Genomic DNA, 113,624 nt, shown 5'->3' with positions numbered 1-113,624 from the left:
TAGACCCATTCTGAATAGTGCGGCAGGCGGTAGCGTTGGCCCGTCGAGCCCGACAGCCATGCCGCATAGGCCGAGGCGTCCGACCAGCTGATGCCGGTGGCCGGCAGGTCCGGCGAATTGTCCTTGCGATGCGCCGCGTCCAGCGGCTTGCAGGCGCCGGCGGCGACGCAGGCTGCGTACTCCGCCTGACTTACCTGCCGGGTCATGATCGCCACGCCACGGGGCAGGCGCACGAGCCGTGGCGCCGGCGTGACGGGATAGCCGTTGCGCACGGCTTCGCCCGGGGGTTGATGGCTGATTTCGCCTGGCGGCAGGCGGGTGAGGTCCGGGGATGCAAAACGGGCCCGGTCTGCGGGCCCGCAAGAGGTCAACAACAATGAGATGGCGGCGATGAAAGGCAGGAAGCGCATGCGGAGTTTCTCCGTAGCGCCCGCGCCGGATGGGCGCGGGCTCTGCTTCCATTGGACCGCCCGGGGCAATCCGCAACGTTGCGCTGGCGCAAAGTTGCGGACGCCGGGGACTTAGCCGCGCGCAGCCTTCGGTTGCAGGCGCGGTTCGACCAGCGCCGGCTTGGCGCTGAGCAAGCCCAGGATCACCTGCATGACCATGGCCAGCGCACCCAGGAGGAACACCACGTCGCCAAACGTGCGGCCCCAACGCAGGGTCTTGAGCAGGTCTTGCTGCATGAAGGCTTCGCTGCGGGCGTACCACATGCCTTCGCTGACGCTGGCGTGGAACTGGATCAGGCCCACGGGCAGCAGGCTGGTGAAGATCATCAGGACCAGGCCCATGTTCATGCCCCAGAACGCCAGCTTCATCAGGCCGGGGCTGAGCGCGTACTGCGGACGGATGTAGCGCAGGACCAGCAGCGTGAAGCCCAGCGCCAGGAATCCGTACACCCCGAACAGCGCAGCGTGCGCATGCACCGGCGTGGTGTTCAGGCCCTGGATGTAGTACAGCGAGATGGGCGGGTTGATCATGAAGCCGAAGACGCCCGCGCCCAGCATGTTCCAGAACGCCACCGCCACGAAGCACATCAGCGGCCACTTCAGGTTGTCCATCCAGGCGGCGCGGGTCTTCAGGCGCCAGTTTTCCCAGGCTTCGTAGCCCAGCACGATCAGCGGCACGACTTCCAGCGCCGAGAAGCTTGCGCCAACGGCCATCACGGGCGTGGTGGTGCCGGCAAAGTACAGGTGGTGGAACGTGCCGGGAATGCCGCCCAGCATGAACAGCGAGGCCGAGGCCAGGCTGGCGGTGGTGGCCATGCGGCGCGACACGAGGCCCAAAGTCGAGAAGATGAAGGCCAGCGCGGTGGTGGCGAACACTTCGAAGAAGCCTTCGACCCACAGGTGGACGATCCACCAGCGCCAGTACTCCATCACGGTCAGGTGCGTGCGTTCGCCGTAGAAGAAGCCGGCGCCGTAGAACAGGCCGATTGCGCCGACGGAGGCCGTCAGGAGCGCCAGCAGGTTCTTGTCGCCGCCCGGCGTGCGCAGCGCGGGCACGATGCCACGCAGCATCAGCACGAGCCAGAAGCAGATGCCGGCGAACTTGCCGATCTGCCACAGGCGGCCGAGGTCCACGTATTCATAGCCTTGGTGGCCAAGCCAGAAGTTCAGTTCGGGCGGCATGATCTGCGCAATGGCCAGGTAGTTGCCCGCAAACGAGCCGACCACCACCAGCACCAGCGCCCAGAACAGGATGTCGACGCCGATCTTCTGGAACTTGGGATCGCGTCCGCCGTTGATCAGCGGGGCCAGGAACAGGCCCGCGGCCAGGAAGCCGGTTGCGATCCAGAACAGGGCGCTCTGGATGTGCCAGGTGCGCACCAGCGAATAAGGGAACCACTGCGAGACGTCGATGCCATAGAACTTCTGACCTTCAACGGTGTAGTGCGCGGTAAAACCGCCCAGCAGCACCTGGAAGCCGAACAGCGCCACGACCAGGAACAGGTACTTGCCCAGGGCGCGCTGAGAAGGCGTCAGGGCGAAGGTCGTGAGCGGATCGCGCGCGGGGGCTTGCGGCTCTTCCTCTTCCTGGCCGCGCATGAATGCCCAGGCCCAGACCAGGAAGCCGATGCCCGCCAGCAGCACCACCACGCTGATGATGGACCACATGACGTTTTCCGCGCTGGGATGGTTGCCGATCAGCGGTTCGTGCGGCCAGTTGTTGGTGTACGTGACCACCACGCCTTCGCGTTCGGTCGCCGCGGCCCAGGCCGTCCAGAAGAAGAAGCGCGTCAGCTGCGTGCGGCGCGCGGCGTCGGGCAGCGTGTTTTCCTTCATGGCGAAGTTCTCGCGGCTGCCGTGCAGCGCCGGCGCATCGGAGAACAACTGGTCGTAGTAGGCGGCCGTCTGCTCAATGGCCTTCGCGCGGCGCGGCGTGATCGTCAACGTGTCGGTCGCGGCGTCGCTGCGGTTGGCGCGGTACTCGGCCTTGAGCGCTTCGCGCAGGGCCGCCTGAGCGGGCGCCGGCAATTGCGCATAGGCCTGGCCGTGCTCGTCGCGCGCGGCCAGGTCCAGCCAGGCGACCAGTTCGCGGTGCAGCCAATCGGCCGTCCAGTCAGGCGCCTGGTATGCGCCGTGCCCCCAGATCGAGCCGAGCTGCATGCCGCCGACGGACTGCCAGGCGGTCTGCCCATCCAGGATATCGTCGCGGCCGAACAGCGCGCGGCCTTCCGTCGTTACGACGTGCCCGGGAATGGGCGGCGCCTGTCGGTAGACCTCGGCACCGTAAAAGCCCAGCAGTGCAAAGGTGATCGCCACCACGGCGATCAACGTGAACCATAATTTCCGATACGGACCCATGATGGGAACGCCCTCCTGTGTTGCGGTTGGTTGGGTGCGTTTCCTCATGCGAAAAACATGCCAGAAAAAAACCTCGCCAAATCAGCGTGTTGCAATCTGGATGGTTTTTTTCACTGTCCCGGTGGCGGGTATAAACAACCCCTAGTGGGTTAATTTCACCCGAACACAGCGACGGGGCTTCCGCTGCCCGCCGCTTACAATCGCTGCGCGTCTGCCCTTTCCTCCCATCGCCCGTCGCCGGCGGTTTTGAACAAGGATTTCCGGATGAACGCCGAGCCGCTGCACATAGGAATCGTCGCCTGCTCCGCCGAAGGCGCCGCCCTCTGCTACCGCACCTTGTGCGCCGAAGGCGCGCAGCGCATGGGGCCGCATGCGCACCCCCAGATATCCCTACATACGCACTCGCTAGCCGATTACGTGGCCTGCCTGGACCGGCGCGACCTGGACGGCGTGGCTGCGCTGATGCTGTCGTCCGCGGGCAAGCTGGCCCGCGCCGGCGCGGACTTCCTGATCTGCCCCGACAACACCATCCATCAGGCGCTGGACCGCGTCCTGCCGGATTCCCCCCTGCCGTGGCTGCACATCGCCCGGGAAGTCGCCGCCATCGCGGCCGCGCGCGGCCACCGCCGCATCGGCATCCTGGGCACCCACTGGCTGGTGGACAGCGATGTCTATCCGGCGGGGTTGGCCGAACGCGGGCTGGAATTTGCGCGGCCCTCGGCCGACGACCGGATTTTGCTCGGCCGCATCATCATGGACGAACTGGTGTACGGGGTATTCGACCCCGCCTCGGTGGCGCGGCTGCAAGGCATCGTCGAGCGCCTGCGCGATGCCGGCTGCGACGCCGCGGTGCTGGGTTGCACCGAACTGCCGCTGGTGCTGAACGACGCCAACTGCGCGCTGCCCACGCTGGACTCCACCCGCATCCTGGCGCGTGCGGCGCTGGACCGCGCCCTGGCCGGGCGGGCCTGACGGCCGTCAGATCTGATCCAGCCCGTATTGCCGCAGGCGATAGAGGTCCAGCACCTTGATCTGGTTGTACGCCAACGCCAGGATTTCCTTGTCGGCCAGCGTCTGCAAGGCCTGGTTGACGCGCTGGCGCGACAGGCCCGTCAGATAGCCGAGTTCTTCCTGGGAGATCGCCAAGGTCAGGTCGGTGGAGGGATAGAGCTGCGGGTTGAACAGTTGCGCCAGCGATTGCGCCACCCGCGCGTCGGCATCCAGCAAACGGTGGTTCTGGATCGACGCGATGAACTCGCCCATGCGGTCATTCAACTGGCCGATGACGAAATGCGAAAAAGGCAAACTGGCCGCCAGCAGCGCATGGAATGTCGCGGCCGGCACGAACATCACCAGCGACGGCTGGATCGCCACCACATCGTATTTGCGCAGTTCGCGCTTGATGACGCTGCCCTCGCCGAACCAGCCGCCCGGCGGCACCCCGGAAAACGTGCAGCTGCGCCCGGACTCGTTGTAGATCGCCAGCTTCAGCAGGCCCCGGCTTACGCCCAGCCAGTAATCCGACGGCGCATTGCGGCGCGCGATCCATGCCCCGTTGGCCACGTGTTCGGCGCGCGAAGTGGCCAGCACCAGATCCTGGTGGCTGGCGTCCAGCGCGCCGAACCACGGACAGGCGCGAAACAGCGCTGACAGTTCGTCGGAGGAAACTGTGTTTGAAACGTCGGACATGGGAAGAACCGTGTAAAACTCGGGGATGCGCAGCCAGCCGGAGGTCTGTCATGCAAGCGACAGACACCATTTTCCGGCCGGCCATAAGCTAGGGCAAGCGACGGGGATCAAGGATCCTCGCACATGAATAAGGGGCGCGCCCGCCCCAATGGAGACTAAGCATGACCGGCATGTTCGACCACGGCCTTGCGCGCCGCGAGGCCAATTACGAAGCCTTGACCCCCGTGGATTTCATCGCCCGGGCCGCTCAGGTGTATGGACACCGGCTGGCCATCGTCCACGGCAAGACGCGCCGCACCTGGGCACAGACCTACGAACGGGCCCAGCGGCTGGCCGGCGCGCTGGAGCAGGCCGGCATCCGCCGCGGCGACACCGTCGCGGTGATGCTGCCCAACATTCCGGCCATGGTCGAGGCCCATTTCGGCGTGCCGATGCTGGGCGCCGTGCTCAACACGCTGAACACCCGCCTGGACACGCCCAGCGTGCTGTTCATGCTGGGGCACGGCGAAGCCCGCGCGCTGATCATCGACACCGAATACGCCGACCTGGCCCAGCGCGCCCGCGCGGAATTTCCGCACCTGAAAGTCATCTCGGTCCATGACCTGGAGAGTGCTCCGGCAACCTTGCCCGGCGCCACCGACTACGAAGCTTTCCTGGCCGCCGCGCCGGCCACCTACGACTGGAAGCCGCCCGCCGACGAATGGGATGCCATCGCGCTGAACTACACGTCGGGCACCACCGGAGACCCGAAGGGCGTCGTCTATCACTATCGCGGCGCCTACCTGAACGCGGTCAGCAACATCCTGGAATGGGACATGCCCAAGCATCCCGTTTACCTGTGGACGCTGCCGCTCTTCCACTGCAACGGCTGGTGCTTTGCCTGGACTGTGGCCGCGCGCGCCGGCGTGAACGTTTGCCTGCGCAAGTTCGATCCCAAGACGGTGTTCGACCTGATCCGCGACGAGGGCGTCACCCACTATTGCGGTGCGCCCATCGTGCAGAGCGCACTGGCGAACGCGCCCGCCGACATGCGCGCCGGGATCACGCATACGGTGCGCACCATGGTGGCGGGCGCCGCGCCCGCGCCGGCGGTCATCGACAAAATGCGTGAGATCGGCTTTGAACTGACCCACGTGTATGGCCTGACCGAGGTCTACGGTCCGGCAGCCGTGTGCGCCCACCAGGATGCCTGGGACGCGCTGGACGACGAACGCCGCGCGCTGCTCACCGCGCGCCAGGGCGTGCGTTACCACCTGCAGGCGGGCGTCTCCGTGCGCGACCCGGAAACCCTGCAGGAGGTACCGCCCGACGAAGAGACCATCGGCGAGGTCATGTTCCGCGGCAACATCTGCATGAAGGGCTACCTGAAGAACGAACGCGCCACCGAAGCCGCTTTTGCCGGCGGCTGGTTCCATACCGGCGACCTGGGCGTCATGACGCCGGACGGCTACGTCCGCATCAAGGACCGCAGCAAGGACATCATCATCTCGGGCGGCGAAAACATCTCCAGCATCGAGGTCGAGGACGCGCTCTACCGGCATCCCGCCGTGGCGGCCGTGGCCGTGGTGGCGATGCCCGATCCGAAATGGGGCGAAACGCCCTGCGCCTTCGTCGAACTCAAGCCCGGCTGCACCGCCACCGAGGAAGAAATCATCGCCCACTGCAAACTGCTGCTGCCGGGCTTCAAGGTGCCGCGCGCGGTACGCTTTGGCGAACTGCCTAAAACTTCCACCGGCAAGATCCAGAAATTCGAGCTGCGCGCCGCCGTCGGCGCCACGTCCGCCATCGACGTGGCCAACCCCGGCAAGCCGGCCTGACCCGTTTATCCGACACATCCAGGAGCCCATACGCCATGACGTACCAAGCCCCCGTTAAAGACATGCTGTTCGTGCTGAACCACCTGGCCGGCCTGCCCCAGGTAGCCGCCCTGCCCGGCTTCGAAGAGGCCACGCCGGACACGGCCCAGGCCGTGCTGGAAGAGTCCGCCCATTTCGCCGCCGAAGTGCTGGCCCCGCTGAACCACCCGGCCGACCGCGAGCCCAGCACCTGGCGCGACGGCGCCGTCACCACCGCGCCCGGCTTCAAGCAGGCCTTTCGCCAATATGCCGAAGCCGGCTGGCAAGGCATGACGCATCCGGTGGAATACGGCGGCCAGGGGCTGCCGGGCCTGATCGGCTCGCCGTGCTCTGAAATGCTGAACGCCGCCAACCTGTCGTTCGCCCTTTGCCCGCTGCTGACCAACGGCGCCATCGAAGCCCTCATGACCGCCGGTTCGCCCGAACTGCGCGAACGTTTCATCGGCCCCATGATCTCCGGCAAGTGGACCGGCACCATGAACCTGACCGAGCCGCAGGCAGGCTCGGACCTGGCCATGATCCGCACCCGCGCCCAACCCGTGGGCGACGGCACCTACCGCCTGTCCGGCACCAAGATCTTCATCACTTACGGCGAGCACGACCTGGCGGAAAACATCCTGCATCTTGTCCTCGCGCGGCTGCCTGACGCGCCCGAAGGCGTGAAAGGCATTTCGCTCTTCCTGGTGCCCAAATTCCTGGTCAATGAAGACGGCTCGCTGGGCGAACGCAACGACGTCGCCTGCGTGTCCATCGAGCACAAGCTGGGCATCAAGGCCAGCCCGACGGCAACGCTGCAGTTCGGCGACGCGGGCGGCGCGCTGGGCTATCTGGTCGGCCAGGAAAACCGCGGGCTGGACGCGATGTTCATCATGATGAACGCGGCCCGGTACGCCGTGGGCGTGCAGGGCATCGCCATCGCCGACCGCGCCTACCAGCACGCGCTGGCCTACGCTGCCGAGCGCGTGCAGAGCCGCCCGGTGGACGGATCCTCGCGCGACGCCGTGCCCATCATCCAGCACCCCGACGTGCGCCGCATGCTGGGCACCATGCGCGCCCTGACCGAAGCCGGTCGCGCGCTGGCCTACGTCACCGCCGGCCACGCCGACCTGGCGCACGCCAGCTCCGATGCCAACGAGCGCAAGCGCCAACTGGCCATCCAGGAATTCCTGGTGCCCATCGTCAAGGGCTGGTGCACCGAAATGTCCATCGACGTCGCCAGCCTGGGCGTGCAGGTCCATGGCGGCATGGGCTTCATCGAAGAGACCGGCGCCGCGCAGTACTACCGCGACGCCCGCATCCTGGCCATCTATGAAGGCACCACGGCCATCCAGGCCAATGATCTGGTCGGGCGCAAGACCCTGCGCGACGGCGGCGCCGTGGCGCGGGCCCTGCTGGACGCGGTGCGCCAGACGGAAGGCGAACTGGAAGCCCGCGCAGAGCCCGCTGCCAAGCGGATGCTCAAGCCGTTGCGCGAGGCCCGCGAGGCACTGGCCAGCGCGGTGGAATTCATCCTGGCCAACGCCGCCGGCAATCCCAATGCCGTGTTCGGCGCCGCCGTGCCCTACCTGATGCTGGCCGGCACCACCTTCGCAGGTTGGCAGATGGCCCGCGCGCTGCTGGCCAGCCTGGATCTTCGCAACCAGGACCCGGCCTTCCACGATGCCAAGATCGCCACGGCGCAGTGCTACGCACTGCACAAGCTGACGCAGGCCCCGGGGCTGGCTGCGGTCGTGCTGGGTACGGGCGAGTACGAGGTGCAGCCGTAAGGCTCAAGCCCGGCCCGCGCCTGCGGGCCGGCGCTCAGCGATACACCACCGTCGTGGACGCCTCGGCGTGGATCCACGCTTGAACGGAAGGCACGGGCGCATTTCTAGATTCGCGCCCGGCCTGCCACAGGGCTGGCGGCGCCAGCCCCACGCGGCAACGTCACCGCCCAGAACAACAACGCCGCCACACTGATCCCCGCGCCCAGCGCGCACACGCCCAGCCACCCGGTCCGGGCATACACGGCCGTGGCCGCGATCGATCCCAGGCCGCTGCCCACCGCGTAGAACATCATGTACCCCGCGACCAGCCGGCTGTGCGCCTGCGCGCTGATGCTGAAGATCATCGCCTGGTTGGTGACGTGCAACGCCTGCAGCGCCAGGTCCAGCGCCAGCACGCCGAAGGCGAGCAGCCACAGGCTCTGGTCCAGAAAGGCGATGGGCACCCATGCCAGGCACAGCAACGCCAGCCCTGCCGCAGTCGTGCGCTGCCCGTGCCCCGCGTCCGCCAGCCGCCCGGCGCGCGCCGCCATCAGCACGCCCACCACGCCCACCAGGCCGAATGCACCCACCGCCGTGTGCGACAGCGAATGCGGCGGCGCGCTCAAGGGCAGCACCAGCGCGGTCCAGAATGCGCTGAACGCGGCGAACATCAGCAGTGCGATCACGCCGCGCACGCGCAGGACGCGCTCTTCTGCAAGCAGCGTGAAGACCGAACGCAGCAACGCCCCATATCGCAGGCCGGCCTGCGGCAGGCGCCGGCGCGGCAGCCAGCGGGCCAGCACCAGCGCCAGCAGCGCGGACAGGCCGGCCGACACCACGTACACCGCGCGCCAGCCCCACAGGTCGGCCAGGCCGCCTGCCAGCGTGCGCGCCAGCAGCAGCCCGATGACCACCCCGCCCTGCGCTGCGCCGACGACGCGCCCGCGCTCCGACGGCGCGGCCAGCGCGGCGGACAACGCAAGCAGGCCCTGCGTCATGGCGGTGCCCAGCAGGCCTAGCGCCAACATGCCCGCCAGCAGCCAGGGCGTGTTCGCCGACCAAGCCACGGCGGCCAGGGCCAGTACCAACAGGCCAAGCTGGGCCAGCATCAAACGGCGGCGGTCCAGCAGGTCGCCCAGCGGCACAACGAACAGCAGCGCAATCGCACAGCCCAATTGCGTGACGGTGACGACGATGCCGACCGCCGCATCGTCCAAGCCGAATTCCCGCCCGATGGCGTCCAGCAGGGGCTGCGCGTAATACACATTGGCGACGCTGAGCGCGCAGGCGGCAGCCAGCAACAGAACCAGCGCGGCGGGCATCGGGACTTCTGGAGCCGGCTCGGAGGATTCAGGGTGTATGGCAGTTTTCATAATCGATGTGGTTTTATGATGAAACTGGAATGCTAGGTTAGCAGGTTTTATAATGCAACCGAATTTCGCCCAGCTCGACAACCGGAAGAGATCCGACATGGTCAAACGCACCAGTTTTGAAGGCGCCGCCTGCCCCGTGGCGCGCTCGCTCGATGCCATCGGCGATTGGTGGTCGCTCCTGATCGTGCGCGACGCCTTCGATGGTCTGCGCCGGTTCGGGGAATTCCAGAAAAACCTGGGCATGGCGAAGAACATCCTCAGCGACCGCCTGCGGACGCTTGTCTCGCACGGCATCCTGGCCGTGGCGCCCGCATCGGACGGCAGCGCCTACCAGGAGTACGTGCTGACGAAAAAAGGCGAAGCGCTGTTCCCGGTGATCGTGGGCCTGCGCCAATGGGGCGAGGACCATTACTACGGCCCGGACGAAGCGCATTCGGCGTTGATCGACCGCAAGCGCGGCCAACCGGTACGCCGGATGCAAATACTGGCGCAGGACGGGCGCGCGCTAGGGCCCGACGATACGGTCGTGCGCAAGGTGGAGCAGCCTGCGCCCGGCCTTCCTGGCGATTCCTACGGAACGGCGCGACCCTGACGGCTAGGCGGCCGCCGGCCACTGGCCCGTGGCAAGCGCGGTCGGCGAGTACGAATCGAAGCGCCACCGCAGGGCCAGCGCGCCGGGCCGCCTGACCGCGCGGCGCACGTGCACGCGCCACAGGCGTTCAGCCCCATCGAATGACGCGATGGCGGGGTCGTCCAGGATCACTTCGGCCCGACCGCTCAGTTGCAGGACATCGCCGCGTTCGAAGTCAATGAAGAGCAGCCCCGCCACCGGATTGGCCGCCAGGTTGCCCAGGGTGTTGAAGAAACGGTTGCCTGAGAAGTCCGGGATGGTCAGCACATCGCCGTCGACCCGCACGAAGCCTGGCTTGCCGCCGCGATGCGAGACATCCACCCCGCGGCCGCCAGCGCCCTCTTCCAGGTCGGCGTAGCTGGCGACAAAGAACGTGTCGGACGCCGAGATCATGGCGCGCGCCGCCGCGTCCAGGCCGGCCTGCTCGGGCAACGCGCCTGCAAATCGCAATGACGGCGAGCGCGAGAAGTAAAAATCCCGCGACTGGATGTATTGCGGGCAGTTGCCATAGGACTGCGCCACCGTTACCTCGAACCGCTTGCCGTCCCAGCCCGAAATACGGCCGTTCATGCGATTGCGCCGACGCGTGTGCAGTTCGATCCCGAGCAGCCCCACATCCCTGCCCAGTCCGAGCCCGGCGCGCAGCGGATCGTCCGCGTCCGGCATGGCGGCGATGCGCAAGGTGTGCGGATCGGGCGACACGGCAAAGCCCGGGTTCCCTTCCAGAATGCCGGCCCACGGATCGCCTTGCGCATCCACCGCCCCCGCCACCAGGAAGGGAAGCTGCGCAAAGAATTCGCGATGCTGCTCGGGCATGTAGTCGCGGATGACCTTGCGGCCAACCAGGTCCATGCGCGCCGCGACGCCGGCGTGTTCCTGCAACTGAAGCTCCCCGGCGTGCCAGGGTGATGGCGCAGTGTTTTCGGAAGAGTTCATGATGGTCTCCTTGCGGGGCGGCGCTAGTCGTCAGGCAGCCAGAAGTCCGACGGCCGACGACGCCATGGGAACGAAGCGCGGAAGGTTTTCGATGCGGGCCAGCCATGCGCGGACCTGCGGATAGTCCGCCAGCGACACGTTGCCCTCTGGCGCGTGGGCCACATAGGCATAGCAGGCCACGTCCGCGATGGTGGGCGCGCTGCCGGCCAGATAGTCCCGCCGGCCGAGTTCGCCTTCCATCACGGCAAGCAAGGCGTGCGCGCGCGCCAGCGTGGATTCGACGTCGTACGGCGCGCCGAACAGGGTCACCAGCCGGGCGGCCGCGGGACCGGACGCCAGCGGCCCGGACGCGGCCGACAGCCAGCGCTGGACAGAAGCCGCGCCGGCGGGATCCTCGGGCAGCCAGGCCTCGCCGCCATAACGCTTTGCCAGATAGACCAGGATGGCAGTCGAATCGGCGATCACGACGCCGTTGTCGTCGATGACCGGCACCTGGCCGAACGCATTGAGCGCCAGGAATTCCGGGTGCTTCTGTTCACGGGCGCGCAGGTCCACGTCGATGACCTGATGCGGCACGTCCAGCAGCGACAGCATCAACGCGACGCGGTGCGCATGGCCGGAAAGCGCGTAACGGTAGAACTTCAGGGGGGTGGCTTGCATGGGATGCTCCCGAGTGGAATCAGGGTTCCATCTTGGAGCGCGGCGCGCGAAACGGGAACGGCCAGCGTCGGCAAGACACTCTTGCCGGGGATGAAATAAAGCCGTTCAGGCTGGCAGCGTGGCCAGATCGCGGCGCAGGGCCTCCACGCAGAACTCCACGAAGCTGCGCACCTTGGCCGAGCTCTTCCGGCCTTCGGGATACACCACGTGCACGGGCAGCGGCGGCAGTTCGAAATCGCGCAGCACCACTTGCAGCGCGCCGCTGGCCAGGTGCTGCGCTACCTGATAGGACACCACCTGCGTCAGGCCCCAGCCTTCGCGGGCGGCCATCACGGCCGCCTGGAAAGACGTGACCGTCAGTTGCGACTGCACGTTCAACCGCCGAGGCTGGCCGTCCTGCAGGAAGCGCCATTGCGGCCCCCTGCCCTCCATGGCGGCGGTGATCGTGCAGAAGCGATGAAGCGCGTCCGGGTCTTGCGGCACGCCATGCTGGCGCAAAAAGTCGGGAGACGCGCAGACCACGCGGCGCACGTGCCCGGCCAGCACCGCGGTCAGCGACGAATCGGGCAACGCGCCGATCCGCACCGCGACGTCGATGTCCTCGTCCAGCAGGTTCACCACGCGATCCGCCAACAGCGCGCGGACGGACACCTGGCGGTGTTCGCGCAAGTACCCCAGCACCACCGGCATCACGTGCAGCTCGCCGAAGAGCGCGGGCGCCGTGATGGACAGCGCGCCGCGCGGCGCGCCCATGGCGCCGGCCGCCGCGTCATCGGCCTGCTCGACCTGTTCCAGGATCCGCCGGCAATCGTCGGCATAGCGCCGACCCGCCTCGGTCAGGCGCAGGCTGCGAGTCGTGCGCACCAGCAGCAAGGCCCCCAGGCGGCGTTCCAGCGCGGCGACGCTGCGCGTCACCGTGGGCGCGGACATCTCCAGCCGCCTGGCCGCCGCGGCGAAGCTGCCCGCATCCGCCACGGCCAGAAAGACCGTCATCTCATGGAATTGATTCACGACTCAACGGCCTCCGAGGCAGCAAAACGCGTCGCCGTCCATGCGGCGACGCTGTCATTGACGCACTGCACGAGAATTTCGTCCAGGGCGGCGCAGACCGGGTCGGGCTGCGCGTGCGCGCGGTACAGCGACAGGGCAATGGCCGGCAGTTCCGGCAGGCCATATTCGCCCGGCTTCAGGGCGCGAACGACGGATGGCAGGCCCAACGGGGTGCGCACCGCCAATCCCAGGCCGGCCGACACCGCCGCCCACAGTCCCGCCAGGCTGGGGCTGGTGAAGGTGGCCAACCAGGGAATGCCGGCGCGATCCAGGGCGTCGGTGGCGCAGCCGCGAAACAGGCATGGCGACTCGAATGCCGCCAGCGGCAGCGCGCCCCCGGCATCGGGCGCCGGCCCGGCTTGCGCGGGCCCGATCCAGCACATGGGCAATTCCGCCAGCCGTTGCGCCTGCGGCAGGCGGGCGTCATGGTCCCAGGCAAGCGCCAGATCCAGCTGTCCCAGGGAAATGCGTTCCAAGAGGTCATTGTTGCGGGCCACGCGCGCCTCGATCCTGACCTTGGGGTGCGCCCGCGCGAAGCGGCCGAGCACGCGAGGCAGCAGCATTTCTCCGAAGTCTTCCTGAAGGCCCAGCCGCACCGTGCCCTGCAACTCCGCGCCGCGCACGGCCCGCCATGCCTGATCGTTCAGGTCCAGAAGCCGCCGGGCATAGGCCAGCATGGTCTCGCCGGCATCGGTCAGCGCAAGGCCACGCCCGTCCTTGCGCAGCAACGCCACCCCGGCCTGCTCTTCCAGTTTCTTCAACTGCGCGCTGACGGCGGACGTGGACCGGCCCAGGCGATCGGCGGCGCGGCCGAAGCTGCCCAGGTCCACACCGGCGACGAAGCTGCGCAACACCTCAAGATCGAACGTGATGGGCCGCATGGAAATAGTCCTGTTTTTCAAAACCTTTTGTACATAACTTCCTGATTTTCAGAACGATGGTAGAGGCGCAGACTGGCGCCGTCAATCCGATTTACAGGTGCCATCGTGTCGTTCTCATCGCCCTTCCCGTCTCCCGCTCACGCCAGGCCGTCGCATCGTTGGAAGGTGCTGTCCGTGGGCGTGGCCGCCAATGCGGCGTTTTCCGCCGCCGCCGCGGGGCTGCCCACCACCGCCATCTTCATGCGTGCCGGCTACCGCCTGGTCAACGCCGAGCTTGGCTTGGCGCTGGGCCTGCTTGGCCTGGGCGTGGCGTTGTTCGAACTGCCGTGGGGCCTGTTGACCGACCGGTTCGGCGACCGCCCAGTGCTGCTGACGGGCCTGGCCGCGACGACGGCCGCGCTGGCCTGGATGAGCGGCTGGGCGGTTCCGACAGACGGCGCCGTGCCCAGCCTGTGGCTCCTGGCCGCGGGCCTGATGCTGGTCGGCGTGCTGGGCGGCAGCGTCAACGGGGCGAGCGGCCGCGCCGTCATGGCGTGGTTCGACGAGGGAGAACGAGGTCTGGCCATGAGCATCCGCCAGACGGCCGTGCCGCTGGGCGGCGGCCTGGGCGCGCTGGCGCTGCCCTGGCTGGCGGCGCATGCCGGCTTCGGCGCCGTCTACGGCGTGCTTGCGCTGATGTGCGGCACGGCCGCCTTGCTGGGCGCGTGCTGGCTGCGTGATCCCGGCCAACCGCGCGGCGTCGCCCCGCAATGCCCATCCGCTTCCAGTCCGCTGCGAGACCCGGGCGTCTGGCGCGCGGCGCTTGCCATCGGCATCATGTGCAGCCCGCAGTTCGCGATACTTACCTTTGCCACCGTCTTTCTAAACGACTACATCCACGCGAGCCTTGGCGTCCTGACGGCCGTGATGGTGGTCGTGCAATTGGGCGCCATGGTTGCTCGCATCGCCAGCGGAAGGTGGACGGACCGCCGCGGCAACCGCCGCGCGTACCTGCGGGCCTGCGCGGCCTTGAGCTTCGTGCTGTATGCGGCGCTGGCCCTGGCCGCCTGGACGGTACGCGCGGCGCCGGACACGGCGGGCGCCGTGTTTGCCACGGCGGCGCTGCTGACCGCGGCGGGCGTATGCGCATCGGCCTGGCACGGCGTGGCATACACCGAGTTGGCCACTCAGGCCGGCGCGGCGCGGGCCGGCACCGCACTGGGCATGGCCAACAGCTGCGTCTACCTGGGATTGTTCCTGACGCCCCTGGCGATTCCGCACATCGTCGCGGCCAGTTCCTGGCCCGCTGCATGGCTTGTCGCGGGCGCATGCATGCTGGCCGCGCTGCCGCTGCTGCCCCGCGCGAACCCAAAGCCCGCGATGGCGGGGTCTAGATCCGGAATTCCTTGCGCAGCCACGCCAGAAAAGCCCTGACGGGCGGATGCCGTTCGCGCCCCGGCGCGCACAGCGCGGTATATGTCGACCCGGCAACACGGATCTCGGGACGATACGGCACCAGCGTTCCGGCGGCCACGCTGTCGGACACCATGACGCAACTGGCCAGCACCAGTCCCTGCCCCGCGATGGCAGCCTGCAAGGCGTAGTGCTCTTCCACATACGCATGCTCGGCAACGGGCCGGCGCCATGCGGGCAGGCCGGCGGCTTCGCACCACGCCTGCCACCCCTCTTCGTACAGTTCGGAATCGCGCCAGCGCACCGTCACTAGCGCCGGCGCGCGCTTGCCCGCCCGCGCCACCAGCGCTGGCGCGCCGTACACGCCGAACCACTCGCGCAGCGCACAGGCGGCGTGCAGCGCCGGATAGCGCTGCCGGCTGTAGCGGATCGCCACGTCCACGCTGGCGTCTTGCAGCAGGTCCACCGGGTCTGGCGAAGCATCCAAACGCAATTGGTATTGCGGATGCGCCTGATGGAATCGTCCCAGCCTTGGCACCAGCCAGAGCGCGGCGAACGAGTGCGTCGTGGACACCGTCAGGGCGCCAGACGCCGGCGCGGGCCGCAGCGCGTCCAGGGTCTGGGCCACGTCCAGCAAGGCGCCATGCACGCTGGCGAAAAGACGAGCGCCCTTGTCGGTCAGACGCACGCCACGCGGCACGCGGTCGAACAACGCGAATCCCACATGGCGTTCCAGGGCCTTGACCTGATGCGAGACGGCGGTGGGCGTTACGGAGAGTTCGGCTGCGGCCAGCTTGAAGCTGCGCAGCCGCGCGGCGGCCTCGAACGTGCGCAGCGCAGTGACGGGAAGCGTGGCGAACATGGATCAGCTTTCAGGATGAATTGGATTCATCTTAGTCAAGGATTCGTCATTTGTCGCCATGGCGCGGTTTGCGCAGAATTTCCGCTGTTGAATCGAACCACAATTGATCCAAACAGGAGAAAGGCATGAATTCAAATCACCAAGGCCGCAAGTTGCTCATCCTGGTCGGCAGCCCGCGCCGCGACGGCAACAGCGCTGCCCTGGGCGAGGCCGCGCGGCTTGGCGCGGCCGCCGCGGGAATCTCCGCGAGCCTGCTTTTCATTGATGACTACATCAGCAGCTTCCTGCCGGATCTGCGTCATGCCGCGGCGCCGTCAGACCGGTACGCCGAGCTTTTCCTGGAACATTTCCTGCCCGCCGACGGCCTGCTGCTTTGCACGCCGGTCTACTGGTACGGCATGTCGGCGCAGGCCAAGGCGTTCTTCGACCGCTCGTTCAGCCATTACGCGGGGTCCGGTCCCGAGCCGGAACGCGTCAAGGCGCGCATGGCCGGCAAGCGGTTGGGGCTGGCGGTCGCCTCGGAGGAAACCTATCCCGGGGCGGCGCTCGGCATCGTGCACCAGATGCAGGAATACGCGCGCTATACCCATTCGGACTTTGTCGGCTACGTGCATGGGGCCGGCAACCGGCGCGGCGAGGTCGCGCGGGACCCCCGGCAGCCCTTGGCGGCGGCGCGAGCGTTGGGGTCGGAGTTCTTCACACGCAAATACTCGGATTACCGGCTCGAGACGCCACGCAGTCACAACGTCTGGGAGCCCGCGGCGTCTGCCTTGAGCAGCACGCCGGGCGTGCTGCCGTAGATCTGTTTGAACACGCGGGTCAGGTGGGCCTGATCCGCGAAGCCCACTGCCTGGGCCGCATCCGCCAGCGGCAACCCGCCCCGCAGCAGCGCGCGAGCCCGCGCCACGCGCCAATTGCGCAGCCAGGCCTGGGGCGGCAGGCCATAACGACGGGCAAATTGCTTGACCAGCGTGGTGCGATGCCGGTCCTGGGCCTGCGCCATCGCCTCCAGGTCCGGCGCGCACGCGGGATCGGCCGCCATGCGCTCGCGCAGCAACGCGCATACGTCGGGTTCATCGCTGGCTGACGGCACGGGCTCGCGCGGCGCGGCGTGCGCCGCAAGCAGGCCGAACAGCGCGGCCGAAATGCGCTCGCGGCGCTGTTCGGACGGGACGTCATCAGGCGTCAGGGCATCCAGCCATCTGCCGCAAAGTTCGGGATCAGTGACAACCGGCCCGGCCGGGCAGGCGCCATTGGCGTAGAGCACGCGTTCGTGGTCCTGGAACCAGGCGGGATCGATGTACGCCATGCGATACGCCAGCACCTGGGCAGCCGTGCCGCCGGTATGGACCTGGCCCGGGCCGATCACCACCAGCTCGCCCTCGCCGGCGGAATAGGGAACGCCGCGCACGGTGAATTCGCAGCGCCCCTGCGCAATGGCGCCGATGGCCCAGGCGTCATGAAAATGCGGCGCATAGCGGAAAGCCTGCAAGTCCGAGATCAGCACGTCCCCGGGCAGGTCCGCGCCGCAATGCCAGATATGTTGAGAAACCGCCATGAATGCGCCAGCCGTTCGCGGCTATCCGAAGTAGCGCCCGTCCGAGGTCAGCGAACGGGCCAGCAGCCACGCGTTGCGAGGGCTTTCTCCCACCCGGCGGATGGCGTATGGCCACCAGTCCGCGCCGAATGGCAGATAGACCCTGACGTTATAGCCCAATCCGCGCAGCGCCAACTGCCAGTCAGGACGAACGCCATAGAGCATTTCGAACTCGAATTCGTCGGCGGACCAGCCCCGCCCGCGCGCCAGGTCCATGATGGCGCCGGCAAGCCGGTCGTCGTGCGTACCGAAGACCGGGTAAAAGCCCGATGCCCGCGCCTCGCGCGACAGCATGATCGAGGCCGTATCCAGATAAGCCTGGTCGATGCGCGCGCGGCCCGCGTGGTCCAGCGCGCGTTCCGGAAACGCCCCCTTCACCAGCCGCAGCGACGTCCGCTGGCCAATGGCGAACGCCAGGTCTTCCGGCGTGCGGCGGCGCCGCGCCTGCAGCGTCAGCCCGGCGGGAATGGCTGACTGCAGCAGATTCCGATGCAGGTCGCAGGTGCGTTCCCGGATGCCGTCGTCTTCCATGTCCAGCACCATCCAGTCGCATCCGTTTCCCGCGCCCTCCTGCACCGCCAGTCCGATGCGGCGCGCATTGTCCGCGCCCAGCGCGTCGCTGTGCATGTAGCCGATGGCGGTGGGATCGACGGACACGTGAACGTCCAGCCCGGCCTGGCGCAGCGCACGGCAAGCAGCGAGCGCCTGGCTTACGTTGTGCTCGATCGCTTCCGGGTCTGCCACGTACTCGCCCAGATAGAACAGGGACGCCCTGATGCCGTGCGCCTGGCGCAACCGCAAGGCGGTCTGAACCGCCTCGTCAACGCTGGCGCCGCCGACGAAGCGGCGCGCCAGCGAAGAGCGGCGTGCGATCGCGCGCATGGCCCGGCCAGCCGCGGGGCTGCGCGCCAGCGCAATGGTGGTTCTCTGGAAAATGCTCATGGCCGTCCCGTTCAAAGATGGCCACTATGCGGCGCGCGCCGACGCCTGTCTTGAACGCCCGTGAATCCGGCGCTAAGCCTTGCCTGCCGCAAGCGCACTACGGGCGCCGAACAGCGGGCGCTGCACCGTCTGCGCCAGCAGCACGCCGGCCAGGGTGACCGCCCCGCCCAGCAGGTGATAGCCATGCAGCTGCTCGCGCAACAACACGAAGGCGGCCAGCGCGGTGAACAGCGGCAGCAGGTTGATGAAGATGCTGCACCGGTTGGGGCCAAGCCGCTGCACGCCTTCGATCCACAGGTACGACAGCAGGACCGACGAAAAAATGCCGGCGTACAACACGAGGGGAATCGTATTGGCGTCCAACGCCGCCTGTGCCGCCGGCACCCGCAGGTACAGCGGCAGCATGTAGATCAGGGCGAAGATGGATTGCACGAAGGTCGACTGCCAGGCGGGCACCGGCACCTTCCAGTGGCGCAGCAACACACCGTACAGCGCATAGGACAAGGCGGCCAGCAGCATCAGTCCGTCGCCCACATGGACGCCGTGCTGGAAGACGCTGAGCATGTCCCCCTGCCCCACCAGATACAGCAGGCCCACGAAAGACAGCGCGCCGCCCGCGGCCATGCCCAGCGTCAGCGGATCCCGCAGGATCAAGACGCTCAGCAACATGCTCAGCAACGGAATGAGCGCCGTCAGGATGGCCATGTTGGTGGCGGTGGTGGTTTCGGCCGCCCGATACGACAGCGCCTGGAATACCGCCGCCGACAGCGCGCCATACAGCGCCAGCTTGGGCCAATGGCGCAGGATGGTCTTGCGATTGCGCCATGCGGGCCGCGCCGTGAACAGGCCCATCAGGAACAGCGCCAGCAGCAGGCGATAGAAGGTGATGGCGGTGGGAGAGATGGCGCTGGCGGCCATCTTGGACACGATGACATTGCCCGCCCAGAACAGGATGGCGAACAAAGGAAAGAGATAGGACATGGCGGATTCGCTCAGAGGATGGGATACGTGCCCTCCGGCCAAGCCGAATGGTGGCTTGCCGGGAGGTCGATCGCTATCCTATTGAGCGCGCGCCGGTCCGTCTGCCGATGAAAAGGCAGGCTCTATCTCAAAATGGACATTCCGCTCAAGGTTTGAAGGGCGCCGGATCCAGCGGGAGATCCATGCCGCCCATCTGCGCCGTCAGCAGCGCCGCGCTGCCGCAAGACAGGGTGAAGCCCAACGCCCCCTGTCCCACGTTCAGCCAGAGGTTGTCGGCTGCGGGACTGCGTCCGATCAGCGGCTTGCCGGTGGGCGTGGCCGGACGCAGACCCGCCCAGGGAATCGCCTGGCTCAGGTCCAGCGCGGGAAAGGCTTCCCGCACCTGTTGCTTGAGCAGGCCGATGCGCGCGGGATCGATATCGGCGTTGTCGCTGCCGATGTCCACCATCGCCGCGATCCGCAGCACGCCGCCGACGCGGGCGTAGACGATGCGCCGCTCGTAGTCGGTCACGCTGATGCGCGGCGCCACGGCGTCGTCATCGGCCAGGGGTACGGTCAGGCTGTAGCCTTTCAAGGGGTAAAGCGGCACGTCGTGGCCCAGCGGGTTCAGCAGGGCCCGCGTGCCGATGCCCGTGGCGAGCACCACGGCGTCGGCGCCGATATCGCCGTCGCGGGTGTTGACGGCGACGATGCGGCGGCCTTCGCGCTGCAACCCGGAAACCGGGTTGGACATCGCGCACTGCACGTTGCCCATGTCCTGCAGGCGGTCGAAAAGCGCTTCGGTGAACTGGCGGCAGTCGCCGGCTTCTTCACTGGGCGTGTAGATGGCGCCTGCAAGGCTAGCCCCCATGCCGGCCAGCGCGGGCTCGCGCGCGACAGTCTGGGCGGCGTCCAGCACCTGCTGCTCGGCGCCATGCGCGGCCTGATAGGCCACCAGTGCCCGCGCTTTATCAAGCAGGTCGGCGCTGCGGTAGGCGATCAGCTTGCCGTTCTTCAGGTGGCCGAAGTCCAGGCTTTCCTGCTCGAGCAGGGAGTGCATCACGTCGCGGCTGAGGTAGGACAGCGTCAGCAACTGGGCGGTGGACGCCTTGGCTACCGATGCGCGGCAGGCCAGCGCGAATTGCAGGCACCAGCGCCACTGATGGGGATCCAGCCGTGGCCGGAAGCGCAATGGAGAATCGTGCCTCAGCAGCCATCCCGGCACACTGGGCAGCACGCCGGGACCCGCCAGCGGCGCGACATAGCTGTAGCTGAGCTGCCCGCCGTTGGCGTAACTGGAGACCTCCGCCGGGCGGGGCTGGCTGTCGACCAACACCACGTCATATCCCTGACGCGCCAGAAAATAAGCCGACGTCACACCCACGACGCCGGCTCCAATCACGCAAACGCGCATACCGTTATCCAAAAAAGACCGCGAATGGGCCCATTCTGTTACGCGGGCGCCCGCGGCGGCAAATACCAAACGCCGCAGGAGCCATAACCAAAGTTCATGCCTGTCGGTCAGGCGATGCGATGCAGCTTGATGATGGCGGCGGCGGTGGGCTCGCGCACCAGGTCGTCCAGGGTGTAGCCGTTGAGCGCGTCATAGAAGGCTTGCAGCGTCTGCGCCAGCACGCCGGACAGTCGGCACACGCCATCCAGCGCACAGGGCGGTTCGCGGCAATCGATAAGCGGCCCCTGCTGCTCCAGTTCGCGAACCAGGTCGCCGACGCGGTAATCCTTTGCCGGACGCGCCAGGCTCATCCCGCCTCCCTTGCCCCGCGAAGTGCTGACCCAACCGCGCTGCGACATGAAATGCACCACCTTCACCAGATGATTGCGGGACAGGCCAAAGCGGTCAGCGATCTCGGGGATCGTGACGGCGGCGGGCCGGTCCTGGCATTGCGTCAGGTACATCAGGACGCGCAGGCCGAAGTCGGTGAATCGTGTCAGTTGCATGGTGGGATGGGATAGGAACCTGGCGGCCCGTGGGAATCAGGCCGCCAGGATACACGCTCAGGCAGCAACGCCGCCCGTGCCGAACGCCTCGGCGTGGATGCGGTCTTCCGCGACGCCCAGGCCAACCAGCGCCTCTCGCTGCGCGCGCATGAAGGCCGCCGGCCCGCACAGGTAATAGTCCGCGCCGGGGACGATGGCTTCGTCGCGGATCGCGTGCAGATCGACACGGCCCTGGTAGTCGTAGTCGCGGCCGGCCTGGTCGCCATGGCCGACTTCCTCGTAGAACACCGCCTTGCGCACGTTGGCGCGCGCCGCGGCGATATCGTTGACGTGGTCGCGCATGGCGTGCACGGAACGATTGCGACAGCCATGCACGAAGCGAATCTGGCGGTCGTCTTCGGCGCGCACCAAGTGGTTCAGGATAGACACCATGGGCGTCAGGCCAACCCCGCCGCTCAGCAGCACCACGGGCGCGTTGCCCTCTTCACGCAGGAAGAAATCGCCCTGGGGCGGCGCCACATCCAGCACTCCGCCCTCTTCCAGGCGGTCATGCAGGGCATTGGACACGCGGCCGGCCGGCGTCTGGTCGCCAGCGGGTTCGCGCTTGACCGAAATGCGCAGGCGATCCTGGCCCGGCGCGTCGGACAGGCTGTACTGCCGAGGCTGCATCAGGCCAAGTTCAGGCACGAAGACACGCACCGACACGTATTGGCCCGGGCGGTATTCGGGCACGGTGCCGCCGTCGGCCGGCGCCAGGTAGAACGACGTGATCTCGGCGCTTTCCCGCTGCTTGCCCACCACGCGGAAGGCTCGCCAGCCCGTCCAGCCGCCCGGCTTGTTCGCGGATTCCGCATACAGACGCGACTCTTCGGCGATCAGCAGGTCGGCCAGTTGGCCATAGGCGGCGGCCCAGGCGTCCACGAGTTCATCCGTGGCGGCCTCGCCCAACACTTCGCGGATGGAGGCCAGCAGGTGCTTGCCCACGATGGCGTAATGCTCGGGCCGGATGCCCAGGCTGACGTGCTTGTGCACGATGCGCGTCACCACCGGCATCAGCACGGAGGGATCGTCAATGTGTTCTGCGTATGCGGTCACCGCGCCGGCCAGCGCATGCTGCTGCGCGCCCCCGGCCTGGTGGCCCTGGTTGAAAACGTGCTTGAGTTCCGGGTTGTGCTGGAACATGCGCGCGTAGAAATGCTTGGTCAGCGCTACGCCATGAACCTTCAGGACAGGCGCCGTGGCCTTGACCAGCGCGCGGATTTGGGGGCTCAACATCAACTGCTCCTTGTATTGCGATCGTGCTCGCCTTTAAACATATATTTATAATACATCTTTAAAGTCCAAGGACGCAATCGGCTTGGTGGCAGGTATCATCGCCCGGTTTAAACTTCCCGTTTACCGCCACACCATAAAGGTTTACCGATGAGCACAGCTACGCTCAAGACCCGCCTGTCAGACTCCGTCAAGGACGCGATGCGCGCGAAGGCCGCCGAACGCCTGGCCACGCTGCGTTTCCTGCTGGCCGCGGTCAAGCAGAAGGAAGTGGACGAACGCCGCGACCTGTCCGACGCCGAAATCACCGCCATCATCGAAAAGCAGGTCAAGCAGCGCCGTGAATCCATCGCGGCGTTCGAGCAGGCCGGCCGCACGGAAACCGCCGAGCAGGAAAAGGCCGAATTGGTCGTGCTGCAGGAATTCCTGCCGCAGGCCGCCACGCCCGAGGAAGTCTCGGCCGCCATCGACGCCGCCCTGGCCGAAGTGGCCGCGCAAGGCGTGACCGGCGCGCCCGCCATGGGCAAGGTCATGGCCATCCTGAAGCAGGCATTGGCCGGCCGCGCGGACATGACCGCGCTGTCGCAGCAGGTGAAGGCTCGCTTGAACTAGGGCTGTCGCCAAACAGCGGCGGCCCCCTGCAGGGCCGCCCGACAGGCGCTTAGAACGCGCCGCCGAATAGATCCGGCTGGCGTGACTGCTCCGCCGGATCGGCGAAGTTGCTCATTCCCACGCCCGCCAGCCGGTATAGCGTTTCCGGCGGCAGTTCCACGCGTTCGCACAGCAGTCTGGCCAAAGACGCCAGTTCGGCCGCCGAACTGGGCGGATTCGGGCTCGTCTGGCTGCGCGTCAGGATGCGGAACCGGTCGGTCTTCAGCTTGAGAACCACCGTGCGTCCCAGCGCGCCCTTCTTCAGCGCCTGGTCCCACACTTTTTCCGCCATGCGGTCCAGCGCCTCGCCCACGGCGTCCAGCCGGACATCCTGCGAAAACGTGGTTTCGGCCGACACCTGTTGCAATGGCTGGTCGGTCTGGACTTCGCGCTCGTCGATGCCCCGCGCCAGTTCGTACAGGCGTCGCCCGTACCGGCCGAAATAGTGCTCCAGCTCCTGCGCGCTGTGCGTGGCCAGATCGCCCACGGTCTGGATGCCCAGCTGTTCCAGCCGAGCCTGCGTCACTTTGCCCACGCCTGGCACCTTGCGCACGGGCAAAGGGCCCAGGAAGTCCAGAACCTTGTTCGGCCGCACGACGAAAAGACCGTCCGGCTTGTTCCAGTCGGACGCGATCTTGGCCAGGAACTTGTTGGGCGCGACGCCCGCCGACGCGGTCAGGCCCGTTTCCTCGCGAATCTGATGCCTGATGACCTGGGCCACCTCGGTGGCGGAAGGCAATCCGCCTTTGTTGACCGTGACGTCCAGGTACGCCTCGTCCAACGACAAGGGTTCGATCAGGTCGGTATGCCGGGCGAATATCTGGCGGATCTGGCGAGAGACGTCGCGGTAGCGGTTGAAATCAGGCGGGACGTAGATCGCGTGCGGACAGAGCCGCTCGGCCTTGATGGCCGACATGGCCGAATGGATGCCAAAGCGGCGGGCCTCGTACGAGGCCGCGCACACGACCGAACGTGGGCCGGTCCAGGCGACAACCACCGGTTTGCCGCGCAAGTCCGGGTTGTCGCGCTGCTCGACCGACGCGTAGAAGGCGTCCATGTCCACATGCACGATCTTGCGTGCAGGTCGCGAGGGCGCAAGCCCGCTCATGGCCTCAATCCCGTGGCAAAAGCATATATTATGACCGCCGACAATCCGCTACCCATACCCGCCCACGACGGTTCCATGACTGCACCCGCTTCCAACCAAACCGACTATTTCGGCCTGACGATTCCCTTCATGCATTTCATCGGCCTGGTGCCGGAGAGCATCGCGCCGGCTTACGCCCGTACGACGCTGCCGTGGCGCCAGGACCTGACCAACAGCCGCGGCGACGTCCACGGCGGCACCCTGATGAGCGTACTGGACTTCACGCTGAGCGCCGCTGCGCGCGGCTCGGCGGACGCCACCGAGGGCATGGCCACCATCGACATGAACACCACGTTTTTGTCGCCCGCCACGGGCGACCTGGTGATCGAGGCGCGCTGCCTGCGCCGGGGCGCGTCCATCGCTTTCTGCGAGGGCGACATCCACCGCGCCGATGGCGAACTGGTGGCCCGCGCCACCGCTACTTTCAAGATCATCCGCCGCCGTCCCGGCGGCGACTGACTTATTTGCCGTTTGCGCGCCCGGCTCAGTTGGGCAGGTCGCGCGACGGCTTGACCGCGGGGCGCGGGTCCAGCGGCATGTACGTGCTGCACGACACCAGGCTGTAGTACACGGCGTCCTGCATCGCGCGCATCGCGGCGGCGTCCCAGGTGCCCTTGCCCCACATCACGATACGCACGTCCGTGGACTTGGGGCCCAGCGCCTTCAGGTCAACCCGCGACATCTCGCGGTCAGAATACGGCGCCAGCACGCGCACCACGCCCGACTGCGCGCTCTCGTTCAGGTCAGAAACGACGCGATAGGCATTGTCGGTGCTGCGCAGGCAGCCATTGGATTGCCGGATGACCGCGTCATAGGCGTCCTTGAAAGCCACCGGCGCCTTGAATTCGCTGTGCGGCGACGCGCCGTCCTGCGAAATGCCCAGCGAGCAGCCGGCCAACCCCAGGGCCAGCGCCGAAGCCGCGACCAGATTCCTGTACATGTAAATCTCCAGAAGAATTGCCGCGATTATCCCGCAAACGGTCAGGCGGCATAAGTGGGGCCGGTTCGACACCCTTCGCGCGGCTATGGCATTATCGACGAGCCGCCGGGACTGGCCCGCCGGAACGCCGCCCCTGGCGCGCGTCCGCGCCATCGTCCCGCGCCCCATCGCAACGCGGATCGACATCACGGAGGTATCCCTTGTTCTCATTCTTGCGCACCGTCCTGGCAGCCGGCATCGTCGGCGCCTCTCTGGGTGCCTGCGCCACGCAGCAGCCTCCCCGCGTCTATCCCCTGAAAGACTTCTTCCGCAACCCGGAACGCGGCTACTTCCGCCTGTCGGACGACGGCCAGACGCTGGCCTTCATGCAGCCCACCAGCGTGGACGGCCACCCGGCCCGGATGAACATCTACGTCCAGCCGCTGCAAGGCAGCCAGCTCGTGGGCGAACCGCGCCAGCTGACAAGCGAGACCGCGCGCGACATCAGCAACTACTTCTGGAAAGGCGCGGACGTCGTGCTTTACCAGAAGGATTTCGGCGGCGACGAGAACTTCCACGTGCTGGCCGTCAACGCCAAGACGGGCAAGATTACCGACCTGACGCCTTATGAAGGCGTGCGCGCGGGCATCGAGGATGACCTCGAAGACGATCCCGACCACGTCCTGATCAGCCACAACCAGCGCGATCCGGAAGTCTTCGACGTCTACCGCGTCAACGTCCACACCGGGGCTGCCGTTTTGGTTGCGCAGAATCCGGGCAACATCGTGGGCTGGCAGACCGACCACGCGGGCAAGGTGCGCGCCGCCGTCGCCAGCGACGGGCTGAACACCACCCTGCTCTATCGTGACGACGAAGCCTCCGAGTTCCGTCCGCTGATCACCACCGATTACCGCACGAGCGTCAGCCCGGCGTTCTTCACCTTCGACGACAAGAGGTTCTACGCGCTGAGCAACCGGGGCCGCGACAAGCTGTCGCTGGTGGTCATCGACCCGTCCAGCCCCGACCACGAAGAAGTCATCTTCACGCCCGACGCCGTGGACCTGGACGGCGCGGCGTTCTCGCGCAAGCGGCGCGTACTGACGCTGGCGTCCTACCAGACGGACAAGCCGCAATACAAATTCTTCGACGCCGAAACCGAAGCCTTGAACAAGACCCTGGCGGCGCGGCTCAGCGGCTACGACTTCGTCATCCAGGGCGGCAACCGCGACGAGAACAAGTTCATCGTCGCGGCATACAACGACCGCACGCCGGGCTCCCGCTATATCTATGACGCCGCGGCCGATACCCTGACCAAGCTGGCGGACCTGAATCCGGCGATCCCCGAGGCGGACATGTCGCGGGTGCAGCCCATCAGCTACCAGAGCCGCGACGGCCGGACCATTCATGGCTACCTGACGCTACCCGCGGGCCGTCCGCCCAAGAACCTGGCATGCATCGTGAATCCGCACGGCGGCCCCTGGGCTCGCGACGGCTGGGGCTACAACCCGGAAGTGCAGTTCCTGGCCAATCGCGGCTTCTGCGTGCTGCAGATGAATTTCCGCGGATCCACCGGCTACGGGCGGGACTTCTGGGAGGCCGGGTTCGGGCAGTGGGGCCTGAAGATGCAGGACGACATCACCGACGGCGTGCAATGGCTGGTGCAGCAAGGCATCGCCGACCCGAAACGCATCGGCATCTACGGCGCCAGCTATGGCGGTTATGCCACGCTGGCGGGCGTGACCTTCACGCCGGACCTGTATGCCGCGGCGGTCGACTACGTGGGCGTGTCCAACCTGTTCACGTTCATGAAGTCCATCCCGCCCTACTGGAAACCCATGCTGGACAAGATGCAGGACATGGTCGGCGACCCCGTGCGCGACCAGGCCCGCCTTGCCGCAACCTCGCCCGCCCTGCACGCCGACAAGATCAGGACGCCGCTGTTCGTCGCGCAGGGAGCCAAGGACCCGCGCGTCAACAAGGACGAAAGCGACCAGATGGTGTCGGCGCTGAAGGCGCGCGGCGTCGACGTCGAATACATGGTCAAGGACAACGAAGGCCATGGATTCCACAACGACGAGAACAAGTTCGAGTTTTACGAGGCCATGGAGAAGTTCCTGACCGAACACCTCAAGCCGTAGAGCCCGCCGTTTCTTCCAGGGCCAAGGCAGCGCCGGCGGGCTGGCCGCCGGCGGCGCGAACCACCCCGCGCCCGCTCCATGCCATCACGACGCGGTCGCGCCCCTGCTCCTTGGCCTGGTAAAGCGCCACGTCGGCCCGGGCCAGGATGACGTCCGCGCTGTCGCCCGGCTGATACGACGCCAGTCCGCCGCTGGTGGTCATCGGCACTTCCAGGCCCTGCAAATACAGGGGCGTGTCGCGCAAGGCGTCGCAGACGCGCTGCGCCTGCACCAGCGCGGACGCAGGGTCGCAGTCATACATCAGCAGCACGAATTCCTCGCCGCCCAACCGGCCGAAGCGGTCGCTGGAACGCACCGCGTTCTGCACGACACTGGCAAAGTGCCGCAGCGCGGTGTCGCCTGCCGCGTGACCATATCGGTCGTTGATGGATTTGAAGTGATCGATGTCCAGCACCAGCACCGCCAGCTTGCCGCCGGCGCGTTCGCAACGCTGAAGATCGTGTTCCAGCGCGTCCATGATGCTGCGGCGCGAATAGGCCTGGGTCAGGCTGTCGAACGTCAGCGCCGCCTGCATCTTTTCGGCCTGGCATGTCTGGATCAGGAACAGCAGCGCCAGGAACATCGCCGGCACCGTCACCGATCCGCAGACGATAAAGAAAAGGCTCCAGGCCGACGGCTGCAGCAACGAAACGGGCGCTGCCAGACCGGCGCCGTAGACGAACGCGCGCAGCGCCTGGATTCCCACCACCCCGAAAAACGCCAGCAGCAGGTACAGCACGACGCCGCCGGTCTGTATCCGTTTGCGCTGCCGGAAGATCACCGTGCCCGTCGCCGCCATCAGCACGCAGGTGTAGAGCGAGAACAGCATGATCCGGGCGACCAGGCTGTCGTTGCGGTACAGCAGCAGCGCAAACCCGAACATGCAGAGCGAACAGAGGACGGTCGTGCGCAGGATATGCGGGCGCAGCCCGAAGAACTGGCGCACGCCGATGTACACGAGCGCCGCCGAACACGTCCACGCCGCGTTGGACACCATCACATAGGCGCCTGGGGGAACGATGTCCGCCGCCGCGTACGCCAGCATGGACAGCACGGCCAGCACGTTCGCCGCCATGAACGCCGGCACGCCTTCCACCCCGCGGCCGTGGAACGGCAGCAGCAACGGCAGCGCCAACGCCGTCGCCAGGCCCCACATCAGGAAAAACAAGCTTGTCGTCATGGTTTATGTCGGTCGAGGCCTTTTGAACCTGCACCGTGGTTGGAACTGCCGTTGCACTGGGTTCGCACTAGCAAACGCGTTACACGCAAGCATTTTTGATGCTTTTTGTTACGATAACGACGAATAGACGCCCATAGCGCAATCACCCCGCTGGATGATGCACGTCTGTCCGTGTTGAACCTATATAGCCGCGCCAAGACGATTGCACGGCCTGCGACGAAAGAATACGCCAAGGCAGCCGCTCCGTAATCATCCCTTTGCAGTAATTGACAGTTAACTTGGGCAAAACTCCGTAAAGTTCCGCAAGTCGACGGCGCCGCCAGAGCGCCGCGACCACGCCCCACGGGCGTGGCGCGTACTAGCCATGCACTCCCGACAGCGCGAGTGCGAAGGTCCCCGTAGCGGGCGCCGCGCAGAACCAATCAAACGTCCATTCCCACGCTGCGAGCGCCCCTGCGCGTCCCGCGGCAGCCGCCGGCCGTGCCGGTCGGCGGGCCATGGGCGCCCCGAGTCGCAACTGCGGAAGTAATACAGATGCCAAACCACGGAAGCCGGCGGCCCTGCCCCGCCGGATCGAGACTGAACCTGATGGCGGCCAGCGCGATGCTGGTCCCGGCGCTGGCCTTGGCCGGCCCGGCGGCCAACTACGACGCGCTGATCGAGCGCGCCCGGGCCGGTGACTATGAACCGGCCCTGGACATGCTGCGCGAACAGGGCCCGGCCGCGAACAAGCGGGCGGTGCAGGACCACATCGTCATCGCCGGATGGGCGGGCAAACCTGCCGAAGCCCTGGCGGCCTATGAATCCCTGCCCCCGCGCACAGTCCTGCCCGCGGACGTCCAACTGACTGTCGCCCGCGCGTACCGGGACACACAGCGCTGGCCGCAGGCGTTGGACGCCTATCGGACCGGCATGCGCGTTTACCCCGATCAAGGCGCCTTCTCAGCCGGCGAGATCATGACCCTGGCCGATTCCGGCCAATTTGCCGCCGCGCAGGCCGCCGGCGAGCGTCGGGTTTTGCGGCAGCCCGGCGACGCCGACGCCAGGCTCGCGCTGAGCTACGTGTACGCCCGTCAGAACATGCCTTTCGAAGCGCTGCACCAGGCTGACCGGGCGCTCGCCGTTGCGCCGGCGACCCCTTATGTGCTGCGCGAATACATCTTTGCGCTGCGCGGCGCCCGAATGGCCGACGTGGCGCTCGACCGGGCGCGCCGGCATCCGGAACTGTTCAGCGCCGGCCAGATGCGCACTTTGGAGGCCGATGCGCTGGCCCAGCAGGCGCGGCTGGCGGCCATGCCAACCCGCGGCGAGGCCGAGCGCTTCGCCATCGCGGACCGGACGCTGGCGGGCTACGACGCTGCGATCGCCGCCTGGCGCCAGGCTGGCGACGAGGCCCAAAGCGACGTGCGGCGGGCGCGTATCGACCGCCTGCACGTGCTGCACGCCCGCGTGCGCATGAAGGAACTGACCCAGGAGTACGAAGCCTTGCTGGCCGAAGGCGTCCCGGTGCCCCGCTACGCGTTGAACGACGTGGCCTCCGCCTACCTGTACGTGCGCCAGCCCGAACGCGCCCGCGACATCTACCGGCAGGTCGCGGCCGCCGATGCGCTGCGCATGGACGACGCCGAACAACGCCTGGCCACCGAAACCGGCCTCTACTACGCGCTGGCCGAGGGCGAGCAGCACGAAGCGACGGGCGAGGTGCTGGACGCCGTCAGATCCGGCTACGCACCCTGGCTGTACTACAAGGGCCAGGCCACGCGCATGCCCAACGACCTGAACCTGGAAAGCAGCCAGACGCTGGCCGCCGCCCGCCTGCAAGCCGACGACACCGTCACCGCGCAGCAGCGGCTGGAAGACATGGCCGGCAAGGCGCCAAACAATTCCGGGCTGCGCGCGGACCTGGCCACCGTCTACCGCGCCCGCTCGCAGCCCCGCGCATCCGAAATCGAGCTGAAGATGGCGGAAACGCTGGCGCCGCGCAGCCTGGCCGTGGAAAACGGCCAGGGGTTCACCGCGCTGGACCTGCAGGAATGGCGGCAGGCCGAAGCGCTTTCCGCCGACACGATGGTCCGCGCGCCCGAAAACCTGACCAGCCGCCGGCTGGCGCGCGAATGGGAGGTCCACCAGAAGGCGGAACTGCTGATCAGCGGCTACCGCGGGCTTGCTTCGGACAGCCCGGTCGTCGGCAACGGCGACTTCGGCATCGACGCGGTCCTGTACTCGCCCCCCATCGACTACAACTGGCGCGTCTTTGGCGGCGGCGGCTACGCGGCCGGGGACTTCGAAGAAGGCCGTGGCAACTACCGCTGGCTGCGCACCGGCGTGCAGTGGCGCGGCCGCGACCTGACGGTGGAAGGCGAAGTCTCGACCAATGACTACGGCCACGGCGTGAAGCCGGGCGTGCGGCTGTCGGCCGCCTACGACCTGGACGACCACTGGCAGATAGGCGGATCCGGCGAGATCATGTCGCGCGAAACACCGCTGCGCGCGTTGACCAACGACATCTCGTCCAACGGCATGTCCGTCTATGTGCGCTGGCGCGCCAATGAACGGCGCGAATGGACGCTGTCGGCGGCGCCTTCCCACTTCAGCGACGGCAACAGCCGATGGGAGCTGGGCCTGAGCGGCCGGGAACGAATCTACACCGCCCCCCACCTGAAAGCGGATCTGGAACTGGGACTGTCGACGCAGCGCAATACCCGGGACAACGCGCCCTACTTCAATCCCAGCGCCGACTTCATGGCCCTGCCCGCCGTGCGCGTCACGCACACGCTACACCGCCGCTACGAAACTGCCTGGGAACAGATCGGCACGCTGGGCGCCGGCGCGTACAGCCAGCAAGGCTACGGCACGGGCGGCGTCATCGCGCTGGGCTACGGCCAGCGCTACCGCGCCAACGACGTCCTGGACATGGGCGCGATGGTTACCGGCACCAGCCGCCCCTACGACGGCACGCGCGAACGCGAACTGCGCATCGTGTTCGACCTTGCCTATCGCTTCTAACCCGGCTTCTGCGACCGACATGATGCTCAAACTCCCTATCCGTCTGGCCCTGTCCGGCCTGCTTCTCCTGCTGATCCTGCTGCTGACCGCCTGCGCCAAGGACATCCCCGCCTACACGCCGCCGGCCGAGCGCCCCGTCGCCGCCGCCGAACTGCCGTGGGTACAAGGGCAATTCCTGGCGCTGGCCTATCACGACGTCGAAGACGATGACCCCGACCAGGGCTTTCTCAGCGTCCGCACCGACCGGCTGGTCGAACAACTGGCATGGCTGCGCGCCAACGGCTACCAGGCCGTGTCCGTGGATCAGATCCTGGCCGCCCGCCAAGGCGGCAAGCCGCTGCCCGACCGCGCCGTGCTGCTGTCCTTCGACGATGGCTATCGCAGCTTTCTCACCCGGGTGCTGCCCATCCTGAAAGCCTATGGCTGGCCCGCGCTGCTGGCCCCGGTGGGAGCCTGGATGGACACGCCGGCCGACCGGCCCGTGGATTTCGGCGGCAGCCCCGAAGCGCGCGGCCGATTCCTGAACTGGGACGACATCCGCGAGATCTCCCGATCCGGCCTGGTCGAGATCGCGGCGCACACCGATGCATCCCACTACGGTGCGCTGGCGAACCCGCAGGGCAATACCGAACCGGCCGCCGCCATCCGCGCCTATGACGCGCGCACGCGCCAGTACGAAACGGAAGCCCAATTCAACGATCGCATGGGCCGCGACGTCGCCGCCATCACGGAGAAGATTCGCGCCGCGACGGGCAAATCACCCCGTGCCTGGGTCTGGCCCTATGGTGCGGAAGGGGGCTCCACGTTGCGCATCACCGCCGAAAACGGCTATCAGCTTGCGCTCACGCTGGAAGACGGCCCCGGCAGGCTGGGCCGGCTGATGTCCACGCCGCGCATGCTGCTGGCCAGCGATCCTTCGCTCAAATCCTTCGCCAACAGCGTGGTGGGCATGGAGGCCGAGCCGTTCATGCGCGTGGCGCATATCGACCTGGACTACGTCTACGACCCGGATCCCGAGCAGACCGACCGGAACCTCGGCGTGCTGGTGCAGCGCATCCTGGACATGCAGATCAACACCGTGTTCCTGCAGGCCTATTCCGACCCCGAAGGCGACGGCCTGGTGAAGTCGCTGTACTTCCCCAACCGCTGGCTGCCCATGCGCGCAGATCTCTTCAACCGCGCGGCCTGGCAGTTGCACAACCGCGCCAACGTGATGGTCTATGCCTGGATGCCCGTGCTGGCGTTCGACCTGGACCCATCGCTGCCGCGTGTCATGCGCTGGGATCCGAAGACCGGGCTGGCGGCGCCCGACCCCGAACAGTACCGCCGCCTGTCGCCGTTCGACGCGACCGTGCGCTCGCGCATCGGCGATCTGTACGAAGACCTGGCGCGCTACGCCATCTTCGACGGCATCCTGTTCCACGACGACGCCCTGCTGTCGGACTTCGAGGACGCCGGCGCCGGCGCGCTGGCCGCCTACCGGCGCGCGGGGCTGCCGGGCAGCATCGCAGCGCTGCGGGCCGACCCGGACACCATGCAGCGCTGGACCCGCTACAAGAGCCGCTATCTGGTGGACTTCACCGCCACCTTGGCGGAACGCGTGCGGGACGTGCGCGGGCCGCAGATCAAGACGGCACGGAACATCTACGCCCAACCCATCCTGAACCCCAACAGCGAAACCTGGTTCGCCCAGAACCTGGACGACTTCCTGGCGGCCTACGACTGGACCGCGCCGATGGCCATGCCGTTGATGGAAAACGTGCCGCCCGGCAAGGAGAACGCGTGGCTGGACGAGATGGTCGACGCCGTCGCCCGTCGCCCCGGCGCGTTGACCAGGACCGTGTTCGAACTGCAAAGCCGCGATTGGCGCACCGGCCCCGGCCGGCCCGAAGCCACTCCCGTGGACACCGACGTGCTGGCCGGCTGGATGCGGCGCCTGCAACTGCGCGGCGCCCGCAGCTTCGGCTACTACCCGGACGATTTCTCGCAAGACCAGCCCCGGTTGCAAGGCATCCGGCCCGCCATCTCCGAAGCGTGGTATCCCCTCCAATGACTGATCGACTGATTGCCCTGCTGATTCTCTGCGCGGTGCTCGGCGCGCCGTTCGGCTTTACCTTGATGCTGACCGGCGAAGCGCTGCTGGGCTTCGTGTTCTTCTACCCCCTGTTCATGTCCGGCATGTGGATGGCGGGCGGCATCTATTTCTGGTGGCATTGGGAACGCCACTGGCGCTGGGGCGCCGACCGCACCCCGCCCGAACTGGCCGGCTCGCCGCTGGTGTCCATCCTGGTGCCCTGCTTCAACGAGGCGGACAACGGCGAGGAAACCCTGCTGGCCGCGCTGGGCCAGAACTATCCGCACATCGAGGTCATCGCCATCAACGACGGATCGAGCGACGGCACGGGCGCGCTGCTGGACCGCATGGCCGCCGAGCACCCGAAGCTGCGCGTGGTTCACCTGGCCCGCAACCAGGGCAAGGCCATGGCGCTGCGCATGGGCGCGCTGGCCGCGCGCAGCGAATACCTGGTGTGCATCGACGGCGATGCGATGCTGGATCCCGACGCCGCGGCCTACCTGGTGGCGCCGCTGATCGACAATCCGCGCGTGGGCGCCGTCACCGGCAATCCGCGCATCCGCACGCGGTCCACGCTGATCGGACGCATTCAGGTGGGCGAGTTCTCGTCGATCATCGGGCTCATCAAGCGCACGCAGCGCGTCTATGGCCAGGTCTTCACGGTGTCGGGCGTCGTCGCGGCCTTCCGGCGCGCCGCGCTGGACCGCGTGGGCTACTGGAGCCTGGACATGATCACCGAGGACATCGACATCAGCTGGAAGCTGCAGCGCGACCACTGGTCCATCTTCTACGAACCTCGCGGGCTGTGCTGGATCCTGATGCCCGAGACCCTGCGCGGCCTGTGGAAGCAGCGGCTGCGTTGGGCCCAGGGCGGCGCGGAGGTATTCCTGAAGAACCTGCGGTCCATCTGGAATTGGCGGCACCGCCGCCTGTGGCCCTTGATGGCGGAATTCTGCCTGTCCACCGCCTGGGCATTCGCGTTCGGCATTTCCGTGCTGCTCTGGCTTGTCAGCCAGGTCGTGACCCTGCCCAACAATATGCAGATCGCCAGCCTGATGCCGCCGGCGTTCACCGGCATGATGCTGGCGGTCGTGTGCCTGCTGCAATTCGTCATCAGCATCCTGATCGACCGGCGGTATGAGCCCGGCCTGGCCCGCGCCCTGTACTGGGTGATCTGGTATCCGCTGGCCTACTGGATGGTGAGCCTGTTCACCACGCTGGTCAGTTTCCCCAAAGTCATGCTGCGCAAGCAGGCCGAGCGCGCGCGCTGGACCAGCCCCGACCGTGGCATCAAATCTCCGGACGCATCATGATCATCACTACGCAACGCTCGCGCGCGGGCTACCTGTTCGACCTTGCGCTGACCGCCATCGGCTGGTTCGCTTTCGTCTATCTTTTCGGCGCCGGCATCCTGGCGATTCTGCGCGGGGCCGCGGGCGGTCCCGACGCGCCGCTGCTGCCCGTGTTCCTGCCCACCGTGCAGACGCTGTGGGGCTACCTGGTGCTGGCGGCGGTCAACGCGACGGCGCTGGTGGCGTGGGCCGTCTACAACCACCGCCGGTTCGGCGGCAAGGACCGCCGCAAGCCGATCCGGCCGCTAAGCGACCAGCGCGTGGCCAAGGCCTTCGCGGTCAGCGCAGAGCAGCTGGCGCAACTGCGGACCGCCCGCATCGCCGTCATCCATCACGGCGACGCGGGAAACATCGACGGCATCGACCACCGCCAGGCGCACCTGCGGGCCGTGCGCGCGGGATAGCGGTTCAGGCCTTTGCCTTTTCCACCCGAGGCAGCAGGATGGCCACCACGCCCAGCAACGGCAGATAGGCGCACACCTGATAGACGTAGCCGATGCTCGTGGCGTCGGCCAGCCTGCCCAGCATTGCCGCGCCCAGGCCGCCCATGCCGAAGGCGAAGCCGAAGAACAGGCCGGCGATCATGCCTACCTTGCCCGGCACCAGTTCCTGCGCATAGACCACGATGGCCGAGAACGCCGACGCCAGGATCACGCCGATGATGACGGCCAGCACGCCCGTCCAGAACAGGTCGGCGTGCGGCAGCAGCAGCGTGAACGGCGCCACGCCCAGGATGGACACCCAGATCACGATCTTGCGGCCGATGCGGTCGCCGATCGGCCCGCCTGCCACCGTGCCCACCGCCACCGCCGCCAGGAACAGGAACAGGAAGAGCTGGGCCTCGCGCACCGACAGCGCAAACTTGTCGATCAGGTAAAACGTGAAGTAGCTGTTCAGGCTGGCCAGGTAGAAGTACTTGGAGAACACCAGCACTCCCAGCACACCCAAGGCGCCCAGCACCTTGTTGCGCGACAGCCCGTTGCCCGCGCCTTCGCGGCGCGCGCGGGGCTTGAGCAGGACGCGGTTGGCGCTGTACCAGCGCCCGATCCACATCAGCACCCCGATGCCGAACAGGGCGGCCAGCGAAAACCACGCAACGCTGCCCTGCCCGTGCGGAATGATGAAAAGCGCGGCCAGCAGCGGCCCCAACGCCGAGCCGACGTTGCCGCCCACCTGGAACAACGACTGCGCCAGCCCGTGCCGCCCGCCCGAGGCCATGCGGGCCACGCGCGACGATTCGGGGTGGAACACCGACGACCCCGTGCCCACCAGCACCGCCGCCACCAGCAGCCAGCCGAAGGAAGGCGCCATCGACAGCATCACCAGGCCCACCAGCGTGAAGCCCATCCCCACCGGCAGCGAATAAGGCTTGGGATGGCGATCGGTGTACAAGCCGATGAACGGCTGCAAGAGCGACGCCGCCAGCTGATACACCAGCGTGATCAGGCCGATCTGCGTGAACGTCAGGCTGAACGAGTCTTTCAGCATGGGATAGATGGCGAGCAGGATCGACTGGATCATGTCGTTCATCAGGTGCGCCACGCTGATCGCGCCCAGCACCTTGAAGGCGGTGGACGGATCCGAGGCGGCGGCTGAGGCGGCAGGGGCGGCAGCGCCAGCGGGCAAGCCGGCGGCGGGATTCTGGGCGGAATTCATGGGTGGCACGCAAAAGAAAGGGTCAGCCAGCCGGCCGGACGCCGGAACCAGCAGCCAGTGTAGAAATTCCCGGCTGGCGGGATCTGCCACTTTTCGTCGGCCAAGTGACAAAATGCGGTGATTGCGCTTTGACTTGCCCCTCTCATCCTTTCGTCGGAAGTGACACGCATGCCCGTCCGCCCTGCCGCCACGCACGACCCCGCCCGCAGCATCGACGCGCAGGACTACCAGCACCTGCCCCGCGTCGTTACCGCGATGGCCAAGGAATTTTCCGCCGGCGCCCGCACCGGCGTGCACTCGCATCCGCGCGCCCAGCTCATCTATGCGGTCGAAGGCGTAATGCGCGTCACCACGCCCAGCGGCTTCTGGGCCCTGCCGCCGCTGCGCGCGCTCTGGGTTCCGGCCGGCGTGCCGCACGGCGTGGATATGGTGGGGACCGTATCCATGCGTTCGCTCTACATTCAGGCCGACGCGGCCAAGGGGTACTGGCCGCAATGTCAGGTGATCGAAGTCAGCGGCCTGCTGCGTGAGCTGATCCTGGCCCTGACCGCCGAACCCATCGACTACCCGCTGGGCGGCCGGGTCGAGCAGATCGCCGCGCTGATTCTTGCCGAACTGGCCGCCGCTCGCGTCGTGCCGATCCAGATACCCTGGCCGCGGGACCGCCGGCTGCAGGCCATCTGCACCGCGATCCTGGACCGGCCGGGCCTGCAACGCAGCATCGAAGACTGGGGCAGCGAGGTCGGCGCCAGCGCCCGCACGCTGATCCGCCTGTTTCAGTCTGAACTTGGGCTCAATTACCGGCAGTGGGTGCAGCAGGTGCGCCTGGCCGATGCGGTGTGCAGGCTGTCGATGGGCGTGCCGGTGGCGCGGATTGCGTCCGATCTGGGATACCGCAGCGTCAGCGCCTTTTCGGCCATGTTCCACCGCGCCTTGGGCGCGCCGCCCCAACGCTATCTGCAAGGCGTCCCTGATTCGGCACTGCCGCTGAACGCAAGCTGAAAATCGGACCGTTTACTGCAACGGCCCTTGCCGTTTGTGACGGCGCGCAATACAGTGCAGGGCGCGCATCGGGCGCGCGCTCTGCGTAAGGGCGCACCGACGTTGCCTCTGCGCCCTCTCTAGCCCGTCCCCTTATTTCATCGGCACCTCGCCCGACACTGCCCACCCGCAGATTTGGTTACTGAAACCTTATTGCGCATTGGGCGGTCTATAACGATCTGCCCTAGAATCGCCTGCAATGAGCACCCCCCAGCAATCTTCCGCCACCCCGGGCGGCAAATCGGGCCTCCCCTGGAAACGTCTCCTGGTCAAAGCGGGCATCGCCGCGGCCGGCGCAGCCGTGTGCGGCGCCATCCTGCTCGGCCTTGCGCTGGCCCTGGCGTGGCCCAGCCTGCCCGACCTCCACGCGATGACCGACTACCGGCCGCGCGTGCCGCTGCGCATCTACACCGCCGACAAAGTGCTGATCGGCGAATATGGCGAAGAACACCGCAACGTGCTGCGCTTTGACGAGATTCCTCCCGTCATGCGCCAGGCCGTGCTGGCGGCCGAGGACGACCGCTTCTACAGCCACGGCGGCGTCGACTGGATGGGAGTGGCGCGGGCGGTGCTGACCAACATCGTCAAGGGTTCCAAGACGCAGGGCGGCAGCACCATCACGATGCAGGTGGCGCGCAATTTCTATCTGTCTTCGGAAAAGACCTATTCGCGCAAGTTCTACGAGCTGCTGCTCACGTTCAAGATCGAATCCGAGCTCAGCAAGGACCAGATCCTCGAGCTCTACATGAACCAGATCTACCTGGGCCATCGCGCCTATGGTTTCGCGGCCGCCTCGCGCACGTATTTCGGCAAACCGCTGTCTGAAGTCACCCCGGCCGAAGCCGCCATGCTGGCGGGCATTCCCAAGGCGCCGTCGCGCTTCAACCCCATCACGAACTTTCCGCGCGCTGAAATCCGCCAGCACTATGTGCTGGGCCGCATGAAGACGCTGGGCTACCTGACGCCGGAACAGGCCGACGAGGCCCTGAAGCAGCGCCTCACGATCCGCGGCGCGGACGGCACCAGCGCGCGCGGCTTCGCAGTGCACGGCGACTACCCCGCCGAACTGGCGCGCCAGCTGATGTACGGCGTGTTTCAGGAAGACACCTATTCCAAGGGCATCGACGTCTACACGACGATCGACTCCAAGGCGCAGGACGCCGCCTACCGCGCCGTGCGCGACGGCGTCATGGATTACACGCGCCGCGCCGTCTATCCCGGGCCGGAAGACCAGGTCGACCTGCCCGACGGCGTCGAAAAAGACCCGCAGGCGCTCGACGAGATCCTGGACGGCGTGCAGGAGAAGACGCCCGACAGCGAAGACCTCCTTGCCGCCGTCGTGCTGGCCGCCAGCCCCACCGAAGTCACCGTGGCGCGCAGCGCCCGCGACATCATCACGATTTCGGACAAGAAGGCGCTGGCGGTGGTCGCCCGCGCCCTGAATCCCAAGGCAGCCGAGGGCCAGCGCATCCGCCGCGGCTCGGTGGTCTACATCCACAAGACCGGCGACAACTGGGAAATCATCAACATGCCCGCGCTGCAGGCCGCGCTGGTGTCCCTGGTTCCGCAGGACGGCGCCATCCGCGCCATGATCGGCGGCTTCGATTACAACCGCGGCACCTTCAACCGCGTCACGCAAGCCTGGCGCCAGCCCGGCTCCAACATCAAGCCCTTCGTCTATGCGGCGGCGCTCGAACGCGGCCTGACGCCCGCCACGCAGATTTCCGACCAGCCGTTCATGCTGACGGCGGAGCAAACGGGCTCCAAGGCGTGGCAGCCCAAGAACGACGGCAACAAATACGAGCCCATGCTGACGCTGCGCCAGGGCCTGATGCGCTCGAAGAACATGGTGTCGATCCGCATTCTGCAGGCCATCTCGCCGCAGTACGCACAGGACTACCTCACCCGTTTCGGCTTCGACAAATCCCGCTGGCCGGCCGTGCTGCCGCTCGCGCTGGGCGCCGGCGGTGCCACGCCGCTGCAGGTGGCCAATGGCTACAGCGTCTTCGCCAATGGCGGGTATCGCGTCACGCCCTACCTGATCGACCATGTCACTGACCGCTCCGGCAAGGTCCTGATGCAGGCGCAGCCCGTCGTGGCCGGCGACGCCCAGGCCCGCGCGATCGACCCGCGCACCGCCTGGGTCATGGACGACATCCTGCGCGACGTCACCACCAACGGCACGGCCGCGCGCGCCCACCAGGTGCTCAAGCGCAACGACATCGGCGGCAAGACCGGCACGACGAACGACGCCGTGGACGTCTGGTTCTCGGGCTTCACGTCCACGCTGGCCACCACCGTCTGGATGGGCTTCGACCAGCCGAAGTCGCTGGGCACCAATGAATTCGGCAGCGGTCTGGCGCTGAGCACCTGGCTGGACTACATGCAGCCGGTCCTGAAGGGCGTGCCCGAATCCAAGCCCGCGCCGCGCCCCGACGGCTTGCTCGTCGACAACGGCGATTACTACTTCTCCGAATTCCCGCCGGGCCAGGCAGTGGCCTCGCTGGACCTGTCTTCGGGCGATGCGCTGACCGACTTCCTGAACAACAACCGGTCGACCGATGGCGTCGACACGTCGGTGAAACCGCTGCCGCCGGGCGGATCGGTGACGCCGCAGGACAGCCCCATCCAGCCGCCGCTGATGCCCATCCCCGTGCCGCGCGCGGACAATGCGCCCCCCGCGGGCGCACAGCCGGCGCCCGACCCGAACCCGGACGGCGCGAGCGCCAGCGCCGTCAACGGCCCGGGCACGGTGACGGCCCGACCGCTGTAATAGCCGCGGGGCTGTACGCAAAAACGGGCGCTTGAGGCGCCCGTTTTTTTGCTGGATGTCGGTCCGTCAGGCGGTAGCCGTCGCTTCGGTCACGACTTCCCGCGGCCACGCCTGCAAGGACTCCAGGTCCAGGAAGGTGAAGTACCCCTCGTTCCAGCCTTCGGTATCGATGTGGTAGACGTTGCCCAGCGCCAGCGGCGACGGAACCGGGGTGTGGCCAGCCACGACTGCCCGCACGCCCAGGATGCCGGTGCGGTCCATCTGCCGCAGGCGGTCACGCGACCATTGGCAGGCGGCGCTGGTGCGCTTGTAGCGGTCCTGCAAAGCGGACTCCAGCCGCGGCCAGAACAGCACGGGGCAATCGGCGTGCAGCAGCCCCACCGCGCCAGCAGACGTTTCAACTTCGATCGCGATCGGAAGTTTGGTGAATGCTTCGGCGAAAACCTCCTGCCGCTCGGGCGGCAGATCCAGGAACCATCCGCCCCCGTACCCGCGCCAGTTCATGACGTCCACCTGCCCCGTGCGCACATGGCGGATCGCATAGTCCTCGTGGTTGCCCTGGACGGCGTGGAACCAGGGCCGGGCCAGCCAGTCCAGCGCGGCCTCGCTCTCGGGGCCGCGGTCGACAAGGTCGCCCACCGAAAACAGCCGGTCGCGGCCAGGATCGAACCCCAACTCGTCCAGCGCCTGCTGCAGGCGGGAAAAATGTCCGTGCACGTCCCCCACCGCGTAATCGCGGCCGGACTGATTGCGGGGGACTTTGAGAAAACGCTGCTCCATGATTCGCGACTGCCACGGGAAAAAACCGACCCTTCTTTTTAACCTGCTTTGCTCCGTCCCCCAGTGTGGCCTCGTTGTCGGAAGGGTCAAAAAGCGTTACGAGAATGGCTCTTGTTCGTGATACTGTTGCCTCTTTCCCAGATCGATCCTTGAAGGGGGCCGCGCACGCGGCTCCTCGCCGTCGCCATGACAGCCGCCACCACCATCAAAACCTGGTATCTGGTCCATAAGTGGACAAGCCTGGTCTGTACGATTTTCCTGCTCATCATCTGTCTGACCGGCCTGCCGCTCGTGTTCCACCACGAGATCGAGCACTGGCTGGACGACGCCAAGCCCCTGTCCAACGTGCCGGCGAACACCCAGCCCGCCAACCTGGACAAGCTCGTCGACAGCGCCCGGGCGATGTACCCCGGCGAAGTCGTCGACTATCTCTTCTTCGACCCCGACGAGCCCCAGGTCTTCGTGGGCATGGCGAAAAAGCCCGGCGACGGACAGGCATCCGGCCACGCGATCCGCATGGATGCCCGCACCGGCGACGTGCTGCTGGACGGCCCGCTCTACACCGAAGACAAGTTTTCGTTCATGGGCATCATGCTGGCCCTGCACGTGGACCTGTTTGCGGGCCTGACCGGCGAGCTTTTCCTGGGTTTCATGGGCCTCTTGTTCTGCGTGGCCATCGTGTCCGGCGTCGTGCTTTACGGCCCGTTCATGAAAAAACTGGAGTTCGGCACCGTGCGCGCCTCGCGGTCGACCCGCCTGAAATGGCTGGACCTGCACAACCTGCTGGGCATCGTGACGCTGGTCTGGGCATTGGTGGTGGGCCTTACCGGCGTCATCAATGAACTGTCCACGCCGTTGTTCCGGCTGTGGCAGTCCACCGAACTGCCTCGCGTCCTGGAACCGTACAAGGGCCAGCCCGTTCCCACCCAGCTGGCGTCGGCGCAGCTTGCCGCGGACACCGCCAGGAAGGCCATGCCCGGCAACGAGGTGTCATTCATTTCCTTCCCCGGCAATGCCTTCGGCAGCCCGCAGCACTTCATCGCCTGGATGCGCGGCGATTCGCCCCTGACCTCCAAGCTGAACACCCCCGTGCTGATCGACGGCCGGACGGGCGACCTCACGACCGTGGCCAGGATGCCCTGGTACCTGACGGCGCTCGAGGTGTCACGCCCGCTGCATTTCGGCGATTACGGCGGCCTGCCGCTGAAGATCATCTGGGCCCTGCTGGACCTGGTGACCATCGTGGTCCTGGTCAGCGGACTCTATCTTTGGCTGGCGCGTCGCCGCGCCACCGAGGCGCGCATCAACGAGCTCATCCGCAAGCACCAGGCCGCCGCCGCGCCGCAAAGGACGCCCGCATGAGCAACGCCAAAAGCAAAGGCGGACGGGGCTTTCTGTTCGTCTGGGGCGTGCCCATCCTGCTGGGCGCCCTGAGCATTTTCGGCCTGCTCGCGGCGTTGTTGGGCACCGGCGCCTGGCATTGGGCGTCCTGGACCGCGCTGTGCATCCTGCTCGCGGTCATCGTCCGCTACTGGGCCTTTCCGCTCAAGCAATAGGCCTCTTGCCCGCCGCGGCCCGCGCGCCGCGGCAGCCGGCCGGAGCGTTACGCAAACTTCTCGGGATCCGGCCCCAGTCGCGGGCCTTCCTTGATGCCGTCGATGGCGGCCATGTCCTCGGCGGACAGCTCGAAATCGAACACGTCGATGTTCTCGCGGATGCGCGCCGGGGTGACGGATTTCGGGATCACGACCAGGTCATTCTGCAGGTGCCAGCGCAGCGTGACCTGGGCAGGCGATTTGCCGTGTTTTTCCGCCAGGTCCAGGATGACCTTTTCCTTGGTGATGTTGCCCTGCGCCAGCGGGCTCCAGGATTCCGTCACGATGCCGTGCCTGGCGTGAAAGGCCCGCAGACCGGTTTGAGTAAACCCAGGGTGCAGCTCGATCTGGTTGACGGCCGGCGTCACGCCCGACTCGTCGATCAGGCGCTCAAGGTTGGCCTGCGTGAAGTTGGACACGCCAATCGAACGCGCGCGGCCGTCTTCCTTCATTTCGACCATGGCGCGCCAGGCATCCAGGAATTTCTCGCTGCCGGCGACGGGCCAATGGATCAGGTAGAGATCCACGTAGGCCAGGCCCAACTTCTGCAGGCTTTCGTCCATCGCCTTGTGCGCATCGTCGTAGCCGTGCTTGTCGTTCCACAGTTTGGTCGTGATGAACAGGTCCTTGCGCGCCACGCCCGCCGACCGCAATCCCGCGCCAACGCCCTCTTCGTTGCCATAAATGGCCGCGGTGTCCACCGACCGGTAACCTGCCGCCAGCGCTTCCTTCACGCTGGAGGCCGCCTGATCATCCGGCACCTGCCAGACACCCAGGCCCAACTGCGGAATCCTGCTTCCGTCGTTCAATTTTATTGCGGGTACCTTCGCCATAAGACCCTCCGTAGCATGCAACACGACACTTGCGCGGCGAATACGCGCCAGGTCGCGCAACCAGGGGTGCAGCCGGACGGAACCCCCGGTTGGAAGAGAAAAAAGAAACGGGCCCGACGCGCTGCGCCCGTGCCGCATTACCGCCTTGATCCCCCCGGAGGAGTCCGGTCCGTTCCAGGGGTTATCCCTCGAATATACCGCCGGTGCGCCATAATGCCGTTCAAATGGCTTACCTCCCCTGGCGGAGCCCGGCCTCAACCAAAGCATCCGACCATGAATTCTCCTGAAGCGCGGCCCGGCAAGGGCGGCGGTTTTTCCACGCTTCGAACCCTGTTTCCCTATCTGTGGCCACCCGGCAAAACCGGACTGAAGGTACGGGTCGTGGCCGCGCTGCTCTGCCTGTTCGCCGCCAAGGCGGCCACGGTCTATGTGCCGCTGCTGTACAAGCAGGCCATCGACGAACTGGGCAAGGGCGCGCCCGGCGCCGTCACGGTGCCCCTCGGGCTGATCCTGGCCTACGGCACCGCCCGCGTGCTGTCGCTGCTGTTCTCCGAACTGCGCGACGCCATCTTCGCGCGCGTCGGCCAGCACGCGATCCGCGCAGTCGGCATGCAGATCTTTCGCCACCTGCACGGTCTGGCGCTTCGGTTCCACCTGGCGCGGCAGACGGGCGGCCTGAACCGAGCCATCGAACGCGGCACCAAGGGCATCCAGACGCTGCTGTCCTTCCTGCTGTTCAACATCCTGCCGACCTTCTTCGAGATCGGCCTGGTCTGCATCGTGCTGTGGAAGATGTTCGACGGCTGGCTGGCGCTGGCCACCGGCGCCACCGTCACGCTCTACATGGCGTACACCCTCGTCGTCACCGAATGGCGCGCCAAGTTCCGGCGCCAGATGAACGAAACCGACTCCGAGGCCAACACCAAGGCCATCGAAAGCCTGTTGAACTACGAGACCGTCAAATATTTCGGCAACGAAGAACACGAGGCGCGGCGCTACGACGCGTCGCTGACGCGTTACGAGCGCGCGGCCGTGCGCAGTCAGGTCAGCCTGTCGATCCTCAATATCGGCCAGGCCGCCATCATCTCGGTCGGCCTGACGCTGGTGATGTGGATGGCCGCCAACGGCATCGCCGACGGCCGCTACACGCTGGGCGACTTCGTGCTGGTCAACACCTACCTGCTGCAGCTCTATACCCCGCTCAGCTTCTTCGGCTTCATCTATCGCGAAATCAAGCAGGCGCTGATCGACATGGAGCGCATGTTCGAGCTGCTGGGCCAGGACCGCGAGGTCGCCGACCGTCCGGGCGCGGCGCCGCTGCATGTCTCGGGCGGCGAAGTCGAATTCCGCGACGTGCACTTCGGCTATGACGCGCGCCGGCCCATCCTGAAAGGGGTCAGCTTTTCCATCCCGGCCGGCAAGACGGTCGCCGTCGTCGGCACGTCGGGCGCCGGCAAGTCCACGATTGCGCGGCTGCTGTTCCGCTTCTACGACACCGACAGCGGCGCCATCCTGATCGACGGCCAGGATGTCCGCGACGTCACGCAGGCCAGCGTACGCGCGGCAATTGGCGTCGTGCCGCAAGACACGGTGCTGTTCAACGACACCATCCGCTACAACATCGGCTATGGCCGCCCGGGCGCCACCGATGCGGAAATCGAAGCCGCCGCCAGGCTTGCGCATATCCACGACCTGATCCAGACCATGCCGGACGGCTACGAGACCATGGTGGGCGAACGCGGCCTGAAGCTGTCGGGCGGCGAAAAGCAACGCGTGGCGATTGCCCGCACCATCCTCAAGAATCCCGCGATTTTCCTGTTCGACGAGGCCACCAGCGCGCTGGACACCCATACCGAACGCGAAATCCAGGCCAATCTGCGCGAGGTCAGCCAGGGCCGTAGTACGCTGATCATCGCCCACCGGCTTTCCACCGTGGCCGACGCGGACGAGATCATCGTGCTTTCCGATGGCCGCATCGTCGAGCGCGGCCGCCATCCCCAATTGCTGGCCCAGGGCGGAATCTACGCCGGCATGTGGGCCCGCCAGCAGGAAAGCGCCCGTGCGGCGCCGGCGGATTGACAAGCCTCGCCCCCTGTCCGAACATCGCACCCTTCGATTTCCAGGCCCCACCCATGCAGGATTCCCCTTCCCTCCCCGAAGTCCGCGTCTGCGCCGCCACCGATCTGGTCAACGGCGGCCTGGGCGTGAAGGTGCCCGTGTCCGACAGCGCCGGCCGCACCACCGCCTTCTTCGTGCGCTACCAGGACCGGGTGCACGGCTACCTGAACCGCTGCGCGCACGTCGGCGTGGAACTGGACTGGGAAGGCAGTTTCTTCACGCGGGCTGGAGACCTGATCATGTGCGCCCGCCATGGGGCAACGTACCAGCCGGATACGGGGCTGTGCGTGGGCGGCCCCTGTAAGAACGGCCGCCTGACCGTCCTGGCCGTCGAAGAGCGCGACGGCAGCGTGTACTGGCGGCCCGAGGGCAAGATCCGTCCCCTGGACGCCGCCAGCTGATTCCGCAAGGCGGCGCAGTCCGCGCTTCGCCGCCTACGCCCCTGCCGCCACCGCCTGCGCGGGCTCCTCTCGCTCGGCGTAGCGCCGCGCCAGCACCGCGCAAACCATCAGCTGCATCTGATGGAAGATCATCAGGGGCAACACCACCACACCCATCTGCGACGTGCCGAACAGCACGGTGGCAAGCGGAATGCCCGACGCCAGCGATTTCTTCGATCCGCAGAAGACCAGCGTGATCTCGTTCTCTTTGGACAGTCCCAGCCTGCGGCTGCCCCAGGTCGTGATCAGCAGCACCGATCCCAGCAGCAAGGCGTTGACCAGCACCATGGTGGCCAGGTCGATCGCCGGAAAGGCGTGCCAGATGCCCTGCGCCACGGCCTCGCTGAACGCCGTATAGACCGCCAGCAGGATCGAACTGCGATCGACCTTGGACAGCGTGCGGCTGTTGCGCTGCGCCCAGGCGCCAATCCACGGCCGCAGCAGGCTGCCCACCGCGAAGGGCAGAAGCAGCTGCAACAGGATGCGGCCGGCGTCGGCCAGGCCGTGTCCGCCGCCCTGGCGGTGCAGCAACACCGCCACCAACAATGGTGTCAGGACGGTGCCCAACAGATTCGAAGCGGTCGCCGCGCAGATGGCGCCCGGCACATTGCCGCGCGCCATGGACGTGAACGCGATGGACGATTGCACGGTGGACGACAGTGTGCAGACGAAAAGCACTCCCAGCCACAAGGAGGGCGTCAGCAGCCCGGGGAAAAGCGCGCGCAGCCCCAGGCCCAGCGCCGGGAACAGGAGAAACGTGCAGGCCAGGATCAGCCCGTGCAGCCGAACGTCCTTGACGCCAGCCACGATCGCGTCCGTGGAAAGGCGCGCGCCATGCAGGAAAAACAACAGTGAAATGGCAACATTGCTCGCCACCATCATGAACGTCGCGCCCTTGCCCACGGCCGGGAAAAAGCTGGCGAAAACGACGGTGGCGATCAGGATGAGGGTGAACTGGTCTGGCAGGAAGCGGCGCATGGCAATAGGAAATCCAACAGGTTGCGCAAACTATAGGCGCGCCCCTTGCCATCGTGAAGACCACTGATTACTTTAACTGTCATCGGCATTTTCTATGAGCGCCCACCGCCATGCTCAATCCCTTGTGGCTCAAGACCTTCGCTGCGGCCGCCGCCGCGCCCAGTTTCACCGAGGCCGCGCGCCGGCTGGGCCTGACCCAGCCCACCGTCAGCGAACACATCCGGCAACTCGAACTGGCCGTGAACCGGCGTCTGTTCCAGCGGGACACGCATTCATTGGCGCTGACCAGCGACGGCCGCAGCCTGCTGGTCCATGCCGAGATCATTCTTGCCGCCCATGAGAAAGCCGAACGCCTGTTCGATGCGCCGCGCTTGCGCGGCCGCATCCGGTTGGGGACGTCGGACGACCTGGCGATGGGTCCGCTGCCCGATGTGCTAGCCGCCTTCCGGCTGGCGCATCCCGAAGTGGAATTGGACCTGACCATCGGCGTCACCAGCGAACTCTACAAGCTGCTGGACGACAACCGCCTGGACGTCATGATCGGCAAGCGCCGGCGCGGCGACCGGCGTGGCCAGACCCTGCACAAGGAGGACCTGCTGTGGCGGGCCAAGGAAGGCCTGCGCGTGCCCTCCGACGAGCCCCTGCCCCTGATCCTGCTGCGCGAGCCCAGCGTCACGCGCACGCTGGCGCTGGATGCATTGGCGCGCGCCGGCCGCAGCTGGCAGATCGTCTGCACCAGCACCAGCTACGCCGGCTGCCAGGCCGCCGCGCGAGCCGGGCTGGGCATCACCGTGCAGCCTTCGCACCTGTCAACGATCGGACTGGCGGCGCCCGCGGGCGCGGCGTCGCTGCCCGCCCTGCCCCAGGTCGAATTCATCGTCATCTCGGCCCCCGCGCCCAACAAACCCACCCGGGCGCTTACCGACATCCTGATGCGCAGCACGCTGACCTGACGTCTTCCGGCTGCCGCTACTGCGGCGCCGACCGAGTGTGCCGCACGCTGCCTTCCAGCGGCTGCGGCTGCTTGAGCAGATTCAGGATGGGGCACCACTGTTCAACGGCCTCGTGCACTTCGCGCACGGCCTCTTCGTCCGCCGGCGACACGATGTGCGCCGTGTACCGGATGTTGTGCGGAAAGAACGGCACCTTTTCATAACCCGGCTTGCCGCCGCGCGGATCCAGGTCGCCCTCGATCGTCACCTCCAGTGACTCCAACGGCAGTTCCAGCTCGGCCGCCTTGATCAAAAAGATGTGCGTCAGGCAGCTGCCCAGGGATCCCAACAGCAGCTCAGGCGAGCTGGGCCCCAGGTCGTAGCCCGCAAAATCCGACGGGCTGTCGCTGACCACCTGATGATCCCGGATGCGGATCCGGCGCACGCCGCTGCGCCCTTCGGCGCTGACCTGCGCGCGCAGTTTCACGGGTTCCACGGTCTTCGGATCGCGGCCGTTGCGCAGCAATACGGCTGCGCGCTTCTGGTCCAGATACTCGTTCAACGTACTCATCTTTCAGACCTCGCTTGAGAAAAGACGTGCGAAGGACTCGCGGCGCGCTCATCGGTCGCGCCGCAGGTCAGCCATGGCGACGGGCGCACGATCCATCGCCAGCAATAGGTTGCCCAGACCCCGGGCCGAGGTGTTTTCCATCCGGCCCGACGGACCGCAAACGTTGTCCGCGCTGGTCCACGCCGGTGTGGTTCCCGGCAAGCGCCTCGCACGCAGCCAGCCCTTGCGGTCCACCATGAACTGGGCGCCGGCCAGGCTGTCCGGTGAAACACCGGCCGCCAGGGCGAAGGCATCCCACGCCGTAGCATCCGTCGCCACGCAATCGGCGCTCACGTCGTCAGCCCTGCCCCGGGTCAGCGCCACTGTCAGCAGGCGCGGATCCTGCGGTTCGTCCGCCGCGCCTTGCACATGCGCCACGATCCGCAACGGCAGCCCCCGTAGTCCGTTGAGCCGGGTCGCGCGGCCATCACGGCAGGCCAGATCGACAACGGGCGCAGGAACCGCCGGCATGCCTGCGCCGCCGCTCGCGCCATAGGCCAGCAGGCGCAGGTAGTCCAGTACCCGCCACGCTTCGTCCGGCCGCAACCCGGCATGGATTTCGTGCGACTGAGCCGCGGCGCCCGTCCGGCCGTCCTGCGTCAATCGCCAATACAGTTCGCCTTCCAGCCGGTTCTCGAACAGCGCCGGCCCCAGCACGCTCGGCCAGACGGTCAGGCTGGCCGCACGCGGGCCTCGCCCATCCGCCGTGGAGCCATGACAGGATGCGCAGTGCTGCCGGTACAGCCGTCCGCCCTGCAACACGTTGGCGTCGGAAAAGACCAGCGGCGACCGCTGATACGTCGTGGCGTGCGCCTCGGTCAGCATCATGCGAGGGTGCGGCCAGCTTGTCGCCGCGGCCAGCGCCGCAGACGCCGCCAGCAGCGGCAGACGCCAGCGCCGGACGAACAGCACGGACACGAAGAGGGCCAATGCGACGGCGCTTTGCGCCAGGGCCAGCCATAGACGATTCCACGTGTGCGGGCTGACAGGCAGGTCCGGTTCGTAACGCCATGCAAATGGCCATTCGACCAGTGCCAGTGTTTCGGCCGGTTGCCGCCAGACGGACATTGCCAGCACCCACACCAGCAGCGCCAGCGCGGCCATCGCGATGGCGACGCCCCGACGCCACGCGGACAGCGACGCAGCCGGCACATCGTTCCTGCGGCTGTGCAACCACGCCGCGCCCACGCAGGCCAGCAGCAGGATGCCCGCCAGCGCCAGCGCCAGATGTCCCAGACGCGAGCCGAACAGGCCCGGTGCGCCCTGCGCAGCCCGCCAGCCCATGGCCAGCACGACGGCGGACGCGGCCAACGTCCCCGCCGCCAGCCAGGGCAGGCGCAATTCGCCCCGTTCGTGAACGTCGAGCCGTCGCGCCGCCACTGACCACGCCATCATGGCCGCGCCCGCCGCGGCTGCGGCCAGTGCAAGCCCTTGCGCGCTCACCACGTCGCATCCAGCCCCAGCAAGGCCAATGCGCGATGCCGCAACGCCGCCAGGCGCGGATCGCCGCGATGGCGCGGGTACGGCAGGTCATTGACGATCTCGTCCTTGATCCGTGCCGGCCGATCGCTCAGCACCACGATCCGCGTCGCCATGAACAAGGCTTCCTCCACGTCGTGCGTCACCAGCAAGGCCGTGAACCCCGCACGCTGCCAGAGCTCGACCAATTCCGATTGCATCGCGATGCGCGTCAGCGAATCCAGCTTGCCAAGGGGCTCATCCAGGATGAGGATGCGCGGGTCGTTCACCAGCGCGCGCGCCAGCGCCGCGCGTTGCGCCATGCCGCCCGACAACTGATGTGGATAGGCTTGCCCGAATTCCGCCAGCCCTACCCGCTGCAAGGCGTCGTCCACGCGCTGGCGTTGCGTCTTCAACAGCCCGCGCGCCTGCAGGCCCAGCGCCACGTTGTTCCATACCGTGCGCCACGGGTACAGCGTCGGATCCTGGAACACCACGATGCGCGACGGCGACGGTCCGGCGATGGGCGCGCCATCGGCCAGCAGATCGCCGTGGGCCGGCGGTTCCAGCCCGGCCACCAGCCGCAGCAATGTCGACTTGCCGCAGCCGCTGGGGCCCAGCAAGGCCACGAATTCGCCCGGTTTGACGTCCAGGTCGATGCCGTCGAGCACGGGCAAGGCGGCGCCGTCCAGATCGAAATGATGGTTCACACCCCGCACGGCCAGTGCGGCGCCGCGCGCATCCGCCGTATCGCTCCTCGTCGTGGCTACCATTTCACGACTCCCTTCTGCCACGCGAGCAACCGGTCACGTCCCGCGAAGAGCAACGTGATCAGTCCGGAAAACACCAACGCCATGACGATCAGCGCGCCATACATGTTGGCGTACGACGCCCAGCCCTGCGCCCACGACAGATACCAGCCCAGCCCGGACTTCACGCCCATCATCTCCGCGGCCACCAGCACCGAGAACGATGCGCCCAGTCCCATGAACAGCCCCACGAAGACCTGCGGCAGCGCCGCGGGAATGGCGACGCGCAGCACCAGGAACCATTCATTCGCGCCCATGGTGCGCGCCACGTCGTAGTACGCGCGATTGACGCCAGCCACCCCCGACCACGTCAGCACCGTGACGGGAAACCACGTCGCCAGCGCAATCAGGAATACGGCCGCCGACCAGCTGGAAGGAAAGAAGAAGAACGCCATCGGCAGCAACGCCGTGGAAGGGACGGGGCCGAGGAATCGCAGCACCGGGTGCACCCAATAGCCCAGGCCCCGCGACCACCCAATCGCCACCCCAGTGAGAAACCCTGCTGCCGCGCCCAGCAAAAAGCCGTTCGCCAGCAACCACAACGAATTCACGAGGCTGTCGGCCAGACGCTTGTAGTCGGACACGTAGACTTCGATCAGCGACTGCGGGGGCGCGAAGAACGGGCTGGGCAGAAGCGCCAGCTTGGCCGTCGCGATTTCCCACGCCCCCACGGCCACCGCAAGCGCCAGCAGCCACGGCCCCGCGCGATGCAGGGCACGGACAACGCGCAGATTCCCGACGCCGGACACCGCCGCCAGCAGCAGAAGGACAGCCAGCGCCAAAGCCGCCACGCCGAACTCCCGCGTGTAGCCCCATGAGGTGAAACCCACCTCTACATTCGGCCAGGCCAGCGTAATGCCGCCTACTGCCGCCCACAAGGCGGCGGCAATCACGCCGGTCTTCCAGAGGCGCCATCCCGGCGCGACCGCCGGGCCCGCGCTTGCGGCGCGCGCGGTCAACGCGTCAGCCGAGGACATTGGGCACCACCGCCTGTGCATATTTATTGATGTCCAGGCCGGCGCTGAGGACCTTGATCGTCTTGAGGTCCTTCGCGTAACCGACGATCTCCTCGCGCAGCGCCGCACCCGTGGATGCATGGCCATGGCTATGGGTGCGCAGGATTGCGGCCACGCGCTCGGCGGGCACCTTGCCAGGGACGTACGGCGCAAAGATGCGTGCGGTCTCGTCGGGGTTGGACGCCGTCCAGCGCTGCGCGTCGATCACCGCGCGCGTGATGGCCGCCGCGGATTCCGGATCCTTGCGGACCAGGTCGCCACGCAGGCCCAGCACGCAGCACGTGCGGTTCTCGTAGTCGCCCTCGATATTGGTGGCCACCTCGCGCAGCTTGTTGTCCTCGCGCAGGGTGTAGATAAGCGGGTCGTCTCCCGCAATCGCGTCCACCTCGCCTTTTCTCAGCACCTCGCCGAAAAGGTCCTGCGGGTACTGGCGCCAATCCACGGAATCGGGATCGAGGCCAAGTTGCGCCACGCGGATCGCGAAGAAGTTCTTCACGGGGCTGGCCTGGTCGGACACGGCCACGCGACGGCCCTTCAGGTCGTTCACGCTTTTGATGGGCGAATCCTCGGCCGTCAGAAGGCGCATGCATCCGCCATGCGTGCCCACGGCCAGCTTCACGTCGAAGCCCTGCTCCAGCGGCTTGAGCCAGCGCAGCGCCATGCCGATGCCGCCGTCGGCATGGCCGGTTGCGATCGCTTCCAGCAGCTGGTCGGTGGACCCGCTGAAATTGATGCGCTCGACCTTGAGGTTGTATTTGTCGAAGAAGCCGCGCTCCAGCGCCACCGACACCGGAGACTGGCAGACCGCTGTCTGGCTCCACGCAATCTTGAACGTACGCGGCGCGGCATTGGCCGCCAGCACGCGCGAACCCAGCATCCCCAGGGGCGCGGCCAAACCCGCGGCGCCGGCCGCGCGCAACAGGGCACGACGCGAGATTCCCCGCGCCGCTTCAGCGCCGGTATGGACTTTCGTATTCATCAACCTTCCTCATGAGCAGACCGTGAATGGCGACGATTGCCATGCGGCATCATCAACCGGGCTCAGGGGTTCGACAAATACAAAGTCGGGATAACAATATGAAAGCGCGGGCCGCGGCGGCCCATGCGAAAGACGGCTCTTTGCGGCGCGCGCTAATCGGGCAGCGGATCGGGCACGCCGTCTTCGCTTACCGACTTGACTCGGTCCAGCGCGTTGCGCGCGGCCGACATCGCTTCGATCGTGCTGCGAAACCGCCGGCTCAGGAAGATCTCGAATGCCAGGCTTTCGGGCTCATCCGCGACGTCTTCGGCTGTGTCGTCGGCGTCGTCTTGAGCGGCGGCGGCCGGCTTGGCGCCGGCCTTCGCAGGCACCCGCCTCGTTTCGAGAAACGCGCGCGGGGGGATGCGCCCCTCGGGCTGTGTCGCATACGCGACCACAGAAAATCCATTGATGATCTTCTCAGGCATTCCGGTTTCCTATGGGCGCGTTCGAGCACGTGCGCCCCGACACGTTCGACAACGGCCCGGCGCCGGAAAACTTAAGGCAATGCGCGCACGCGGCCGTTGATGCCCGTCAGCGACCGCATAAGCCTTGGACGCGGACGGCGCAATCGATACGCGACGTCATGCAGGCGACTCTATTTTGTCGACGGAATCGCAGCCGCGCGAACGCGAACGTATGCCGCCACCTGCTCCAACACTTGCGCCAGATCGGCGCGCAGGCTGTCGAATCCCGCATTGCGCTCGCGCGTGGCCTCGTCCATGTACAACGGACGGCGGATCTCCACCTGCAGGCTGTGCCGATTCAAGGCGGGTTGGCCGATCTGCGCAATCAACTGCACGCCCTTGTAGGGATCATTGCGGGCCACGGTATAGCCCTTGTCGCGCAGCGCCGTTTCGATCAGCGCGATGAACTCCGGCTCGCAAGTTGTGCCATCGCGATCGCCCAGCACGAAGTCCGCCAGCGGGTGCTCGCTTTGACGGCCCAGCCGCTCGTACGCATCGTTGGGCATCGAATGCAGGTTCAGGTGCCACACCGCGCCAAACCGTTGCTGCACCTGCCGGATCGCCTGCGACAGCGCCGCGTGATAGGGCTCGTAATACGCATGGATCCGGTGCCGCACTTGCGCAAGCGTCAGCTTGCGGTCGTAGATCGGCGTGGACTTGTCCATCCTGCGCCAGATCAGGCCCTTGCCCAGACGCGTTTTTTCACCGGGTTCCAGCGGTTCAGGCCAGGGCTCCGCCAGCAGTTCGGGATCCAGATCCTGCAGCGTGCGATTCGGATCGATGTAGACACGCGGAAAATTCGCCGCAACCAGGGTGGCGCCCACGGCGGGCGCCGCCGACCACAACGCGTCCACGTGCGTGTCCTCGCCCTGGCGCAATTGCGCCAGCGTGGCCGCCGCCCCGAAATCCTCGGGATAGCGCTCGCCGCTATGCGGCGAATCACAGACCAGCGGCAACGCGGGTCCGGTGGGCTCATGCACGGAAACAGCGGGGAAGTCGGCAGTCGTCATCGTCAGTCAGCCTGGATGTTGGCGGTCTTGGCGACCTTCGCGTAGCGAGCCAGGGCCTGGTCGATCTGCACCTGGAACTCTTGCGGCGTCGTCGGCATCAGCGTACCACCCACGTCTTCGGCCTTCTTGCGGAATTCCGGGTCGTCCATCGCCGCGCGCACTGCCTTGTTCAGGCGGTCCACGACGGCTGGCGGCGTGCCGGCCGGCGCCACCAGGCCGAACCAGCCGCCCGTGCCCATGTCGGGGTAGCCCAGTTCGATGTACGTCGGCACGTCCGGCAGCAGGGGCGAACGCTCCGCGCCCAGCACGGCCAGCGGACGCAGCTTGCCGCCCAGCACCTGCGGCAAGGTCGACGACAGGTTGTCGGTGATCGCATCCACCTGTCCGCCCATCACGTCGTTCAAGGCCGGGCCCGCGCCGCGATACGGAACGTGCAGCAGCTTGATGCCGGCCAGCATCATGAAGTTCTCGATGTTCACATGGCCCAGCGAACCGACGCCGGGCGAAGCAAAGCTGTAGCGCTCGGGCGCGCTCTTGGACAGCGCGACAAATTCCGCCATGTTCTTGGCGGGCACGTTGGGGTTGATCGCAAAGATGCTGGGCACGGCCAGCACATTGGCTACCGGCACGAAGTCCTTGACCGGGTCGTAGTTCATCTTGCGGAACACGGCCGGATTGGAGCCGTGCGTGCTCATCGTGGCCATGCCGATCGTGTAGCCGTCGGGGGTCGACCGGGCCACCTGTTCCATGCCCAGCGAACCGCCCGCCCCCGCCTTGTTTTCGACCACGATGGTCTGCTTCAGGTCGCGGCCGGCGTACTCGGCCACCAGACGCGCCACGATATCCGTCGAGCCGCCGGCGGCAAACGGCACTACCAGCTTGATCGGACGGGAGGGGTAATCGGCGGCATGCGCAATGCCGGCGAAGGACAGCGTGGCAAACATGCCGGCAAGCGCAAAGCGCGTGGACCGGCCAAACAGGTGGCGGGACATGAGGCGACTCCGAAGTTGAAAGGTATCGAGAAGGCCGCCAGTGTCCAAACTTTACGATGTCCTTTCAAACGACTAAATTGCACGCTTCCATTACCAAAGATCATGCTCAATGCGCCTGCACTCTCCGTCCATGTCCGAGCTTCACGCCTTCATGACGGCGGCGCGGCTTGGCAGCTTCACGCAGGCCGCCGACGTGCTGTGCGTCACCCAGGGCGCCATCAGTCGCGCCATCTCCCGTCTGGAAGCGCACTTCGGCCAGCCGCTGATGCAACGCAATGCGCACGGCCTGAAGCTGACGGAAACCGGACGCAAACTCTTCGAAGGCGCGCAAGCGCCGTTGCAAGCCATCGAGGCGCTCAGCGCCGGCCTGCGGACCGATGAGCGACGGCTGCGGCTGACGCTGTCCACCGTGCCCACCCTGGCCAGCGCATGGCTGGTGCCGCAGCTACCCGACTTTTATCAACGCCATCCGGACATCCGGCTGAGCTTTGCCGCATATCGCCGCAACGAGGACTTCTCCGGCGACACGCCGGACGCCAGCATCCTGTCGGGCACCCCGGATCAATGGCCAGGATGGCAAGCCGACTACGTCATCGGACGCGAAATGGTGGTGATCTGCCATCCAGGACGGCTGGCGGCGCGACAGGCTCAAGGTATGTGGAATACGCCGCACGGTCTTCTGGGCGAGCCGCTGCTCTATCACACGAACGGCATGGACAACTGGGCGCAGTGGTTCACAGGAGCCGGCGTGCCGCGCGATTCCGTCGCATTGGCCAACGGTTTTGACCAGGTATCGATCCTGATACGCGCGGTCATGGCAGACATGGGCATCGCGGTGCTGCAGCGTTGTCTGGTGCGCGACGAACTGCAATCGGGCCGGGTCGCGGCGCCGTTTCCAGAGCTGCCGGTCCGCATTGCCCGCGGCTATCACCTTTGCGCGCCGGCGCAACGGCGCGACCATCACGCCCTGACCTGTTTCCGGGAATGGCTGCTGGAAACCGCCAGCCGGGATCCCGACGTGGTGGCGGCTACCCTCTCCCCTTGACTGCGCCGCCCCTTCAAGGCTGCCTCAACGGGTACCGCTCGGCCAACAATCGAAACCAAATGCAAACGGGCCCCGCATGGGGCCCGTTGCTGTTCGGACAATTCGCAGTCAAGGCGCGAGCTTGAAGCCCAGGTCTACGCCCCATTTGTCGGTTTCGCGCAGCCATTTAGCACCGCAATTCAAGCAACGGAAGTGATCTTCGCGGCTTTCCTCCCGGCCTTTCTGCGTTGGGTTGGTAAATCCTTGATGTCCCAGGTGCGAATGCGGCGCGACGCCAGCAAGTCCCGGGTTAATGCGTTGGCAAGCCAAGCACATAACGCTCATTGATGCTTCCCCACAAACAGTGTTAGCAAATTGTAAGGGATTTCACCAATGTTTTTCTATCAAATCGTGCGCATAAACCGACAAAAATTGTTAACGTGATTAGGAAACAACGTTTTGTAACGCATCCAGGCACGTGGCCAGGTGGTAGGGCGACGTCGACGGCATGTCGGAACGGGTGACCGCCCCGCTGGCATCCAGGCATTCATGCCATCCGCTCGCGTGCAGGAAATGCGCCCGAAAATCCACCAGCGCCGCCAGCAACGCGGACAGGTCGCCCGTTACCGCCAAGACACGCAGATATTCCGTCTGCGCCCAAATCCGTCGCGTGTCGTCGATGACGACGCCCGCTTCGTCCAGTGATGCGATCACACCCGCCGCATCCACGCCGTGCTCACGCGACCACTGCACCGCCCGCGGCAGGGACTCGGCCAGATCCAGTCCTTCGAAAACCTGGGCCGCACCGTGCACCAGCGAAAGCCATTCGAACTGATGTCCGGGTTCCAGCCGATTGGCCGGCGTGCCCTGAAGCGCCTCCGCGACACACTGTGTCGGCGCATGCACGAAGGACTGACTGATTCCCTGCGCCAGCGCGCGCAAGTGCTGCGCGAACAAGGCCGGTTCTGCTACCTGCGCCGCGGCCAGATAGGCCTCGGTCAGATGCATCATGGGATTTTGGGCGGGGGGTTTCAGCGGTTGGGAAAAGTCCGGGCTCAATGCCGCGTGGTACAGCGAATCCGCGGTCTTGAAACGCGCCTCGATGGCATGAGCCGTCGCAAGCATGAGTTTGCGCGCGTACGCATTCCGCGAGCGCTGAAAATAGGCCGAACAGGCCAGCACGATGAATGCGTGCGTGTAAAGATCCTGGGTGTCGTCCAGCGGCTGCGCCTGCGCGTCCACGCTGTATCGCCAGCCTCCGTTTTCATCGCGGAAAACGCGATGCAATGATTCGAACAGGCGATCAGCATGCTGCGCGGCGGCCGCGCCAGGCGCCAAGGCGAACACATAAAGCTGCCGTGCGCACGCCATTGCGCGATACCGCACTGCGGGCAATGGGTCGCCGCTGGAGGAATCCAGCGATTCAAAAGGCAGGCCGAGCGCGTTATTGAAGCCGCGGCCCATCCACATGGGCAACACGACCGTATCGAAATGCTCGCGCAATGCGCGGATGTTTTCCGCAAGAGAGGAGTTGGTCTGTGCGGCAGTCATCTTGGAACGACGCATACCCGACAAGGGCCCCAGGTTTTGGAGCAGCAACGATAACCGAAATTTTCGTCGCAATTCTCTGAGTATCCGCCCAGGCCTCATGCACACACAGACCGGTCGTGCCGATCAGCTCCGTCCAGGGCCGAAGCCCTATCGGAAGATGTTTTCCTCAACCCAGTTTTGCGCAAAGATTTCCGCGCGATCACGAGCTTCGTCCAATGAAGCGCAGTTGCCCAAGTGGGAAAACGCGGCATCCACTTCGGTGCCGCCCTCGGCCGTTACCGTCAGCAGTACGCCATATCCGCCGGTATCCATGGCCGCTGTGGAAACGTCGATCAGTACTTCCTGGTCACGATGCTGCATGTGCTACCTCCCAGTCGGTTACCTAAACGCGCGAACCACGCGTGACGTCGCGCTAGAACAGGATTTCCCGCGCAAATGAATAGACCCGCAAACGTCACGCAAGTTCATCTTACTGGCGCGCGGCAAGCGGGGATACGTCCGAAAGATGTCAATTCGCACATTCCGTCTCAGAAATTTCCCTGCGCCGCAGTGCGAAAGCCGATTCGCGCGAAATACTGCGAAAACATTCGCAACGATGCAAGCAATTTGAGGGGAATTGCCACCGGGAGCAATCCAATGGCTTAAGGCGTAAAAGGGGCCATCGCTTAATGCGAAAGCCGGGAAAACCTAGCGCAGATGAATGGCGCCCGGCTCTTCCATGCGCAGCGAAAGCCGGCCCTTGTCGGTGATGACCCAGCGGCCGTCGGCGCCGGATTCAATGCAGCGCAGAGTTTCCAGCGCCTTCGCCACATGTTCGGGCACTTCGGTCTGGACCGCGTTGGGCTCGCCATTGTCGGCCACGACGCGCAGCCAATGACCCAGTTCGCCCTTCTCGAAACGATGCAATGCCATGCGTGATTCTTCCTTGAATGGCTAAACGATAGCATGCCGGCCGGGCTTGCCCATCGGCCGAACGCCTGCGGCTAGGCCAGAAGTTTCGGCACCGACGACGCCAGCAAAGCGACGCCGGACAACGTCAAAAGGCCCAGCACCACACGGCGAAACGCAACATCGCTGATGCCGACGTAGACGCGCGCGCCCCAAAGCGTGGGCACCAGCATCGCGGGCACGATCATCGCGAACAAGGGCAACATGTCGCGCGTGACCACGCCCGTCAGCACATAGCTGGCCATCGTGACCATCAGCATGGACAGATTGAAGTTCTGAATCACGGCGCGCTGCACGTCTCGGTCAAAGCCGCGCAAGGTGCACCACAACGTCGGGATCACGCCCGTAAAGCCGCCGATCCCGCCCATGACGCCGCCGATCGCGCCCGCCACGCCATCGGCCACCTTCCCGCCCACGGTGATGCGTGGAATACGGGCCGCGAACAGCATGATGGGACACCAGATCGCCAGCAATGCGCCGATGAACGCCTTGAACACCAGGGGATCAAGATGCGGCAGCACCTTCACGCCCAGTGGAATGCCCATCAGCCCGCCGACGATGAACGGAAGCAGATGAGCCATCGCGAAGCCGCGGCGCACCGTGAACGCGGCCAGCAACTGCCCCGTCAGTGCGCCAAAAACAGCCATGGCGGCCGCAAGCCTGGGATCCACGGTCCATGCCCAGAACGACATCGCCACCATCCCAAACCCAAAGCCCGACAGGCCCTGCACGAAACCCGCAGCCATGGCGCCCACCACGACCACTATGTATAAGGAATCCATATTTGCTGCGCGTCCGCGTCACATGCCGGTTACGTTCCGGCGCACGCCATTCTAGTGCCAACTACAACGGGCGCAACGCAAGCGGCCGGCGAAAGCGCCCGGCCAACGCGGAAGCCGCGACGCTGGCGGCGATCAGCCCCAAACCCAGGGCCAGATCCGCCGACATGCGCTCGTGGAAGACGACGGACGATACGAGCAATCCGATTACCGGCACGCACAGCATGGCGATGGATGTCGCCGCCGGCGGCAGTTTCTGCGTCATGCCCAGCACAACGATGAACGTCAGCGCCGTCGCCAGCGGCCCCGTGTAGAAGATCACCGGCCACGCCTCTGCCGTGCCTAGAAAGTCAGGAGAGCCATCGCGCATCCAGGCCAGCGCCACCAGCGGGATGGTGGCGATGGCGGTCTGCCAGGGAATCATGTCCGCGCCCAGCCGCACATGCCGGTTTCCCCGCAATTGGATGATGTTGCAGGCCCAGGCGAACGAGGCGCCCAGCAGCATCGCCAGGCCAATGACGGTATGCGATTGCCACGGGCTGAAAGCGGGCGCCACGATCACGCCGATGCCCGCATAGCTCAACGCCGTCGCAAGCCACTGCCCGATCGACAAGCGCTCTTTCAAGACCAGCGATGACAGCGGTATCACCCATATGGATGTGGCATACGCGATAACGGATGCACGCCCCGGCGCCACGTATTGCAGTGCCCACAGCGCCAACGCCGTGAACGCGCCCATCTGCAGCAGGGCCACCCCTGCGACCAACGGCCATTCCTGGCGCGTTGGCAGCCGCAGGCGCCCCAGCATCGCCAGCACCACCACACTGATCAGCGCAGCCGAGCCAAACCGGCTGGCGGCAAGCCAAAGCGGGCTCATGTGGGCCAGACCCAGCTTCATTACCGGCCAATTGCCCCCCCATATGGCCACCGCGCCGGCCAGCGGCAAAAACTTGCGGAAACTGCTCTGCTGAGTCATTACAACGTGATCTACGACTGAATTATTCTGCGCATTGGCCGGATGACCAAAGGACAGAACAGTCTATAGGGTTAACCCCAGCATTTTTAACCGCTTTTACCGGCAATACCCGGCATACTCAGCACAGACGAGCTGTAAATACGCCCCCTTTAGGTGACTTATGCCGGAAATCAACCTGGATGCCACTGACATCCGCATCCTGAACGAACTGCAACGCGACGCCCGACTCACCAACGTGGAACTGGCCGCGCGAGTGAACCTGTCTGCCTCGCCCTGCCTTGCACGCGTGCGCCGCCTGGAAACCGACGGACTCATCGACCGCCGCGTGACGCTGCTGAACGCCCGCAAGCTGGGGCTCAAGGTCAACGTGTTCATCCAGATCTCGCTGGACAAGCAGCGCAAGGCCGCGCTGGACGTATTCGAACGTGAAATCGCCGTGCTGCCCGAGATCATGGAGTGCTACCTGATGTCGGGAGATGCGGACTACCTCATCCGCGCGCTGGTGCCCGACGTGGACGCGCTGGAACGCCTGATCGTCGAACACATCACACGCATCCCCGGCGTGGCCAGTATCCGTTCCAGCTTTGCGCTCAAGCAGGTGCTCTACACCACCGCCGTCCCGCTCGCCTGAGACACGCGACCGCTTCGGCGGCCCCTTGCGGGATCGCCGCCGCAAGCCCACAATGAAGGCGCCTGCCGCCGGCACTGGCGGCCGGCGCGCCTCCCTCCCCATCGCTTAGCAAGGAGCAAACCATGCCCGAAACCGAATGGTTCCCCGGCAGTACGCTACCCGATCGTCAGGGTTACTTTGAAGTGGAATTCGCCACTGGCGAAACTGAAATCACGCGCTACGGAATGCTGGGCTGGGAGCCCGAAGAAGAGCGCGGCAGTATCGTCCGCTGGCGCGGGCTGGATCCGAAGATCGAAGAAGCCGAGATCGATCGCGAAACAGCCGTCCGCAAAAACAGCGACAACGTCATCGGCTAGCCGGCCGCCCACTGCGGCGCATCCCCTGCCCCGCAACAAAAAAAACGCCGCGGCACGTCCGCGGCGTTTTTCATTGCACAGGCGCGATCAGGGCTCGTACTTCGATATCTTGGTGCCCTCGAGCGACACGCCGGCCATCAGGCCGCCATTGTTCATCACGAAGCCGACGATCGGCTGCTTCGCCGTGTTGGTGTCGATGCGTCCGTTCGCGCCGATATTGACGACCGCCACGGTGGCATCGGCGCCGACGGTCCAGCCGCTGCTGTTGCGGAACTTGTTCAACGCATCATCCGTCATGAACAGCAGGACCATGGCCTTGGATTGCGCGCCTGCCTGGAAGCCGATCGATCCAGACGTAGTGGTGTAGTAGCCAACATTCGAGCCGCCGACGCGCAGCACGCCCTTGCCGTGTTCGGCGCCGACGATGAAGCTGCCGCTAAGCACATCGGGGAAAACCAGCACGCCTCTGGCGCGGGCGACAAGCTCCTTGGATTGCGGCGATGCTTCGTAAAGCTTGGCGAGGGTCGCGTTGGCCGCGCTGTCCAAAGCCTGCCGCGTGTCGGTCTTGGCGGCGGCAGACGGTTTGGACGGGGGGGTAGTGGTACAGCCCGCAAACAGCAGGCCAGCCGCACCGATGGTGATGGCGGCCATACCGGTACGGCGGAGCGCAGGAAAAGTGTCAAACATGGAACTCTCCTTTTGTTGTCGTCCCTATAACACTGTAGCGGCCAAATCCCTGCTCAGAAGACACACGAATGTGATAAACGAAACAAAAGACTAGCGGCCGCTAAAGTATTCCGTACCGGGGCTCGCCTGTGAACTCGTCCACCGAGACGATGCCTGACAGCACGAGTTCCGCATGCCGCCGCGCCGACGCCGGATCGTCGAACGTGACGAAACGCGGCAAGGACCATCGCTGCTGAGATCCGGCGTCGCCGTTACGGCTCACCGAAATCTCGATTGCCAAAACGCCTGTATCCAAGTTGACGACTTCGCACTGCACCTGAAAACCATTGATGTGACGCTGCGGCCACCCGTTCATGCTGCGCTCCAAAATCTGCACGCCCGGCCGCAATATGCCAAAAACAAATAGGCTTGAAAAGCAGTGTTTTCAAGGGGTTAAGCAGTACTAAACTGGCTAGTGCCAGCGCATCTTGCAAATCGGCAACATGCCGCGCCGGCATTCGTCCAAACCAGCCATCGAGTCCCATGAACAATCCTGCTTTCGAACCCGATAACTCACCGCTCGAAGTTCTCCCTCGTGACCTGTCCGCCTACCGCGAAGGCAATACCGGCATTCCCTATGTGCACCGATTCGAATCCGGCAAGCCCGGGCCGCACGTGCTCATCAACGCCATCACGCACGGCAACGAGATCTGTGGCATGGTGGCCGCCACGCACCTGCTGGATACCAACGTGCGTCCGAAGATCGGCACGCTGACGGTCAGCTTCGCCCACGTCGAGGCCTACGAGGCCTTCGACATCGACCGGCCGTACGACAACCGCCAGCTGGTCCACAACCTGAACCGCATCTGGTCGGCCGCCATGCTGGACGGCCCCGAGGAAAGCCCTGAACTGCGCCGCGCCCGCGAGATGCGACCCGTGCTGGACGCCGCGGACTTCGTGCTGGACATCCATTCCACCCGCGCCCCCGTGCAACCCTTCTGGGTCTACAACGAGATGGATCGCAACACGGCCCTGGCCTCGGCCGTGGGCGCGCCCCAAGTGCACCTGGTCATGCCGCAAGACAAGTTTCCCGGCACCGGCGTCATGGGCTACGGGCACCACGGCGATCCGATGTCCGACAGCGGCGGCGCGCTGGTCGTGGAATGCGGACAGCATTTCGCCCGGTCGGCGGCCGAATTGGCGACGGACGTAACCCTGCGTTTCCTGGCGCATCTGGGCTTGATCGACAAGCCGGCCGACGCCACCCCGCCGCCCGCGCCCCAGCGCTACCGCCTGCTGGAGGTCCACATGGTGAAGTCCGAGGATTTCACCTTTACGCGCCCGGTCATCGGCTTCGAAACCTTCGACAAGGGGGAGCTGATCGCCATGAACGGCACCGAGGAAATCCGCTCGCCCTGCGACAACTGCATGATATTCATGCCTACGCGCATGCCTATCGTCGGGCGCGAAGCCGTGTACCTGACGCAAGCGATCTGACCGGCCGCGGCAAGCCCCGGCCAGGCCGCCCCCCCCCGTCGCAATTCGCGGCGGGGCGATCAAAGATCCGGAATCAGTCGCTTGCCCAGGCTGATGACCGCATCCTCCTGGAAACCCAGGCTGTCGTAGAACGCTTTCACCGCGGCATTATCCGAACGGATCAGCAGGTTGATCTTCGGACATCCCATCTCCAGCAATTTGCGCTCCACGGCCTTCATCAACACCGTCGCGTAGTTGCGCCGCTGGTGCGACGGCGACACCGCCAGATAATTGATCCAGCCGCGATGGCCGTCATAGCCGCCCATCAGCGTCGCCACGATGTCGCCGTCCACTTCACCGACCAGGAACAGGTCGGACTGCACAGTCAGCTTGCGCGCAATGTCCTTGCGCGGATCGTTCCAGGGACGCGTCAGGCCGCAGGCGTGCCACAACGCAATGATGGCCGCCTCATCGGACGGATGGAAAGGCCGGATGGCGAGGTGTTGCTCGGTCATGCTTCATTCCTTTGACAAAAGAAATGAAGGCCATGCGATACGCTGCGGACGAGGAAGCACTGCAAATGAACAAGGCCACGAGCATATCGTGGCCTTCTGGGAAAAGCGCTGGAAAATCAGCGCTCGAACGCGACTGGCCACTCAACGTAAACGTCGAGTGATTCGTCGATAATCTGCCGGCCAGGCCGGCGCGTTATGCAATGCGTTCATGCGCTGGAGCATACACGACAGCGCGCGGCGCCGGCAACGTGGCCGTTTCAGTCGCGGGCGGGTATCGGCAGCGTAGCCATTTCATTCGCGGGCAGGCGCTGGCAGCGTAGGCATTTCATTGGCGGGCGGGGGCTGGCAGCGTGCCCTCCATCACCACCACGGCCTGACCCGACACCCCGGCCCAAATCCCGTCCGCTCGCGGTTCCGCGTGCGCCAGCAATAGACTTGCGCGTCCCATGTCCACGCCCTGCCCCACCCGCAACCGCAAGGCCTTGCCCGCGAGCGACGCGCGCAAGGCCGTGGCCGCCGCGGTCGCGCTGCCCGTGGCCGGATCCTCGGTCATGCGCCCGGTCAGCATGCGCGCCTGGATATCGGTGGGCGCATCGATCGCGTCATTGCCAGTATCCGTGGTGTAGATATAAATGGACTTCGCCCCGAGCTGCGGCATCAGCGCCGCATAGCCGCCCGCATCCGGAATCGCGCGCCGCAAAGCGTCGCGACTGGCAAGCTGCACCACCAGGAAAGGCAGCCCCACGGACACCACGGCAGGCGCGTGCTCGGCAACTGCGATGTCATCGACATCCAGCCGCAGCGCGCGCGCCACGGCATCCACCGGCGCCTCGCTACCGAGGGACAGCGGTTGCGGCGCGCGCAGCTCTGCTCCGTCCAGTCCGTGCTCGCCATATGTCAGCGAGATCCGCACCAATCCCGCCTCCTCTTCAAACACGAACGCCTTCGGCGCCGGCCGCCCCGACGTCATCTGTTCGCGCGCCAACACGACGGCCGTGCCGACATTGGGATGCCCGGCAAACGGCACTTCTCGATCCGGTGTGAAGATGCGCACGCAAGCCGTATGAGCCGGATCCTGCGGGGGCAGCACGAAACTGGTTTCCGAATAATTGAATTCACGCGCGATCCGCTGCATCTGCGCGGTATCCAGCCCGTGAGCGTCGAGCACCACGGCCAACGGATTGCCCTGGTAAGCCTGGCCGGTAAAAACATCGGCGGTGACATAGCGGTAACGCATCAAAGTCGTCCTTCGAAAGCCGCCCGGACAAGGCGGGAAGACGAGATTGTGCGGACCGCCTCCGACCCGCGAAAGGCACAGAGGCAAGGAATTCGGCGCATAACAGTTGTGGGGAGGTGGTGTGCTGTCCTGTCCTGTCCTGTGCTGTGCTGTGCTGTGCTGTGCTGTGCTGTGAGCGGATGAGCCGTTGTGCCAACGCGAGGTTGCACAAGCGCGACGCAACGTCCCGGACGTTTGCTCATCCGCATGCCAAAGGGCGCGCCAGCATGACGCCGGCACCGCCCGGGATAGTATCGCGACACTATTGAAATAAGCGGTTCCCTGCGGAATACTTTGCATCCCAACCACCTACCTTTTGGAGGACTGTGCAATGCAACGCGACGACATCCAAAAGCTGGGCGCTCAAGCTGCCCGCGAAGGACTCACGCTCTGGGATTGCCCGTACTACCGCGCCGCCGCCATGCCCGGGCACACGGGCGAATCCATAGCCGATTGGCGCGGCAAGGTCGAGGCTTGGGAAGCCGGATGGATGAAGGAAATGGAATCCGGCCAGCCGCCGCCGGGTGGCGGCATCCGCTACGTGCCGCGCGCCACGGCGCGCCACCGCCACTGAACGATTTCCAGCCGTATTCAAAGCGCCCCGCCGGGGCGCTTTTGCTTTGGGCGCTGACCCGACGCTATCGCCGCCATCGTCACGCTTGGCAAGCCCACGCCCTCCGGCGCTCCCCATCAACTCGCGCGCTCAACAAGCCCGCCGATGGCTGAACGTTAAACCGACCCCGTTTTTGGTGACATATACTGTATATCCATACAGTTTTCTCAAGCATGACCCATGCGATGCACCGTCGTCCGAACCCACTACCTGGGCCAGCAGCGCCGTGACAACGATCCCGCGCCCCCCGTTACCGGTACGGTCCGCATGTACTCCATCATGCGAGACGACATGCGCCGCTACATCAGCGTCATGACCCTCGACACCCTGGCCAAATTTGGCGCGCCGCAGAAAAGCCCGATCCCCGACCTACTGGAGCCCGAACTGCTGACCTTCGGATCAGACAGGGGCATGATGGTCTGCGGCTTCGAAGAAATCGACGGGCGGCGCTACTACCAAGGCTGGTGGATGCAATGGGTGGAACTTTAAGCAAAGACACCGGAACGCTGGCCTAAGGCTTCCCACAGACGTGCCTGCGATGATCCATCCCGCTATTTCCTCAAGTAACTTTTCTGGACACGGATGGCTACCGGGCTCATCTTTTGGCTTACGACCGTTCCACCCGGAGGCGCAAAATGGATGACCCGATCCACAGAGCCGGCCAGGAAGCCGCGCGATATGGCGTACCGTTGTCGGCTTGCCCCCTAATGCAGGCGGACAACATGCCGGGCCACACCGGCGAGCCCCTCCGAAAATGGCGCGCACGACTCGCTTCCTGGGAAGCCGGGTGGCGGCAAGAAACGGACGCGCGCCTTGCCGAACTGGATCGCCGCAGGCTTCTGCAGCAATTGCTGGATTGATAGCCTGGCTATGAAGGCGGGAATGCCGTTTGCTGAGTATTGAATACCGCAGCGGCACCACCGCCTCATTGGTCAAGCAGGGCGGTTCCGCACACTCCCTCCCTGTTGCCGCTGCGGCCCCCTCTCCTACCATCCGCCGTCCATCCGATCAGGGTTGACTGCGCGTGAATGCAGACGCCGCTGGCGAACGCTTCGGCGTCTGACCCCAGCTATAGCCTCCGCCATGGTCGACTTCGACAATAGGGTAGCGACACTAGCTACTATGGCTCTTCAAGCGATAGACAATTCATTCGTGCTCACTTTCACTGCTTCTATCCAGAAGCTCATACTGCGTCCGCTTGCAGACGCTATAGGTTGAATTCCATTCAACAGTGTTGGCGCGATCATAAAGCCGATCCGAACACGCCCTCCCGGTTCCCTGGAAAACACCCGGGTGTATGGGAAAGATGGTCGTTGAACTCATTAACTACCATCCGAATTTCACAACTCCACACGTTCCATTTGGAATCGCTGACCACCATGTTTATGGTGTCTTGCCATTTCTCAAAACCCGTCTTCTCTCGTGCATGAGCTGCCATATCAGTCCTTCGGTGGAGATTTCGGTGCGGTCAGCAACCTGGCGTACTGTGGCGAGGAAGCTTCGGCGATGTGACGACCGTTGAATGTCACGCGGAATGCTCCGGGAATCGATCAGCCCCGTCTGACATGAAACGTTGAAGGGTTAGACGAGACGATGAAGGCGAACGACGAAGCAGCCATCAATGGCGATCATCCGACCCGCGGCCACATTGATATGCCTCGCCGGGCGTTGCATTGCGCGACCCAATGATGTGCGGCGCATAGCCGTACAGCACAAGCACTCATCCGAGGATGCTCGCGGTCGGCGAAGAAAGAAATCTGCGGGATTCGGCGGGTCGATTGACGACCGCTTCGCGCCGCGCCATCAACCGGCGCGCTTGGTTCTTTCAGCAGTGCAGATGCGGCGGACTAAATTCAGGCAGTCGGTCTATCGCAGTGATCGCTATCCAAGCTGGTATCCAAACCGATATCCAAACCTATATCCAAGCCGATTGAACAGGCGAACAACGTATCTCACTGTTCCGCGCAGGTCGGCGTCGACCGCGCTGAAGCGGCATTGAATTCCGCAAATGAGAAAGGCCAAAAGAGAGAGACCAAATGAGAAAGGCCGTCAGTGATTTTCATCACTAACGGCCTTGGAACTTCTGGTCGGGACGGCGGGATTCGAACTCGCGACCCCTTGCACCCCATGCAAAGCGGTCAAGTTGATCCCTATATTTTTCAACAACTTACGTTGTCGCTCGCTGCAAACGGCGTGCAACGATGGTCATAGATGGGCCACGAAGTCCCCACAAAGTCCCCACGTGAGCCGCGTCTCGCATCTGGCTTTCCGGATCGGACCAAATCAGAAACTGACAGCAAGCCCGACCGAGAAGCCAGACACATTCGTGCCAAACACATATCGGCCGACCAAGCGGGTTCGCGTGATGAACACGTCATAGGCACTCGAATCCAGTTCCAGGCCGGCGCCGAGAGCGGTCAGCCGATCAAAGCCAAGCGCGCCGCGCTGGTCACCCAAAAACTCGGAATGCGTCAGCTCAAGCACGTAGCGCAACGGGCGCTGCAGCAAAATGAACCCGGTTGGTGCCCGGTAGCGCGCCCACAAATTGGCAGACTGAGCCACCGCATTACCCTGCACCGCCGAGGAACTGTCGAAGCTCTTGAGCCTGATGTCGGAATATCGCAGTTCCACATCCACCTCATAGCCCGGCCGGTAATGCTCGTAATCCAGCATCAGCGATCCGCCAAGCCCATAGGCATTTAGGGAGCCTCGATCCAGGAAGTCCACATCCCTGCCTGTACTCTGCCCCACGTACCAGCTTGCCGCCCGCAGGTCGCTGGTGACATTGCCCAGAGCAAAGTTGAAGATTGGACGCAGCTTCAGTTCATCGGTCAGCTTGAAATCCCAGCCGATGCCGCCGGTAGCCGAGACGCTGTTCCATTTGGTCGGGATGCGACGTTGCTCAGCGCCTTGGCTCGCAATGAAGGTGGGATCGTAGCGGCTGGCGGCCACCACGCCCTCAAGGTAGATCGGCACCGAGTCGGACACCGTGTCACCACCTCCCAACTGCGTCATGAAAAATTCCGTCGAGCCGGACGTGGAAGCGCCAGCACTGCCGATGGACAGGGAACTGGTCGTTATGTCCGGCACTATGGAAAAGGACATGAGAGCCAACACACCATTGGCGCGCTTCTGCAAATCATCGTGGCTCAAGCGAATGGTTGGTTGTGCCATTGCATCTGCTACCACGAGGAAGGCCAGGATCGACGCCCAGCCATGCCACGCCGGCCGAACGGTATATCGTGACCTGAATGTCCGCGGGTGAACCATGCCGGATCTCCACTGCGGCACCGTCCGCCGCCTTGCCATTTGGCCGAATTTATTTGACTATCGAACAAATGACGCGAATCGCAAAGTCGCACTACACGGGCTGAGGTCTTTCGTTGTGCATGCACAACGGGCCGGCGTCACTCCCGCGCGAACGCTGCGTCCAGGCGTTGCCCTGGCACTGCCAATCGACATCCCGTTCCGCCCTGCCCTTTTCACAGGAAATCTCGAACTACTGCGCTACCCGCTTCTGTTTTTTCCCTGGTGCGCGCCTTTGGCGTGGATCTTTCTTAGTACATGGAGAGAAGTCGTTATGAAGCTCATTTCCAGTAAGAAAAACCTTTCGCCTTCTTGCGCAGCATCGAGACGGTCCACCAGAGTCGGAAGCAGTGAGTATTGGAGGGTTCGTGCGATCGCGGCTGCCGTCACACTGGCAATTGCCCAGCCGGCTTGGGCAGCGAACACCCCCAAAGCGGCGGAACAGGCCACGAAGGATGCCAACGCGGCACTGCTCAAGGAGTTGCCCTTTTCTGACAAGACGTCATTCGAACTTGCTCACAAGGGGTTCATCGCTCCCCTGCCCTCCGGCATGATCAAGGGCGAGCAGGGCAACTTGGTCTGGGATCCGACGAAGTACGACTTCATCAAGGAAGGCGCGCCCGCGCCGGACACCGTTAACCCGAGCCTGTGGCGGCAATCGCAGCTGCTGAATATTTCGGGTCTCTTTCAAGTCACGGACGGCATATACCAAGTCCGGAATTTCGACCTCTCCAACATGACGATCGTCGAAGGCAAGGAAGGCCTGACGATTATGGATCCTCTCATCTCCACCGAAACTGCCAAGGCAGCATTAGACCTCTACTACCAGCACCGGCCGAAAAAGCCGGTGGTCGCGGTGATCTATACACACAGCCACGTGGATCACTATGGCGGCGTGCGCGGTGTGGTGGACGAGGCTGACGTCAAAGCCGGCAAGGTAAAAATCTACGCGCCGCTCGGGTTCCTCGAGCATGCAGTAGCGGAAAACGTCATGGCCGGCACCGCGATGAGCCGTCGCGCCAGTTACATGTACGGCAACCTGCTGCCGCCCAGCGCCACAGGCCAAGTGGGCGCCGGCCTGGGCACCACGACGTCGGCGGGCACGGTTACCCTCATCCCGCCCACGGACATCATCGAGAAGACCGGTGAAACGCGCACGATCGATGGGCTGACGTACGAATTCCTGTACGCGCCTGGAAGCGAAGCGCCGGCCGAGATGCTGTATTACATCAAGGAGAAGAAAGCCCTGAACACGGCCGAAGACTCCACCCACACGCTGCACAACACCTATTCTCTGCGCGGCGCCAAGATCCGCGACCCGCTGGCTTGGTCGAAGTACCTGAACGAGGCGCTGGCCCTGTGGGGCGACGACGTCGAAGTCATGTACGCCATGCACCACTGGCCGGTGTGGGGCAAAAAGGAGGTTCAGGAGCAGCTGGGCCTGCAGCGGGACATGTACCGCTACATCAATGACGAGACGCTGCGCCTAGCCAACATGGGCTACAACAAGGAAGAGATCGCGGAGCAGGTCAAGCTGCCGGAGGCCATCGCAACGAAGTTTTCGAATCGCGGCTACTACGGCTCGGTGAACCACAACGTGCGCGCGACGTACGTCCTGTATCTGGGCTGGTTCAACGGCAATCCGGCGACGCTGCACACGCTGCCAGTTCAGGAAGCCTCCAAGCGCTACGTTGACATGATGGGCGGCGTTCCCGCCATCCTGTCGAAGGCGCGCGAGTATTACAAGAAGGGGGATTACCGCTGGGTGGCCGAAGTTGTGAACTACGCGGTCTTTGCCGAGCCCGACAACCAGGAAGCCAAGAACTTGCAGGCCGACGCCCTGGAGCAGATGGGCTACCAGGCCGAGAGCGGCCCGTGGCGAAATTTCTATCTGACCGGTGCCAAGGAGTTGCGCGAGGGTGTGCAGAAGCTGCCGGTGCCTGACACCGCCAGCCCCGATACCGTGCGCGCCATGACGCTGGACATGCTGTTCGACTACTTCGCGGTGCGTCTGAATCGCGAAAAGGCCGCGGGCAAGCATGTGGTGCTAAACCTGGACTTCACCGACACCAACCAGAAGTACACGTTGGAGATGGTGAACAGCGTGCTGAACCACACCGAGGGCAAGCAGGCCAAGGAGCCAACGGCGAGCATGACGCTCAGCCGCGAGTCCCTGAATCGCATGATGCTCAAGGAAATGACGCTCAAGGACGCGCTGGCGAAGGGGGATGTCAAGGTTACCGGCGATCAGCAAAAGATCACCGACATGTTTGCCTCTCTCGACAACTTCGACTTCTGGTTCAACATTGTGACGCCGTAAGCGACACTGATCGAGGAAAGAGGCCGACGTGATGGGACGTCGGCCTCGTCGCTTCTACGAGAAAAGGAAACGGACCCGTGTGCAGCCACTACCAGACACTGAAAGACGCCGAGTTGCTGCTGAGGAAGTTCGGCGTGACCAAGCCCGGCATGCTGGGCAAGTATGAGATGTGGCCGCGCTACCCCGGCATCTTCGTCCGCCGGCCGCCGGAGCATGAAGCACGTGACGAGGCGGTGCCCGACATCGAAGCCGTGACGGGCCGCTGGGGTCTGATCTCGGGATCCACCCGCCCGGAAGCGCTGGCGGGCGCGGAGAAGCTTTCCACCTTCAACGCGCGGGACGACCGCGTCGCCAACGCCTTCACCTTCCGCAATGCCTGGCGTCGGGGTCAGCATTGCATCATCCCCGCGGATGCAATTTTTGAACCCGACTGGCGCAGCGGCAAGGCCGTCGCCACCCGCTTCACCAGGGTCGACGGCGCCCCTCTTGGCGTGGCCGGTCTCTGGGACCGCTACCGCGACGCGGCCGGTCAATGGCAGGAGAGCTACACGATGCTCACCATCAACGCCGATCAGGATCCACTCTTCCGAGACTACCACCAACCCAACAAAGAAAAGCGCATGGTGGTGATCCTTCCCGAGGGCGCGTATGGCGACTGGCTCACGGCCAGCGCCGATCAAAGCCGCGACTTCCTCGTGCCCTTCCCTTCCGACAAGCTGGCCGCCACGCCGATGACCTGACCCCGATTCTGCTGCAATATACTGTATATCCATACAGTCTTTAACGCCGCAGAATCATGCTTTGCTTCGTCGTCCGCACGCACTACCTCGGCCAGAAGCGCCGAGACAACGACCCGGCTCCGGCGGTCACCGGCATTGTGCGGATGTACTCGATCACGCGCGAGGACATGCGGCGCCAGGTGCGCGTCATGACGATGGACGGCCTAGCCAAGTTTGGCGCGACAGCGAAAGGGCCTATCCCCGATCTATTGGAGCCCGAGCTCCTCACCTTTTGTTCTGATCGGGGAATGATGGTTTGCGGCTTCGAAGAGATCGACGGGCGGCGCTACTACCAGGGCTGGTGGATGCGATGGATGCACGAATCCGAGATTTAGTACACTCCGATACAAATCGTAGCTCAGGATAATCGGATGACACTGCCCCCTATCGATGAGGAAATTCACCTTGCGTACTTCAAAGTGAAACGCTCCGGCTATTACAAGTTCCGCGAGGAGAATTGCAGTTTTTTCCAACCAGCAGAAATGCTGAATGAAATTCAGACTTGGGCGCAAGGTAAAGATCTTGGTCTCACCCGCCTCTACAACCCTCCCGCGGGTAGTGACGTGCTGCCCGTGTATCTGCTGGGCCTGGAAAAAAACGGAAATGATTGGGTAATCGCGATGTGGAACGAAACTCCTCATCACAAAGCGGGCGTGCCCTCCATCATGCTGAACTCACAAGTCGGCCAAGCGGTCGTTCATATGAACGGCGTCGTGAAGAATTCGATACCCGGCTTCGCAACTTATTTCTGGTGGGCGACAGACAAGGATGTGTTGGCGAGCATCAGGTTTCGGCATAACGTCACAGGGCAAGTCGCTTTGCGAGACTACATGCGTCACTATCTGGACCATGAAAGCAGTCACGTAATCGCGGGGCACGGGCCCGCAACCCAGGACGGCGCAATTCCCATCGTGGGCTACACCAACCTGCCCGACAATCTGCCGCTAAAGGTCTATCCACGATTCGAAACTGAAGCATATCGCCGGCCGGGCGGGGATCGCGAGCACGTGAAGGCTAACGTAAGCAGGATCACTAAGGTGATCCGCAAAGGATCGCTGGAGGTTACCGCCGTACAGGATCGCGTGATGTTCGAGAATGTGGTTCGATTTCTGCGTCGCCAAACCGTCGGCGCGGCGGCCCTCACAAACACTCGTGACGTTCGGGTTGAATTGGCGTACACACCGGACGCGACCGAACTAGACCAAATGATCGCAGCCCAAGATGAAGCACCCGAAAGGGCCTGGGATGATCTAGGATTTACGCTGAAGGGTGAACCGAACAAGATCTACTGGGTCGGCCGCTCCACCGTCCGGGACGAAATTACGATCCCCATTTTGCGCACGAATGACGAACTCGTAGACCTAAAACACATTGCTAGCGAACTCGCATCCAGGCGTACCCATCTACTGAAATTCGTATGAAAAAACTGGCGATTAGTATCTATGTGTTTTTCGCAGTTGTAGCTGCCGCGATCTGCGGCGCTGGATACTATTTTGGCCGCCACATTCCGTTTGCTCAGCAGTGGCCGTTGTATGAGGCCCTTCGCACCACAGCGGCAATTATTTTCGCAGTGGTAGGCGCTTGGCTTGCGATTGTTTACCCCGAAAGGCTCAAGTTTTCTTTTGATCAGCAACCGTCCCGCCAGTCCACACACAAAAAGAGCAATAGAAAGAACTTCGAACTTCTTTTCGTACCGGCAATTCATTCCACCGTCATCCTTATCGTCCTTCTATTAAGTGGAATCATTGCCCCGCTTCTCAAGCAGGTAGCCTGGGAGCCCGGAAGCCTCGAGATAATTCGCGGCCTGTCGTACTTTCTTGTGTCTGGCTTGACCCTATGGCAAATAGCCATCGTAGCTATGGCTATCGCGCCTGTTGAAATGCTAATGGGCCGAGCGGCACAGGAGGAAGTTCAGGAGAAAATAGACCGTCGGTTTCGGCCTGAGGGCAGACGACAATTGCCTCGTCCTGCCGATGGTGGTGCGCAAAACGATCAGGCGTGATCGCCTGATGACGTCTCTGTACGCCGTCTCGACCACCGCTTAAACCACAGGTTCGTGCGCGTGCGCGAGCCCACCGTTCAATTAAGCGGCCCGCACATACGTCAGGGACCAACTTCGTGGGCAATGTTCGCCCGCTTAAAATTCGCCGGCGCGCACCTCGTTGTATGCACGTTCACAAGTCAATCCTGCAATGCGGGCACGGTCCGCAGCTCCTGCAAGCTCTTCAGCTCGGAAGCTAACGCGTCCGAGCATGTAGGCGAGCAGATCGACGGCGTCGGCCCCTGCCGGGCTTCCGACGGTAAGGGTGGAATCGCGACCTGCTGCGGCGCCAACCAACGCGTCGGCGCGCTCGAGCAACCCGCGGCGCTCAGCACGAGCACGAGCAGCATCGCCTGCCGCAGCAGCGGCCATTTTCTGTGCTTCATTTCGCTGTTTCTCCACGGCATGCGTGCGCCGTCTTTCTTCAGTTCTTGCCGCTTCAATAGCGGCCATGGTGACCTGGGCTTGGTCGTCCCTCACTTTTGCATGGTCGCGTTCGATACCGGCAATTTCGGCACGATACCGCCACCCTTGCGCGGTCCACGCCACGCCGCCGACCAGCAATGCGCCAGCTGCCGCGGCGGCCGCATACCCCCTCCAGCCGGTCATCAGCTTCAGAAGCTTCGCGCCGACGGCCATCATGCTGCCGCCTGCCAACCACGAGGCAGTTGGAAATGTGGTCCGTCCTTGAGCTTCCTCCAGTCCCCACCCCACTCCACCGGCACGCCCAGCTCCGCGGCGCAGGCCTTCACAACGTCGGCCAGCTCTTTGAACCTGGCCCATTCGTTCCACGGAATGGCGCCACCAACAAGCGGTGCCAGATCGACGGCATGGCCGTAGCCATCCGTCTGGCGAAGGTGCAGGCCGTTCAGGGTTTGGCTCTTGCCTACCGCCACCAGCTCGCGCTGGCGCTCGGGCGTCCGCAGGCCTTCCACAACAGTGAAATCCACCTCCGTGCGTTGAATTGCCAGTTTGACGACTGCGACAAGCTGGGGGTGAACTCCCTCCAGGCGCTGCAGGCTGCGCGCCGACAAGGCGAATCCAGACATAGTTGCTCCTCAAAAAAAGGCGCGCCCGTAGGCGCGCCGTTGCTCAGAAAGGGTTTGGTGTCGTCAGGGGCGCGCCGCCCGGGCGCGCTCGTCCGCCAGCATGGCCAGCCGGTTGCGCGCGCGGTACAGCAGATCCAGCTGCGCGCGCTTCTCCTCCGGCTCGAGGTCGGCTCGCTCCAGTGCTTTGATCTTGGTGTTCACGTCACGCAGTTGGCTGTCGGCAGCCTTGAACAGAGCGCGCACGCGCAGTTGCTCATCGCTGGCCAGCTCTCGCGCACGCTCCAGGTCGCCGAGCTCGCGGGCCTGCGAATACGCCGCGTAGACCTGGTTCACTTCCCGCTGCTCGTCGTAGAAGCGCTGGATGTATTTGCTGCTGCGCGGGTCGGCCTCCTTCACAAAGTCGCCGACGACGAACCAGTTATCCATGCGGCTGAGGTCGCGCCGAGGATTCTCCGGCAGGCCGGACAGTGGTCGCGCCAGATGGTCGGACACGTTGAGCGCCTGCGTCCCCAGCCAGCCGAAGTATCCGCGCACCAGGTGTTCCAGCCGCTGCGGCGACACGCCCAGGGTCCGGCCCAGCGCCACCGCGCCGGCGGACGTGGACGCGGTGAATCGGTCTCCGGCCGGCAGCCGCTGCTGGCCCACGCTGTCGATGTCACGCTCGCGGAAGGAGTCATAGTTGAACGCGGCTTCCATGGCGGGCTTCACCATCTGGGGCACGGGGTTCATGGATAGCTGCTCCGTCAGGATGGCGCCCACCGTACGGCCGAAGTCGCGCAGGCGGAAATCATTTCCACCAAAGGCCAGCTCGGTGCCGCGCTCGACCACGCTGCCCAGGGCGCCAATCTCGAACGGCTTGGGGATGTAGACGAACTGATTGGTGCCGGGCAGCTTGGTGATCCAGAACGAGTTGCGCGCCCAGTCCGGCAACTGCTTGTAGTCGTCGTCGTCCTTCATCCCCAGGTAGAGCAGCGCCGACGCCATCGCTACCGAGCCCGTCACCGCGGCAAAGCGGGCAGGGTCGGCGGCCGCGCCGCGGCCCAGCTTGTACATGCCCTGCAGCCGGGCGTTGAAGAACGGCACCACCTGGGACAACAGGCGGATCGCTGAGAACGTGCCGCCAGCGGTGAAGTCCATCAAGTCCCGCGCGGCGTAGCTGGCCTCCAGGTGGCTGCGCCCGGCTTTGCGCGCCTGCTGGTAGATCGCCGCCCGGTTGATCGTCTCCGCCCTGTCGCCCGTTTCCTGGTACCAGTCGAAGGCCTTGCGCACCGCGCGCCCCATACCAGCGGGCGATGTGATCACGTCGTCGGGGTGGGCACCCAGCTCGTCCACCAGGCGTTTCACGTTGCGGGCGTTGCGGTCGTTGAAGGATCCGAACCGGACCGCGCCGCCGCCCGCCATCAGCCGGCGCCAGGTGTCGCTTTCGGACCCCGTCGCCTTCCAGCCTTCGGCCAGGTTGCGCAACGGGTTGACGGACAGGTTGCTGTCGATCGACATGGCCTGGATGGTGTCGCGCAGCAGGTTGCGCACGCGGAACGTCGGACTGATCGTCACGCCCACGGTCAGGGCCTGCTTGAACTTGCGGGCCGCCTTGGTGAATGGGTCATTGGACCCCACGTAATGCAGCGCCGTGAGCGCGTTCATCACCAGCGGATCGTCCACGAGGTAGTGACGCTCCTGGCCGTTGAACATGGCCCGCACGCTCCCGCGCTCGGCTTGGCGCACGCGCGTGGCAATGCCCAGCTTTTCCGCCTCCTGCAGGCCCCCCTGCGCTGCCAGGTTCTTCATGCTGGCCGAAAGCAGGTGGGACCAGTTCGACACCGTGTTGGCGACCAGGTCGCCCAGCTTGTCGGTGCCGCCCTTGAGGCGCTTGTAGGCGTGCTGACCCACCAGGCCGCCGATCTGGCCCGGGCCCATCGTGCCGGTGGCATCGTCCTCCATGACGCGGTAGAACGGGACGTAGAACTCGCTCTCCCACAATTGGCGGGCGCTGGGATCGACCAGGCCAGCCTCCTGCGCCACGTCCAGGACAGAGCGCTGCAGGGCATTGAACTCGGCCAGGGCCTCGCGGTAGGCGGCGGCCCGGTCGCGCCCGTCCGCCATCTTGCCGCTGGCCAAGCGCTTGCCGGCCTCGATATCCTCCGGCGTGAAGAGCCGTTCGCGCGAAGCCGACTGCGCCTTGGCACCGGGCCACTTCGCCGCCTCCGCACGCGCGGCCGCCTCGGTCGCAAAGCGCTCCGTCACGCCGTTGTCGAACCGCACTTCCCATTCGGCCGCCAGCCGCTCGGCACGGTTAGCGGCGATCCACGCCATGAAATGGTCATGCTCTCCGTTCAGGCCGGCGAGGATCTGGGCAAGCCCCTTGCCGCCGGCGGAGTCCAGCGCGCCGTCCTGCAGCTTGACGGCGCCATGGCGCACGAGATATTCCGCTGCGCCATCGGCGCCCTTGGACAGCCGCGCCTGCATGTAGGCGGTTGCGCTGATGCCTTTGAGCGGCGCGAACTGGTCGAAGATGCCCTGCACCAGCTTGGCCTGCCACCGATCGGACACCTTGGCCAGGCGTTCCTTGATCGGGTCTTGCTCAGCCCATGCGCCGATCTTGCCCAGGAACTTGTTGCGCTGGCGGCGCTCGATGTCCGAAAGGGATTCGCCGGGGCGCGCGACCCTGGCGCCGCGCTTGGGCTCGCGTGGGGCGCGCGGCTCCATCGGCGGCACGCCCGCCGTGTCGGAAGCCGCGCGCGATTCCATCGGCCCAGAAGTAGAAAGCCCCGCACTTGGCGGGGCTTCGTCCTGGCGCTCCGATGTTAGAGCGGCAGCGGATCCTTCTTCAGCAGCCTGCCCGCCAGCTCCATCGAATCGCGCATGTCTTTCAGCAAGGATTCGGTCTCGGACGGCGTCAGGCGCGTCATGCTTGGCGAGATAACGACCTTCCGATTCTGTGAGCGCGTCGAAGCCGCGGCCAGTGGCTTCGCGGAATTCTTGTTCGACATCGCCATAGCGGGCTCGCAATTCAGAAAGTGTTTCGGGGGACAGCCGCAAGGTAGCACTGTAGAGTTTGCCCGTCAACGCGAACGAGCCGACCACCCGGCCCCCGTTTTGCCGGATGTGCGAAGCGAGCGCGGCAATGGTGCCGCCCTGCGTCAGGGTGTCATCCACGAGGAAGTACGCCCTGCCCGGCTGCACCTCTCCATCAAATTCAGGCTGCTGAAAAATTCGGCCCATACCATCCAGCGCCGTCCGCTTGGCTCTGACGGACTGATAGATCCCTCTGTCCACCGTCAGACCCAACTGCTGGCCAAGAGCCATAGCTGTGACCGCGGGAATTTTGTTGCGGCCAGCAGCCTCGACCGCCAGCACGGGCACGATGACTGGCTTCTCGTCGCCGATCGCCGCGCGCACCTGTTCGACGGCCTCACGCGACAACACGTCTTTGAGAAGTCGATACGCCGCCTCGGTGTCGCCGGCCTTGGCAGCACCGTGGTCGGGGTGCTTGCCGGCGGTGCCCAGCCGTTGGCCGATCACGGTCGGAGGCAGGTCGACGGGTTCCGCGCCACGGCGCGATTCCGCAGCCAGGGAGGCCGCCGCCTCCTGCATGCCCGCGCTCACGCGAGCGGCTGGCGCTCGCTGCAAGAATCGGCCGGCATCGATCACCATCTGTTTGATGTCGATGTTGGTCAGCTTGAGATTCAGGCCGAGCCGTCGCAGCGCGGCTCGGATCTTGCCGTAGAGTCGCTCCAGGAAAACGGGGCGCTTGCCCTGCTCCGCCATCCGAGCCAGGACTTCGCGGGCCCGGTTTTCGGCGGAGTAGTCGGGGTAGCGCAGCGTCACCGCTTCGAACGTGGCGTAATGCGAATGATCCGGGCCGGCGTTGCGCGGGATGTGCGCGCCGTCAGGCGCCCGCGCCAGGCGGCGCACGACCGCCAGAACCTCGCCGAAGCGATCACCCAGCAGCGCCTCCACGCCGAAATGCCCCACCACCTCATGCGTCAGGACCTGGTGCAGGCGCTCAGCCGTCGGTAGGTTCTCGGCCACCAGGTAAATGCGGCCGCCGTCATTGGCTGGGTAATAGGCGCCCTCGGCGAGAGTAGACGGCTTGGCCCCTTCCGGGATCTGGTCCACGCTTTCCACGACCGACACACGAAGGTTGGCTGCGCCGGGCAGATTGCCCATGAACTCGGCCGCCTGGCGGCGCGCTTCCGCCACCTCCAGGCCTGGCCCACCTTCGCCGCGACTCTCCAGGCCAATCCGCCCACCCTCGCCGGGCACCTGCTCCACAGTCTGGAAAAAGCGATCGAACGCGGCGCGCACCGGCGCGATTTCGGCGGCAGTCGGATAGGGATAGCTGGCCTCATCGCCGAATGCCTTTTCATTGACCACGTTCGCCAGATAGTCGTTGGCTGCGCCCTGGTCGGCCAGCTTGGCGATGAGGTAGCTTTCAAACGCCCGCGCCGACAGCTCGCGGCCCGTGGACCAATAATCCTTTGCCCGGCGCTCGTCCAGTTTGCTGGACCGCTCCCGCATGCCAATCAGACCAATGGTCTGCTTCAGGTTACCGAAGGCCTCCGCCATGGCCGGCCGGATTCCGTCGGTTCGGTTGCCAGTCTCCGAGGCGTAGCCCGCCGGCGCTCCGCCCCGACGCGAGAAATAATTGTCTAGCCCGTGCCACCATTCATGACCCAGCGAGCCAGCGCCGCGCCCCTTCGTCAGGTTGATCACAACCTGGCCCGGCTCGTAGTGGGCCATAGCTGCGTCCACGCCGCCCCGGCCGCGTGCGCCGAACGCCAGCCCCAATTCTCCGTTCAGGGACAACGCACGTGCCGGCAGGCCCAGCACGCCGGCCATATCCATGAGTGCGTCGTATGCCTCGTTCAGGTCGGCTTGGCGGCGGCCACCTTCGACGTAGTTGCCGAACTGCACGCCGCGGAACCCAAATGCCTCCGTGAACCGCTCCGGCGAGACGTCGGCGCCGTCGCGATGGTCCACGCCCACGCGCGGCGAGTTCGAAGCGCGGCGATGCGCCGGCACCTCCTTGAGCTTCTCCAGCTTTTCCGCCAGGCGGTCCTTGTTGTCTGCCAAGTACGCCCGCGCTGCCTTGATATCAGTGAAGTGCTCCAGGTCGACATGCACGCGCCCGACCTTCTTGCCGATGTAGAACCCGGGCATACGCGGACGCGAGTAAATGTCGAATCGCACCTCGCGCTCGGGCGCCGCGCGTTCATCCTGCTGTGCGGCAAAGCGCTGAAACTCGGCGATGGCTGCCACAGCTGTATCGCCGTGGCCCAGCATACGCGGCCAGTTTCCCAGGCTCGAGGAGGCATCGCGACGCACGCTCCAGATCGTCCGCGGCGGATCATGGCGCACGCCCGCGAACACGCTGTACTGTCCAGATTCAAGAGTGACACCTCGGAGGGACTGGTCGTGCCCCATGGCCTCATAGAGCCGCGCCCGTCCGTACACTTTGCGAAGCTCAGGGGCCTTTTCCAGCCCGGCGCGGATGTCGCTGCCCGAAACCTTGCCGCTCAAAAGCGCACCGGAAAATTCGCGCAGCCGTTGGACTTGCTCAGTCCATCCCCGCAACTTCCAGCTGCTGCGTGGCTTGGCGGGTACTTCATCCCGGGCCGCACGCGCCAGTGCCACCAGGAACGGATCGGCGCCACCCTCGAGCAGCTTGACATAGTTGGCTTCGGGCCAGGATTCGGCGAGCGTGTGGTTGGCGACAGGCAGCGTTTCGGCCAGGCGCATGCGTTCGGCGTACTGCTGTGCGTAATGCTTGCGGGCGCCCCGCAGCGTTTCGCCGAAATCCTCAATCTTTCCGGGGGCCGGGGACGCTGCACGCTCGGTGACGAGGTTTTGCGCGTCCGCCGACTGGGCAGGCGCATCGACCGGCGCCAGTTCCTGCTGCCCTCTCGCCGCGGCCTGATCGGCGGCGCGGTCGCTACCCGTCAGGACGAAGTCGTCGCGGATGGCGTCAGCATCGGCGCGCTGCTGCGCCTCGCGCTCACGCGCCGCGGTCTTTCGGTCAGCCTCGGCCTGCTCCTGCGCCGCGGAGCGCAACCCATCAGGCGTCGGCTGTTCAAGAGTCAGCTCTTGCGCGCTGCCTTGCGGATCGCTTGCTGCGCCATCTCCTTCGCTTCCGGCGTCAGTTCGACCGCCTCCAGAATTGACATCGTCCCGTCGACCATACGCTGCTGCTGCGGACTTAAGTGCGTCGGCAAACGCGGCGGGGGACTCTTCGGCTTGAATTGCCGCGCGCTCGATGATGGCTTCTCGGGCTTTTGCATTCGTAATTCCTTGTGCGTGGAGATAGGCCGCGGCGTCGAATTGGGCGGCCAGGTCGTCCATGGTCGTGTCGGCCGGCATTTTGCCGATCGCGCCGAACAGGTCGTTGGCAATCTGTTCTTTCGTTTTCTCGGGATTGTCGAACCGTTCGGCTTCGCGCTCAGCATACGCGCGGCGTGCGGCCTCGTCCATCTGCTCGAGCGTGTAGACCGCCTCGCCTTCGAGGGCTTCGCGCACGCGGTCCATAGCGGTGCCCGAGAGGTCGACTGTGTCGCCGTCCATCGGCAGGTATCCCGCCTGCTGCATAGCCTCCACCAGCATATCGGCGTCCATACCTCCCCTGCGGAACAGCCCGGGCGCGCGACGATTGGCCAGGTGCGCGCGGTCGCCATAGATATCGGCGGCCAGTTCCGGACGGATGCCCCCGGCCTGGCGCACCATCTGCAGAAAATCACGGCGCGCGGCGCGGCCGAAGTCAGCCGCCGAAGGCACCGACTCCTTCGCAGGCGCCTGGCCAGTGCGCGGCCTGGCGACGAATCCGCCCTCGACTGCCACCGGCTCTGCATTTCCATGCGCCGACGCCGCCCGCTGCGCTGCGCCTCGCGTCAGAAATGGCCTGCCGTTCTTGGCGGTGATATTGGGCTCGCCCACGACGCGGCCCAGCCCGGAATCGGCGGCGGGCTTCGTGGTATCAGTCTCGCTCAGCCAACGCTTGAAGGTGGCGACGTCCATTTCCGTCACCTTCCCCATACCCTTCCAGCCTGGTGTATAGCTGGCCTGGTACGCCTGCTCGGCGGCCTCGCGGCTGTCGTAGCCCAGCATGACCTTGGATTCATCGAAGCCGCGGTGTCCCGGGTCCAGCTGGTCGATCACGAACACCGGGCCGCTGAAGTCGGGAGCGGTGCCCGGCCGTACAAATACATCGACCTGATCACCGTCTGCGCCCTCCGTGCGGCGAATGTAGCCGTAATGCCCCGCCATACGGTTCGCCCACTTCGACCCATCCGGGCTCACGCCACGGCGCATCGACCCTTCCGGGTTTTCGATGGAAATGTCCATGCCGGCCACGCGAGTCCGACCGACTTTGTAATTCCCGGCATCCTTCTGCGCGCCGCTCGGCTCGCGCAGAGCATTGAGCGGCGATGTAGCTGCTTCGTGGGCGGCAGAATCCACGCCGCTACCGGGATGACGGCGCCCGGCCGCAACCACATCGGGCGTCAGCCCGACCTCCGCGCGCCGCACCGCGTTCTGCCGGTGCTGTTCCAGGGTACCGGCCTGGCCTTCCGCGTTGATGGCCCAGGTGGGCGCCGGCAGCGCAAGCGGCGACCGCTCCGCCGGCGGCGAGGCAGGTTGGGCGGGTTCCGCCAACTGGCTGGCGGGATGGCGACGGCCGGCCGCCCGCACGTCCGGGGTCAAGCCCGTATCACGACCATTCTCGAGCGCGTCCGCCCGCGCTGCACGCGCAGCGGTGCGCTGCTCCGCGGTGCGCGCCACACCATCCTGGCCCACTTCGATGCGCGGTGCCGGCAATGCCAACGGATCGCGCGTCCTGCCAATATCGGACGGCTCATTCGGCTCGGATAGGTTCCAGGCCGGGTGCCCCAGCGCCGCACGGGCTACGTCCTCCGACATGCCCATAGCGTCGCCATCATCTCTGCGAGAAGCCTGCCGCTGGTCGGTAGTGCGCGCGGTGCCGCGTGAATCGACAGTGACCGTGGGCGCCGGCAATGCAGCGCGCGCTTGCGCGCCTTGGAGCGCAGCGCGCACCCCGTCGTTCATCTGGGCCGGCGTGTAGGGCTGCATGCCGTTCTCGTGCCGGATGATTGCCGCGGTAAGGCGCGCCAACGTGTCGGGGTCATTCAGTTCCAGTTGCTGGTCTGCCTGAACGCCCAGTACGCGGGCGACCTGCTGGACGTAGGCGCCCGTGTCGTTCTCGGATGGTGGCGCCCAGCGGCTGATGATTTCTTCCACGGAATTCAGCCCGTGCTGGCGCTGATAGGTCAGAAGATTGCGCGCGGTGGCCCGGATGCCGTCTTCCGGCGTCTCAAAGGTCGCAAAGCGCGGATCATTTCCTTCAACCTCGCCAGCGAAGCCAACGCCCTTCTGGATGTTGCCCGGGTTGTTGTTCCGGATTCCACGTGGTGCGTTGTCGGGCATGCGCCAAGATTCGCGCGCCGTGAATCCATCGCCAGCTGCGTAGCCTTCGGGTGCGGGCAAGGCTTCATGTCGCACCGGCCCGTCCAGCACAGGAAAAGCCTCCGGCCCGCCAAGCGCGGCAGGCCCGTCCATTGCTTGGCGCAGGCGGTTCCCCGGCATGGGATCAGCGGCCAGCTCGGACAGGCGAACGAAATGCCCACGCCCGTCAGCTGTCCGAATCCGCGCCAGGGGTTCGCCACCTGCGCGTGAGGTTGCGGCGTTGCGTTCTACGCCGAGGAATTCGACGGCGAGCTCGCGGCCATTCTGCCGCAGGTAGACCTGCTGTCCCCTGGCGAAATCGCCGCCACCAGAGCCAGCCGAGCCCGCCTCCGTCCGGGCGGCCGAAGCGGGCGCGCGCCCAAGTTCGTCCGCTGGTACGAAGGACTCCTGACCGTTGACGCGCACCCGTGCGTAGCGCCGCCCGTCAGCCCCAGGTTCCAACTCGAGGCCAACAAATTCAACGGGCACATCGTGATCGGCGTTCTTCCACGTAACCGTCTCGCCGGCGGCAAACTCTGGAGCGGCCGCCGTTGGGCCTGCACCGCTGGAATCGGCTTCCGATTCAGTGGATACACCCGGGCGCACGATAAAGCCGTTGCCGTAGCGCAAAACTTGTGCGTTCGCACCCATCTGCCCGGCCTGCTGCCGCGCGGCGCTGGCCGTCACGAAGGGCCGGCCGCGGGTGTGCATCACGTCTCCTGCCTCCAGGGACGGCGCCACCTGCAGGCCGCGGTTGCGCACGCCGTCTGCTGCTCCGTGGACCGCGCCCGGACCCATCCCGGCGACGAAGCCCAGCGCCGCGTTGCCAAATGATCCCTCCAGCGGATCGAGGCTCATGCCGGCGCCGGCGTTGATGCCCGTCTGCGTCGCCACGCCTTCGCCGACTTCCTGGATGGCTTCCTCAGATCCGGCCAGGCCGGCGCGCCCCACAGTCTGCGCGACTGCACCGCGGCCACCGAGCACGCGCCCAGCCGGCGACAGAATCCTGCCCGTCGCGGCGCCGCCCGCAGCGGATACCGGGACCGTACGTGCAAACGCCGCGTCCTCGGCCTCGGCCCTCACTCGCGCCCGCGCCTGTGCTGCGTTGTAGCCCTGTGCCAACAGGTCCCGGAAGTTGGATGAAGCGGCGGCCAGTTGCTCATCGTCCATCCCGTCGATAGTCTCGCGCGCCTGTTCGATGGCGTTACCGCCGCCCATCGCGCCGCCGGCGCCCGCTCCGGCCGCCATCCGCGCGCCGATCCCGGCAGGGCCGGCGATCGCTGATGCCGCAATGGGGACCGCGCTGCTGCCCAGGGCGTTCAGTCCCTGCAGGGCCAGGCCCGAAGCCGATGGATTGCGTCCGAAGGTCCAGGTATCGGGCTTGTCCAGGTCACCACCAGGCTGGGAATCCGCCTCGCGCTGCTTCGCGTCTGCACTCCGTGAGTCAAGCACGCGCTGCCCGAGGTTGTGCGTCGCGTCCGCCGCTCCTTCCAAGGGATTGCCGGGGATGTCCAGGCCGGCGTCAAACGCCTGATTGAGCGCGGTCACGCCCACGCGCCCCAGCCCTTCAGCCACCTTGCCGACACCGCGCACGGCGCTACCCGCACCCTTGATTGCGCCGCCAGCAAAGGTCTTGGGATAGTCCACGAATTCAATGCCGCCGGCGTCGTGCTGCGGCTGCTGGAAATCCGCCACGCGGAAGGTAAACGGCGCGGTCTTCAGTGGTGTGCCGGTGGGCGCCTTCGCGTCCGAGAATCGCAGGCTCAGATCCTGCCGCACACCGTCGCGGCGCGCATCCACGCTGTCTTTGAACTCGACGTCGTCATCGCGCTTTTCAAAGTTGTCCATCTACACCCTCTCCGTTGGTGCGGCCCATGGCGGCACGCGTAATTTCGGACCCTTCCGTGGCCCGTGCCCAACTGTCTGCGGCTGCCCGCTCTGCGGCCCGCGCCAGTTCGACGTCGTTCTCTGCCTGTTGCAGCAGGGCAGCGTGCTTGGCCCGTGCTTCGGGGCCGGCCTTCAGGCCCGGCGGCTTGGTCCGCAGCTGCCGCACAACCGCTTCCGCCTGATGCAACTGCGCCCGGGCGGCATCCAGTTGCACGCCTTCGGGCCGGTCAGCATCCTGGCCAGAGGACGAACCGCCTGATGCTGGCGCGCTGGCCGGGCCTGCGCCGATCGACGTGCCTGCCGCGCGTGCGGCCCCTGCAGGACCTGCGGCCGCAGGCGCCGCAGACGGCGCGGCCTGTGCCGTGCCGTCGCTGGGCCGGCCCCCCGGTGCCGACGCCGTCGCGGCCGAAAGCCGCGCGCGAATCTGTTCCTGCACCTGTTTGGGCACGACGGAAACGGGCAGGCGGATAAGCTGGCCCTCGTGTTCAACACCGAATCCAAACTGACGCTCGCCCAGACGGATCGGCACGATGTCCGCGGTGCCCGCCTGGACCTGCTGGGCAAGGGAAGCCAGATTTCCGGCGGTGAGTACTTCCCCTTCCGGTGTGCCGGCATTCAAGCGGTTGATGTTTTCGCCCGTGGCGATGATTCCGCTGACCTGCTTGCGCTGGTCGTCGCCCAGGCCTTCCAGGCTGTCCACCTTGAAGATCCGCATGACGTGGTTGGCGAAGTCTTTGTTGGACGTGACCATCTTGGGCTTGCCGGCTTCGCTTCCCTCTGCCCCTATGCGCATGCCCCCGTTGCCATCGGGCACATACAGCGTCTGATCTTTGCCTAGGACACGCGGCTTTCGCAGCTCCTCATCGCTGCGCAGCTGGCTCTCCAGCATCTTGTCGCGTCGCTTCTGCTCCGCTTCCCACAGCGATTTCGCCTGTTGCGCGACCATCGCCTGTTGAGCTTTGGGGTCACTCACGCTGCGCACGAAGCTCTGAAGCATGAACTCGCTGATGGGCTGCTGGACCGGCTTGCCAGTGGAGGTATCCACGCCCACGAAGTCGTAGACGGGCGCGCCGCCGGCCTGCTCGGCACGCCTGTTGATCGAGGTCACCTCGATGCCGCCGGGCATGAAACGGTTGACGAACGGCACGTACGAATTGGGATCGCCCGTCAGCTGATAGCGGCTCTGCGCGGCGTTGAAAGCCTGTTCCCGATGCTGGCCGACAAACTTTTCGCGGTCGGCCAGCAGCTGCATGGCACGCCCGGGCTCTCCCAACTCGAGCGCCTTACGGTATGCCCGCGTCAGTCCATCGGCGATCTGGCCGAACTCGCCGCCGCCGAGGTAGTCAGCGGGTTGCGGGCTTTTTTTTTCAGCCGCTGCCGCCATGGTCGGGCCGATTGCTTGGCGCAACGTGGTCCCCCCGAATGCGCTGGGCGCCGAATCCGCCAAGCCCACGGCGCTGGCGTCCAGTCCCGGCGTCTTATCCATCGCCGCTGGCGCACCAACCGCCACAGGCTGCAATCCCCAGGTGTCGCCCATGGCCGAACCGTTGGGCACGGATTGCGCAACCTGCACGCGTTCCAGACCCGCCGGTGCGCCTTGCTCCGCCGTCTGGCCGGCCATGGCCTGGGCGATCTCCTTCTCCAACTGCTTGCGCCTCTCGTCGGCATCTCGCGCGAGCTTCCTGTCCTTGGCCGCGTCATACGCCTGCCCGATCGCCATACCGTTGCGCAGCCCGTCGGCCAAGCCGCCTGCAAAACTTCCGTAGTTCGCCATGTCAGATGCTCTCCAGTCCGATCAAACCGCCGGAGAGGTCTCCAGCGAGCGAGGGTACGAGATCAGCCAGACCGGCCCCGTCATCCTTGTTGACGCGCTTGCTCCCGCGCTGCTGCTCCAGCCGCTCCACCTTCTTGGCCAAAGCGCGGATCGCGGCGTGGTGCTTGCCGCTGACGCTGATCATGTCTAGGCCCACTCCGCCGGGCGCGACCTCGTCGCCAAAGGTTGCCTGCATGTCTTCCGCGTACGGGCCGACATGGCGGCCACCGTCAGCCACGCCGTCCTGATACTTCCAGCTCTCCACGGGGACGCGCGTCAAGCCGTCCAGAGCGGCGTCGTCATCGATGGGCGCGCCGTCCTCCTTCAGTTCCTTGGAGGAGAACATCATGGCGCCGGCCATTAAGCCGGTGCCAAGCAGTGACCCAAGGCCTGCCTGGCTGGACGAGTTGGCCTGTTGCTGCATCTGCATTTGGTTCAGGCCAAGATTTCCCATGTTCCCGAATGCGCCGCTGGCCGTACCCAAGAGCCCCTGACCTGTGCCGGCTGCATTCCCTTGCGCGGTCTGCGCGCCCATGACGCCAGTGGCGGAGTTCCCCGCCTGCAGCGCCGCCTGCGAGGCGGCGATCCCCGTCCCCGTCTGGTTTCGGCCAAAGCGCGCGGCGTTCTCGCGCAGGCTCATGCCCAGCAGTTTGGTGTCGTTGCGCTCCTTCGTCACCGCGCCGGCCGTCGCCAGCGCCCGGGCGTTGGCCTGGTCCGTCATGGCGGTGCTGCCCAGGCTGCTGGTGGGCGACACGCCCATGCGTGCCATCTCGCGCGACGTCTGCTCCTGCGTGTTGTCGAACTGCCGCCCGACGGTGGCCGCGGCCAAGCCTTCGCGGCGCGCCACCTCCTCCGGGCTGTCATAGTTCATGGCCTCTTCGGCCATCTTGTTCTCGATAGGCTGGAAGACATCCTTGTACTGCTGCCATTGGTCGTCGCCGCGCTCTGCGTTCTTCGCGGCCTCGCCCAGAGCGTTGTTCATGAGGCCCTGGTAGATCGGTGCGAACTGGTCCGTCAGGTCCTTGTTCCATTCAAAGTTGCGTTCGGCCAGATCCTGCGCTCGCATCCCAATCTGCGCGTTCGCCTCCTGCGCCCGGCCCACGGCCGGATCCTGCTTCACTTCTGTCGACATGCAGCCCATGTCAGTCTCCCCGTGCGGCCCGCTCGGCCTCAAGGTTGGTCAAGTATTCGCCCCAGGGCTCGGTCAGTTGCCGCAGCTCCACGCCCACGTCCCGCGCCCACTGCGGCCCGCCCAGCAGGAGCGCGCTGTGCGTGACCAGGTCCATGTACGCGCCGCGCAATACGTAGGCGATCCGCTTGGGTGCGGTGCCATCGGCGCGCTCCAGCTCGGTCGAAATGCGCCAGTTGGTGCTGGCGTTCGCCAGAATGGAATTGAGCGTGTCGAAGTTGGCCCGGTAAAAGGGGTTGCGCGGCAGCAGCACCAGCGCAGCGAACATGCCATCGTTGATGGCATCGTCAGCCAACACCCGGTCGCGGTCGATCAGGTCATCCCACAGGTGGGCCACCTGGAAGGCCAGACGCAGGAAGTCCACGGCGGCCTGGTTGCCACGCATCCAGCGCAGGGCCACGGCCGGGTCAAAAAAAGGCGCGCTCATCGGCGCGCCTTCTTGGTCTTGATGCTGGCCGCGGCCTTGGGCCGGGTGGCCGTCTTTCGCGCAGGCCGCGCCGGCGCCGGCTTGCGCTGGTAGGCTGGGTCGATGATCGCTGCCGGCGTGATCTGGCCAACGCCCGGCGCCGGTGCCTCCGCCCCCTGGCTCGCGTCAGCGTCCACAGCTCCCGCCTCCGCGGCGCTGGCAGCCGCCGCTTGTCGCTCAGCCTGCACGGCCTGGTGCAGGATCTGGGCCAAGCTCATGACCATACCCATGCCCAGTTCCTGCGTCAGCCGGTTGCCGACATTGGAGAAGATGACGCTTTCGATTTCCTTGTTCATGGATCCTTCCTGTGGATTAGAGAATGCCCGCGACATCGATGATCGACACCTCAACGCTGGGCGCGTACGAGACAAACGCGTTGGCATAGATCGGCGCCCACCCGATAAAGGGCGTCGACCATTCGTTGAAGCTTGCCCAGAAGCCATTGGGCGACGGCGCAAGCGTTTCCATCACCAGGTAGGAAATCCAACCGCCGCCCACATAGGGTTGGCAGTTGAAGCCCTGGCGGATATAGGACTGGTTGTAGGCGTACTTGCCCGACACCAGACCGCTGTAGGTCCAGCCGTCCTGGAACGCCAGTCGGTAGGCCTCGTAGTAGGCCGGAATGGTCACGCTGCCGATGATGTCCAATGGCCGCTGCGCCGCGGTGAATATCTGCGCACCCGACTCGTTGAAAGCATCAAGGAAGCTAGGTTCCACCGGCCGGTCGAAAACGTAGTACTCGCACGTGTTCCGGAACGAGAGCTGCAGCTGCCCGTTCACGAGGTTCGCCAGGCGGAGATAACAAGGATTCGCCAGCGGGCGGATGAACACGACGGGGTCGACAGCCGGCACCGTGACGTCAGTATTGGCGACACCGGCGTGGCGCAAAAACATGTTGATGGACGAGCTATCGACAATCAGCTCGCTCGCGCCCGACATCACCTGAAAGCCTGCACTCATTACCTGACCCCATAGACGACTTTCACCGAGACGCGATCGCCCGGCATTCCAGAAACAAACCGCCAGCGGATGGTCGTGCCCTCCCTAAAGACCGCTGGAGCGTTGCTGTGGGACGGAGAACCCAGAGGAAAAGACGCTACCCACGGTATTCCCTCGGCCAGATCTGGAAAGTTCAGCGCCCCGTCTGACGTGCCCGTGAAGAAGAAGCCACGCTGGCGCGCGATCTTGCTGGTGTAAGACGTCAGCACTGCCCCGTTGGGGCCATACGTCTCCACTCCCGCCGGCATTACCAGATCCCCAGCCGCACGCGCAGGACGTTGGCCGCATCGAACACCAGCAAGAGGTTGTCGCGAATCTCCAGGCGGGCACCGCTGACCGCCGTGCGCAACAGACCGATCGTCGCGGTAATGGCGGACAGTGACGTGACGTTCAGCTTGTCCGCCGTGATGGATCCGCCAGCGATACGGGCCGCGTTCAAGACGCCGGCGGTGATCTTGTCGGCGCTCAGGTTGGCGATCTTGGCATTGGTGATAGCCGCGTCCTGGATGTTGGCCGTCTTGACGTACGCGTCGGTGATGACGGCCAGGCGTGCAGATAGCGATGCCACCGTGAGGCGATCTGCGTTCAGGCTGTTGACCGCGATCCGATCGCCGCTCATCTCTCCGAATGTCACCTTGGCCGCGGACAGGGACGCCACCTTGGCGTCCGTGATGGCGGCGTTGCCCAACTGCAGCGTGCTGATCGAGCCATTGGCGACGTACAGGTTCCGGATATAGATGCCTGGAGGAACCGGCACGCCGTTTATTTCAGTGGGCTCGTGGATTTCGTAGAGCAGCGCCTTGGGGTCGCCGTCCGCTGCCAGGACGTCGATCAGGTAGGCGGGGTCCAGCGACACCGCGCCGGACGTCCCGCCCACGGCATTGAACGGGCCCACCTTCCCGCCCACCGAGACAAACCGGACCCAATAGAAATAGGTGACCGCGGCGTCCCCGCCAACCGGATCGGCGTAGACCCAACCTGTCGTCTGGCCTACGCTGAGCGCTTGCGCCTGGTTGTCCGTGGTTCCCCGGAAAATTTCGGCGTAACCGAAGTAGGCGAAGTTCGGCTTGTCCCACTCCAGCACCACGGCTCCCAGGGCAGGCGTGACGGTGAACCCCGTGGGCGCAGGCGGGATTCCGTCGATGACGGGCGGCGTGCTGGGCTGGAATGTGCCGCCCGGGTTCTTGATCAGGATCGGCTTGCCGTCCGCGCCGCGCATCGTGACGATGCCGTTTTCCACCAGGTCGCCCCACGTGACGGCACGATCGACCATCTGGCTGCCCTGGCCGAAGCGCGTGGCAAGTGTCATCCGCATCTGTTCCAGCGCGCGCGTGGCCGCCGGGTTGCCCGGCAGCTGGGCGGTCTCGATCGCCGGCAAGTCCGTGTAGCGGAGGCCGGATCGTTGAGAAGTCGCCATGCTCAGACCGCCGTCACGTTACCCAAGGTCGACGCCACCGTGACTTCTGTGATCGCCGCGGTGCCCTCCACCGTGAATTCGTAGCTGCGCGCCCGGTAATTGCCGCGAAGCCGAAACGGCCGGCCGCTGCGCACGACGTGCTCAACAACCACCTCGCGCGCGCCGCCGACCGCCTCAATCACGGCACGAAGCCGGAAGGTAACGGGATATGCCGCCGCCACGACCTGCGCAGCGCCGATGTTCTGCGCCCGCTCGAGCAAGTATTTTTTGCTGACGCAGCGCATGGCCAGGGGGAGCGCCCCGCCGTCCCACTTATGCACGTCGCCATCGGGCAGCGCCAGGAACAGTTCGTCCCGGCGGCCGTCGGCAAAGGACGCCGTCGCGTAGACGTCTGTGCGGGTCATGGACATGGCCCCTTGGGTCAGATCGAAAATCAGCCCGCCCCGGCTGGCGCCGGTATCGAACCAGCAAAATAGCCGGTTGTCATGGACGTTGGCGTGCATCGATTCCGGCCTGTAGGTTTGCCATTGCTCGCGCGTCAGCAGCTCCTCGGTGACCAAGCCGATACCGCCCGTCTGATCGACCATGACCAAGCCGTCCGGAGACGCATAGACCACGCCGCCCTTGAATGCTCGGATCGAACGCTTGGAGACGCACGGCTGGTTGCCATCCAGGCGCACCGGCGTCAGCGTGACCGGATCTGCCTGGGTCGCCAGGTAAGTGTCGCCCTTGGTGCATACGACCGTGGCCTGTCCCATAACGGCCCCGCCCACAATCTCGTCCGCTACGGGCGAGTAGTAGGGCCAACCGAATGGCTTGAAGACTTCTGACCGGTAGACCCGCTTTCCGGAAAAGCCGATCATGAATCCAGCAGGATGGTCCATCAGACCGAACAGGTCCTCCGGCGGCGGCACCAGCGCGCGTTCGGGCAAGGCCTCGCCGAGCATCGTGAAATCGACCTCGTCGCTGAACGTCACTGCGCCGGCGGGAATCTCCTTCCAGAACCGGAGGATCGCGGTACCGCTCGCGTCCGTCGTGGAGAGGTACAGCCGTTTGAGCGTGATGTTGTATTCCCCCGCCGGCGGCCCCTCCAAATTGATGACGTTTAGGGTGTCCGCCGTCGCGGCGTCAAAAGGGTCGCTCACTTCGTTGGGCGGGCCCTCTTCGCCCCAGGCCGAGACGAAGGTGTAGGCCAGCAGGCAAGATTGCCGCTCGAGGTTTGAGGGCGGGTCTGGCTGCTCCGAGATGGTCACCGTGGCGCGTGAGGTGGGGGCCGGGATTCCCAGCCGGTACCAGGCCGTGGGCATCAGTTCGTCCGCTGTCGCCATGGTGGAATCGGTCACCCGTGGCGGCTGGCCGGCTTCGGCGAAGTACGTGCGCTCCTGCGCGTCGTCGGGGATCGCACCGCGCGCGACATCCGTGTCGTTGAGCCAGTGGAACCAGTACCGCGCGTCGTCGTCGATGGATCGCCCGAACCGATAGATGGCCAGCTTCGAGCCGACCTTGGCCAGGTCGGCCACCTTGATCGGCTCCTTGAACGGGACGAGGGAGCCGCGCTGCAGGTTTGCGTTCAGCGCATCCTGGCTGGCACCCGCAGGCAGCAGGTGCGGTTCGACGCGCGGCAGCATGCCGGTGAACGCCTTGATCGCCTCTCTCATCGCAGTTGCGCCCGGGCCGGCTTGCCGATTGCGGCGACGTTACCGCGGGCGCGGAACACCAGGATCGCCAGCAGCACCGCAATGCCCAATTGCCAGAGCGAGACGCCCCCAACCCACGGGCCAAACTGACCCTGGCGAATCAAGACGTCCAGTCCTTGACCGCCCGTGAAGACCGCCAACAGGTATGCGATCGCAGACATGCCTGGGCGATACCTTGCGCCCTTTCTCCGATAGCAGATCAGCCGGCCAGCCGTGCCGAGATTTACGGCCACAAAAAGAAGGGCCACCAAATGGTGGCCCGACATTCCGATCGTGAGTGCGGACACGTGCATATCAGCCTCCCCGTTTCCAAAGCACCGAGATATCGAACGTTTTGATCCGTTCGATGGCTGTGACGGCAATGGTCACAGCGACTGCCGCGGCGACAAAGCCGGTAATCACCGTCTCGTTCACACCGGTCAAACGGCTCACTTCGCCAGCTCCGAAGTAGCCAAGCAGCCACGAAACCATGCCGTAAACAAGCCGCCGCACCACGCCCAGCTCGCGGCTGTGCATCATAAACACCGCCGCGCCCGCGAATGCACCGATTAGCGCGCCGCTGTCGATGCCGGGAAGCAGGGCCGCGAATAGGACGCCGGACGCGGTGGCCACCGCGGCGCCGACCGTGCTGGTAGGTTCAGCCATTCTTTCTCCTGTTTTCAGGCCCGTTTGGCCACTATGGACTGCCACTCATTCAAGACCGGCATCAGGCGTCCTGGTTTCCGCCCGATTCGGCAAGCCGCGCGGTCAATGCGTCAATCTGCCCCTGCATCGCCTGCACGGCCAGGACGAGATCGGGAACCAGCTTCGAATAGTCCACGCTCTGAGGCATGATCTGGTCCTCGAACCCCGGCATGGTAAACATGGCGTCCTTCTCGCCACTTACTGCGTTCGGGTGCGAGTCAGCCAATTCATGCGCAAGGACGCCCCGGTCCGGTCGGCCATCTGCCTTCCATATGAATTCTCGAATGCTCACACGAAGGATGCGAGCAAGTGCGTCGGCGCGGTTGGCGTCGCCCGTGACAGTCTTCAGCCGGTAGTCCGAGGATGTGTTGAACGCCGTGGCCGTGGCCGACGTAACGATGGATCCAACGAGACCGCCCCCCGAGTTCTGGAACGCAATGGCTGCGCCGTCGTTTGCCCGGGGGCACATAAGAAGCCCCCACTGGACTGACGCACCAGCAAAGCTGACACGGCTTTGCGCATTCGCGGCGACCGCCCCCACGTGCAGGCCTAGCGTCCACGAACCGTCGTTGTAGACGCGGCCACACTCCGTGGCGGCCGAAATAAAGCGGAGGGCGGAAAGCGCCGCGGCCGACCCGTGTCGGCTGAAAGTGATGTCCGCAAAGTTGGAGTTTCCGTCAACGCCCATCGCCAGAAATTTGCTGTTGGCATCAGCGGCACTTCGGTGGATCGTGTATGCGGCAACACCGCCAACAGGCGGCACGACGGGCAAGTAGGTGACCGAGGTGGACGGTTGACCTTGCCGGAAGCTTGTCGTGGTCGCAGTGTGCGCACCGTCGAAGTTGCCCAGAATGAATCGACCTCCCGGCATCAAGTTGAACGTAGTCCCGTCCCACAGCGTGTCAAGCTTGGACTTGGTGGACTGGAATGCGGCGTTCAACACACCGTAGTCCGTTGCAAGCTGCGCCAGGTCGGCGGAGCCAGGATTCTGCACAGTGCCGAACGCGTGCACAGTCCATACGCCCGTGACGTTCAGACCGCGGGTTTCGGTCGCCGTGCGTGCAACCAACGACGCGTCAAACGTGTAATTGACGACGTAATCACTGTAGCCAGGTCGGGGATCCGAATTGATAACGCGACCGGCACCCGCGCCCAAATTGAGCCGCACCGGTCCTTGAGGGTTAGCGCCGTTTGGGTCGTAAGCGAGACGACCCAGCAGTGCTCCCCAGCCTGCATCGAAGGTGCCTGCAATGTTCTGGAGCGCATCCCGTTGAATCTGGCCGGCGATGCCGGTTGACAACGTGCCATCGCCGCGTCGGAAAACGGCGCCCAGGGAGCCGGCCGATTTGCCGTTGAAGTCAGGCAAACGAATCGTGGTGGACCCGTCGCCCAACGTGTAGCAGCCGCGCTTTGATGGATCCGCGAGCCAGTCCGCTTCGGTCACGATGGGCAGAGTGCCCGCCAGTACCATCGCCGTCAGATCCGGAGCGATCGCACGCGAAATCGTCTGACCATCAAGTGGGAATTGACCGGCCGGAACGCTCGCTCGCAGCGGCCACCAATCGGGAGTTCCAACGCGCTGACCGGACTGCATCCGATAGCCCCCGCCGGCGGCATCCCATTCTGCGTATCCCTTTCCGACGATACAGATTGGCCCAACGTCCTGCGTGGGCACCTCGTCCGCTTGGAAGACGGCAAGCGAATTGCGAAGCAGGCGCTGTTCGTTAATCCAAGCATCATTGGCTCCATTCCGACGCCGAAGCCAACCCGTGCCTGTGTCCGCCCACCGCATGAACGGAAGCACGTGCGCACCATCCAGACCCGCTGGGTCCACGGATCCCGAGAAATCCGTGGCGACATTGACGAAATTGTCGTCGACCTCACCCCAGGTGAGCAGCCGCGCAAGGTTGCGGCGAAGCGTAAATAGACGGGCCATTTCGTTATCCGCGCTGGTTGGCGAGCGTCCAGTTGATGGTGAAAATGTCCTCGGGCTCTTTGTTCTTCACCCCGAATACCGACCGGTTCGTCAGAATGCCGCCCACGGGGTCATTGAACAGGCCTGCCTCGGTCACTGGCCCAGAGCCGACGCCTTCGCCAAAGGTCGCCGAGTACAAGCGTTGAGCGCCAGAACCCGAGATTGTCACGGCCACACGGCTGCCCGGGATCTCCGACACCAGCGCCTGGTCGGTCCCCGCCGCGGGCGCGGCACCGATGCCGAGAGCCATATGGGAGATGACGTCGAGGCCTTCGCCAGCGGCTCTCGCGGCAAGGTAGGCCAGGCCGTCGTCGGTGAACAGGTTCTTAATCAGGAAGCGCTCGATTTTCCCCGTGCGCCCGCGATAGGCGATGATTTCGAGATCGCCGCGGCACAAGGCGCCGGAGTTGTTCTGCATGTTGCTCATGGATAGGTCCTTTCAGAAGGAAGTGGCATCGCCCACGTAATCGTCGGCGTAGTCAAGGGCATAGTTCTGCAGCACGACCTGGCCGAAGTCATGCGCTGCGGCCGCATCGCGGCGTTCGCGTGCCAACGCCAACGCCAGAACATCGACAGCCACCGCCGCGTCAAATCGAATGCTGCGGATTTGTTGGTGTATCCAATCCGTCGACGCACCGACCGACCGCTGCACGAAGGCAAGTTCGAACACGTCACGCGCGCCCGTGACATCGCGGTGGCCGAAGGCCACGCCGGCACCGACCACGTCCGTAGCAGCCGCAGCATCACGGCGCTGCCCGACCACACCTACGCCGTGCCAATCGACGGCTGCCGCCAGATCCTGGCGGTTGAGCGTCCGAACCAGGTTGAAGTACTCGGCTGCCAGCCCCATGTCCCGGAGGATGGGATTCAGGCCCAACGGATCGGTCACGGCGTCCACCCGGGCCACCACCGTGCCCGAGGCGTCGACGGTCGCGGCGACGATCTCGTGTTCGATGTGTACTGGGCCGGTCACGCTAGAACTGCTCCCGGACCTGGAATTTCAGGATGGCGAAGGCGGTCTGGATTCGTCCGTCGGGAAATATCACCTCCACCTCCCCCTCGAACTCGCCGGCGGTATCCAACGCAGTCTCCGACCAGTCCATCGCTAGGCGGCCGCCCCGGCCCGCCACGTCATACGGAGGTCGGAAGTCCACCTCTCCCGATTCGGGGTCCACGTAGCCCGCAATCGGAAAACAGGGCATCGTGTCCTTGACAGCGTCGGCGCCTACCTCGCGGAACAGCATGCGTGCCGTGGTGCCGGGCGTAGAAAGATCGATCGCCTGCCGCGTGCGCTGGTCGGTCAGCGACAACTGTAGTTGTGGGGCGGTGTCCCCCTGCACCAGGCGGATTTTGGTTGTAGCCATCGCTATTTCTGCTCGTTGGGGCTGGTCATCGCCTTCGCGGTGACGTCGCCGGTCAGGGTGGAGTGGCACGCGGCCAGGTGCTGCGCCGCACGCTGGTGGAACGCGGGGACGGTGTCGGCTTCCTTCAGGAAGGCCCGGTACAGGACGTAATCCAACAGGGCCGGCGCATACTCGCCTTCCGGCGCCAGGTCCTGATTACCCATGTCCTTGGTCACGGCGGCGGGCAGCTTGGCGTACGACAGTTCGATGACCACTCCGGCACGCGCGGGCGGGTACACCTCAAACTGGCCGGGACTGCGTTCGTCGTACAGGAAGTGGCGGATCTCCTGGGCCGGTGCCAGGCTGCGCCAGTTGGGCCGCACGCGGCCGAGCGCGCCGGCGTCCGCCACCGTCACAGCTCGCTGCCGCTTGGCGGATATGTTTCGCGGCACATCGAACAGCAGCCGAGCACCGCTCGGTAATTTCTGCCGCGCACCCTCGGCGCAGGTGAAGTCCTCAGACGCCTCGAAGATATCGGGGCGCAGCCTGTACGCCTCTAGGCGGGCGTCGCTCAGCCACTTCGGCAGCTCGTCGTCCTCCCAATACACGGCGTCCGCGTCCTGCAAGATCGTCCGCGCGCGGTCCAGCACATCGGCCACTTTCATCGGAATTCGTCTCCACCCGTGCGCATGCGCCGCTTGGCAAACCCGCGGGCACCCTCATCCGCCAGGGCGCTGCATATCTGATCGAAGGCGGTTAGATAGGCGGCCGCTCGGCCCGAGTCTGCATACCCGGCCTTGTGCTGGTGCAGGCGCGCCAGCGCACCGCTGGCCAGCTGCTCGGCGTAGCGGTTGAGCAGCACGTCGGGCAAATCGCGCGAGGTGCGCGTCGGTGCGTACGCGACTTCCAGGCGCAGCGCTCTTGGCGCCTTGACCGACACCGCCGGCACCAGCTGGACGAAGCCAGGCAGGCGGCAATAGAAGCGGCTCACCTCAGCCGTCGTACCAACCTGGCGCCAAGCCCATCCCGCCGGGAACAACTCCTCGAGTTCGGGCCGGGTCGCCGGGTCAATCTGGCCCTCGGGAAGCCAGGCGCCGGTGACATCGACAATCTGCGTGTCCGCCTCGGGCGCATCCAGCTCGTATTCGGTCGTGCCCGGAACCAGCGTCAGCGGGTCCAGAAAGGCGCGCAGCAAACGCGTGCGTGTGCAGAATTCGACGGCAGCATCCAGGATGGCATCCTCAACCGCCGGGGCCGGCGCGCCTTCCACCAGCGGCAGCACGAACCGCTCGAAGTCTGCGAGGGCAGCCATTAGGTGGGCTCACCCGCCGCGCGGGAGTTGGCCAGGCTGACGATCTGCTGGATCATTTCGTCCTTCTTCAGGGCGCCGTCCAGCTGATGGTTGAATTGCCCCAGGGCGAACGTCTGGAGGTCTTCCTTTTTCATGCCCTGCAGGTTCGGCATATTGAACGGGGGGACCTGGCTTTGCTCGGCCGACCGCGGGGCGCCGGCGTGTTGCTGGGTCGTGAGGACCAGGCCGACGCTGGCCGGGTTGTCTTCCGCCTCGTCCCAGGCTTCGCGCCAGACGTCCTTGTAGGGCGTCAGCTTGATGGCGATCAGCGGCGGCACAAAGTGAATCTGCCCGCGCTCCCACACCAGACCGGTGCCCGCCACCGTGTCTTTCTTCTGAGCCTTCGACCCGATGTACATGATCGGGATCGGATTGTCCTGTTCCATGGGGAACTCCAAAAAATGGGGCCAGACGGTCACCCGCCCGGCCCCGAACGCCGCTTGGTGCGGCGAGACAGCCCGAAATGGGCTTAGGCGACGCCGACCATCTGACCGTTGACCACGGCCGTCAGCTGCGGCGTGCCGGTGACTGCCGCACCGCTGATCGTCGCGACCAACTTGACCGGGCGCTTGAACAGGATGGGATGGGCCTTGGAGTCCACATTGCCCGCCGTGGCGATATCGGCGCCCGCGAGCCAGGCGTCCGGGTCGGCGAGCGGGCCGTCAGAGGCGTCGTAGGGCTCGAAGCCCAGATCAACCTTGACGCCCGCGCCGGCCGCGTCGGCAACCAAGCGCAGCGCGGTCACAACGACGCCAGCGGGGATGACGCCCAGGTACACCTTGTCGCCCACAGCTGCGGCGTTGCGATAGCCGTAGGTTTCCACCCAGGCATTGCCGAAGGCCTGCGTGTGCAGAGGCTTCGCGTTGTAGTCGGGAGAGTAGCGATCCATGAATTTCTCCAGTTCCACCGGAGCAGGCGGCCTTCCCGGCCGCCCGCCACCGATCAGGTGTTGAGGTTGACGACGGTGTCGAGCACCATCACGCCGTGGTCCGTCGGGATCTTGTTGCCGCGCGCGTCGGGAACGGAGAAGCGCAGCTTGGCCTTGCCGCACATGACTTCACCCGCCACTTCGAGATTGCGCTCGAAGTTGTAGCGGTTCTCCATCCAGTTGGCGTAGGTGTCGGAGCCCTGGTTCTTACCGTAGACGTGGGCAAGTGCCTGCGCGCCCAGCAGCATGCCGCGATCGACGCTGTAGCCCGGCTGGAGGGTCGGGATCGTGACGGAGGCCTCAGCGGCGGTGGCCTGGCCGGCCTGGGTGCAGTACTGGACCGAATCGCCCGGGTTCAGGCGGATGGCGCGGTCCATCTTGCGCACCAGGATGTTGTGCCAGATGCCGGCCTCGCCCGTGAACAGGGGGTGCTTCTTAGGGCCGGTGAATGACGACGCACGGTTCCAGGCATTCTGCAGGAACGTGCGCCATTGCAGGCTGTTGGCCGCGGTGTTGGTCAGGATGCTCTGCCACATGCGGTTCGTGACCAGCAACAGGTACAGCGGCTCGTCGTCGGCAGCGGCGTCGCCCGCGATCTTGATCGGCTGGAGCTTGAACTCCATGTCGTCGATGATCGCGCCCAGGTGGTCCAGGTGCTCCAGCTTGAACGTGTCCGTGGTGTCGATCGAGCCCAGGCCCTGGCCGCCCTGCACCAGCGACGTACCATCGGCCACCCAGTGGCGGTTGTAGGTCGGCGCCTTGACGGGGTTGATCATGATTTCGCCGAAATCCGGATCGCTCGCCATGGGCACCACCCAGTCCGTGCCCACTTGCGAACCACGCGTGCCCGCCAGGTGCACGATCGTGGACTGGTCGTTGAAGCGGCGGAACCAGCCCTGCAGGTTCGCCATCGCCAGGCCGCGCAGGTTGTGCACGGTTCGCTGCTGGGTCATCTTGCCGCCAGCATCCACCACCTTCGTGGCCAGGTCGATGCGGATGTCCATGCTGGACATATCCAGGCGCTCGCCTTTGCCCTCGGCCTGCTTGTCGCCCATGATGGGCTTGCCGCCGGTCTGGTTGATGAGGTCGACGCTGACCTGATCGCCCTGCGACTTCGTCAGGTCGGTCACGCGGACCAAGGGCATATCCGGGCTGGTCTGGCCTTTCAGCTTCGCCTCGGCCGCCGACTGCTTCGGCGCCGCGCCGGTCAAGTTGTTCATCAGCGAGGGCTGACGTTGGGTGTTGGCAAACAGCGCCGCGCCGAAAACCTTGCGCGCGAGCGGCGAGCCAACGGGAACAGTAGTTTGGGACATATTGCCTCCAGTTCGTGGGATTTACGAAGAGAGGCGCGCCAGCTGCGCTTCGATTTCGTCCGGCGACAGATTCATGAAATGGTCCGTCAGGGCGCTGCCCGACAAGGCCGTCATTGCGTCGGTCGCGGACGCGGCGGCCGGCTGGCCGCCCGGGATATCGGAAAGCGTGGAAGGCCCCGATGCTTCGGCGGTCGCTTTCGCGACTGCGCTCGCAACGCGTGCGGCTTGATCGGCTGGCTGCTGCCCCGGCGGGGCCTTGGCCTGGTCGGGCAGCTCGATCTCGCCGTTTTCGGCTTCGTACATACGAAGCGCAGCACCGAACCGCTTCTCGAGCGGCTTGTCCTTCCATGCAGGCTTGGCGCGCAGCATGGTGTCGATGGCGGCGACTTCGTTGAATTCGGCCGGGGCGGTGGCACGGAGGTGGGCAAGCTTGGGAATGGACACGATGGTGTCCTCGACGGACACCAGCGCTTGCACCTGCAGCTCACGCCGCGCGGTTTCCGCTTCCTCGGCGGCGGGCCGGCCGGCGTCCACCTGGTCGCTCAGGCGCTTGGCCAAGGCGATCAGGTTGTCCATCCGGTTGGCGACGTCGGGAGCTTCTTCGCGCAGCTGTTCCAACAGCTGCTCGTCGACGATCTCATTCAGATCGAGCGACTTGGTCGCCTTGCCCTGTTGGGCGGCGGCCTGGTCCAGTTCCAGCTTCGCGGTCAGATCCCGCACCATCTGCTCAGCGCGGATAGCGCGCTCGCGCTCCTGCTGCAGCACTTGGTACGGGATGACGTGCTTGCCGTCCTTCGCCTGCACAACGGCGTCGCCCTGCTGCGGCGCAGCGGCGGCCTCATGTTGCGTCCCGTCCTCACTGGTGCCGGGCGCTGCACCGCTGATATCGCCCTGGGGTTTGCCGCCAGCATTCGCCGCGGCGTCATCGTCGGACGTCGTCGTGCCGGCGCCTGTGGTGGCTTCCTGCCCACCTACCAGCGCCGCCAGCGCGTCATCCGACAAGCTGAGGGGGTCGCGCAAGACCGCATCGAGGTTTTCGATGGGATTGTCCGTCGTGTTTTCCGTGCTCATCTCTTCCTGCTCCTAGTTCTCGGATAGGTCCGTGGGTTGAAACGAAAAAGCCCCCGACGATTGCTCGGCGGGGGCCTGTGGTTGCCCGTGTCCCTGGGCTGGGAATTCGAATCAGTGCGCTATGCGGTCGTTGGCTGGCGAGTGCCCAGCCGTGCCAGGACCTGGTCGACCTCGTCGGTCAGCTGCTGGAACCGCTCTTGCATCTGTGCGCCGCCGGTCTGCGCCTCGGCGCGGATGCGCGCCCGCTCTGTCTCGGCGTCTTCATGCATAGCGGTCTGCTGCAGGCGGGTCTGCAATTCGGCTGTGCGGTCGGCCAACTGCTGGCGCAGCGCCTGCATTTCGCTTTCGTAGCGCGCCAGCACGCCGTCCACCTGGCCCACCGTGTCGGCGTCCCCCGCCGCTCCCGCTTCCCGGCGGATGCGCTCGGCCTCTGCCAGCAGCTTTTCGGTGCGGGCCTGCCGCTCGGCGATCTTGGATTGCGCGTCTTGCATTGCCGCCTCGGCTTGAGCGTTCGCGGCCTGGGCGGCCTGCTCCTGGGCCGCCTGGGCCTCCGGTGAGTTCGGATCGGCCTGGATGCCCAGCTGCGCGCGAAGGAACGCCGCCATTTCCTTGCGCTTGCCGAAGTCAGACATTTCGAGCGCGAAGGGAATCAGCAGCGCCTGCATGTTTGGCGGCATGGATTTCAGGATTTCCGAGAACGCTGCGAACTGCTGAGCGCGGTAGGTGGGCGTGCTCGGCACGTCAGACAGCGCGACCTTGACCGGCGCCGTCTGCACGTCGTTCTCCTTATAGGCCTCCCCGGTGACGGGATCCTTGCGAGGGATGTTCACCACCACCTTGCGTTTGACCGTCCCGTTGTCCACCAGGATTTCCGCCTGGTTGGTCATGTCCTCTTTGATCAGATCCAGCAGCGCGTTGCCCACGCCGCGACGGGCCACCCGGTAGTTGTCGTTGATCTTGGCCAGCGTGGTGACGCCCTGCTCTACCAGCGACTGGATGGCCAGGCCGGAGCTGGCGTTGGACTGCTGGCCCATCATGGCCGCGTACACGCCGGCAGCCTCCTGGATCGCTTGCTTGCGCTCCTGCATGATCTGGAACTGCTGCTGGGACAACTCGAAGTTGCTTTCGACCTTGATGTTGCCCTTGGCCGCCCTGGGATTGGTCACGATGAAGGCGTCCGCGCGGCCCAGCTCACGGTTGGCATCGCTCATCGTGTTGTACTTCTCGTCCAGGGCGTCCGAGTCGATGAACGTACGGCGGCTGTTGAGCAGCCACATCATGCGAGCGGCGCGGGCGTTGACCTCGTCCTGGGGCGACAGCATCGCCCGGATGATCCCGTAGGGCACACCCGTCAGGTCCTCCCGGTAGCCGAAGAACGGGATGTACGGAAACGTGCGGCGGTTGGAGCCCCGGTCCAGTACGCGGATCGGGCCGATGTGAAAGGCGCAGCGGATCTTGTCGAAGACGGCCAGCTTGGGCTGAACGGCGCCCGACGCGACCAGCGCGCGATGAACCTGGTTCTGCTCGTTGAACTCAAGTGTGCGTCCGCCGGGCAGCACCAGCACCAGGCCGCGCACCCAGACCCGGTACCAGACCTCAAAGCACGTCACCACGCGGCGCTCAACGTCGCGCCAGTCCAGGTCATCCCAGGTCGTGCGCGTGCCCTGCCCGAGGGAATTGAAGAAGTCCGCGGACATGCGGGCTTCGTTCGTCAGGTGATCCGTCCAGTCCCGCCAGTTGGAGGCGGCCAAGATCATTTCCCGGTGCTCAGGAAAGAACGCGGCGATGTGGTCGGCGTCGTACCGCTTCTTGCGCACGACGTACCGCGCGTCGCTCCAGTCCAGGGCGCGGCTGCGCCAATCCCAATAAATCTCCGACCGCGGCACGCTCGTAACGCGGTACGGGTAGTTGAACGGGTTGCTGTTGCGCGAGACCTCCACGACTCCAAAGCCGGCCTTGATCTGGCTGGCGTACGCGTCCGACGTGGCCGTATCCGCCTGGGCTTCGCGTTCCGTCTCGTGCATCTTGGCCGAAAGCGCCTCGGCGACGTCCTGGTACCGGTCATCGTCGGCGCCCACGCGCCAGTCGGTTCTGGTCTTGGCCTCCATGCCAAGCACGGCGTTCACCGTGGGTTGGATGAGATTGGTGACCAACGGGCCCAAGCCCTTCTCGTCCAGGCGCGCCAGCGTCTCCGCATCGAGCTGGTTGCCGTCGTAGTAGTCGCAGGCCTTGTCCGCCTCGCGGCGCCAGCTGGGCTGATCGCGGATCTCGTCCAGCCAGCGCTCAAGCTGGGACACGGACAGCGCGCCGGGTTCGGCCGGCGCCTGATCGCGGGCGTGCGCAGTCGCGCCGTCGCTGCCATCGAGGAGGCGAAAGCCGGTAACGGAAGTGTTCATGCGCGCCAGGATTCCCGGTGTCGTTTGAAGTTTGAGGGCACGTTGTTGACTGCGAAGCGCAGGGACATCACGCCGTAGCGCGATGCGGATATGACGTCGTCGTCGATCTTCACGATGGCGCCGTCCTTGCGGTGATAGGTGCGGTACTCGGAAAGCCACAATTCCAGGTGCGAAAACACCTTGAACCGGCCGGTCATCATTCGGTCCAGCATGATCTGGATGCCGGCTTCCACGCCGTTCGAACCATCCTCGAACTGTGCGCGCTCGGGCAGCATCGCCACTTCCTGCGCCAGGTACGCATCCCGCATCGGAATGCCGGTGTCCTTCTGCGCCTGCAGGGCATCATGCGGCCATGCAACCGGGATCCACTTGCCGCGGGCCTTGATCGCGCTGGCATGCACGGACACCGGCTGCTTTCTCTCGGCGTAGACGTCGTACACGTAGACGATATCGGCGTCCAGGTTGTGGGCCAGCCAGGCGCCGGCCGTGGGGTGATCCCAGCCAAGATCCAGGCCGCAGATGCGTGGCCAGCTGTCTGGGATGTTGAACGGCGGCACCACGATGCTGGATTCCGGCACCGGGAAAACCGCGCCGGAGCCCAGGACCGGCTTGCCGTAGGCGCGCGCCTCCCGCTCGTGGTCCGGGTAGCTGGCCAGGATCGCGTCGGCCTGCTCGCGGGTGTAGTGCTCGGCATCGTAGATGCCCATGAACACCACGACCGTGCCGGTGTGCTTGTCGATCAGGAACCGCTTCACCGTCGCCGACATGCCCATCAGGGGCGTGAAGGTCATGTACACCGGGCCCAGCGTGGTGTTGGTCCGGGTGATGGCCTCCATGTAGATGTCGTGCGGCGGCTCCTCGTCCAGCCATACGAAATCGAGCGTTTCCGCCTGGAACTTCGCCCGGCCCTGCTCGTAGTTCCGGAAGCCCAGCACGCTCTCGCCGGCCTGCACGTCGCCGCCGCCGCCGTGGCGCACCACGATTATGGACACCGCGCCCGGCACACCCGCAAGCGGCGCCACTTCCTTGATGGCATCGGCCGGGATGGCGCCCGTGCCGCGATCGCTCTCGACCCCGGGTCGGCCCAACAACAGGCGCTGCATACCGTCCCGCGTCAGCGCCGCAGAGACCGAGGCCGCCCAGCCGGCCGTGGGCTTCTGGAAAACCTTGCCTTCCCACCAGTCCGGATAGCGCCCGGTCAAGTGCATGGCCGTCTCGTACGCGCCCGAGTACGTCTTGCCTAGCTGGTTGCCGGCGGAAAAAAGGCGCTCGCGGTATGCGGCGCCCTGTGCGTGGAACTCCCTCTGTTTCACGTAAGGCCGGTAGTACTTGAGCCGGTTGCGCTTGGCGCGCCAGGCGCGCTCCTGCAACGCCCTGGCCAGCATCAACCGCGGATTCGACATCAGTGCATCGTGGGCCCGGTGCCGGCGCCTGCCGCGCGCAGCTGGGCAAGGACCTTTTCTACCGGGACGCCTTCGGCCTGAGCGATTTCCTGTGCCGCCTGCGCGATCGCCGCATCCAGCTCGGCGTCGGATTTTTTGTCCAGATCGCCCACGCGCAGCTCCTTGCGCTCCACGAACATTCCCAGGTGACGCCCGATCAGCTCCAGGTTGGGCGTTTTGGGTGCCAGCTTGAGCGTGAAGTTGCCGTTGCGGTCCCAGGACCAGCCAATGACGCAGCGCCGCACTTGCTCCGGCAGCAGCTTCAGGTCGCGCGGGCTGGTGATGTCGCGGACCGTGCCGTCGGCCTCGGTCACGACCAAGTCGGCCGGGTCGTAAAAGCCCATTGCCACCCATTCCGCGAGGACCCGCTTGGCGGTGACCTCCAGCTGTGCCGAAAGCTTGTCGCGCATGGCCTGCACCGCAGCCGCAACGTTAGCCTGGTTCAACAAGCGCGACGCGCCGCTAACCGCTGCCGCACCCCTTGCCCGATAAGCCGCCTCGTACGCCTTCGTCTGGTTCGTGAAGCCACCGGCGGCGAACTCATCCACGAAGCGCCGCTGCTGCGGCGACAACGGGCTATCCGCAGACACCACGCGGCGAGCGGCGGTCGAAAGGGCACGTTTCGACCGCGCAGACTTCTTCGATGTCTTCATAGCTCAATAATGGAGAAAAAGGCGCAACGCAATACACTCGCGGATTATCTTGTCCTGAGAAAAGTGAACGTGAACCTAGATGACGTTGAAGATAAAACGCGGCGGAACCTAATGGCCTACTGCACCGCGATCATCGCTTCCACAGTATTCGACCTATCAATCACGCATAATGTGTTGGGCATATCCCTGACAAGCAATGCTCCTCCATGGGTAGGTCTTGCGTGCCTAGGCGCAGTGTTGGGGTATTTACTTGTCCGCTTCGCGCTGTCCCCAAAGGTCGCGAAGGCATACGCGGAATGGCTTATGGACCATCGCCAGAAAGTGGCCCAACAACAACTGCATTTTGTGTCGAAGGAACTTCGAGCTGCGATTTTCCTTAAAGCGCCACCGAAAGGATTGAAAATCACAAGCAACCAACTGCCGCCCACTCATACCGTGCTCGCAGACGACCCAACACCGCTGATCGAGTGGCGGGACGAAAGAAGTGGCATCTTTTTGGGGTCCTGGGCAACCGCTGTCGAAAACTCGCGGGAAGGGGCGGTATGGACCGATGTGGTTCACAAACCGGTCTATTTCAAACTCTCAAAGACGCGACAATTCGTCTACGCCTGGCAACTCGTGCAGGCGCGCTACCGATTGGATTGGCCTTCGTTGGAGTTGGGATTTCCCATCCTGATGACGTTCGCCGCCGCGGGGTGCCTTGCCTGGAAGACATACACCGCCTACCCCTGCTTCGGCTTGATAGGCATGATTCGCTGCAGCATGTGAACAAAAAACCCCGCTCGGCTTGCCGGCGGGGCTTTAGACGCACTGAGCACCAGTGACAGAATGACGCGGATTTTGCGGGTCCAATCCGCAATTGTCAACCGGCGGCAACCAACTCGCCCACGATTTCGGCTTGGCGCAGCACGGCCTCTACCTGCTCCATCGCCCTCGCCTCCTCGCCCTTCTTCCCTTCGTCGTACTCGCCGCGCCCTTTGCGCACCAGGCGGGCACCGCGCAACCACAGCGTAATTTTCCCGTTTTGGTCGGTGACGGTGCGCTCGCTTATCCCGGCCTTGCTGGCCAGGTCCGCCAGCACGATGCGCGGCCGGTTCGCCTTGGTGGCGAAGTACCGCATCACAAGCCCATCACGGACGACGCGGTGCACGAGGTGCCCCGCCAGCACGCCGGCGCCCATGGCTGCATCCGAGACGATTCGTACGGACTGCAGCCATTCGGCGTTCCAGACGGCGCTGTGGCAGCACGGGCACGGTGTGGTCTGCGGCAGAAATGCGGCCTCGACGATCCGCTGGTGCAGCGGCGACAGCGCTTGCAGTTCACGCAGAATGAAGCCCGCCTGTGCTGCGCCGTCGACGCCAGCCAGGCCGCGGCCGGTGCGCGGCGTGCGGTCGGCCATCTTCACCATGGCCGGCCGGTCCAGCGTGCCGCTGGAGTAGTTGAAGGCGTACGTGAGCGCCTGGTGGGCACCCTTGAATAGCGGTTCGGACACTGTGCGCTCCTGGCAATCGAGAAAAATTCGTGCGCCGGCCTGCCGGGCCAGCTGGTCATTCCTGGTCATGAAACCCGCCGTTGCGAGGGCTGCGCGCACCTGCCAGGCTCTGCACCGGCGGCTGGGCCTGGCCGACGCGCTCCAGGTTCAGGCCGAGACGCGACGCGAAGGACAGCGGCTTGCGAGCCGGCGCGCCTTTGACGATTTCGACGTCGCCGCGGTAGCCGGCGATCGCGCGGGAAACTTCGTCCTCAGTCTTTGGCGCTGCGGGCGGCGTGGGGGGCACCGGAGGCTGCGCTTTGGGCTGCGCATCCGCGATCGAAGCGGTCAGCCACCGGCTGTACGCATCGGCAGGCGAGGCAGCCGCACGCGCCACCTGTCCGCAACTGCACTCCCACAGTCCCGATGCAGCCTTGCGCAGGCGCGGACGAACCGCGAACGGCTCGGCTCGCCGGGGGGGTTCCAGGGGGACAGTCGGGGCCACGCCACGTTGGCGCCGGGCCGGCGGCTCACCGCGCTGCCGGCGCTGCTCGGCCTGCACTATTTGCCAGACTCGCTCCGGAGTGATGCCGAACTCCAGGCCCAGATCCGAAGGACGCTCACCAGCCAGCCGTCGGCGCGTGATTTCGGCATTGCGTTCGCGTGTGCTCATGCTGCCGCCTCCGCACCGAACAGAATGGCCTGCGGGTTGTGGGCCAGCAGCGACGTCACGGTCACTTCCAGACGCGCGCCCTGCTCGTCTGGCTCAGCGCGACGAGCGTGAATTTCTCGGACCCAGGCATCATCGAGAAACACCACGTCCTTGAGGCTGTCCATGACAACTTTCTGCGTGTTGTCCAGGTCCAGACATTGAACGGAGTCGTCCCAAGCGGCACCCATCTTGCGCTGACGCGTTTTCCAGTCCTGCGGCCGATTCGGGTACAGAACGAAATCCACTCGCACTCGACCCGGGATCGGCTGGCGAATGCCGCAGACCCTGGCCAACTCCGCGACTTCGGCCTTGTAGTTCTTGGCCTCTGGCGTCACGTAAGTCGTGGTGAACGACTTGCCGCCGCCGCGCGGCTTGACCGTCCTGCTCGCCCAGTAGCGGTTGGCGCTGATCGGATACGGCAGCACGAGGCTGTGAGATTGCGTGGTCATCGGGCTCCCTCGCTGCGCAGCTCGCGCAGCCATTGGATACGCGCCGCGGTCTTGTCCGCCGGCGCAGGTTCATGGTTCCGGCATTGCCGGGGAAACGCCGGGCTCACAAACGTGCCCGGCCGGTCGGTCATGTCGAGGCACCGGCCCAAGCCTTGCGCGGCCATGCCGGCGTGGTGGCGCAGCGAGAAGCGCTCGCAGGCAACGCACTGCACGGTGGCCGTCATGTGCGCACCCCGTAGTCGGCCAGCAGTCGGGCGCGATCGGATTCGGTCAGGCCTGCAGCCGCATGCACTCGCGCTTTGAACGCGGGGAAGATTTCGCCCGGGTCCTGCGCGATGCCCAGCTCCTCGCCCTTGGCAGTGATTCCCGACGCGGTCGTGGCCCAGGCCAGTGGATCCGTCGCCGCGGCCTGCCGTGGCTTGCCGTTCACGGCACTCTCGCCCTTTGGCGGGTTCAGCACCTTCGCGACGAAGACGTCCAGGAAGCCGGGCGTAATGGGCCCAGCGTCGCTGGTGGCCTGGCGGTCCAGCACGGCCAGGTCATAGGCCTCGGCCAGCTGCAGGCCGGTGGCGCCGGCCTCGACCCAGGCCGCAATCCGCGGGTCGCTGCCGTTCGTGCCGCGTGGCTGCTTTCCTCGAGCTTGCTCCTTGCGGCGCAGCCAGACAGCCACCGCCACAGCCCTTTCCTCCAGGGTCTTGTCGGAATCGAGCGGCGGCGGCGTGGACGCGGCTTCGCCAGCGGGTGCGCGCGCGAGAGACGCCGCCGCTGCTTCTTTTTCTTTTAAATACTGTCCCTGTCCCTCTCCCTGTCCCTTGGAGTGCGTTTCCCGAGGGACATCCGGGGGGTGTCCCAATGGACCGTTAGGCCTTTCCTTGGGGACATCGGCACCTGTCCCTCGGACGAACAGGGGTTGTCCCTGGGGACAACCGAGAGACAGCCATTCATCTAGGTCAGGGACAGGATGGCTGGTTTCGTGTCGCTGGTTGTGCTTCTTGATCCGGGCGCATTCGGTTTTCCAGCGCTGGACCATCTTGGCGCGCCAAGCCTCGACCGCCTTCTCAGCGACGACGGGGTGATACAGTCGACCATCCGCACATTTCACCCAGCCCCGCAGCGCGCCTTCACGATGACGCATCCATTCTTTCGCGACACGGCCAAAGCCAGCTAACTGCGCCAGGACGTCGTTGTCGTCCGGCAGGCTCGCGGCCGGTACCTGGTGCCAAGACGCGCACCACAGGAGCACGGCACAACGGAAGGCCTCACCGTCTGCCTTCACTGCAAGGTCACTGTCGCGCAACCGCAGGACGTCCAGGGGCATGAACGCGAAATCCCGCAGATCGCAGTCCCGGGGAGTGAGAGGGTCGGGCAACTGCAACACAGTCATGTGCCCTCCGTTGAAAAAAGTGTCCCCCTCGGGATGGAAGGCGACAACCACAAGGATTCGATGCGCGGCCGAGCGCCATCCGCGTGCGACCGGCCGTCGATGCGCGTCCAGCCGGCGTAGAGGCGGTCGTAGAGATCGCAGCGGTATCCGCTCAGCACGACCAGACCGGATAGACCATGCAAGACGCCGGCCAGCTCCTCGTGCTGTTCGTCGGTTAGCTCATGCCGATACGAATGCGCCCTGGTGCGGAATGAGCGTGTCGAATGGACATAAGGCGGATCGACGTAGTGCAACGTCTCTGGGCCATCGTGGCGGGTCATGCAGTCGATGGCGTCGCGGTTTTCGATCACCACGCCGCGCAGCCGTTGGATGGCAAGGCGCAGGCAATCTGGGTAGCTCATCCAGTCATGCGCAGGCGTTGTGCCAGACCTATTACTGTTTGATCGAAACCCGCTGGACTGCCCAGTGACAGCTGCGGACCCGAAGCCCGAGAAGCTACGAAAAACCGTCCGCCTGGCCTGTTCCAGAGGGTCATCGGCGGGATCGTAGGCAGCGTCGAACTCCGCCCGGGCGAAGGGCGTGAGTTCGCAAGCGCGCGCCAGGCGCTCGCCGTCGTCGCGTGCTACGCGGAACAGATTCACGATTTCGCCGTCCAGATCGTTGTAGACCTCGGCGTACGCACGCGGCTTGCGCAAAAGGACGCTGGCGCCGCCCGCGAAGGGTTCGACATAGACTCGGTGTGGCGGCAGGTGCTGGATGATCCAGGGAGCCAACCGCCATTTGCCGCCGTGGTAGCGGATTAAGGGGCGTTTCGGAAGCATTCCCGCCCCTTCATTGAGCTACGATGGTGCTCCGCGTGAGGAGACGGCCAATGAAAAAACCCGCGATATTCGTGCTGCTGGCCCTCGGCCTTGGCGGCCTCGGATTTCTCGCCGCCGTGGGGGCCTTTGCCATCATGTTCGCGCCAAGTACGACGACGTTCGCTCCGGTGACGAGCGCCGATGCGGCGGCTTGGATTCAAGCAGCTGCGGCCACTTTGGCTATCTTGGCCAGCGCGGGAATCGCCATTTTTGTCCAGACGAGGGAACATCGCGTCGTCAAAAGACAATCCGCCGAAGTCGCTGCACAGATCGCCCACTATGCGCAGTTTGTGCTTCAAAGCGTGCGTGATCGACTTAGCACCCGGCAACACATCTACGACATTGCGGAAGGCAATGTGTACTTTGACCGGTCGGTGCTGGACGACCTGCTGCACATCCTCTCCGACGTTTCCCTGCAGGACGTGCGAGACGCGGTGATCACGAAGCAGCTGATCATTCTTCGCGGCACTGTTCGGCAGCTCAAAGAGAACGTAACCACGCTGCTGCAGCAACATCGCGAACTGGACGGCCACGACTACACGGAGTTCTTTCGAATTTCGAAGGCGGCCGCCGATTCGGCCGAGGACGTGTACGTAAAGATCGGCGCGCGCGCCAAAGTTCTCTAAGTCTGTAGGGCGCCTTTTCATGCGGCCTCCCCTCCGCGCACAGCCAGCGCGGTCGCGATCGGCCGCACCCAAATCGGAGTGGACGACAGCTGGAATGTTTCGCCGGTGCGCGACAGTAGGATGGCGCGCCCGATTTCCTCAGCCATAGCCGTCGCGGCCTTTTTCGGAACGGCATTGCCGATGCGCTCGCGATGCGCGCTGTCGCTGGCGCCGTCCATTTGGAAGGGGTCGCCGCGGCCCTCTGCCTCCGCGAAGTCGTCCGGGTCATAGAGGCTTTGCAGGGCGGCGAGCTCGAGCGTGGTGAACGGGCGATGCCAGGTGCCATCCTCAGACACGATCCGGCAAACCAGCTTGTCTGTCGCGGCCGGCAGGGAGCGCGGGTCAGCCACAGACCAAGTCCCGTTATCGTGGCAAGCCGATGCCGATACGGCGCCGACGTGTTTGTCCCAGGCGGCCACGCCGTAATGCCCCGCCGTCAGATAGTGATCGCCACGCTCGCGCGCTAGCCCTGGGCGCGGATCGGCCACGGAATAAGCGCCGTTCGCATTGCCGGCAATGACCGCATGCGCATGCGCGCTCCAGCGCGCGGTGTGATACTTGCCGTGCAGCTTGCTTGCGTCTAGACCGCCCCGAGGGTCCGCAACGCATTGACCAGTGCCGTGAGCACCCGTGACGGCGCGCGCCGCGGCGTCATAGCGCACGATGCGGAATTCGTTGCTGTGCTTGGCGGGCCCGTGGTGGCGCGGGTCCGCAACGGTATAGGCGCCCTGCCCGGGACCTTGCTGGCCCGCGATCGCCCCAGTCGACGCATCCCACCGCCGCACGCCGTAGGCCTGGCCGTCTTTCCACGCGGCCGACGGATCAAAGCGAGGATCCGCCACAGAGAAAGCGCCATTCAAGGGAAAGCTGCGACCGGCGATCACGCCAACGCTGTCCTGCATGCCGTGCACGCCTAGGGCGCCGCGGTGCATGTCCGGCACCAGGAGGTAATCCAGCAGGTAGCCGTCCTGGACTGTCAGGCGGTTCAGGCTTCGCCAGTCGCTGCCCGCCTCCACGAACGCCAATCGCACCCAAGTTTTCCAACTCAGGTTCGG

Annotated in this window: 107 protein-coding genes (2 of these 107 running past the window's edge); 34 read left to right on the top strand and 73 right to left on the bottom strand. The window is 65.3% G+C overall.

The genetic code is table 11. The annotated features are described in order from the left end of the window. Together RT614_RS01045 and RT614_RS01040 are read right to left on the bottom strand one after the other, a co-directional pair. A protein-coding gene (locus tag RT614_RS01045) for an SUMF1/EgtB/PvdO family nonheme iron enzyme (RefSeq protein WP_313619673.1) crosses the window boundary here: on the bottom strand, window positions 1-410 show its beginning. Its footprint begins 424 nt before the window's first position; the window shows 410 of its 834 coding nt (coding positions 1-410); it begins with the start codon at window positions 408-410; its stop codon lies off the left edge, out of view. Window positions 411-521: 111 nt separating this feature from the next. Next, window positions 522-2,807, bottom strand: a complete 2,286-nt coding sequence (locus tag RT614_RS01040; RefSeq protein WP_313620621.1) for a nitric-oxide reductase large subunit — start codon at window positions 2,805-2,807, stop codon at window positions 522-524. 264 nt (window positions 2,808-3,071) lie between these two features. Between RT614_RS01040 and RT614_RS01035 the strand changes: the two genes are divergently transcribed. Then, window positions 3,072-3,779, top strand: a complete 708-nt coding sequence (locus RT614_RS01035) for an aspartate/glutamate racemase family protein (protein WP_313619672.1) — start codon at window positions 3,072-3,074, stop codon at window positions 3,777-3,779. A 6-nt stretch (window positions 3,780-3,785) separates the two neighbouring features. Here RT614_RS01035 and RT614_RS01030 read toward each other — a convergent pair whose 3' ends face one another. Continuing rightward, a complete protein-coding gene (locus RT614_RS01030) occupies window positions 3,786-4,496 on the bottom strand; it encodes a Crp/Fnr family transcriptional regulator (RefSeq protein ID WP_313619671.1) in 711 nt (236 codons plus the stop codon). 161 nt (window positions 4,497-4,657) lie between these two features. On the opposite strand from RT614_RS01030, the gene RT614_RS01025 reads away from it, so the two are divergent. Both RT614_RS01025 and RT614_RS01020 read left to right on the top strand, forming a co-directional pair. Next, window positions 4,658-6,313, top strand: coding sequence for an acyl-CoA synthetase (locus tag RT614_RS01025; protein WP_313619670.1), 1,656 nt, complete (start codon window positions 4,658-4,660; stop codon window positions 6,311-6,313). 35 nt (window positions 6,314-6,348) lie between these two features. Then, window positions 6,349-8,118, top strand: coding sequence for an acyl-CoA dehydrogenase (locus tag RT614_RS01020; RefSeq protein WP_313619669.1), 1,770 nt, complete (start codon window positions 6,349-6,351; stop codon window positions 8,116-8,118). A gap of 104 nt (window positions 8,119-8,222) precedes the next feature. On the opposite strand, the gene RT614_RS01015 is transcribed toward RT614_RS01020, so the two are convergent. Then, window positions 8,223-9,419, bottom strand: coding sequence for an MFS transporter (locus RT614_RS01015; RefSeq protein ID WP_313619668.1), 1,197 nt, complete (start codon window positions 9,417-9,419; stop codon window positions 8,223-8,225). A gap of 148 nt (window positions 9,420-9,567) precedes the next feature. On the opposite strand from RT614_RS01015, the gene RT614_RS01010 reads away from it, so the two are divergent. Continuing rightward, complete coding sequence (locus tag RT614_RS01010; protein ID WP_313619666.1) at window positions 9,568-10,062, top strand: helix-turn-helix domain-containing protein; 495 nt, start codon at window positions 9,568-9,570, stop codon at window positions 10,060-10,062. Window positions 10,063-10,065: 3 nt separating this feature from the next. On the opposite strand, the gene RT614_RS01005 is transcribed toward RT614_RS01010, so the two are convergent. The 4 genes from RT614_RS01005 to RT614_RS00990 all read right to left on the bottom strand — a co-directional run bounded on the left by RT614_RS01005 (window position 10,066) and on the right by RT614_RS00990 (window position 13,628). Beyond that, complete coding sequence (locus tag RT614_RS01005) at window positions 10,066-11,037, bottom strand: pyridoxamine 5'-phosphate oxidase family protein (protein ID WP_313619665.1); 972 nt, start codon at window positions 11,035-11,037, stop codon at window positions 10,066-10,068. A gap of 30 nt (window positions 11,038-11,067) precedes the next feature. Then, complete coding sequence (locus tag RT614_RS01000) at window positions 11,068-11,697, bottom strand: glutathione S-transferase (protein WP_313619663.1); 630 nt, start codon at window positions 11,695-11,697, stop codon at window positions 11,068-11,070. Between the two features lie 105 nt (window positions 11,698-11,802). Next, window positions 11,803-12,690, bottom strand: coding sequence for a LysR family transcriptional regulator (locus tag RT614_RS00995; protein ID WP_409558420.1), 888 nt, complete (start codon window positions 12,688-12,690; stop codon window positions 11,803-11,805). Between the two features lie 14 nt (window positions 12,691-12,704). Next, a complete protein-coding gene (locus RT614_RS00990; protein ID WP_313619660.1) occupies window positions 12,705-13,628 on the bottom strand; it encodes a LysR substrate-binding domain-containing protein in 924 nt (307 codons plus the stop codon). Window positions 13,629-13,733: 105 nt separating this feature from the next. Here RT614_RS00990 and RT614_RS00985 point away from each other — a divergent pair, with 105 nt between their 5' ends. Then, complete coding sequence (locus tag RT614_RS00985) at window positions 13,734-15,041, top strand: MFS transporter (protein WP_313619659.1); 1,308 nt, start codon at window positions 13,734-13,736, stop codon at window positions 15,039-15,041. Here the strand turns inward: RT614_RS00985 and RT614_RS00980 are convergent. Continuing rightward, on the bottom strand, window positions 14,998-15,882 hold the full coding sequence (locus tag RT614_RS00980) for a LysR substrate-binding domain-containing protein (RefSeq protein ID WP_313619657.1): 885 nt from the start codon (window positions 15,880-15,882) through the stop codon (window positions 14,998-15,000). The genes RT614_RS00985 and RT614_RS00980 overlap by 44 nt on opposite strands. A gap of 125 nt (window positions 15,883-16,007) precedes the next feature. On the opposite strand from RT614_RS00980, the gene RT614_RS00975 reads away from it, so the two are divergent. Further along, window positions 16,008-16,682: an NAD(P)H-dependent oxidoreductase gene (locus RT614_RS00975; RefSeq protein WP_313619655.1), complete on the top strand. Its 675-nt coding sequence runs from the start codon at window positions 16,008-16,010 to the stop codon at window positions 16,680-16,682. Here RT614_RS00975 and RT614_RS00970 read toward each other — a convergent pair. From RT614_RS00970 to hmpA, 6 genes are all read right to left on the bottom strand, one after another. After that, window positions 16,622-17,440, bottom strand: coding sequence for an AraC family transcriptional regulator (locus RT614_RS00970; RefSeq protein WP_313619654.1), 819 nt, complete (start codon window positions 17,438-17,440; stop codon window positions 16,622-16,624). The two genes, RT614_RS00975 and RT614_RS00970, sit on opposite strands and share 61 nt — an antisense overlap. A gap of 21 nt (window positions 17,441-17,461) precedes the next feature. Then, window positions 17,462-18,421 (bottom strand): proline dehydrogenase family protein, encoded by a 960-nt coding sequence (locus RT614_RS00965; protein ID WP_313619653.1) that lies wholly within the window; start codon window positions 18,419-18,421, stop codon window positions 17,462-17,464. A 72-nt stretch (window positions 18,422-18,493) separates the two neighbouring features. Continuing rightward, window positions 18,494-19,402, bottom strand: a complete 909-nt coding sequence (locus RT614_RS00960; protein ID WP_313619652.1) for a DMT family transporter — start codon at window positions 19,400-19,402, stop codon at window positions 18,494-18,496. Window positions 19,403-19,547: 145 nt separating this feature from the next. Beyond that, window positions 19,548-20,795, bottom strand: a complete 1,248-nt coding sequence (locus tag RT614_RS00955; RefSeq protein WP_313619651.1) for a D-amino acid dehydrogenase — start codon at window positions 20,793-20,795, stop codon at window positions 19,548-19,550. Between the two features lie 107 nt (window positions 20,796-20,902). Continuing rightward, a complete protein-coding gene (locus RT614_RS00950) occupies window positions 20,903-21,340 on the bottom strand; it encodes an Rrf2 family transcriptional regulator (RefSeq protein ID WP_313619649.1) in 438 nt (145 codons plus the stop codon). A 57-nt stretch (window positions 21,341-21,397) separates the two neighbouring features. Next, window positions 21,398-22,615, bottom strand: a complete 1,218-nt coding sequence (gene hmpA, locus RT614_RS00945) for an NO-inducible flavohemoprotein (RefSeq protein ID WP_313619648.1) — start codon at window positions 22,613-22,615, stop codon at window positions 21,398-21,400. Window positions 22,616-22,762: 147 nt separating this feature from the next. On the opposite strand from hmpA, the gene RT614_RS00940 reads away from it, so the two are divergent. Then, window positions 22,763-23,224 carry a GatB/YqeY domain-containing protein gene (locus tag RT614_RS00940; RefSeq protein WP_313619646.1) on the top strand — a complete coding sequence of 154 codons (462 nt, stop codon included), beginning with the start codon at window positions 22,763-22,765 and terminating at the stop codon, window positions 23,222-23,224. A 49-nt stretch (window positions 23,225-23,273) separates the two neighbouring features. Here the strand turns inward: RT614_RS00940 and dinB are convergent, their stop codons facing one another. Then, entirely contained in the window at window positions 23,274-24,371 is a 1,098-nt protein-coding gene (dinB, locus tag RT614_RS00935; protein WP_313619644.1) for a DNA polymerase IV, read from the bottom strand. Between the two features lie 75 nt (window positions 24,372-24,446). Between dinB and RT614_RS00930 the strand changes: the two genes are divergently transcribed. Further along, a complete protein-coding gene (locus RT614_RS00930; protein WP_313619643.1) occupies window positions 24,447-24,869 on the top strand; it encodes a PaaI family thioesterase in 423 nt (140 codons plus the stop codon). A gap of 25 nt (window positions 24,870-24,894) precedes the next feature. On the opposite strand, the gene RT614_RS00925 is transcribed toward RT614_RS00930, so the two are convergent. Then, on the bottom strand, window positions 24,895-25,350 hold the full coding sequence (locus RT614_RS00925; protein WP_313619642.1) for a BPTD_2524 family lipoprotein: 456 nt from the start codon (window positions 25,348-25,350) through the stop codon (window positions 24,895-24,897). 200 nt (window positions 25,351-25,550) lie between these two features. Here RT614_RS00925 and RT614_RS00920 point away from each other — a divergent pair, with 200 nt between their 5' ends. Then, window positions 25,551-27,467, top strand: coding sequence for a S9 family peptidase (locus tag RT614_RS00920; protein WP_313619641.1), 1,917 nt, complete (start codon window positions 25,551-25,553; stop codon window positions 27,465-27,467). Here RT614_RS00920 and RT614_RS00915 read toward each other — a convergent pair. Continuing rightward, window positions 27,457-28,686: a GGDEF domain-containing protein gene (locus tag RT614_RS00915; RefSeq protein WP_313619640.1), complete on the bottom strand. Its 1,230-nt coding sequence runs from the start codon at window positions 28,684-28,686 to the stop codon at window positions 27,457-27,459. The genes RT614_RS00920 and RT614_RS00915 overlap by 11 nt on opposite strands. A 588-nt stretch (window positions 28,687-29,274) precedes the next feature. Here RT614_RS00915 and pgaA point away from each other — a divergent pair. The 4 genes from pgaA to pgaD are packed head-to-tail and all read left to right on the top strand — an operon-like array spanning window position 29,275 to window position 35,522. After that, window positions 29,275-31,692 (top strand): poly-beta-1,6 N-acetyl-D-glucosamine export porin PgaA, encoded by a 2,418-nt coding sequence (pgaA, locus tag RT614_RS00910; RefSeq protein WP_313619638.1) that lies wholly within the window; start codon window positions 29,275-29,277, stop codon window positions 31,690-31,692. Between the two features lie 19 nt (window positions 31,693-31,711). Further along, on the top strand, window positions 31,712-33,745 hold the full coding sequence (gene pgaB, locus RT614_RS00905; protein WP_313619636.1) for a poly-beta-1,6-N-acetyl-D-glucosamine N-deacetylase PgaB: 2,034 nt from the start codon (window positions 31,712-31,714) through the stop codon (window positions 33,743-33,745). Then, window positions 33,742-35,079, top strand: a complete 1,338-nt coding sequence (pgaC, locus tag RT614_RS00900; RefSeq protein WP_313619634.1) for a poly-beta-1,6-N-acetyl-D-glucosamine synthase — start codon at window positions 33,742-33,744, stop codon at window positions 35,077-35,079. The genes pgaB and pgaC overlap by 4 nt, the downstream gene beginning before the upstream one ends. Further along, the gene (pgaD, locus tag RT614_RS00895; RefSeq protein WP_313619633.1) at window positions 35,076-35,522 is read left to right on the top strand and encodes a poly-beta-1,6-N-acetyl-D-glucosamine biosynthesis protein PgaD; all 447 of its coding nucleotides are present in this window, start codon (window positions 35,076-35,078) and stop codon (window positions 35,520-35,522) included. The genes pgaC and pgaD overlap by 4 nt, the downstream gene beginning before the upstream one ends. Before the next feature lie 4 nt (window positions 35,523-35,526). Here pgaD and RT614_RS00890 read toward each other — a convergent pair whose 3' ends face one another. Next, on the bottom strand, window positions 35,527-36,774 hold the full coding sequence (locus tag RT614_RS00890; protein ID WP_313619632.1) for an MFS transporter: 1,248 nt from the start codon (window positions 36,772-36,774) through the stop codon (window positions 35,527-35,529). Window positions 36,775-36,942: 168 nt separating this feature from the next. On the opposite strand from RT614_RS00890, the gene RT614_RS00885 reads away from it, so the two are divergent. Further along, on the top strand, window positions 36,943-37,776 hold the full coding sequence (locus RT614_RS00885) for a helix-turn-helix transcriptional regulator (RefSeq protein WP_313619630.1): 834 nt from the start codon (window positions 36,943-36,945) through the stop codon (window positions 37,774-37,776). 238 nt (window positions 37,777-38,014) lie between these two features. Further along, window positions 38,015-40,588: a PBP1A family penicillin-binding protein gene (locus RT614_RS00880; RefSeq protein ID WP_313619629.1), complete on the top strand. Its 2,574-nt coding sequence runs from the start codon at window positions 38,015-38,017 to the stop codon at window positions 40,586-40,588. Window positions 40,589-40,654: 66 nt separating this feature from the next. Here the strand turns inward: RT614_RS00880 and RT614_RS00875 are convergent, their stop codons facing one another. Beyond that, window positions 40,655-41,368 (bottom strand): metallophosphoesterase, encoded by a 714-nt coding sequence (locus RT614_RS00875; protein ID WP_313619628.1) that lies wholly within the window; start codon window positions 41,366-41,368, stop codon window positions 40,655-40,657. Window positions 41,369-41,554: 186 nt separating this feature from the next. On the opposite strand from RT614_RS00875, the gene RT614_RS00870 reads away from it, so the two are divergent. Together RT614_RS00870 and RT614_RS00865 are read left to right on the top strand one after the other, a co-directional pair. Beyond that, window positions 41,555-42,730 (top strand): PepSY-associated TM helix domain-containing protein, encoded by a 1,176-nt coding sequence (locus RT614_RS00870; protein WP_313619627.1) that lies wholly within the window; start codon window positions 41,555-41,557, stop codon window positions 42,728-42,730. Beyond that, window positions 42,727-42,924: a hypothetical protein gene (locus tag RT614_RS00865; RefSeq protein ID WP_313619625.1), complete on the top strand. Its 198-nt coding sequence runs from the start codon at window positions 42,727-42,729 to the stop codon at window positions 42,922-42,924. Before RT614_RS00870 ends, RT614_RS00865 begins: the two co-directional genes overlap by 4 nt. Window positions 42,925-42,971: 47 nt before the next feature. On the opposite strand, the gene RT614_RS00860 is transcribed toward RT614_RS00865, so the two are convergent. Continuing rightward, on the bottom strand, window positions 42,972-43,796 hold the full coding sequence (locus RT614_RS00860) for an aldo/keto reductase (protein ID WP_313619624.1): 825 nt from the start codon (window positions 43,794-43,796) through the stop codon (window positions 42,972-42,974). Between the two features lie 273 nt (window positions 43,797-44,069). Between RT614_RS00860 and RT614_RS00855 the strand changes: the two genes are divergently transcribed. Together RT614_RS00855 and RT614_RS00850 are read left to right on the top strand one after the other, a co-directional pair. Further along, entirely contained in the window at window positions 44,070-45,875 is a 1,806-nt protein-coding gene (locus RT614_RS00855) for an ABC transporter ATP-binding protein/permease (RefSeq protein WP_313619622.1), read from the top strand. Window positions 45,876-45,928: 53 nt separating this feature from the next. Next, entirely contained in the window at window positions 45,929-46,315 is a 387-nt protein-coding gene (locus RT614_RS00850; RefSeq protein WP_313619620.1) for a Rieske (2Fe-2S) protein, read from the top strand. A gap of 33 nt (window positions 46,316-46,348) precedes the next feature. On the opposite strand, the gene RT614_RS00845 is transcribed toward RT614_RS00850, so the two are convergent. Next, window positions 46,349-47,332: a bile acid:sodium symporter family protein gene (locus RT614_RS00845; RefSeq protein ID WP_313619619.1), complete on the bottom strand. Its 984-nt coding sequence runs from the start codon at window positions 47,330-47,332 to the stop codon at window positions 46,349-46,351. Window positions 47,333-47,442: 110 nt separating this feature from the next. Between RT614_RS00845 and RT614_RS00840 the strand changes: the two genes are divergently transcribed. Further along, entirely contained in the window at window positions 47,443-48,285 is an 843-nt protein-coding gene (locus RT614_RS00840; protein WP_313619618.1) for a LysR family transcriptional regulator, read from the top strand. A 16-nt stretch (window positions 48,286-48,301) separates the two neighbouring features. Here the strand turns inward: RT614_RS00840 and RT614_RS00835 are convergent, their stop codons facing one another. From RT614_RS00835 to RT614_RS00800, 8 genes are all read right to left on the bottom strand, one after another. After that, complete coding sequence (locus tag RT614_RS00835; protein ID WP_313619617.1) at window positions 48,302-48,835, bottom strand: OsmC family protein; 534 nt, start codon at window positions 48,833-48,835, stop codon at window positions 48,302-48,304. Between the two features lie 48 nt (window positions 48,836-48,883). Beyond that, complete coding sequence (locus RT614_RS00830; protein ID WP_313619616.1) at window positions 48,884-50,320, bottom strand: cytochrome c; 1,437 nt, start codon at window positions 50,318-50,320, stop codon at window positions 48,884-48,886. Further along, window positions 50,314-51,105, bottom strand: a complete 792-nt coding sequence (locus tag RT614_RS00825; protein WP_313619614.1) for an ABC transporter ATP-binding protein — start codon at window positions 51,103-51,105, stop codon at window positions 50,314-50,316. Before RT614_RS00825 ends, RT614_RS00830 begins: the two co-directional genes overlap by 7 nt. Continuing rightward, window positions 51,099-52,118 (bottom strand): ABC transporter permease subunit, encoded by a 1,020-nt coding sequence (locus tag RT614_RS00820; RefSeq protein WP_313619613.1) that lies wholly within the window; start codon window positions 52,116-52,118, stop codon window positions 51,099-51,101. The genes RT614_RS00825 and RT614_RS00820 overlap by 7 nt, the downstream gene beginning before the upstream one ends. Next, the gene (locus RT614_RS00815; protein ID WP_313619611.1) at window positions 52,105-53,136 is read right to left on the bottom strand and encodes an ABC transporter substrate-binding protein; all 1,032 of its coding nucleotides are present in this window, start codon (window positions 53,134-53,136) and stop codon (window positions 52,105-52,107) included. Before RT614_RS00815 ends, RT614_RS00820 begins: the two co-directional genes overlap by 14 nt. Before the next feature lie 152 nt (window positions 53,137-53,288). Further along, window positions 53,289-53,603, bottom strand: coding sequence for a hypothetical protein (locus RT614_RS00810; RefSeq protein WP_313619610.1), 315 nt, complete (start codon window positions 53,601-53,603; stop codon window positions 53,289-53,291). A gap of 170 nt (window positions 53,604-53,773) precedes the next feature. Beyond that, window positions 53,774-54,652, bottom strand: a complete 879-nt coding sequence (locus RT614_RS00805; protein WP_313619608.1) for an N-formylglutamate amidohydrolase — start codon at window positions 54,650-54,652, stop codon at window positions 53,774-53,776. 2 nt (window positions 54,653-54,654) lie between these two features. Beyond that, the gene (locus RT614_RS00800; RefSeq protein ID WP_313619606.1) at window positions 54,655-55,644 is read right to left on the bottom strand and encodes a tripartite tricarboxylate transporter substrate binding protein BugE; all 990 of its coding nucleotides are present in this window, start codon (window positions 55,642-55,644) and stop codon (window positions 54,655-54,657) included. A gap of 109 nt (window positions 55,645-55,753) precedes the next feature. Between RT614_RS00800 and RT614_RS00795 the strand changes: the two genes are divergently transcribed. Beyond that, window positions 55,754-56,689 (top strand): LysR substrate-binding domain-containing protein, encoded by a 936-nt coding sequence (locus tag RT614_RS00795; protein WP_313619604.1) that lies wholly within the window; start codon window positions 55,754-55,756, stop codon window positions 56,687-56,689. A 108-nt stretch (window positions 56,690-56,797) separates the two neighbouring features. Here RT614_RS00795 and RT614_RS00790 read toward each other — a convergent pair whose 3' ends face one another. The 6 genes from RT614_RS00790 to RT614_RS00765 form a co-directional block, all read right to left on the bottom strand. Beyond that, window positions 56,798-57,013, bottom strand: coding sequence for a hypothetical protein (locus RT614_RS00790; protein WP_006388022.1), 216 nt, complete (start codon window positions 57,011-57,013; stop codon window positions 56,798-56,800). 99 nt (window positions 57,014-57,112) lie between these two features. Beyond that, window positions 57,113-58,219, bottom strand: coding sequence for an AGE family epimerase/isomerase (locus RT614_RS00785; protein ID WP_313620620.1), 1,107 nt, complete (start codon window positions 58,217-58,219; stop codon window positions 57,113-57,115). Window positions 58,220-58,366: 147 nt separating this feature from the next. Continuing rightward, complete coding sequence (locus tag RT614_RS00780) at window positions 58,367-58,579, bottom strand: hypothetical protein (protein WP_006218759.1); 213 nt, start codon at window positions 58,577-58,579, stop codon at window positions 58,367-58,369. Window positions 58,580-58,906: 327 nt separating this feature from the next. Further along, window positions 58,907-59,131, bottom strand: coding sequence for a hypothetical protein (locus RT614_RS00775; protein WP_313619603.1), 225 nt, complete (start codon window positions 59,129-59,131; stop codon window positions 58,907-58,909). A gap of 71 nt (window positions 59,132-59,202) precedes the next feature. Next, complete coding sequence (locus RT614_RS00770; RefSeq protein ID WP_313619602.1) at window positions 59,203-59,949, bottom strand: sulfite exporter TauE/SafE family protein; 747 nt, start codon at window positions 59,947-59,949, stop codon at window positions 59,203-59,205. Window positions 59,950-60,010: 61 nt separating this feature from the next. After that, window positions 60,011-60,922 (bottom strand): DMT family transporter, encoded by a 912-nt coding sequence (locus tag RT614_RS00765; RefSeq protein ID WP_313619601.1) that lies wholly within the window; start codon window positions 60,920-60,922, stop codon window positions 60,011-60,013. A 160-nt stretch (window positions 60,923-61,082) separates the two neighbouring features. Here RT614_RS00765 and RT614_RS00760 point away from each other — a divergent pair, with 160 nt between their 5' ends. Further along, the gene (locus tag RT614_RS00760) at window positions 61,083-61,553 is read left to right on the top strand and encodes an Lrp/AsnC family transcriptional regulator (RefSeq protein WP_006218755.1); all 471 of its coding nucleotides are present in this window, start codon (window positions 61,083-61,085) and stop codon (window positions 61,551-61,553) included. 122 nt (window positions 61,554-61,675) lie between these two features. After that, on the top strand, window positions 61,676-61,909 hold the full coding sequence (locus RT614_RS00755) for a hypothetical protein (protein WP_313619599.1): 234 nt from the start codon (window positions 61,676-61,678) through the stop codon (window positions 61,907-61,909). An 87-nt stretch (window positions 61,910-61,996) separates the two neighbouring features. On the opposite strand, the gene RT614_RS00750 is transcribed toward RT614_RS00755, so the two are convergent. Together RT614_RS00750 and RT614_RS00745 are read right to left on the bottom strand one after the other, a co-directional pair. Beyond that, window positions 61,997-62,596, bottom strand: coding sequence for a YSC84-related protein (locus RT614_RS00750; protein ID WP_313619598.1), 600 nt, complete (start codon window positions 62,594-62,596; stop codon window positions 61,997-61,999). Window positions 62,597-62,696: 100 nt separating this feature from the next. Next, window positions 62,697-62,951 (bottom strand): hypothetical protein, encoded by a 255-nt coding sequence (locus RT614_RS00745; protein ID WP_313619596.1) that lies wholly within the window; start codon window positions 62,949-62,951, stop codon window positions 62,697-62,699. A 167-nt stretch (window positions 62,952-63,118) separates the two neighbouring features. On the opposite strand from RT614_RS00745, the gene RT614_RS00740 reads away from it, so the two are divergent. Next, complete coding sequence (locus RT614_RS00740; RefSeq protein ID WP_313619594.1) at window positions 63,119-64,072, top strand: succinylglutamate desuccinylase/aspartoacylase family protein; 954 nt, start codon at window positions 63,119-63,121, stop codon at window positions 64,070-64,072. Between the two features lie 59 nt (window positions 64,073-64,131). On the opposite strand, the gene RT614_RS00735 is transcribed toward RT614_RS00740, so the two are convergent. After that, window positions 64,132-64,566 (bottom strand): GNAT family acetyltransferase, encoded by a 435-nt coding sequence (locus tag RT614_RS00735; protein WP_313619592.1) that lies wholly within the window; start codon window positions 64,564-64,566, stop codon window positions 64,132-64,134. Between the two features lie 325 nt (window positions 64,567-64,891). Continuing rightward, entirely contained in the window at window positions 64,892-65,803 is a 912-nt protein-coding gene (locus tag RT614_RS00730) for a PhzF family phenazine biosynthesis protein (RefSeq protein ID WP_313619591.1), read from the bottom strand. A 370-nt stretch (window positions 65,804-66,173) separates the two neighbouring features. Here RT614_RS00730 and RT614_RS00725 point away from each other — a divergent pair, with 370 nt between their 5' ends. The 3 genes from RT614_RS00725 to RT614_RS00715 all read left to right on the top strand — a co-directional run bounded on the left by RT614_RS00725 (window position 66,174) and on the right by RT614_RS00715 (window position 67,315). Further along, window positions 66,174-66,416 carry a CrpP-related protein gene (locus tag RT614_RS00725; RefSeq protein WP_313619590.1) on the top strand — a complete coding sequence of 81 codons (243 nt, stop codon included), beginning with the start codon at window positions 66,174-66,176 and terminating at the stop codon, window positions 66,414-66,416. A 219-nt stretch (window positions 66,417-66,635) separates the two neighbouring features. Then, a complete protein-coding gene (locus RT614_RS00720; protein ID WP_313619589.1) occupies window positions 66,636-66,944 on the top strand; it encodes a hypothetical protein in 309 nt (102 codons plus the stop codon). Window positions 66,945-67,090: 146 nt separating this feature from the next. Continuing rightward, window positions 67,091-67,315 (top strand): CrpP-related protein, encoded by a 225-nt coding sequence (locus tag RT614_RS00715; protein ID WP_313619587.1) that lies wholly within the window; start codon window positions 67,091-67,093, stop codon window positions 67,313-67,315. 1,423 nt (window positions 67,316-68,738) lie between these two features. On the opposite strand, the gene RT614_RS00710 is transcribed toward RT614_RS00715, so the two are convergent. Next, window positions 68,739-69,629 (bottom strand): hypothetical protein, encoded by an 891-nt coding sequence (locus RT614_RS00710; RefSeq protein ID WP_313619586.1) that lies wholly within the window; start codon window positions 69,627-69,629, stop codon window positions 68,739-68,741. 406 nt (window positions 69,630-70,035) lie between these two features. Between RT614_RS00710 and RT614_RS00705 the strand changes: the two genes are divergently transcribed. The 5 genes from RT614_RS00705 (at window position 70,036) to RT614_RS00685 (ending at window position 74,862) form a co-directional block, all read left to right on the top strand. Further along, window positions 70,036-72,081, top strand: coding sequence for an alkyl/aryl-sulfatase (locus RT614_RS00705; protein ID WP_313619585.1), 2,046 nt, complete (start codon window positions 70,036-70,038; stop codon window positions 72,079-72,081). A 77-nt stretch (window positions 72,082-72,158) separates the two neighbouring features. After that, window positions 72,159-72,821, top strand: a complete 663-nt coding sequence (locus RT614_RS00700; protein ID WP_313619584.1) for an SOS response-associated peptidase family protein — start codon at window positions 72,159-72,161, stop codon at window positions 72,819-72,821. A gap of 56 nt (window positions 72,822-72,877) precedes the next feature. Beyond that, window positions 72,878-73,195 (top strand): hypothetical protein, encoded by a 318-nt coding sequence (locus tag RT614_RS00695; RefSeq protein WP_313619582.1) that lies wholly within the window; start codon window positions 72,878-72,880, stop codon window positions 73,193-73,195. 36 nt (window positions 73,196-73,231) lie between these two features. Continuing rightward, window positions 73,232-74,281 (top strand): hypothetical protein, encoded by a 1,050-nt coding sequence (locus RT614_RS00690; protein ID WP_313619581.1) that lies wholly within the window; start codon window positions 73,232-73,234, stop codon window positions 74,279-74,281. Beyond that, window positions 74,278-74,862 carry a hypothetical protein gene (locus RT614_RS00685; RefSeq protein WP_313619580.1) on the top strand — a complete coding sequence of 195 codons (585 nt, stop codon included), beginning with the start codon at window positions 74,278-74,280 and terminating at the stop codon, window positions 74,860-74,862. The genes RT614_RS00690 and RT614_RS00685 overlap by 4 nt, the downstream gene beginning before the upstream one ends. 135 nt (window positions 74,863-74,997) lie before the next feature. Here the strand turns inward: RT614_RS00685 and RT614_RS00680 are convergent, their stop codons facing one another. The 25 genes from RT614_RS00680 to RT614_RS00560 form a co-directional block, all read right to left on the bottom strand. Further along, window positions 74,998-75,543 (bottom strand): DUF2514 family protein, encoded by a 546-nt coding sequence (locus RT614_RS00680; RefSeq protein WP_313619578.1) that lies wholly within the window; start codon window positions 75,541-75,543, stop codon window positions 74,998-75,000. Then, window positions 75,540-75,950, bottom strand: coding sequence for a M15 family metallopeptidase (locus tag RT614_RS00675; protein WP_313619577.1), 411 nt, complete (start codon window positions 75,948-75,950; stop codon window positions 75,540-75,542). The genes RT614_RS00680 and RT614_RS00675 overlap by 4 nt, the downstream gene beginning before the upstream one ends. Window positions 75,951-76,013: 63 nt before the next feature. Continuing rightward, the gene (locus RT614_RS00670) at window positions 76,014-86,252 is read right to left on the bottom strand and encodes an LPD5 domain-containing protein (RefSeq protein ID WP_313619576.1); all 10,239 of its coding nucleotides are present in this window, start codon (window positions 86,250-86,252) and stop codon (window positions 76,014-76,016) included. Then, entirely contained in the window at window positions 86,239-88,065 is a 1,827-nt protein-coding gene (locus RT614_RS00665) for a hypothetical protein (protein ID WP_313619574.1), read from the bottom strand. The genes RT614_RS00670 and RT614_RS00665 overlap by 14 nt, the downstream gene beginning before the upstream one ends. A 1-nt stretch (window position 88,066) precedes the next feature. Further along, a complete protein-coding gene (locus RT614_RS00660) occupies window positions 88,067-89,245 on the bottom strand; it encodes a tail fiber domain-containing protein (RefSeq protein WP_313619572.1) in 1,179 nt (392 codons plus the stop codon). Window position 89,246: 1 nt separating this feature from the next. Next, window positions 89,247-89,720, bottom strand: coding sequence for a hypothetical protein (locus RT614_RS00655; protein WP_313619571.1), 474 nt, complete (start codon window positions 89,718-89,720; stop codon window positions 89,247-89,249). Beyond that, window positions 89,717-90,055 (bottom strand): hypothetical protein, encoded by a 339-nt coding sequence (locus RT614_RS00650; RefSeq protein ID WP_313619569.1) that lies wholly within the window; start codon window positions 90,053-90,055, stop codon window positions 89,717-89,719. The genes RT614_RS00655 and RT614_RS00650 overlap by 4 nt, the downstream gene beginning before the upstream one ends. Window positions 90,056-90,071: 16 nt before the next feature. Beyond that, the gene (locus RT614_RS00645) at window positions 90,072-90,719 is read right to left on the bottom strand and encodes a hypothetical protein (RefSeq protein ID WP_313619567.1); all 648 of its coding nucleotides are present in this window, start codon (window positions 90,717-90,719) and stop codon (window positions 90,072-90,074) included. A 286-nt stretch (window positions 90,720-91,005) separates the two neighbouring features. Then, window positions 91,006-92,175: a hypothetical protein gene (locus RT614_RS00640; RefSeq protein ID WP_313619566.1), complete on the bottom strand. Its 1,170-nt coding sequence runs from the start codon at window positions 92,173-92,175 to the stop codon at window positions 91,006-91,008. Window positions 92,176-92,177: 2 nt separating this feature from the next. After that, window positions 92,178-93,833, bottom strand: coding sequence for a hypothetical protein (locus RT614_RS00635; protein WP_313619565.1), 1,656 nt, complete (start codon window positions 93,831-93,833; stop codon window positions 92,178-92,180). Further along, on the bottom strand, window positions 93,830-94,138 hold the full coding sequence (locus RT614_RS00630) for a phage holin family protein (RefSeq protein WP_313620618.1): 309 nt from the start codon (window positions 94,136-94,138) through the stop codon (window positions 93,830-93,832). The genes RT614_RS00635 and RT614_RS00630 overlap by 4 nt, the downstream gene beginning before the upstream one ends. Before the next feature lie 28 nt (window positions 94,139-94,166). Then, entirely contained in the window at window positions 94,167-94,517 is a 351-nt protein-coding gene (locus RT614_RS00625) for a putative holin (RefSeq protein WP_313619563.1), read from the bottom strand. Window positions 94,518-94,578: 61 nt separating this feature from the next. After that, window positions 94,579-96,492, bottom strand: a complete 1,914-nt coding sequence (locus RT614_RS00620) for a tail fiber domain-containing protein (protein WP_313619561.1) — start codon at window positions 96,490-96,492, stop codon at window positions 94,579-94,581. Between the two features lie 4 nt (window positions 96,493-96,496). Beyond that, window positions 96,497-96,958, bottom strand: a complete 462-nt coding sequence (locus RT614_RS00615; RefSeq protein WP_313619560.1) for a hypothetical protein — start codon at window positions 96,956-96,958, stop codon at window positions 96,497-96,499. A gap of 12 nt (window positions 96,959-96,970) precedes the next feature. Further along, complete coding sequence (locus RT614_RS00610) at window positions 96,971-97,504, bottom strand: hypothetical protein (RefSeq protein ID WP_313619558.1); 534 nt, start codon at window positions 97,502-97,504, stop codon at window positions 96,971-96,973. Between the two features lies 1 nt (window position 97,505). Further along, on the bottom strand, window positions 97,506-97,895 hold the full coding sequence (locus RT614_RS00605) for a hypothetical protein (RefSeq protein ID WP_313619556.1): 390 nt from the start codon (window positions 97,893-97,895) through the stop codon (window positions 97,506-97,508). A gap of 2 nt (window positions 97,896-97,897) precedes the next feature. Beyond that, the gene (locus RT614_RS00600) at window positions 97,898-98,539 is read right to left on the bottom strand and encodes a DUF6682 family protein (protein ID WP_313619555.1); all 642 of its coding nucleotides are present in this window, start codon (window positions 98,537-98,539) and stop codon (window positions 97,898-97,900) included. Continuing rightward, the gene (locus RT614_RS00595) at window positions 98,536-99,186 is read right to left on the bottom strand and encodes a hypothetical protein (protein WP_313619553.1); all 651 of its coding nucleotides are present in this window, start codon (window positions 99,184-99,186) and stop codon (window positions 98,536-98,538) included. Before RT614_RS00595 ends, RT614_RS00600 begins: the two co-directional genes overlap by 4 nt. After that, complete coding sequence (locus RT614_RS00590) at window positions 99,186-99,611, bottom strand: hypothetical protein (RefSeq protein WP_313619551.1); 426 nt, start codon at window positions 99,609-99,611, stop codon at window positions 99,186-99,188. The genes RT614_RS00595 and RT614_RS00590 overlap by 1 nt, the downstream gene beginning before the upstream one ends. A gap of 83 nt (window positions 99,612-99,694) precedes the next feature. After that, complete coding sequence (locus RT614_RS00585; RefSeq protein ID WP_313619550.1) at window positions 99,695-100,114, bottom strand: hypothetical protein; 420 nt, start codon at window positions 100,112-100,114, stop codon at window positions 99,695-99,697. A 53-nt stretch (window positions 100,115-100,167) separates the two neighbouring features. Further along, complete coding sequence (locus RT614_RS00580) at window positions 100,168-101,466, bottom strand: DUF4043 family protein (RefSeq protein ID WP_313619548.1); 1,299 nt, start codon at window positions 101,464-101,466, stop codon at window positions 100,168-100,170. Between the two features lie 21 nt (window positions 101,467-101,487). Further along, on the bottom strand, window positions 101,488-102,537 hold the full coding sequence (locus RT614_RS00575; RefSeq protein ID WP_313619546.1) for a hypothetical protein: 1,050 nt from the start codon (window positions 102,535-102,537) through the stop codon (window positions 101,488-101,490). Between the two features lie 119 nt (window positions 102,538-102,656). Further along, a complete protein-coding gene (locus RT614_RS00570; RefSeq protein WP_313619545.1) occupies window positions 102,657-104,933 on the bottom strand; it encodes a hypothetical protein in 2,277 nt (758 codons plus the stop codon). Beyond that, window positions 104,930-106,336 carry a terminase large subunit domain-containing protein gene (locus tag RT614_RS00565; protein ID WP_313619544.1) on the bottom strand — a complete coding sequence of 469 codons (1,407 nt, stop codon included), beginning with the start codon at window positions 106,334-106,336 and terminating at the stop codon, window positions 104,930-104,932. The genes RT614_RS00570 and RT614_RS00565 overlap by 4 nt, the downstream gene beginning before the upstream one ends. Further along, window positions 106,336-107,028, bottom strand: a complete 693-nt coding sequence (locus RT614_RS00560) for a terminase small subunit (RefSeq protein WP_313619542.1) — start codon at window positions 107,026-107,028, stop codon at window positions 106,336-106,338. Before RT614_RS00560 ends, RT614_RS00565 begins: the two co-directional genes overlap by 1 nt. A gap of 303 nt (window positions 107,029-107,331) precedes the next feature. Between RT614_RS00560 and RT614_RS00555 the strand changes: the two genes are divergently transcribed. Then, entirely contained in the window at window positions 107,332-107,796 is a 465-nt protein-coding gene (locus tag RT614_RS00555; RefSeq protein WP_313619540.1) for a hypothetical protein, read from the top strand. 94 nt (window positions 107,797-107,890) lie between these two features. Here RT614_RS00555 and RT614_RS00550 read toward each other — a convergent pair whose 3' ends face one another. The 6 genes from RT614_RS00550 to RT614_RS00525 are packed head-to-tail and all read right to left on the bottom strand — an operon-like array spanning window position 107,891 to window position 111,865. Further along, window positions 107,891-108,589, bottom strand: a complete 699-nt coding sequence (locus RT614_RS00550; RefSeq protein WP_313619538.1) for a hypothetical protein — start codon at window positions 108,587-108,589, stop codon at window positions 107,891-107,893. After that, window positions 108,576-109,172 carry a hypothetical protein gene (locus tag RT614_RS00545; RefSeq protein WP_313619536.1) on the bottom strand — a complete coding sequence of 199 codons (597 nt, stop codon included), beginning with the start codon at window positions 109,170-109,172 and terminating at the stop codon, window positions 108,576-108,578. The genes RT614_RS00550 and RT614_RS00545 overlap by 14 nt, the downstream gene beginning before the upstream one ends. Further along, on the bottom strand, window positions 109,169-109,660 hold the full coding sequence (locus RT614_RS00540) for a RusA family crossover junction endodeoxyribonuclease (RefSeq protein WP_313619534.1): 492 nt from the start codon (window positions 109,658-109,660) through the stop codon (window positions 109,169-109,171). Before RT614_RS00540 ends, RT614_RS00545 begins: the two co-directional genes overlap by 4 nt. After that, the gene (locus RT614_RS00535; RefSeq protein WP_313619532.1) at window positions 109,657-109,884 is read right to left on the bottom strand and encodes a hypothetical protein; all 228 of its coding nucleotides are present in this window, start codon (window positions 109,882-109,884) and stop codon (window positions 109,657-109,659) included. The genes RT614_RS00540 and RT614_RS00535 overlap by 4 nt, the downstream gene beginning before the upstream one ends. After that, window positions 109,881-111,044 carry a DUF1376 domain-containing protein gene (locus RT614_RS00530; protein ID WP_313619530.1) on the bottom strand — a complete coding sequence of 388 codons (1,164 nt, stop codon included), beginning with the start codon at window positions 111,042-111,044 and terminating at the stop codon, window positions 109,881-109,883. Before RT614_RS00530 ends, RT614_RS00535 begins: the two co-directional genes overlap by 4 nt. Next, entirely contained in the window at window positions 111,041-111,865 is an 825-nt protein-coding gene (locus RT614_RS00525; protein WP_313619528.1) for a DNA adenine methylase, read from the bottom strand. The genes RT614_RS00530 and RT614_RS00525 overlap by 4 nt, the downstream gene beginning before the upstream one ends. Window positions 111,866-111,915: 50 nt before the next feature. On the opposite strand from RT614_RS00525, the gene RT614_RS00520 reads away from it, so the two are divergent. Beyond that, window positions 111,916-112,530: a hypothetical protein gene (locus tag RT614_RS00520; protein WP_313619526.1), complete on the top strand. Its 615-nt coding sequence runs from the start codon at window positions 111,916-111,918 to the stop codon at window positions 112,528-112,530. A gap of 17 nt (window positions 112,531-112,547) precedes the next feature. Here RT614_RS00520 and RT614_RS00515 read toward each other — a convergent pair whose 3' ends face one another. Beyond that, window positions 112,548-113,624, bottom strand: partial view of a DNA cytosine methyltransferase gene (locus RT614_RS00515; protein WP_313619524.1) — the 3' portion only. The gene runs 744 nt beyond the window's last position; only the last 1,077 of its 1,821 coding nucleotides appear in the window; the start codon falls outside the window, past its right edge — the gene reads right to left on this strand; it ends in the stop codon at window positions 112,548-112,550.

It is taken from the genome of Achromobacter sp. (assembly GCF_032102605.1).
Lineage (GTDB): Bacteria > Pseudomonadota > Gammaproteobacteria > Burkholderiales > Burkholderiaceae_B > Achromobacter.
The sequence above is the reverse complement of the archived record's forward strand: the minus strand, read 5'-3'. Positions and strand labels throughout refer to the sequence as shown.

Coding starts and splice junctions, on each gene's coding strand:
- RT614_RS00545 (WP_313619536.1), bottom strand. CDS start 109,172: ATGAGCACACGCGAACGCAATGCCGAAATCACGCGCCGACGGCTGGCT.
- pgaA (WP_313619638.1), top strand. CDS start 29,275: ATGGCGGCCAGCGCGATGCTGGTCCCGGCGCTGGCCTTGGCCGGCCCG.
- RT614_RS00540 (WP_313619534.1), bottom strand. CDS start 109,660: ATGACCACGCAATCTCACAGCCTCGTGCTGCCGTATCCGATCAGCGCC.
- RT614_RS00680 (WP_313619578.1), bottom strand. CDS start 75,543: ATGATGGCCGTCGGCGCGAAGCTTCTGAAGCTGATGACCGGCTGGAGG.
- RT614_RS00565 (WP_313619544.1), bottom strand. CDS start 106,336: ATGTCGAATCCGCGGTTGATGCTGGCCAGGGCGTTGCAGGAGCGCGCC.
- RT614_RS00765 (WP_313619601.1), bottom strand. CDS start 60,922: ATGACTCAGCAGAGCAGTTTCCGCAAGTTTTTGCCGCTGGCCGGCGCG.
- RT614_RS00860 (WP_313619624.1), bottom strand. CDS start 43,796: ATGGCGAAGGTACCCGCAATAAAATTGAACGACGGAAGCAGGATTCCG.
- RT614_RS00925 (WP_313619642.1), bottom strand. CDS start 25,350: ATGTACAGGAATCTGGTCGCGGCTTCGGCGCTGGCCCTGGGGTTGGCC.
- RT614_RS00995 (WP_409558420.1), bottom strand. CDS start 12,690: ATGACGGTCTTTCTGGCCGTGGCGGATGCGGGCAGCTTCGCCGCGGCG.
- RT614_RS01005 (WP_313619665.1), bottom strand. CDS start 11,037: ATGAACTCTTCCGAAAACACTGCGCCATCACCCTGGCACGCCGGGGAG.
- RT614_RS00965 (WP_313619653.1), bottom strand. CDS start 18,421: ATGAGCATTTTCCAGAGAACCACCATTGCGCTGGCGCGCAGCCCCGCG.
- RT614_RS00665 (WP_313619574.1), bottom strand. CDS start 88,065: ATGGCGAACTACGGAAGTTTTGCAGGCGGCTTGGCCGACGGGCTGCGC.
- RT614_RS00795 (WP_313619604.1), top strand. CDS start 55,754: ATGCGCCTGCACTCTCCGTCCATGTCCGAGCTTCACGCCTTCATGACG.
- RT614_RS00775 (WP_313619603.1), bottom strand. CDS start 59,131: ATGGCATTGCATCGTTTCGAGAAGGGCGAACTGGGTCATTGGCTGCGC.
- pgaB (WP_313619636.1), top strand. CDS start 31,712: ATGATGCTCAAACTCCCTATCCGTCTGGCCCTGTCCGGCCTGCTTCTC.
- RT614_RS00705 (WP_313619585.1), top strand. CDS start 70,036: ATGAAGCTCATTTCCAGTAAGAAAAACCTTTCGCCTTCTTGCGCAGCA.
- RT614_RS00850 (WP_313619620.1), top strand. CDS start 45,929: ATGCAGGATTCCCCTTCCCTCCCCGAAGTCCGCGTCTGCGCCGCCACC.
- RT614_RS01035 (WP_313619672.1), top strand. CDS start 3,072: ATGAACGCCGAGCCGCTGCACATAGGAATCGTCGCCTGCTCCGCCGAA.
- RT614_RS00640 (WP_313619566.1), bottom strand. CDS start 92,175: ATGGCGACTTCTCAACGATCCGGCCTCCGCTACACGGACTTGCCGGCG.
- RT614_RS00785 (WP_313620620.1), bottom strand. CDS start 58,219: ATGACTGCCGCACAGACCAACTCCTCTCTTGCGGAAAACATCCGCGCA.
- RT614_RS00800 (WP_313619606.1), bottom strand. CDS start 55,644: ATGTCCCGCCACCTGTTTGGCCGGTCCACGCGCTTTGCGCTTGCCGGC.
- RT614_RS00735 (WP_313619592.1), bottom strand. CDS start 64,566: ATGACCGAGCAACACCTCGCCATCCGGCCTTTCCATCCGTCCGATGAG.
- RT614_RS00890 (WP_313619632.1), bottom strand. CDS start 36,774: ATGAATTCCGCCCAGAATCCCGCCGCCGGCTTGCCCGCTGGCGCTGCC.
- RT614_RS01025 (WP_313619670.1), top strand. CDS start 4,658: ATGACCGGCATGTTCGACCACGGCCTTGCGCGCCGCGAGGCCAATTAC.
- RT614_RS00580 (WP_313619548.1), bottom strand. CDS start 101,466: ATGTCCCAAACTACTGTTCCCGTTGGCTCGCCGCTCGCGCGCAAGGTT.
- RT614_RS00575 (WP_313619546.1), bottom strand. CDS start 102,537: ATGAGCACGGAAAACACGACGGACAATCCCATCGAAAACCTCGATGCG.
- dinB (WP_313619644.1), bottom strand. CDS start 24,371: ATGAGCGGGCTTGCGCCCTCGCGACCTGCACGCAAGATCGTGCATGTG.
- RT614_RS00790 (WP_006388022.1), bottom strand. CDS start 57,013: ATGAGCGTTATGTGCTTGGCTTGCCAACGCATTAACCCGGGACTTGCT.
- RT614_RS00720 (WP_313619589.1), top strand. CDS start 66,636: ATGCGATGCACCGTCGTCCGAACCCACTACCTGGGCCAGCAGCGCCGT.
- RT614_RS00730 (WP_313619591.1), bottom strand. CDS start 65,803: ATGCGTTACCGCTATGTCACCGCCGATGTTTTTACCGGCCAGGCTTAC.
- RT614_RS00635 (WP_313619565.1), bottom strand. CDS start 93,833: ATGAGAGAGGCGATCAAGGCGTTCACCGGCATGCTGCCGCGCGTCGAA.
- RT614_RS00825 (WP_313619614.1), bottom strand. CDS start 51,105: ATGGTAGCCACGACGAGGAGCGATACGGCGGATGCGCGCGGCGCCGCA.
- RT614_RS00625 (WP_313619563.1), bottom strand. CDS start 94,517: ATGGCTGAACCTACCAGCACGGTCGGCGCCGCGGTGGCCACCGCGTCC.
- RT614_RS00655 (WP_313619571.1), bottom strand. CDS start 89,720: ATGAGCGCGCCTTTTTTTGACCCGGCCGTGGCCCTGCGCTGGATGCGT.
- RT614_RS00815 (WP_313619611.1), bottom strand. CDS start 53,136: ATGAATACGAAAGTCCATACCGGCGCTGAAGCGGCGCGGGGAATCTCG.
- RT614_RS00880 (WP_313619629.1), top strand. CDS start 38,015: ATGAGCACCCCCCAGCAATCTTCCGCCACCCCGGGCGGCAAATCGGGC.
- RT614_RS00590 (WP_313619551.1), bottom strand. CDS start 99,611: ATGGAACAGGACAATCCGATCCCGATCATGTACATCGGGTCGAAGGCT.
- RT614_RS01020 (WP_313619669.1), top strand. CDS start 6,349: ATGACGTACCAAGCCCCCGTTAAAGACATGCTGTTCGTGCTGAACCAC.
- RT614_RS00675 (WP_313619577.1), bottom strand. CDS start 75,950: ATGTCTGGATTCGCCTTGTCGGCGCGCAGCCTGCAGCGCCTGGAGGGA.
- RT614_RS00835 (WP_313619617.1), bottom strand. CDS start 48,835: ATGAGTACGTTGAACGAGTATCTGGACCAGAAGCGCGCAGCCGTATTG.
- RT614_RS01030 (WP_313619671.1), bottom strand. CDS start 4,496: ATGTCCGACGTTTCAAACACAGTTTCCTCCGACGAACTGTCAGCGCTG.
- RT614_RS00525 (WP_313619528.1), bottom strand. CDS start 111,865: ATGCTTCCGAAACGCCCCTTAATCCGCTACCACGGCGGCAAATGGCGG.
- pgaD (WP_313619633.1), top strand. CDS start 35,076: ATGATCATCACTACGCAACGCTCGCGCGCGGGCTACCTGTTCGACCTT.
- RT614_RS00535 (WP_313619532.1), bottom strand. CDS start 109,884: ATGACGGCCACCGTGCAGTGCGTTGCCTGCGAGCGCTTCTCGCTGCGC.
- RT614_RS00725 (WP_313619590.1), top strand. CDS start 66,174: ATGCAACGCGACGACATCCAAAAGCTGGGCGCTCAAGCTGCCCGCGAA.
- RT614_RS00845 (WP_313619619.1), bottom strand. CDS start 47,332: ATGCGCCGCTTCCTGCCAGACCAGTTCACCCTCATCCTGATCGCCACC.
- RT614_RS00560 (WP_313619542.1), bottom strand. CDS start 107,028: ATGAAGACATCGAAGAAGTCTGCGCGGTCGAAACGTGCCCTTTCGACC.
- RT614_RS00690 (WP_313619581.1), top strand. CDS start 73,232: ATGACACTGCCCCCTATCGATGAGGAAATTCACCTTGCGTACTTCAAA.
- RT614_RS00695 (WP_313619582.1), top strand. CDS start 72,878: ATGCTTTGCTTCGTCGTCCGCACGCACTACCTCGGCCAGAAGCGCCGA.
- RT614_RS00645 (WP_313619567.1), bottom strand. CDS start 90,719: ATGAGTGCAGGCTTTCAGGTGATGTCGGGCGCGAGCGAGCTGATTGTC.
- RT614_RS00990 (WP_313619660.1), bottom strand. CDS start 13,628: ATGCGGCCCATCACGTTCGATCTTGAGGTGTTGCGCAGCTTCGTCGCC.
- RT614_RS00740 (WP_313619594.1), top strand. CDS start 63,119: ATGAACAATCCTGCTTTCGAACCCGATAACTCACCGCTCGAAGTTCTC.
- RT614_RS00715 (WP_313619587.1), top strand. CDS start 67,091: ATGGATGACCCGATCCACAGAGCCGGCCAGGAAGCCGCGCGATATGGC.
- RT614_RS01015 (WP_313619668.1), bottom strand. CDS start 9,419: ATGCCCGCCGCGCTGGTTCTGTTGCTGGCTGCCGCCTGCGCGCTCAGC.
- RT614_RS00570 (WP_313619545.1), bottom strand. CDS start 104,933: ATGAACACTTCCGTTACCGGCTTTCGCCTCCTCGATGGCAGCGACGGC.
- RT614_RS00745 (WP_313619596.1), bottom strand. CDS start 62,951: ATGAACGGGTGGCCGCAGCGTCACATCAATGGTTTTCAGGTGCAGTGC.
- RT614_RS01010 (WP_313619666.1), top strand. CDS start 9,568: ATGGTCAAACGCACCAGTTTTGAAGGCGCCGCCTGCCCCGTGGCGCGC.
- RT614_RS00710 (WP_313619586.1), bottom strand. CDS start 69,629: ATGGCACAACCAACCATTCGCTTGAGCCACGATGATTTGCAGAAGCGC.
- RT614_RS00750 (WP_313619598.1), bottom strand. CDS start 62,596: ATGTTTGACACTTTTCCTGCGCTCCGCCGTACCGGTATGGCCGCCATC.
- RT614_RS00970 (WP_313619654.1), bottom strand. CDS start 17,440: ATGGCGGTTTCTCAACATATCTGGCATTGCGGCGCGGACCTGCCCGGG.
- RT614_RS00820 (WP_313619613.1), bottom strand. CDS start 52,118: ATGTCCTCGGCTGACGCGTTGACCGCGCGCGCCGCAAGCGCGGGCCCG.
- RT614_RS00885 (WP_313619630.1), top strand. CDS start 36,943: ATGCCCGTCCGCCCTGCCGCCACGCACGACCCCGCCCGCAGCATCGAC.
- RT614_RS00605 (WP_313619556.1), bottom strand. CDS start 97,895: ATGGCTACAACCAAAATCCGCCTGGTGCAGGGGGACACCGCCCCACAA.
- RT614_RS00660 (WP_313619572.1), bottom strand. CDS start 89,245: ATGGGCTGCATGTCGACAGAAGTGAAGCAGGATCCGGCCGTGGGCCGG.
- hmpA (WP_313619648.1), bottom strand. CDS start 22,615: ATGTTGAGCCCCCAAATCCGCGCGCTGGTCAAGGCCACGGCGCCTGTC.
- RT614_RS00650 (WP_313619569.1), bottom strand. CDS start 90,055: ATGAACAAGGAAATCGAAAGCGTCATCTTCTCCAATGTCGGCAACCGG.
- RT614_RS01000 (WP_313619663.1), bottom strand. CDS start 11,697: ATGCAAGCCACCCCCCTGAAGTTCTACCGTTACGCGCTTTCCGGCCAT.
- pgaC (WP_313619634.1), top strand. CDS start 33,742: ATGACTGATCGACTGATTGCCCTGCTGATTCTCTGCGCGGTGCTCGGC.
- RT614_RS00630 (WP_313620618.1), bottom strand. CDS start 94,138: ATGTCGGGCCACCATTTGGTGGCCCTTCTTTTTGTGGCCGTAAATCTC.
- RT614_RS00975 (WP_313619655.1), top strand. CDS start 16,008: ATGAATTCAAATCACCAAGGCCGCAAGTTGCTCATCCTGGTCGGCAGC.
- RT614_RS00595 (WP_313619553.1), bottom strand. CDS start 99,186: ATGGCTGCCCTCGCAGACTTCGAGCGGTTCGTGCTGCCGCTGGTGGAA.
- RT614_RS00520 (WP_313619526.1), top strand. CDS start 111,916: ATGAAAAAACCCGCGATATTCGTGCTGCTGGCCCTCGGCCTTGGCGGC.
- RT614_RS00780 (WP_006218759.1), bottom strand. CDS start 58,579: ATGCAGCATCGTGACCAGGAAGTACTGATCGACGTTTCCACAGCGGCC.
- RT614_RS00600 (WP_313619555.1), bottom strand. CDS start 98,539: ATGAAAGTGGCCGATGTGCTGGACCGCGCGCGGACGATCTTGCAGGAC.
- RT614_RS00755 (WP_313619599.1), top strand. CDS start 61,676: ATGCCCGAAACCGAATGGTTCCCCGGCAGTACGCTACCCGATCGTCAG.
- RT614_RS00870 (WP_313619627.1), top strand. CDS start 41,555: ATGACAGCCGCCACCACCATCAAAACCTGGTATCTGGTCCATAAGTGG.
- RT614_RS00915 (WP_313619640.1), bottom strand. CDS start 28,686: ATGACGACAAGCTTGTTTTTCCTGATGTGGGGCCTGGCGACGGCGTTG.
- RT614_RS00620 (WP_313619561.1), bottom strand. CDS start 96,492: ATGGCCCGTCTATTTACGCTTCGCCGCAACCTTGCGCGGCTGCTCACC.
- RT614_RS00760 (WP_006218755.1), top strand. CDS start 61,083: ATGCCGGAAATCAACCTGGATGCCACTGACATCCGCATCCTGAACGAA.
- RT614_RS00585 (WP_313619550.1), bottom strand. CDS start 100,114: ATGGATCGCTACTCTCCCGACTACAACGCGAAGCCTCTGCACACGCAG.
- RT614_RS00840 (WP_313619618.1), top strand. CDS start 47,443: ATGCTCAATCCCTTGTGGCTCAAGACCTTCGCTGCGGCCGCCGCCGCG.
- RT614_RS00810 (WP_313619610.1), bottom strand. CDS start 53,603: ATGCCTGAGAAGATCATCAATGGATTTTCTGTGGTCGCGTATGCGACA.
- RT614_RS00670 (WP_313619576.1), bottom strand. CDS start 86,252: ATGGACAACTTTGAAAAGCGCGATGACGACGTCGAGTTCAAAGACAGC.
- RT614_RS01040 (WP_313620621.1), bottom strand. CDS start 2,807: ATGGGTCCGTATCGGAAATTATGGTTCACGTTGATCGCCGTGGTGGCG.
- RT614_RS00530 (WP_313619530.1), bottom strand. CDS start 111,044: ATGACTGTGTTGCAGTTGCCCGACCCTCTCACTCCCCGGGACTGCGAT.
- RT614_RS00960 (WP_313619652.1), bottom strand. CDS start 19,402: ATGTCCTATCTCTTTCCTTTGTTCGCCATCCTGTTCTGGGCGGGCAAT.
- RT614_RS00855 (WP_313619622.1), top strand. CDS start 44,070: ATGAATTCTCCTGAAGCGCGGCCCGGCAAGGGCGGCGGTTTTTCCACG.
- RT614_RS00955 (WP_313619651.1), bottom strand. CDS start 20,795: ATGCGCGTTTGCGTGATTGGAGCCGGCGTCGTGGGTGTGACGTCGGCT.
- RT614_RS00805 (WP_313619608.1), bottom strand. CDS start 54,652: ATGACGACTGCCGACTTCCCCGCTGTTTCCGTGCATGAGCCCACCGGA.
- RT614_RS00615 (WP_313619560.1), bottom strand. CDS start 96,958: ATGAGCAACATGCAGAACAACTCCGGCGCCTTGTGCCGCGGCGATCTC.
- RT614_RS00875 (WP_313619628.1), bottom strand. CDS start 41,368: ATGGAGCAGCGTTTTCTCAAAGTCCCCCGCAATCAGTCCGGCCGCGAT.
- RT614_RS00930 (WP_313619643.1), top strand. CDS start 24,447: ATGACTGCACCCGCTTCCAACCAAACCGACTATTTCGGCCTGACGATT.
- RT614_RS00980 (WP_313619657.1), bottom strand. CDS start 15,882: ATGTTCGCCACGCTTCCCGTCACTGCGCTGCGCACGTTCGAGGCCGCC.
- RT614_RS00555 (WP_313619540.1), top strand. CDS start 107,332: ATGGACCATCGCCAGAAAGTGGCCCAACAACAACTGCATTTTGTGTCG.
- RT614_RS00550 (WP_313619538.1), bottom strand. CDS start 108,589: ATGACCAGGAATGACCAGCTGGCCCGGCAGGCCGGCGCACGAATTTTT.
- RT614_RS00940 (WP_313619646.1), top strand. CDS start 22,763: ATGAGCACAGCTACGCTCAAGACCCGCCTGTCAGACTCCGTCAAGGAC.
- RT614_RS00950 (WP_313619649.1), bottom strand. CDS start 21,340: ATGCAACTGACACGATTCACCGACTTCGGCCTGCGCGTCCTGATGTAC.
- RT614_RS00770 (WP_313619602.1), bottom strand. CDS start 59,949: ATGGATTCCTTATACATAGTGGTCGTGGTGGGCGCCATGGCTGCGGGT.
- RT614_RS00685 (WP_313619580.1), top strand. CDS start 74,278: ATGAAAAAACTGGCGATTAGTATCTATGTGTTTTTCGCAGTTGTAGCT.
- RT614_RS00865 (WP_313619625.1), top strand. CDS start 42,727: ATGAGCAACGCCAAAAGCAAAGGCGGACGGGGCTTTCTGTTCGTCTGG.